107 protein-coding genes, 1 tRNA gene and 1 other RNA gene (2 of these 109 only partly in view) are annotated in these 113,743 nt (G+C 62.6%); 27 read left to right on the top strand and 82 right to left on the bottom strand.

Annotated elements, in window-relative coordinates; all coding sequences use genetic code 11:
• From JWR51_RS04495 to JWR51_RS04455, 9 genes are all read right to left on the bottom strand, one after another.
• Positions 1-851, bottom strand: partial view of an NAD(P)/FAD-dependent oxidoreductase gene (locus JWR51_RS04495; RefSeq protein WP_299744198.1) — the 5' portion only. 178 nt of this gene lie to the left of the window's left edge; only the first 851 of its 1,029 coding nucleotides appear in the window; it begins with the start codon at positions 849-851; the stop codon falls past the left edge of the window.
• Positions 852-946: 95 nt separating this feature from the next.
• Complete coding sequence (locus JWR51_RS04490; protein WP_299744195.1) at positions 947-2,218, bottom strand: phosphoadenylyl-sulfate reductase; 1,272 nt, start codon at positions 2,216-2,218, stop codon at positions 947-949.
• Positions 2,205-3,863, bottom strand: coding sequence for a nitrite/sulfite reductase (locus JWR51_RS04485; RefSeq protein WP_299744193.1), 1,659 nt, complete (start codon positions 3,861-3,863; stop codon positions 2,205-2,207). The genes JWR51_RS04490 and JWR51_RS04485 overlap by 14 nt, the downstream gene beginning before the upstream one ends.
• Positions 3,850-4,170: a DUF2849 domain-containing protein gene (locus JWR51_RS04480; RefSeq protein WP_299744190.1), complete on the bottom strand. Its 321-nt coding sequence runs from the start codon at positions 4,168-4,170 to the stop codon at positions 3,850-3,852. Before JWR51_RS04480 ends, JWR51_RS04485 begins: the two co-directional genes overlap by 14 nt.
• Positions 4,171-4,172: 2 nt before the next feature.
• Positions 4,173-5,567: a siroheme synthase CysG gene (gene cysG / locus JWR51_RS04475; RefSeq protein ID WP_299744187.1), complete on the bottom strand. Its 1,395-nt coding sequence runs from the start codon at positions 5,565-5,567 to the stop codon at positions 4,173-4,175.
• A gap of 302 nt (positions 5,568-5,869) precedes the next feature.
• Complete coding sequence (locus tag JWR51_RS04470; protein WP_299731122.1) at positions 5,870-6,190, bottom strand: 2Fe-2S iron-sulfur cluster-binding protein; 321 nt, start codon at positions 6,188-6,190, stop codon at positions 5,870-5,872.
• Positions 6,191-6,211: 21 nt separating this feature from the next.
• Positions 6,212-7,321: an SAM-dependent methyltransferase gene (locus JWR51_RS04465; protein WP_299744184.1), complete on the bottom strand. Its 1,110-nt coding sequence runs from the start codon at positions 7,319-7,321 to the stop codon at positions 6,212-6,214.
• 65 nt (positions 7,322-7,386) lie between these two features.
• Entirely contained in the window at positions 7,387-8,994 is a 1,608-nt protein-coding gene (locus tag JWR51_RS04460) for a peptide chain release factor 3 (protein WP_366525547.1), read from the bottom strand.
• A gap of 172 nt (positions 8,995-9,166) precedes the next feature.
• Positions 9,167-9,559, bottom strand: coding sequence for an Hpt domain-containing protein (locus tag JWR51_RS04455; RefSeq protein ID WP_299744182.1), 393 nt, complete (start codon positions 9,557-9,559; stop codon positions 9,167-9,169).
• Between the two features lie 360 nt (positions 9,560-9,919).
• Between JWR51_RS04455 and JWR51_RS04450 the strand changes: the two genes are divergently transcribed.
• Together JWR51_RS04450 and JWR51_RS04445 are read left to right on the top strand one after the other, a co-directional pair.
• Positions 9,920-15,388 carry a hypothetical protein gene (locus JWR51_RS04450; protein WP_299744180.1) on the top strand — a complete coding sequence of 1,823 codons (5,469 nt, stop codon included), beginning with the start codon at positions 9,920-9,922 and terminating at the stop codon, positions 15,386-15,388.
• Positions 15,389-15,546: 158 nt separating this feature from the next.
• Positions 15,547-16,728, top strand: a complete 1,182-nt coding sequence (locus JWR51_RS04445; RefSeq protein ID WP_299744178.1) for a low temperature requirement protein A — start codon at positions 15,547-15,549, stop codon at positions 16,726-16,728.
• On the opposite strand, the gene JWR51_RS04440 is transcribed toward JWR51_RS04445, so the two are convergent.
• From JWR51_RS04440 to acs, 6 genes are all read right to left on the bottom strand, one after another.
• Positions 16,725-17,924, bottom strand: a complete 1,200-nt coding sequence (locus tag JWR51_RS04440; RefSeq protein ID WP_299744176.1) for an MFS transporter — start codon at positions 17,922-17,924, stop codon at positions 16,725-16,727. The genes JWR51_RS04445 and JWR51_RS04440 overlap by 4 nt on opposite strands.
• Positions 17,925-18,022: 98 nt before the next feature.
• The gene (locus JWR51_RS04435; protein ID WP_299744174.1) at positions 18,023-19,213 is read right to left on the bottom strand and encodes an MFS transporter; all 1,191 of its coding nucleotides are present in this window, start codon (positions 19,211-19,213) and stop codon (positions 18,023-18,025) included.
• A gap of 94 nt (positions 19,214-19,307) precedes the next feature.
• Positions 19,308-20,387 carry a glycosyltransferase family 1 protein gene (locus tag JWR51_RS04430; protein ID WP_299744172.1) on the bottom strand — a complete coding sequence of 360 codons (1,080 nt, stop codon included), beginning with the start codon at positions 20,385-20,387 and terminating at the stop codon, positions 19,308-19,310.
• Positions 20,327-21,127, bottom strand: coding sequence for a UDP-2,3-diacylglucosamine diphosphatase (locus JWR51_RS04425; protein ID WP_299744170.1), 801 nt, complete (start codon positions 21,125-21,127; stop codon positions 20,327-20,329). Before JWR51_RS04425 ends, JWR51_RS04430 begins: the two co-directional genes overlap by 61 nt.
• 263 nt (positions 21,128-21,390) lie before the next feature.
• A complete protein-coding gene (locus JWR51_RS04420; protein ID WP_299744168.1) occupies positions 21,391-22,488 on the bottom strand; it encodes a glycoside hydrolase family 3 N-terminal domain-containing protein in 1,098 nt (365 codons plus the stop codon).
• A 258-nt stretch (positions 22,489-22,746) separates the two neighbouring features.
• Complete coding sequence (acs, locus tag JWR51_RS04415) at positions 22,747-24,690, bottom strand: acetate--CoA ligase (RefSeq protein WP_299744166.1); 1,944 nt, start codon at positions 24,688-24,690, stop codon at positions 22,747-22,749.
• A gap of 166 nt (positions 24,691-24,856) precedes the next feature.
• On the opposite strand from acs, the gene JWR51_RS04410 reads away from it, so the two are divergent.
• Positions 24,857-25,423, top strand: a complete 567-nt coding sequence (locus JWR51_RS04410; protein ID WP_299744164.1) for a hypothetical protein — start codon at positions 24,857-24,859, stop codon at positions 25,421-25,423.
• Between the two features lie 148 nt (positions 25,424-25,571).
• Here JWR51_RS04410 and JWR51_RS04405 read toward each other — a convergent pair whose 3' ends face one another.
• The 5 genes from JWR51_RS04405 to JWR51_RS04385 form a co-directional block, all read right to left on the bottom strand.
• Complete coding sequence (locus tag JWR51_RS04405) at positions 25,572-26,888, bottom strand: polysaccharide biosynthesis C-terminal domain-containing protein (RefSeq protein WP_299744162.1); 1,317 nt, start codon at positions 26,886-26,888, stop codon at positions 25,572-25,574.
• Positions 26,885-28,066 (bottom strand): GNAT family N-acetyltransferase, encoded by a 1,182-nt coding sequence (locus JWR51_RS04400; RefSeq protein WP_299744160.1) that lies wholly within the window; start codon positions 28,064-28,066, stop codon positions 26,885-26,887. Before JWR51_RS04400 ends, JWR51_RS04405 begins: the two co-directional genes overlap by 4 nt.
• A gap of 108 nt (positions 28,067-28,174) precedes the next feature.
• On the bottom strand, positions 28,175-28,873 hold the full coding sequence (locus JWR51_RS04395; RefSeq protein ID WP_299744158.1) for a YjbE family putative metal transport protein: 699 nt from the start codon (positions 28,871-28,873) through the stop codon (positions 28,175-28,177).
• Between the two features lie 215 nt (positions 28,874-29,088).
• Complete coding sequence (locus tag JWR51_RS04390) at positions 29,089-29,952, bottom strand: PDZ domain-containing protein (protein WP_299744156.1); 864 nt, start codon at positions 29,950-29,952, stop codon at positions 29,089-29,091.
• Positions 29,953-30,103: 151 nt separating this feature from the next.
• Positions 30,104-30,179 (bottom strand) — tRNA-Lys (locus tag JWR51_RS04385).
• 145 nt (positions 30,180-30,324) lie between these two features.
• Between JWR51_RS04385 and JWR51_RS04380 the strand changes: the two genes are divergently transcribed.
• Positions 30,325-31,179, top strand: coding sequence for a mechanosensitive ion channel domain-containing protein (locus JWR51_RS04380; RefSeq protein ID WP_299744154.1), 855 nt, complete (start codon positions 30,325-30,327; stop codon positions 31,177-31,179).
• A gap of 94 nt (positions 31,180-31,273) precedes the next feature.
• Here the strand turns inward: JWR51_RS04380 and JWR51_RS04375 are convergent, their stop codons facing one another.
• Positions 31,274-31,480 (bottom strand): hypothetical protein, encoded by a 207-nt coding sequence (locus tag JWR51_RS04375; protein ID WP_299744152.1) that lies wholly within the window; start codon positions 31,478-31,480, stop codon positions 31,274-31,276.
• Between the two features lie 288 nt (positions 31,481-31,768).
• On the opposite strand from JWR51_RS04375, the gene JWR51_RS04370 reads away from it, so the two are divergent.
• On the top strand, positions 31,769-32,875 hold the full coding sequence (locus tag JWR51_RS04370; protein ID WP_299744150.1) for a pyridoxal phosphate-dependent aminotransferase: 1,107 nt from the start codon (positions 31,769-31,771) through the stop codon (positions 32,873-32,875).
• Positions 32,876-32,888: 13 nt separating this feature from the next.
• On the opposite strand, the gene JWR51_RS04365 is transcribed toward JWR51_RS04370, so the two are convergent.
• From JWR51_RS04365 to JWR51_RS04340, 6 genes are all read right to left on the bottom strand, one after another.
• Positions 32,889-33,338 carry a GNAT family N-acetyltransferase gene (locus JWR51_RS04365; protein WP_299744148.1) on the bottom strand — a complete coding sequence of 150 codons (450 nt, stop codon included), beginning with the start codon at positions 33,336-33,338 and terminating at the stop codon, positions 32,889-32,891.
• A gap of 52 nt (positions 33,339-33,390) precedes the next feature.
• A complete protein-coding gene (locus tag JWR51_RS04360; RefSeq protein ID WP_299744146.1) occupies positions 33,391-34,953 on the bottom strand; it encodes a 2-isopropylmalate synthase in 1,563 nt (520 codons plus the stop codon).
• 112 nt (positions 34,954-35,065) lie between these two features.
• Complete coding sequence (locus JWR51_RS04355) at positions 35,066-35,188, bottom strand: hypothetical protein (protein WP_299731191.1); 123 nt, start codon at positions 35,186-35,188, stop codon at positions 35,066-35,068.
• A 110-nt stretch (positions 35,189-35,298) separates the two neighbouring features.
• A complete protein-coding gene (locus JWR51_RS04350; RefSeq protein WP_299744144.1) occupies positions 35,299-36,192 on the bottom strand; it encodes a PhzF family phenazine biosynthesis protein in 894 nt (297 codons plus the stop codon).
• A gap of 65 nt (positions 36,193-36,257) precedes the next feature.
• Positions 36,258-36,752 carry a heme-degrading domain-containing protein gene (locus JWR51_RS04345; protein WP_299744142.1) on the bottom strand — a complete coding sequence of 165 codons (495 nt, stop codon included), beginning with the start codon at positions 36,750-36,752 and terminating at the stop codon, positions 36,258-36,260.
• A 79-nt stretch (positions 36,753-36,831) separates the two neighbouring features.
• Positions 36,832-37,329, bottom strand: coding sequence for a heme-degrading domain-containing protein (locus JWR51_RS04340; protein ID WP_299744139.1), 498 nt, complete (start codon positions 37,327-37,329; stop codon positions 36,832-36,834).
• Positions 37,330-37,497: 168 nt separating this feature from the next.
• Between JWR51_RS04340 and JWR51_RS04335 the strand changes: the two genes are divergently transcribed.
• Together JWR51_RS04335 and JWR51_RS04330 are read left to right on the top strand one after the other, a co-directional pair.
• Entirely contained in the window at positions 37,498-37,644 is a 147-nt protein-coding gene (locus tag JWR51_RS04335; RefSeq protein WP_299744136.1) for a DUF1127 domain-containing protein, read from the top strand.
• A gap of 46 nt (positions 37,645-37,690) precedes the next feature.
• The gene (locus tag JWR51_RS04330) at positions 37,691-38,062 is read left to right on the top strand and encodes a cupin domain-containing protein (RefSeq protein ID WP_299744133.1); all 372 of its coding nucleotides are present in this window, start codon (positions 37,691-37,693) and stop codon (positions 38,060-38,062) included.
• Positions 38,063-38,065: 3 nt separating this feature from the next.
• Here the strand turns inward: JWR51_RS04330 and JWR51_RS04325 are convergent, their stop codons facing one another.
• The 4 genes from JWR51_RS04325 to JWR51_RS04310 all read right to left on the bottom strand — a co-directional run bounded on the left by JWR51_RS04325 (position 38,066) and on the right by JWR51_RS04310 (position 41,543).
• The gene (locus tag JWR51_RS04325) at positions 38,066-38,779 is read right to left on the bottom strand and encodes a hypothetical protein (RefSeq protein ID WP_299744130.1); all 714 of its coding nucleotides are present in this window, start codon (positions 38,777-38,779) and stop codon (positions 38,066-38,068) included.
• A 53-nt stretch (positions 38,780-38,832) separates the two neighbouring features.
• Entirely contained in the window at positions 38,833-39,852 is a 1,020-nt protein-coding gene (ilvC, locus tag JWR51_RS04320) for a ketol-acid reductoisomerase (RefSeq protein ID WP_299744128.1), read from the bottom strand.
• A gap of 14 nt (positions 39,853-39,866) precedes the next feature.
• Positions 39,867-40,508: a TetR/AcrR family transcriptional regulator gene (locus JWR51_RS04315; RefSeq protein WP_299744483.1), complete on the bottom strand. Its 642-nt coding sequence runs from the start codon at positions 40,506-40,508 to the stop codon at positions 39,867-39,869.
• Between the two features lie 114 nt (positions 40,509-40,622).
• A complete protein-coding gene (locus JWR51_RS04310; protein WP_299744125.1) occupies positions 40,623-41,543 on the bottom strand; it encodes a hypothetical protein in 921 nt (306 codons plus the stop codon).
• A 197-nt stretch (positions 41,544-41,740) separates the two neighbouring features.
• On the opposite strand from JWR51_RS04310, the gene JWR51_RS04305 reads away from it, so the two are divergent.
• Together JWR51_RS04305 and JWR51_RS04300 are read left to right on the top strand one after the other, a co-directional pair.
• The gene (locus JWR51_RS04305; RefSeq protein ID WP_299744123.1) at positions 41,741-42,868 is read left to right on the top strand and encodes an NADH:flavin oxidoreductase/NADH oxidase; all 1,128 of its coding nucleotides are present in this window, start codon (positions 41,741-41,743) and stop codon (positions 42,866-42,868) included.
• Positions 42,869-42,987: 119 nt separating this feature from the next.
• Positions 42,988-43,425: a hypothetical protein gene (locus JWR51_RS04300; RefSeq protein WP_299744121.1), complete on the top strand. Its 438-nt coding sequence runs from the start codon at positions 42,988-42,990 to the stop codon at positions 43,423-43,425.
• 118 nt (positions 43,426-43,543) lie between these two features.
• On the opposite strand, the gene JWR51_RS04295 is transcribed toward JWR51_RS04300, so the two are convergent.
• The 3 genes from JWR51_RS04295 to JWR51_RS04285 all read right to left on the bottom strand — a co-directional run bounded on the left by JWR51_RS04295 (position 43,544) and on the right by JWR51_RS04285 (position 47,486).
• Entirely contained in the window at positions 43,544-44,773 is a 1,230-nt protein-coding gene (locus tag JWR51_RS04295; protein ID WP_299744120.1) for an NAD(P)/FAD-dependent oxidoreductase, read from the bottom strand.
• 14 nt (positions 44,774-44,787) lie between these two features.
• Positions 44,788-46,629 carry a potassium transporter Kup gene (locus JWR51_RS04290; RefSeq protein WP_299744480.1) on the bottom strand — a complete coding sequence of 614 codons (1,842 nt, stop codon included), beginning with the start codon at positions 46,627-46,629 and terminating at the stop codon, positions 44,788-44,790.
• A 242-nt stretch (positions 46,630-46,871) separates the two neighbouring features.
• A complete protein-coding gene (locus tag JWR51_RS04285; protein ID WP_299744118.1) occupies positions 46,872-47,486 on the bottom strand; it encodes an NAD(P)H-dependent oxidoreductase in 615 nt (204 codons plus the stop codon).
• 344 nt (positions 47,487-47,830) lie between these two features.
• On the opposite strand from JWR51_RS04285, the gene JWR51_RS04280 reads away from it, so the two are divergent.
• Positions 47,831-48,151 carry a hypothetical protein gene (locus JWR51_RS04280; RefSeq protein ID WP_299744116.1) on the top strand — a complete coding sequence of 107 codons (321 nt, stop codon included), beginning with the start codon at positions 47,831-47,833 and terminating at the stop codon, positions 48,149-48,151.
• 71 nt (positions 48,152-48,222) lie between these two features.
• Here JWR51_RS04280 and JWR51_RS04275 read toward each other — a convergent pair whose 3' ends face one another.
• Positions 48,223-49,425, bottom strand: a complete 1,203-nt coding sequence (locus JWR51_RS04275) for a multidrug effflux MFS transporter (RefSeq protein WP_299744114.1) — start codon at positions 49,423-49,425, stop codon at positions 48,223-48,225.
• Between the two features lie 201 nt (positions 49,426-49,626).
• Here JWR51_RS04275 and JWR51_RS04270 point away from each other — a divergent pair, with 201 nt between their 5' ends.
• The gene (locus JWR51_RS04270) at positions 49,627-50,283 is read left to right on the top strand and encodes a TetR/AcrR family transcriptional regulator (RefSeq protein ID WP_299744111.1); all 657 of its coding nucleotides are present in this window, start codon (positions 49,627-49,629) and stop codon (positions 50,281-50,283) included.
• 336 nt (positions 50,284-50,619) lie between these two features.
• Here JWR51_RS04270 and JWR51_RS04265 read toward each other — a convergent pair whose 3' ends face one another.
• From JWR51_RS04265 to JWR51_RS04245, 5 genes are all read right to left on the bottom strand, one after another.
• Positions 50,620-51,354, bottom strand: a complete 735-nt coding sequence (locus JWR51_RS04265; protein ID WP_299744109.1) for a pyridoxine 5'-phosphate synthase — start codon at positions 51,352-51,354, stop codon at positions 50,620-50,622.
• Complete coding sequence (locus JWR51_RS04260; protein ID WP_299744106.1) at positions 51,351-52,010, bottom strand: hypothetical protein; 660 nt, start codon at positions 52,008-52,010, stop codon at positions 51,351-51,353. The genes JWR51_RS04265 and JWR51_RS04260 overlap by 4 nt, the downstream gene beginning before the upstream one ends.
• Positions 52,011-52,079: 69 nt before the next feature.
• Positions 52,080-52,715 (bottom strand): Asp/Glu racemase, encoded by a 636-nt coding sequence (locus JWR51_RS04255; protein WP_299744104.1) that lies wholly within the window; start codon positions 52,713-52,715, stop codon positions 52,080-52,082.
• 1 nt (position 52,716) lies between these two features.
• On the bottom strand, positions 52,717-53,271 hold the full coding sequence (ilvN, locus tag JWR51_RS04250) for an acetolactate synthase small subunit (RefSeq protein WP_299744101.1): 555 nt from the start codon (positions 53,269-53,271) through the stop codon (positions 52,717-52,719).
• A gap of 21 nt (positions 53,272-53,292) precedes the next feature.
• Positions 53,293-55,056, bottom strand: coding sequence for an acetolactate synthase 3 large subunit (locus tag JWR51_RS04245; RefSeq protein ID WP_299744098.1), 1,764 nt, complete (start codon positions 55,054-55,056; stop codon positions 53,293-53,295).
• A gap of 364 nt (positions 55,057-55,420) precedes the next feature.
• On the opposite strand from JWR51_RS04245, the gene JWR51_RS04240 reads away from it, so the two are divergent.
• Entirely contained in the window at positions 55,421-55,882 is a 462-nt protein-coding gene (locus JWR51_RS04240) for an SRPBCC family protein (RefSeq protein WP_299744095.1), read from the top strand.
• 364 nt (positions 55,883-56,246) lie between these two features.
• Here JWR51_RS04240 and JWR51_RS04235 read toward each other — a convergent pair whose 3' ends face one another.
• From JWR51_RS04235 to JWR51_RS04225, 3 genes are all read right to left on the bottom strand, one after another.
• On the bottom strand, positions 56,247-56,462 hold the full coding sequence (locus JWR51_RS04235) for a cold-shock protein (protein WP_299744093.1): 216 nt from the start codon (positions 56,460-56,462) through the stop codon (positions 56,247-56,249).
• A gap of 309 nt (positions 56,463-56,771) precedes the next feature.
• Positions 56,772-57,044 carry a YMGG-like glycine zipper-containing protein gene (locus JWR51_RS04230; RefSeq protein ID WP_299744090.1) on the bottom strand — a complete coding sequence of 91 codons (273 nt, stop codon included), beginning with the start codon at positions 57,042-57,044 and terminating at the stop codon, positions 56,772-56,774.
• A gap of 88 nt (positions 57,045-57,132) precedes the next feature.
• Entirely contained in the window at positions 57,133-57,510 is a 378-nt protein-coding gene (locus tag JWR51_RS04225; RefSeq protein WP_299744088.1) for a DUF423 domain-containing protein, read from the bottom strand.
• Between the two features lie 101 nt (positions 57,511-57,611).
• On the opposite strand from JWR51_RS04225, the gene JWR51_RS04220 reads away from it, so the two are divergent.
• Complete coding sequence (locus JWR51_RS04220; RefSeq protein ID WP_299744087.1) at positions 57,612-59,024, top strand: MATE family efflux transporter; 1,413 nt, start codon at positions 57,612-57,614, stop codon at positions 59,022-59,024.
• A 12-nt stretch (positions 59,025-59,036) separates the two neighbouring features.
• On the opposite strand, the gene JWR51_RS04215 is transcribed toward JWR51_RS04220, so the two are convergent.
• Positions 59,037-59,750 carry a hypothetical protein gene (locus JWR51_RS04215; RefSeq protein ID WP_299744085.1) on the bottom strand — a complete coding sequence of 238 codons (714 nt, stop codon included), beginning with the start codon at positions 59,748-59,750 and terminating at the stop codon, positions 59,037-59,039.
• A 37-nt stretch (positions 59,751-59,787) separates the two neighbouring features.
• On the bottom strand, positions 59,788-60,663 hold the full coding sequence (miaA, locus tag JWR51_RS04210; RefSeq protein ID WP_299744477.1) for a tRNA (adenosine(37)-N6)-dimethylallyltransferase MiaA: 876 nt from the start codon (positions 60,661-60,663) through the stop codon (positions 59,788-59,790).
• Positions 60,664-60,681: 18 nt separating this feature from the next.
• On the opposite strand from miaA, the gene serB reads away from it, so the two are divergent.
• Positions 60,682-61,554, top strand: a complete 873-nt coding sequence (gene serB / locus JWR51_RS04205; RefSeq protein WP_299744083.1) for a phosphoserine phosphatase SerB — start codon at positions 60,682-60,684, stop codon at positions 61,552-61,554.
• A 128-nt stretch (positions 61,555-61,682) separates the two neighbouring features.
• Here the strand turns inward: serB and JWR51_RS04200 are convergent, their stop codons facing one another.
• From JWR51_RS04200 to JWR51_RS04175, 6 genes are all read right to left on the bottom strand, one after another.
• A complete protein-coding gene (locus tag JWR51_RS04200; protein WP_299744081.1) occupies positions 61,683-63,137 on the bottom strand; it encodes a Do family serine endopeptidase in 1,455 nt (484 codons plus the stop codon).
• Between the two features lie 163 nt (positions 63,138-63,300).
• Entirely contained in the window at positions 63,301-64,440 is a 1,140-nt protein-coding gene (locus tag JWR51_RS04195; protein WP_299744078.1) for a protease modulator HflC, read from the bottom strand.
• Positions 64,441-64,443: 3 nt separating this feature from the next.
• A complete protein-coding gene (gene hflK, locus JWR51_RS04190) occupies positions 64,444-65,568 on the bottom strand; it encodes an FtsH protease activity modulator HflK (RefSeq protein ID WP_299744076.1) in 1,125 nt (374 codons plus the stop codon).
• Positions 65,569-65,632: 64 nt separating this feature from the next.
• Positions 65,633-66,157, bottom strand: coding sequence for a dihydrofolate reductase (locus JWR51_RS04185; protein WP_299744074.1), 525 nt, complete (start codon positions 66,155-66,157; stop codon positions 65,633-65,635).
• Positions 66,154-66,633, bottom strand: coding sequence for a GNAT family N-acetyltransferase (locus JWR51_RS04180; RefSeq protein ID WP_299744072.1), 480 nt, complete (start codon positions 66,631-66,633; stop codon positions 66,154-66,156). Before JWR51_RS04180 ends, JWR51_RS04185 begins: the two co-directional genes overlap by 4 nt.
• Complete coding sequence (locus JWR51_RS04175) at positions 66,630-67,658, bottom strand: DUF4424 domain-containing protein (protein WP_299744069.1); 1,029 nt, start codon at positions 67,656-67,658, stop codon at positions 66,630-66,632. Before JWR51_RS04175 ends, JWR51_RS04180 begins: the two co-directional genes overlap by 4 nt.
• Positions 67,659-67,877: 219 nt before the next feature.
• Between JWR51_RS04175 and msrA the strand changes: the two genes are divergently transcribed.
• Complete coding sequence (msrA, locus tag JWR51_RS04170) at positions 67,878-68,405, top strand: peptide-methionine (S)-S-oxide reductase MsrA (protein ID WP_299744066.1); 528 nt, start codon at positions 67,878-67,880, stop codon at positions 68,403-68,405.
• Positions 68,406-68,439: 34 nt separating this feature from the next.
• Here msrA and JWR51_RS04165 read toward each other — a convergent pair whose 3' ends face one another.
• Positions 68,440-69,234 (bottom strand): thymidylate synthase, encoded by a 795-nt coding sequence (locus JWR51_RS04165; protein ID WP_299744065.1) that lies wholly within the window; start codon positions 69,232-69,234, stop codon positions 68,440-68,442.
• Positions 69,235-69,480: 246 nt separating this feature from the next.
• On the opposite strand from JWR51_RS04165, the gene JWR51_RS04160 reads away from it, so the two are divergent.
• The 4 genes from JWR51_RS04160 to JWR51_RS04145 all read left to right on the top strand — a co-directional run bounded on the left by JWR51_RS04160 (position 69,481) and on the right by JWR51_RS04145 (position 71,145).
• Positions 69,481-69,828, top strand: a complete 348-nt coding sequence (locus tag JWR51_RS04160) for a DUF1428 domain-containing protein (protein ID WP_299744063.1) — start codon at positions 69,481-69,483, stop codon at positions 69,826-69,828.
• Between the two features lie 28 nt (positions 69,829-69,856).
• Positions 69,857-70,214, top strand: a transfer-messenger RNA (tmRNA) gene (ssrA, locus tag JWR51_RS04155).
• A 205-nt stretch (positions 70,215-70,419) separates the two neighbouring features.
• Positions 70,420-70,908 (top strand): SspB family protein, encoded by a 489-nt coding sequence (locus JWR51_RS04150; protein ID WP_299744060.1) that lies wholly within the window; start codon positions 70,420-70,422, stop codon positions 70,906-70,908.
• 12 nt (positions 70,909-70,920) lie between these two features.
• The gene (locus tag JWR51_RS04145; protein WP_299744057.1) at positions 70,921-71,145 is read left to right on the top strand and encodes a ribbon-helix-helix domain-containing protein; all 225 of its coding nucleotides are present in this window, start codon (positions 70,921-70,923) and stop codon (positions 71,143-71,145) included.
• Positions 71,146-71,151: 6 nt separating this feature from the next.
• Here the strand turns inward: JWR51_RS04145 and JWR51_RS04140 are convergent, their stop codons facing one another.
• Together JWR51_RS04140 and JWR51_RS04135 are read right to left on the bottom strand one after the other, a co-directional pair.
• Complete coding sequence (locus tag JWR51_RS04140; protein ID WP_299744055.1) at positions 71,152-71,751, bottom strand: hypothetical protein; 600 nt, start codon at positions 71,749-71,751, stop codon at positions 71,152-71,154.
• Positions 71,752-71,759: 8 nt separating this feature from the next.
• A complete protein-coding gene (locus JWR51_RS04135; RefSeq protein WP_299744053.1) occupies positions 71,760-75,380 on the bottom strand; it encodes an AsmA family protein in 3,621 nt (1,206 codons plus the stop codon).
• Between the two features lie 379 nt (positions 75,381-75,759).
• Here JWR51_RS04135 and JWR51_RS04130 point away from each other — a divergent pair, with 379 nt between their 5' ends.
• Positions 75,760-78,099 carry a UvrD-helicase domain-containing protein gene (locus JWR51_RS04130; protein ID WP_299744051.1) on the top strand — a complete coding sequence of 780 codons (2,340 nt, stop codon included), beginning with the start codon at positions 75,760-75,762 and terminating at the stop codon, positions 78,097-78,099.
• Positions 78,100-78,124: 25 nt separating this feature from the next.
• Here JWR51_RS04130 and JWR51_RS04125 read toward each other — a convergent pair whose 3' ends face one another.
• Both JWR51_RS04125 and JWR51_RS04120 read right to left on the bottom strand, forming a co-directional pair.
• The gene (locus JWR51_RS04125) at positions 78,125-78,502 is read right to left on the bottom strand and encodes a carboxymuconolactone decarboxylase family protein (protein ID WP_299744049.1); all 378 of its coding nucleotides are present in this window, start codon (positions 78,500-78,502) and stop codon (positions 78,125-78,127) included.
• Between the two features lie 20 nt (positions 78,503-78,522).
• Positions 78,523-78,867, bottom strand: coding sequence for a MerR family transcriptional regulator (locus JWR51_RS04120; protein ID WP_299744047.1), 345 nt, complete (start codon positions 78,865-78,867; stop codon positions 78,523-78,525).
• Between the two features lie 94 nt (positions 78,868-78,961).
• Here JWR51_RS04120 and JWR51_RS04115 point away from each other — a divergent pair, with 94 nt between their 5' ends.
• Positions 78,962-79,279, top strand: a complete 318-nt coding sequence (locus JWR51_RS04115; protein WP_299722625.1) for a heavy metal-binding domain-containing protein — start codon at positions 78,962-78,964, stop codon at positions 79,277-79,279.
• On the opposite strand, the gene JWR51_RS04110 is transcribed toward JWR51_RS04115, so the two are convergent.
• Entirely contained in the window at positions 79,269-79,571 is a 303-nt protein-coding gene (locus JWR51_RS04110; RefSeq protein WP_299744045.1) for a putative quinol monooxygenase, read from the bottom strand. The two genes, JWR51_RS04115 and JWR51_RS04110, sit on opposite strands and share 11 nt — an antisense overlap.
• 57 nt (positions 79,572-79,628) lie before the next feature.
• On the opposite strand from JWR51_RS04110, the gene JWR51_RS04105 reads away from it, so the two are divergent.
• The gene (locus tag JWR51_RS04105) at positions 79,629-80,498 is read left to right on the top strand and encodes a 50S ribosomal protein L11 methyltransferase (RefSeq protein ID WP_299744042.1); all 870 of its coding nucleotides are present in this window, start codon (positions 79,629-79,631) and stop codon (positions 80,496-80,498) included.
• A 234-nt stretch (positions 80,499-80,732) separates the two neighbouring features.
• On the opposite strand, the gene JWR51_RS04100 is transcribed toward JWR51_RS04105, so the two are convergent.
• Entirely contained in the window at positions 80,733-80,864 is a 132-nt protein-coding gene (locus JWR51_RS04100) for a hypothetical protein (RefSeq protein WP_263574796.1), read from the bottom strand.
• Between the two features lie 217 nt (positions 80,865-81,081).
• On the opposite strand from JWR51_RS04100, the gene JWR51_RS04095 reads away from it, so the two are divergent.
• Entirely contained in the window at positions 81,082-82,905 is a 1,824-nt protein-coding gene (locus JWR51_RS04095; protein ID WP_299744039.1) for an aminopeptidase P family protein, read from the top strand.
• Here JWR51_RS04095 and JWR51_RS04090 read toward each other — a convergent pair.
• The 8 genes from JWR51_RS04090 to ftsZ form a co-directional block, all read right to left on the bottom strand.
• Complete coding sequence (locus tag JWR51_RS04090) at positions 82,902-83,393, bottom strand: hypothetical protein (RefSeq protein ID WP_299744036.1); 492 nt, start codon at positions 83,391-83,393, stop codon at positions 82,902-82,904. The genes JWR51_RS04095 and JWR51_RS04090 overlap by 4 nt on opposite strands.
• Positions 83,394-83,500: 107 nt before the next feature.
• Positions 83,501-83,965, bottom strand: a complete 465-nt coding sequence (locus JWR51_RS04085) for a DUF3828 domain-containing protein (RefSeq protein WP_299744034.1) — start codon at positions 83,963-83,965, stop codon at positions 83,501-83,503.
• Between the two features lie 64 nt (positions 83,966-84,029).
• On the bottom strand, positions 84,030-85,322 hold the full coding sequence (locus tag JWR51_RS04080; protein WP_299744031.1) for a hypothetical protein: 1,293 nt from the start codon (positions 85,320-85,322) through the stop codon (positions 84,030-84,032).
• Between the two features lie 27 nt (positions 85,323-85,349).
• Entirely contained in the window at positions 85,350-87,560 is a 2,211-nt protein-coding gene (gene ligA / locus JWR51_RS04075; RefSeq protein ID WP_299744474.1) for an NAD-dependent DNA ligase LigA, read from the bottom strand.
• Positions 87,561-87,732: 172 nt separating this feature from the next.
• The gene (gene recN / locus JWR51_RS04070; protein WP_299744029.1) at positions 87,733-89,403 is read right to left on the bottom strand and encodes a DNA repair protein RecN; all 1,671 of its coding nucleotides are present in this window, start codon (positions 89,401-89,403) and stop codon (positions 87,733-87,735) included.
• 151 nt (positions 89,404-89,554) lie between these two features.
• Positions 89,555-90,400, bottom strand: a complete 846-nt coding sequence (locus tag JWR51_RS04065; protein ID WP_299744026.1) for an outer membrane protein assembly factor BamD — start codon at positions 90,398-90,400, stop codon at positions 89,555-89,557.
• 87 nt (positions 90,401-90,487) lie between these two features.
• The gene (gene lpxC / locus JWR51_RS04060) at positions 90,488-91,444 is read right to left on the bottom strand and encodes a UDP-3-O-acyl-N-acetylglucosamine deacetylase (protein ID WP_299744024.1); all 957 of its coding nucleotides are present in this window, start codon (positions 91,442-91,444) and stop codon (positions 90,488-90,490) included.
• Positions 91,445-91,554: 110 nt separating this feature from the next.
• Positions 91,555-93,213: a cell division protein FtsZ gene (gene ftsZ / locus JWR51_RS04055; RefSeq protein WP_299744021.1), complete on the bottom strand. Its 1,659-nt coding sequence runs from the start codon at positions 93,211-93,213 to the stop codon at positions 91,555-91,557.
• 257 nt (positions 93,214-93,470) lie between these two features.
• Here ftsZ and JWR51_RS04050 point away from each other — a divergent pair, with 257 nt between their 5' ends.
• Complete coding sequence (locus JWR51_RS04050) at positions 93,471-93,932, top strand: VOC family protein (protein WP_299744018.1); 462 nt, start codon at positions 93,471-93,473, stop codon at positions 93,930-93,932.
• Here the strand turns inward: JWR51_RS04050 and JWR51_RS04045 are convergent.
• From JWR51_RS04045 to JWR51_RS04035, 3 genes are all read right to left on the bottom strand, one after another.
• On the bottom strand, positions 93,917-94,240 hold the full coding sequence (locus JWR51_RS04045) for an antibiotic biosynthesis monooxygenase family protein (protein WP_299744015.1): 324 nt from the start codon (positions 94,238-94,240) through the stop codon (positions 93,917-93,919). The two genes, JWR51_RS04050 and JWR51_RS04045, sit on opposite strands and share 16 nt — an antisense overlap.
• Before the next feature lie 110 nt (positions 94,241-94,350).
• Entirely contained in the window at positions 94,351-94,980 is a 630-nt protein-coding gene (locus JWR51_RS04040; RefSeq protein WP_299744013.1) for an NADPH-dependent FMN reductase, read from the bottom strand.
• Between the two features lie 101 nt (positions 94,981-95,081).
• Positions 95,082-95,474: a helix-turn-helix domain-containing protein gene (locus tag JWR51_RS04035; RefSeq protein WP_299744010.1), complete on the bottom strand. Its 393-nt coding sequence runs from the start codon at positions 95,472-95,474 to the stop codon at positions 95,082-95,084.
• A gap of 109 nt (positions 95,475-95,583) precedes the next feature.
• On the opposite strand from JWR51_RS04035, the gene JWR51_RS04030 reads away from it, so the two are divergent.
• Entirely contained in the window at positions 95,584-96,387 is an 804-nt protein-coding gene (locus JWR51_RS04030) for a nucleotidyltransferase domain-containing protein (RefSeq protein WP_299744007.1), read from the top strand.
• Between the two features lie 2 nt (positions 96,388-96,389).
• Here the strand turns inward: JWR51_RS04030 and corA are convergent, their stop codons facing one another.
• The 13 genes from corA to rsmH all read right to left on the bottom strand — a co-directional run bounded on the left by corA (position 96,390) and on the right by rsmH (position 111,726).
• A complete protein-coding gene (corA, locus tag JWR51_RS04025; protein WP_299744004.1) occupies positions 96,390-97,373 on the bottom strand; it encodes a magnesium/cobalt transporter CorA in 984 nt (327 codons plus the stop codon).
• A 239-nt stretch (positions 97,374-97,612) separates the two neighbouring features.
• Positions 97,613-98,926, bottom strand: coding sequence for a cell division protein FtsA (gene ftsA / locus JWR51_RS04020; RefSeq protein WP_299744001.1), 1,314 nt, complete (start codon positions 98,924-98,926; stop codon positions 97,613-97,615).
• Positions 98,923-99,801, bottom strand: a complete 879-nt coding sequence (locus JWR51_RS04015; RefSeq protein WP_299743999.1) for an FtsQ-type POTRA domain-containing protein — start codon at positions 99,799-99,801, stop codon at positions 98,923-98,925. Before JWR51_RS04015 ends, ftsA begins: the two co-directional genes overlap by 4 nt.
• Complete coding sequence (locus JWR51_RS04010) at positions 99,789-100,709, bottom strand: D-alanine--D-alanine ligase (RefSeq protein ID WP_299743997.1); 921 nt, start codon at positions 100,707-100,709, stop codon at positions 99,789-99,791. Before JWR51_RS04010 ends, JWR51_RS04015 begins: the two co-directional genes overlap by 13 nt.
• Complete coding sequence (murC, locus tag JWR51_RS04005; protein ID WP_299743995.1) at positions 100,706-102,124, bottom strand: UDP-N-acetylmuramate--L-alanine ligase; 1,419 nt, start codon at positions 102,122-102,124, stop codon at positions 100,706-100,708. Before murC ends, JWR51_RS04010 begins: the two co-directional genes overlap by 4 nt.
• Entirely contained in the window at positions 102,121-103,236 is a 1,116-nt protein-coding gene (murG, locus tag JWR51_RS04000; RefSeq protein ID WP_299743993.1) for an undecaprenyldiphospho-muramoylpentapeptide beta-N-acetylglucosaminyltransferase, read from the bottom strand. Before murG ends, murC begins: the two co-directional genes overlap by 4 nt.
• Entirely contained in the window at positions 103,233-104,396 is a 1,164-nt protein-coding gene (locus JWR51_RS03995; RefSeq protein ID WP_366525544.1) for a putative peptidoglycan glycosyltransferase FtsW, read from the bottom strand. Before JWR51_RS03995 ends, murG begins: the two co-directional genes overlap by 4 nt.
• A 106-nt stretch (positions 104,397-104,502) precedes the next feature.
• Positions 104,503-105,588 carry a phospho-N-acetylmuramoyl-pentapeptide-transferase gene (gene mraY / locus JWR51_RS03990; RefSeq protein WP_299743991.1) on the bottom strand — a complete coding sequence of 362 codons (1,086 nt, stop codon included), beginning with the start codon at positions 105,586-105,588 and terminating at the stop codon, positions 104,503-104,505.
• A 26-nt stretch (positions 105,589-105,614) separates the two neighbouring features.
• Positions 105,615-107,003 (bottom strand): UDP-N-acetylmuramoyl-tripeptide--D-alanyl-D-alanine ligase, encoded by a 1,389-nt coding sequence (gene murF / locus JWR51_RS03985; protein WP_299743988.1) that lies wholly within the window; start codon positions 107,001-107,003, stop codon positions 105,615-105,617.
• A gap of 162 nt (positions 107,004-107,165) precedes the next feature.
• On the bottom strand, positions 107,166-108,608 hold the full coding sequence (locus tag JWR51_RS03980; RefSeq protein WP_299743986.1) for a UDP-N-acetylmuramoyl-L-alanyl-D-glutamate--2,6-diaminopimelate ligase: 1,443 nt from the start codon (positions 108,606-108,608) through the stop codon (positions 107,166-107,168).
• Positions 108,609-108,632: 24 nt separating this feature from the next.
• Positions 108,633-110,345, bottom strand: a complete 1,713-nt coding sequence (locus JWR51_RS03975) for a penicillin-binding protein 2 (protein ID WP_299743983.1) — start codon at positions 110,343-110,345, stop codon at positions 108,633-108,635.
• Entirely contained in the window at positions 110,345-110,728 is a 384-nt protein-coding gene (locus JWR51_RS03970; protein ID WP_299743982.1) for a hypothetical protein, read from the bottom strand. The genes JWR51_RS03975 and JWR51_RS03970 overlap by 1 nt, the downstream gene beginning before the upstream one ends.
• Entirely contained in the window at positions 110,725-111,726 is a 1,002-nt protein-coding gene (gene rsmH, locus JWR51_RS03965) for a 16S rRNA (cytosine(1402)-N(4))-methyltransferase RsmH (protein ID WP_299743980.1), read from the bottom strand. Before rsmH ends, JWR51_RS03970 begins: the two co-directional genes overlap by 4 nt.
• A 219-nt stretch (positions 111,727-111,945) precedes the next feature.
• Here rsmH and JWR51_RS03960 point away from each other — a divergent pair, with 219 nt between their 5' ends.
• Positions 111,946-113,430 (top strand): CHASE3 domain-containing protein, encoded by a 1,485-nt coding sequence (locus tag JWR51_RS03960; protein WP_299743977.1) that lies wholly within the window; start codon positions 111,946-111,948, stop codon positions 113,428-113,430.
• A protein-coding gene (locus JWR51_RS03955; protein ID WP_299743974.1) for a response regulator crosses the window boundary here: on the top strand, positions 113,427-113,743 show its 5' portion. The gene runs 130 nt beyond the window's last position; 317 of the gene's 447 nt are visible here — the first part of the coding sequence; it begins with the start codon at positions 113,427-113,429; its stop codon lies off the right edge, out of view. Before JWR51_RS03960 ends, JWR51_RS03955 begins: the two co-directional genes overlap by 4 nt.

Raw genomic sequence — 113,743 nt, 5'->3', positions numbered from 1 at the left:
AGGCCGGGCACCGAGGTCTCGAACTTCTCGGTATCAACGACGATCAGGTTGTCGTTGAGCTCCAGCCCCCAGTCGGCGACCGGACCCAACTTCATGGTCAACCCGAAGAAAGGCAGCAAACGCGTTGCAGGAATTGAAAGATCGCCCGCATCCATGGTGAGGTGCACATGGTTGATCTGCCCATCGGTGCCGTCAAGCTTGGCAACCTGGCCGAGCAGGAAGTTGATCTTCCCGTCCATCACCAGTTCGCGCATCTTGTTGACCGAGGCCGGCGCCGCCTTGAAGGCATCGCGCCGATGCACCAGCGTCAGCGACCGCACGATCGGCTGCAGGTTCAGCGTCCAGTCCAGTGCCGAGTCCCCGCCACCGACGATCACCACGTCCTGGTCGCGGAAATCGTCCATCTTGCGGACCGAGTAGAACACCGACTTGTTTTCGTACTGCTCGATCTCGGGCACCGGCGGGCGCTTGGGCTGGAACGAGCCACCACCGGCCGCGATCACCACTACCTTGGCGCGGAAGGTCTCATCGGCATCGGTCACCAGCACGAACGAGCCATCGTCCTGCTTGGTCAGCGAATTGACCATGCGGTTGAAATGAAACTCCGGCGCAAACGGCGAAATCTGCGACATCAGGTTGTCGACCAGCGCCTGCCCTGTCACCACCGGAAAGCCCGGAATGTCATAGATCGGCTTTTCCGGATACAGCTCGGCGCACTGCCCGCCGGCCCGGTCCAGGATGTCGATGAAATGACATTTGAGATCGAGCAGCCCGAGTTCGAACGCCGCGAACAGCCCACAGGGCCCCGCGCCGATCACGACAACATCGGTGACGATTTCATTTCCGCTCATAATGGTCTCAAGTCTCGTTGAGAGGGTGTCACGCCCTCAATGGTCAGGGAGTCGGCGCGTTCTGCCAACCTTCGCGCCAGAGGGCAAGCCCGTCTTTAGTGCGCCCGGCGCAGGTAGGGCCGCGTGCCCACCGGCACTTCGGCGATGCCGACGGGCTGGTAAAAGATCGCCACTTCCGGCAAGCGGTTCTCTTCCAGAGCCTCGCGGGTCGGCTGGTGCGTCACCACGAAGGCGTTGACGCCGCAGCGGCGCATCAGCGGAATCTGGTCCTGCAACACGTCACCCACAGCGCGGATTTCGCCATCATAGTGATAGCGTTCCGCTAGCAAACGGGCTGTCGAATAGCCCCTACCGTCAGTGAACGCCGGGAACTTAATGGCGATCGAGGAAAAGCGGGACAAGTCCTGCTCGACATCCTCGATCTTTTCGCCCGGCGACACCAGCAGCCCCAGCGGCGCCTGGTTATCCAAAAACGCCTCGCGATTGGCGAGGAACACCGTTACCGGCACGTGCTTATAACGCGCGGTCGCGGCGTCGTCGCCGTCCTCCCAGGCATGGAAGGGGTCGGCGATAAAGGCGCCATCCTTGTAGAGCGTGAACTTGGCGGCGTTCATCGGCGAGGCAATTGCTCCGTTGAAATCGAAGTGGATGCCGCACTCCTTCTTGTTGAGGCCGCGCCACCGTCCGGCGCGCGGGTCTTCCCCCTCGGCAACCACCGAGGTGCAAGGCGCGCAGCCGATTGACTTGTAGCCCATAGAGAACAGCGGATGCTCGGGCAAGCCGTGATCGATCTTGTACTGGTTGACATCGGCGTCGCTGAAATAGGCCAGAGGATTGACCTTGATGCGGTCGTCGCTGGTCAGTTCGAAATGCGGCAGCACGCCGCGTTCCTTGGTCTGGAAGCGCTTGCGCCCGGTCACCCAGCCGCCGAACTGCTCGGTAATGGGCTCCAGGGGCTCGGTCTTGCGGATATGGCAGCACGAATCCGGGTCGGTTTCCCACAATTCGCCCGTCGGATCGAAGCGCTTGATATCAGCCGGATCGGGATGAATGGCGATGACATTCATCAGCCCGAGCTGCTTCTTCAGCGTCTCGACATAAGCCAGCGTTTCGGGGAAATGCTTGCCGGTTTCGAGGAAATACACCGGCAGGCTCGGATCAACCTGTGCCACCAGATGCAGCAGCACGGCCGAGTCGGCGCCGAACGACGACACGATCGCAAGGTCGCCCGGCAGGATGTCCTGCGCGGCCTGACGCAGCACGCCGACGGCGTCCATCTCGTCGAACATGCCGTTAAGCGCCAGAATGCCCAGCGAGCGCAGCTTGTCGGGTTTGCGTTCCGAATGGAGCATATTAAGCGTTGCCATACAGCGCCTCCTTGAAGGGCGCTTCGCCCAATCGCCGATAGGCAGCGATAAAACTCTCGTCGGCGCTGGTGCGCCGCGCAATGTAGGTGTCGACCAGCGTCTCGATAGCGTCGGGCACCTGCTCGGCCTCGAAGCCGGGGCCGATGATCTTGCCGACCGAGGCATTCTCGGTAGCGTCCCCGCCCAGCGTGATCTGGTACAGCTCGCCACCCTTCTTCTCGACGCCCAGAATGCCGATATGGGCCACGTGGTGGTGGCCGCAGGCATTGATGCAGCCGGAAATCTTGATCTTGAGATCGCCGATATCCGCCTGCCGCTCGGCAGAGGCGAACTTGCGCCCAATTTCCTGCGCGATGGGGATCGAACGCGCCGTCGCCAAGGAACAAAAGTCCATGCCCGGGCAGCAGATGATGTCGGTGATCAACCCGGCATTGCCTTCGGCCAGCTGGGCCGCCACCAGTGCATCGTAAACCGTGCGCAGGTCGCTGATTGCCACATGCGGCAACACCAGGTTCTGCTCATGGCTGACGCGCAATTCGTCAAACGCATAGCGCTCGGCAATATCGGCCACGGCGTCCATCTGGGCATCCGTGGCGTCGCCCGGCGCGCCGCCGATTGGCTTGAGCGAAATCGTCACCGAGGCGTAGCCCGGCTGGCGATGGGAATTGATGTTGTGGTCGAGCCAGCGGCCATAGGCCGGATCGATGATGGACTCGTAGGCCACATCGATCTTGGTCGCGGTCCCGGTCTTGAATTCCGGCGGCGCGAAATAGGCGGTGATGCGATCCACCTCTTCGGCCGGCAGCGTCAAAACGCCCCCGCGCACTTCAGCGAATTCGGCCTCCACCTGGCCCTTGATGGTCTCCAGGCCCTCTTCGTGCACCAGGATCTTGATGCGCGCCTTGTACTTGTTGTCCCGGCGGCCATAGCGGTTGTAAACGCGCATGATGGATTCGAGATAGGCCAGCAGATGTTCGTTGGGCACGAAGCTGTTGATCAACTTGGCAATCATCGGCGTACGGCCGAGGCCACCGCCAACCCACACTTCCCAGCCGATATCGCCGGCGCCATTGGTGGCCGCCTGCAAGCCGATATCGTGGAAACGAATGGCCGCGCGATCGTTCGGCGCGCCCGTCATCGCAATCTTGAACTTGCGCGGCAGGTAGGTGAATTCGGGATGCAAGCTCGACCACTGCCGGATGATCTCGGCAATCGGGCGCGGATCGATGATCTCGTCGGCCGCCGCGCCAGCAAACTGGTCAGCTGTGGTGTTGCGGATGCAATTGCCCGAAGTCTGGATAGCGTGCATTTCGACTGATGCCAGCTCGCCCAGAATGGCCGGCACGTCGCGCAGCTTGGGCCAGTTGAACTGGATATTCTGCCGCGTGGTGAAGTGGCCATAGCCGCGATCATAGGTGCGCGCGATATGGGCGAACTTGCGCATCTGGCGCGAGTTCAGCGTGCCGTAGGGCACGGCGATGCGCAGCATATAGGCGTGCAATTGCAGGTAGAGACCGTTCATCAGCCGCAGCGGCCGGAACTGGTCTTCGCTCAATTCGCCCGACAGGCGGCGGGCCACCTGGTCGGCAAACTGCGCCGTGCGGCCTTCTACGAAAGCCGCGTCGAATTCGTCATATCGATACATGACCGTCCTCATCCAGATGCTGGCGGCCAAAAGTCTCGCCGTTCCACGCGATTGTCGTCGGGCCCGCCGCGCGGATGCGCTCGCGCATGCGCTTGGGCACGACATGCCCGCCGAAGTCCTCGACCTCTTCGATTTCAATGCCGACGATACGGCCGGTGGCCTTGGTCGCGGCGATTGCGGCGTCCCGCGCCTCGGTCTCGTCCTTGCCGAACAGCCGCGCGGATTGCAGGCTGTCCTGCCAATCTCCGTGCCTGTCGAGATAAACCGCTGCTCCCGAAGTCAGCTCGTTGCCAGCTAGTATTTCCATGCTCATGCCACCTTGAAGCCCTGCGCGGCGATCACGGCATTGTCCGCCCAATCGCCAGCCGCAACGGCTTCGCCTACGAAAATGATTGCCGGCCCATCGGCCAGTTCCAGTGCCCCGGCCGATACTGCGCCCAAAGTGCTGCGATAGAATGACTTGTTGGCGCGCCCGGCATTGACCACCACACCCACCGGCAACGCCGCAGCTGCGCCGTGCCCGATCAGCCGGTCCGCCACTTCCGGCGCAATCGACTTGCCCATGTAAAGCGCCAGTGTCAGCCCCGACTGCGCCAGCGAGGCCCAATGGGCCAGATCGCTGTCATCGGCGCCATGGGCCGTTGCCATCACGAAGCCGCTGGACACCTTGCGCAACGTCACCGGCGTCGCTGTATCGGCCGCAGCCGCCAACGCGGCGCTGATACCCGGCACGATCTGGTAGCCGATACCCGCCCTGCGCAGGGCGGCGATTTCCTCGCCGGCCCGCCCGAAAATCATCGGGTCGCCCGACTTGAGACGCGCCACCTTCTTGCCCTCGCGGGCCAGCCGCACGATCAGCGTATTGATCTGCGCCTGAGAAAACGAATGATGGCCCTTGGCCTTGCCGACATCGATCTGCTCGGCATCGCGGCGGCCCATCTGCACCACGGCCATGGGCACCAATTGGTCATGCACGATCACATCGGCTTCCTGCAGCAGCCGTTGCGCCCGCAGGGTCAACAAATCCTCGGAGCCCGGACCAGCACCGATCAGCCAGACCACGCCCTGCCTTTGCTGGCTCGCGATGTGCTGCTCCAGCAAGGCCGACGCTGCCGCCTCGCCCTCGCCGCGCAGTTCGGCGGCTTCAATCTGTGGAGAGGTCACCAGAGTTTCATAGAACCGCCGACGCGCCGCGCCTTCGTGAATCAGGCTCTCGACCTTTTGCCGTAACCCACCGGCCAGCCTGGCAATTTTGCCGATCCGCGGCGACAGCATAGCCTCGATCCGCGCCCGCACCAGCCGCGCCAGCACCGGGGCATCGCCCTCGGTCGAAATCGCCACCGTCAGCGGCGCGCGATCGATAATGGACGGGGTGTAGAAATCGCACTCGGCCGGCACATCGACCACATTGAGCGGAATATTCCGCGCCCGCGCCCCGGCCTTGGCCGCCTCGGCGTCAACGCCTTCCTCGGCGACAAACACCAGCGCCGCATTGTCGAGGTCGGCGGCCACGAATGCCCGCTCGAAAACCTCGACGGCGAAGGCCGAAAAATCGATCTCGATGTGCTGGGAGATAATCACGACCTTAGCGGTCGTCTTAGTGACCAATCGGACTTTGTTGAGGGCTTCTTCACCACCGCCGATGATGACGATGCGCTTGCCCTGAACTTTGTAGCTCAACGGAAATGTGTTGAGGTCGCCCATTGGATTCCTGTCTGTGAGAGCCGGAAACTACAGCAGAACCGGACTTCACAACAAGGCATTGAAATTCAATCGCTTTTATATTTCCCGCAGAACGCCGCACTTAGAACGCCGCACGACACTATCCCCCAAAGCCGCTAAAAGAATCTTTGCGCAGGCAGCGAGAAGAAAATTCTGCTCTGGAACATCGGGACACGTCCTCGTGGTTCGAGGGTCGCTTCGCTCCCACCTCACCATGAGGACTACTCAAAGGTCACACCCCAGCGAGCTCTTGCGAGCCTCGAACCACGAGGGCGTGCCCCCGATCACCCCTGCCGCGTCGGCACGTGCAGCACCAAGCCGTCGAGAACGTCCTTGATCTTGATTTGGCAACCCAGCCGGCTGGTCGGCTTCACGTCGAAGGCGAAGTCCAGCATGTCCTCTTCCATGTTCGACGGCGGACCGACCACTTCGGTCCAGGCGTCGTCGACATAGACATGGCACGTCGCGCAGGTGCAGGCGCCGCCGCACTCGCCGATAATGCCTGGAACGCCATTGATGACGGCGGTCTCCATCACGGTCGACCCGTTCTGCGCCTCGGTCTCGATGCGCTCGCCATCGGGCTCGACGAAAGTCACTTTAGCCATGTCAAAACCTTACAGAGGCGCTCAAGCGTTGAGCAGCCGTTCGAGATGATGGTAGTCGATGCCGAAGAACGCCTTGGTCGCCGCGATCTTGTCGGCCACCGCTTGCGTGTCGGCAGGCTTGTTCTGCTTCTCCGCCACGATCAGCACATTCTTGGGCGTATGCGCATCGGAGATGAATTCGAAGACTTTGGTCTTGTAGCCATGCTGTTCCAGCAGCAGCGAGCGCAGCCCGTCAGTCACCATTTCGGCCTGACGCTCGAGGAAGGTGCCGTGTCGCAGCAAGAAATCCAGCGTGCTGGTAGAATTTGGGTGAGATTCCATCTGGCGGCGGATCTGTTTGTGGCAGCAAGGCGCAACTGTGATCAGGGACGCCCCGGAACTTATCCCCTTGAAGATGGCGTCGTCAGTGGCCGTATCGCAGGCGTGTAATGCAATGACTGCATCAGCGCCCCTGGCATCATAGTCGATGATCGACCCTTGCTCGAAACGAAGGCCATCAAAGCCCGACTGTCGGGCGATCTCGTTGCACAGCCCAACCAGCTCTGCTCGATACTCGACACCCACCATTTCGACCGGCCGCTTGGCGACGTTGACCAGGTAATCATATAGCGCAAACGTCAGGTAACCCTTGCCCGCGCCCATATCGATAATCTTGGGCACATCGCCCGGAATGGCCTGAATCAGCGGCGCAAAGATTTCGACCATCTTGTTGATTTGTCGAAACTTGTCCTGGCTGCCGCTAAGCACGTTGCCATCGGCACCGGTGATCTTGAGCGCATGCAGATACGGCTTCTTGCCTGCATCGATCATGCGGTTCTTGGCGCGATCATGATCGCCCGACGGCGCCTCGCGTCCCTCGACCTCGGTCCGCTTCAGCCGGATCTTTTCCCCGTTCCGCTCGAAGCTCATATCGAACCCCGTCGTCGCCAATTGCGCACTGCGGAATTCGCTCGTCAGCGCCGTCCGCAAAGCCCCGATCGCCTCGGGTTGGATCAGGTTCTTGATGATGTCGCGCGTCTTGTAGTGGAACGTAAAGCTGAACTTATCCCCGCCCTTGACCACGATCTTCTTGACGTCGATCGACTTCAGGTCGACCTCACCCCCGTGATAACCAGCAAGCTTCAGCTTCACTAACGCATTGTTAGCAAAGGAGCTTTTGACTTCACCCAGAAATTCTTCAATGCGCTCGGAGGAACTCAATGCCGTTCCTTGGTGGTCATGAACCGCAATTTCGGAAAGTCCTGCTTCGCCCGATCGGCCCACCAAGCGTTCTGCGCCAGGAACACCGGCGCCCCCGTACGGTCCTCGGCAATGTTGGTTTTCTGCACGGCGATGAACTTCTTCAGCTCTTCGGGATCGTCACTCTCGATCCAGCGCGCGACCTCGAAATTGAGGCTCTCAAAGGTGATCGGCACGCCATATTCCTTGGCGATCCGAGCCCCTAGCACTTCAAGCTGCAGTGGACCCACCACACCCACGATCCAGTCCGAGCCAAGAATGCGCCGGAACACCTGGGCCACGCCCTCTTCTGCGAGGTCGCTCAAGGCCTTGGCCATCTGCTTGGTCTTCATGTGATCGGTCAGGCGCACGCGGCGAATGATTTCCGGCGCGAAGTTCGGAATGCCCGTCACGTTGATATTGGCGCCCTCGGTCAGCGTATCGCCAACGCTGAGCGTGCCATGGTTCGGAATACCCACGATATCGCCCGCCACCGCCTGCTCCGCCAGCTCGCGATCATGACCGAAGAAGAACATCGGGTTGGACACAGCCATGTCCTTGCCCGAGCGCACATTCTTCAGCCGCATGCCGCGCACGAACGTGCCCGAGCACAGCCGCACGAACGCGATCCGGTCGCGGTGATTGGCGTCCATATTGGCCTGAACCTTGAACACGAAGCCGCTCACCTTGGAGTCATCGGGCTGGATCGGCGCGGGAATGGCCGGTTGCGGCCGCGGCTCCGGCCCCCATTCGCCCAGCGTGCGCAGCAGCTCGGCAACGCCGATGCCCTTGAGCGCGGAACCGAACAAAACCGGGCTCAAATGGCCCTCGTGGAAAGTTTTCAGATCGAATGCCGGCAGCATCGCGGTCGCCATTTCCAGCGTCTCGATCGCCGTCATGAACACGGCATTATCGACCAGTGCGTCGTTGTCGAGCAGGTCCTCGATCGCCTCATATTCAGCGATCGGCTTGCCCTGCGGGCTGACGACGCGCTTTTCCTGCAAATCGAGATAACCGCCGAAATCGACGCCCTGGCCGATCGGCCACAGCACCGGCGTCAGGTCGAGCGCCAGCTTGCTCTGGATTTCATCGATCAGGTCCAGCGGCGCCAGGCCTTCGCGGTCCACCTTATTGATGAAGGTGATGATGGGAATATCGCGCAGGCGGCAGACTTCGAACAGCTTGAGCGTCTGGGATTCAATGCCCTTCGCGGCGTCGATCACCATGATGGCGGCGTCGACGGCAGTCAGGGTGCGATAGGTGTCCTCGGAAAAGTCCGAGTGGCCGGGCGTGTCGAGCAGGTTCATGGTGAGCCCGTCGAACTCGAAGGTCATCACCGACGACGTGATGGAAATGCCGCGCTGCTGCTCGATTTCCATCCAGTCCGAACGGGTAGAGCGCGCGCCAGCCTTGCCGCGCACCGCGCCGGCCTGCTGGATCGCTCCGGCAGCCGACAGCAGCCGTTCCGTCAGCGTCGTCTTGCCGGCGTCCGGATGCGAGATGATGGCGAAGGTCCGGCGGGTGCGGAACGCTTCCTTGGGAATAGCCCGCGCCTGGGTCTCGGCCGCGAGGTTGGACATGCTCATGAGAAGTGCTTGGCCTTATGTGACGATGACCCGGCAGCAGGAAGCCTGCGCGGACCATGGCATTCGTATCGTGGATATTGGGCGCTCTATAGGCGCAAGCAAGGGTTTTGGTCAAATGAGTGGGCGGAATAGGAGCCCCTCACCCAGTTTCCCCGCTGCGGCTAGCGCTGACCTAGATCGGCTCTTTGCTCAGCATTTCGGCCACGAACGCGCTGACCTCTTCTACCGCGACGCCGATATCGTCGATCTGTTCGGGAGTGAGGGGGCGGCCGACTTTGAGGTCGGTTTCGGCGGCGCGGGCCAGTTCGGCGATAGACCAGGCGCCAACGCCACTGGCGGCGCCCTTAAGCGAGTGCAGGTTCAAAGCCAGCTCATCGAAGGTGCTCGATTGCTGCAGGCGGGCGAAATAGGTCTTGGCGGTGGTGTCGAACAGCCGCAGGATTTCCTGTTCGAGGCCCGCATCGCCCAGGCATTGGCGCGCCAGATGAACCAGGTCGATCGGCCGCGCAGGACGTCGGGCGAGGTCGGGGCCCGGATTTTCGGCAGAGAATGCGTTCTGGGCCATCCGGCGTCACCTCGTTCACGCGGCCAGCTTCTGCTGTGGAAAATTCCGCGTCCCACAACCCTAGAAGAGGCGGGTGAACAGGTCATTAAGCCACACGTTCGCCTTTGTTAGCCCGTTTGGTGCGCCGAGTTTCCCACTCAAAAAATTAACCTTTGGGTAAGAAAGCATTCGGTTTGGTTCAAATTGAATGTATTACTGACAATTAACCAGCGCGCGGCGGCGGAGGGTTGGGGGGACGGTTGGATGCCTTTGCATCAAATTGTCTCCAAATGGCGAGCGGTCCGAAAAGGGCTATGGCGTCATTACAACTCATCATAGCCGCATAGTCGCTGCCGAGCCGACGCGAGAGTTGTAAAGAGTATGGCGAATAACCCCACCCCAGCAAACGATCCCGCCGCCTTGGCATTTTCGGCGGTTGAAGACGCTCTCAAGGAATCGGTTTTTGGCCTGGATGCACCGACGCCCAAGGAAACTTCTTCCGAACGGCGCCTGACTGATTCGTCGTCAGCCTCGACCAGCTCTTCGCCCTCGCCCGGTCGTTCCGAACGCCTGCGCGCCGCCGACAAGATCGCGAGCCAGGCCGGCAATATCGCCAATGACGACCGCTTTCCGACCTCCAAGATCCTCTACGGCCTGCAGAACAAGTCGTCCAATGCGCCGACCGTGATCGCGCTGGTGCTGTCGATCATCTGGCTGGTGGCCACCGGCGCCGCGGCCTATATCCGCTATGGCACCCAGCTGAACAATCTGGGCAGCTTTGTCGGCACCCTCGATTTCATCGGCATGGTCGCCGTGCTGGTGTTGCCGGTCCTCGGCTTTTTCGCTGTCGCGACGCTGTTCCGCCGCGCCGCCGACCTGCGCAACGCCGCCTCCTCGATCACCCAGGCCGCGATCCGGCTGGCCGAACCCGAAGTCACCGCAGCCGACAAGGTCGCCTCGGTGGGCCAGGCCGTTCGCCGCGAAGTGAACGCTCTGGGCGACGGGTTGGAACGCGCCCTGTCGCGCGCCGGCGAGCTCGAAGTGATGATCCACAACGAGGTCACCGCGCTCGAACGCACCTATTCGGACAACGAATCGCGCATGCGCGCGCTGATCTCCGAACTGGCCAGCCAGCGCGAAAGCGTCTTGACCAATACCGAGCGGGTCCGCGAAGCCATCACCGAGAGCCATACCGGGCTGGTGTTCGACCTCGACATGATCAGCCAGCGCATTGCCGGCACTATCGTGGAAAGCGGCGGCAACCTCACCAAGGCTCTGGAAACCGCCGGCAACACGCTGACCAATGCGTTCGGCGACCGCACCGAAGGTTTTGTCTCGCTGGTGGATAACCGCACCGGTGAATTCCTGTCGGCTATCGATGACAGCGCCGGCCGCCTGGCGCTGACTTTCGAAGACCATTCCTCCACCATGTCGCGCGACTTTGAAACGCGCACGATCGAACTGTCCTCGATCATCGACGGCCGCATGACGGCTCTGACCGATGCCCTCGACAGCCGCTCCACCACCCTCTCGGGCGCCATCGAAGAGCGCACCAATGCGCTGTCGAGCGTGCTGACCGACGGCGGCTCGACGCTGCTCGAACAGCTCCGCGACCGCGGCGAGCAGGTGAGCACCGCGCTCGACCTGGTCGGCTCGCGCATTGCCGAGAATATCGGCCTGCGCTCGAACGAGGCCGAGTCGATGCTGACCTCGCTGACGCGCCAGCTCGACGAGAGCGTGTCGATCCAGCTCAACTCCCTCGACAGCCGCCTGCAATCGGCGCTGATCGAAATCAACGGCGCGCTGGACGATACCTCCGAACGCGCCCGCATCACCCTCAGCTCGGCCGGCGCCGACTCGCTGGGTCAGTTCGATGCCCGGCTGACCGAAATTGCCGGCATCCTCGACTCGCGCCTGCAGACGCTGGACGGCGTCATCGGCGACAAGGGCGACAATCTGATCCAGCGTCTCGATGCGCAGGGCACAAGCTTTGCCGCCCGCGCCAATGTGCTGGAAATGGCGTTGGACGAACAATCGGGTCGCTTCAACGACGTCGTCACCCTGCGCACTGCCGATATAGCGGCAGCGATGGAGAGCGGCACCAAGCTCGTCAACGACACGCTGGACAGCCGCACCAAGACCCTCAGCGACACGCTGGAAGGCCGCGCCCAGACCCTCAGCGATACCCTGGAAAGCCGCACTGCTACCCTGGGCGATACACTGGAAGGTCGCACCGTGGCCCTCAGCGCGGCCCTCGAAAGTCGCACCAGGACGCTCAACGACGCTTTGGAAGGCCGCACCAAGGCCATCCATGACACGCTGGAAGGCCATTCGCGCGAAATCACCGACTCGCTGCTCGGCCATGCCGACCTCATCACCGAGGCCATGGATGGCCGCACGCAGCGGCTCGATGAGTTGCTGACCACGCGCGCCGGCGAAATCAATTCGGCGCTCGATACCCGGACTCAGGAACTGAACGAAACCCTGTCCGGCCGCAGCCAGGACATGAGCGAGGCCATCCGGCTACGCTCGCAGGAGCTGGGCGAAACCCTCGCCGGCGGTACTTCGGCATTCGATCAGGCCATTTCCGGCCGCACGCAGCGCCTTGCCGATACGCTGGCCGAACGCACGACGGAACTCTCGACCCAGATCGACGAGCGCGCCGGCCTGCTCACCAGCCAATTGGACGAACGCGGCGCGGCCCTGACCAGCGCACTGGATGGCGGCACGCAAAAGCTGGCCGGTGCCGTAGGCACCCGTACCCAACAGCTTGCAGACGCCCTCGGCGCCCGCACACAACAGCTTTCCGACACCCTGGCGACCCACACCACCTCGATTGGCGAGACCATCGGCCTGCGCACCAGCGAGCTGGCGGACACCCTCATTCACCAGAGTGACGAAGCCCGCGCCAAGATCGACGGCTCGATGCGCACCGCCACCGACGCCATGACCGACCGCGTCTCGTCCATGTCGGACATGATCGCCCTCAAGGTTGCCGAAGTGAACGACAACCTCGGCCAGGGCATCGACACCGCGGTCAAGCGCATCTCCGATGCCGAAGCCGGCGTCACCGCCCGCATCGACCACGCCAGCCAGACCGTCAGCGATAGCGCCCGCAAGGCCGCCGACCTGATCGAAAGCAACGTCAATTCGGCCCGCAAGACCATCACCGACCTGGTCGACCAGCGCCTGGGCACCCTGCCCGAGGCCATCACCGCGCGCGCCGACATCACTGCCGAGCGCCTCTCGGCCCTCAATGCCTCGATCAACACCTCGATCACCCAATCGATGGCTGATCTCGAGGCAGGCGCCGACCGGATCGAGGAAACCATCTCGACCCGCATCACGTTGGCGACCGAAGCCATCTCGACCGACGTCACCAACACCGCCAACCGCATGGACCTGGCCGTCCGTTCGGCGCTCGACCAGATCCGCGTCGCCGCCACCGATATCGACCAACTGGTTTCGGTGCGCGCCGTCGGCGCCGTCGATACCATCAGCCAGCGCCTGGCCGATGTGAACCGCTCCGTCGATCAGCAGACCAATGCCTTCGCGGCGCTGGTCAGCGAAAAGTCCGACCAGTTGCAGAACGCCCTGCAGGGCCATGGCAACCTGTTGCGCGACGCCTTGGGCGAGAATGCCCGCGAAGCCGAGGCCATCATGTCGGTCTCGACCTCGCGCATCCTCACCGACGTCACCGCCGCTTTGGGCAAGCTCAACGACAGCAACCTGCTGCTGCAACGCGTGCTGGATGCCTCCACTGCTAACCTGGCGAACCTTGAATCCACGGTCGCGCAGCAGACTTCGACCTACTCATCGACCGTCCGCGACGCCATCGGCCAGACCGAACAGGCCGGCGCCATGGTCAGCCAGCATGTCGGGGCATTGCAGGCCACCATCCGCTCGATGGTCGGCGAATTCTCCAGCGTCCTGGGCAAGCTCGACGCCGAAGCCGTCAATATGCAGCAGGCCTCGGACTCGCTGTCCAATACCAGCAGCGTGGCTCTCGAAACCCTCGAAGACCGTCGCGGCGCCATGGATGCGCTGGCCTCGAGCTTCGCCTCGCGCGCCGACGATATCGATGGCCGCATGCGCCTGTTTGCGCAGTCGATTGCCGATACCGTCAACGATACCGAACGCCGCCTGATCGGCGCTCGCCGCGCCATGGACGATGCCCTGCAGGCCACGACCCACACCGTGACCAACGCGCTCTCGACCACGACGGCAGCCGTCAATGAGGCACTGACCACCACTTCGGTCAACATCACCGACGTGCTGACCTCGACCACCTCGAGCGTCAACGACGCGATGTATTCGACCAGCGAGCGCTTCACCACGACACTGAATGCCAACTCTGCCCAGGTCGATGGCGCCCTGCTCCGTGCCAGCGATGCCGCGGCCGCAGCGCTCAGCCAGACCACCAACGTGGTCAAGAACGCGCTCTCCGACAATTCCGCGCAGATCGGCTCGGTGCTGTCGGACAACACCTCGCGGGTCAACGCGGCGCTCAACAGCAATGCGGCACGCGTCGACGAAGCCCTCAATCAGACCAGCGCCCGGATCGGCGAGACCCTCAGCCACACCAGCGAGCGGGTCAGCGAAGTTCTGGCCATCACCACCGGCAACGTCAATGACGTGCTCAACTCGACCACCGGCACGCTGGCTGATGCGATCAGCGAAAGCTCGGCCAATGTGCGCAACACGGTGGCTTCCCATACCGGCCAGTTGCGCCAGGCGCTGGACCAGACCACCGGCACGTTCCGCCAGGCCATGGATCAGACCACCGAGGAAGTGGCGGCCCGTCTCGGCGATTTCCGCGACACCGCCGACACCCAGGGCCAGCGCGCCAATGCTGTCCTGCGCCAGGCGCAGCAGACCATGATCGCCGAAATGCAGAAGGCCATCGAGGAAGCCACCGTGCGCTTCAACGATACCGCCAAGGCCATGCGCGACACCGCCAAGGAAGTGGGCAGCGAACTCGAAGCCACCCGTTCCGAACTGCAGCGCGGCGTCAGCGAACTGCCTGAGGAAACCCGCGCCAGCGCTGCCGCCATGCGCCGCGTCGTGGCAGAGCAGATCGAGGCGCTGAGCGAACTCAACGCCATCGTGCGGGCCCAGCCCGCAACGCGCGACCTCAACGACCGCCGCCCACCGACCCCGAGCCGCTCGGAACCGCGTGCCGAGGCCCCCTATCAGGCGCCGCGCCAGCCCGAGGCCTATCGCCCCGAGCCCCAGCGGCAGGAGCCGCCTCGTCAAGAACCAGTCCGCCAGGAACCGGTACGTCAGGAATCGGCCATCCAGGACGTATTGCGCCCCACCCCGCAGCGGCAGGAACCGGCTCGCCAGGACGCCTACCGTCCTGAGCCCCAGCGCCAGGTGCCGCCGCAGCGCGAGCCTGAAGCTCAGCCCGTGGTCGCGGAAGCTGCACCGGCAGCGCAGTCCGGCGATGGCGGCTGGCTCCGCGACGTGCTGCGCAATGCCACGGCCAAGCAGGCCAGCGCCCAGCCACAGCAGCAGAGCCTGTCCGGCCTGACCGACGAGATCGCCCGCTCGATCGACGACGCGGCCCTTGCCGATGCCTGGACCCGCTACCAGGCCGGTGAATCCAACGTGTTCTCGCGCCGCATCTACTCGCTGACCGGCCAGGGCACCTATGACGAAGTGCGCAAGAAGTTCCAACGCGACGCCGACTTCGCCCGCACCGCTAACGCCTATATGTCCGAGTTCGAACAACTCCTGAAGCGTGCCGCCGCCGGCCCCCGCGCAGCCGCCGAAACCCGCGAATACCTGCTCTCCGACCGCGGCAAGGTCTATACCACCCTGGCCCATGCCAGCGGCCGCCTGAACTAGGCTTTCACAGTCAACGTCGCGAAGCGGCCCCGGGAAACCGGGGCCGTTTTGGTTTGTGGGGGCTAAAGAGACAGAGGCTGTGCAAGATGAACGTCGCCCGATGACAGCGGCACATCGGCCATCTAGGCTCACGGTCGGATAGAGCCGCGGGGAACGCCATGAGAAGTTATCTGCGCCAGCGCGTCGTCGGCGAGGCGGCCCGCGTGGATTTTGCCGAGCTGTTCTTCGATCTGGTGTTCGTGTTCGCGGTCACGCAGGTGTCACATACGCTGCTGGCGCATTTGAGCTGGCAGGGGGCGATCCAGGCGGCGATCGTGCTGTTCGCCATGTGGTGGGTGTGGATCTATACCGCCTGGGCGACCAATTGGCTCGATCCGACCCGCCCCGTGGTCCGGCTGATGCTGTTCGCGCTGATGCTGGCGGGACTGGTGTTTTCCACCTCCATCCCCGAGGCCTTTGGCGAGCGCGGCCTGCCCTTTGCGCTGGCCTATGTGTTCATGCAGGTCGGCCGCTGCCTGTTCACCGCCTGGGCCATGCGGCGCGACACGCCCGGCAATGCCGTCAATTTCCTCCGCATTACCTCATGGCAAGCATTCGGCGGCCTGTTCTGGATCATCGGCGCTTTCCTCCCGGTGGAACAGCGCATGATCGTCTGGACCATTGCGGTGATCGTCGAGTACGCCTCCCCGGCGCTGGCCTTCTGGACACCATGGTTGGGCAAGACGGCGCTCAATGCACTGGACGTCGAGGGCGGCCACATGGCCGAACGCGCGGGCCTGTTCATCATCATCGCGCTGGGCGAATCAATCCTAGTCACCGGCGCTACCTTCGCCGACGCGCATTTCGACGGGCTGACCCTCACGGCGTTCATCGTGGCATTTATCGGCTCGGTGGCCATGTGGTGGATCTATTTCAACAACAGCGCCGAGCATCACGTCCCCGATCATGTCGATGCCGGAACGGTCAAGCGCACTAGCGACCTGGCGCGCAACGCCTATACGTATTTCCACACCATCATCGTCGCCGGCATCATCGTCTCCGCCGTGGGGGACGAGCTGCTGTTGGCCCATCCGACCGGCCACCATGCCGATCTCGGCACGCTGCTGACCATTGTGGGTGGCCCCCTGCTCTATCTGTGCGGCACCAGCCTGTTCCAGGGCACGCTGCGCCGGCAATGGCCCGTTTCCACCGGCGTGGCGATCGTGCTGCTGGTAGGGCTATGCCTGGTCGGCGGCAATCTCGAGCCACTGCCGCTGGCCGCGATGACGGCGCTGGTGCTGGTGGGCCTTGGCGCGTGGGATACGGTGGCGCGGGAACGCCGATCAGCCGCACAAGCTTAGCTGCCGCTCAGCGCGTCCTTCTTGGGCGCCACCATGGCCTTGGACAGCCAGATGCAGAGCGCGCCCACGGCAGCGAAGGCCGCCGCGACGAAATAGCCGTGCGGCCCCAGGGCGCCGACGATCCAGCCGAAGCCGACCAGCGCGATGACCGACATAGCCTGCTGCGCCACCACGAAATAGCTCTGGGTTTCCGCGGCGATGTCCTCGCTGGTCCAGTTGGCGATGAAATGCACACCGCCGAGATAGCCCAGCGCAAAGGTGACGCCGTGCAGCATCTGCAACGGAATCAGCAGCCAGACCGGCGGCGAAAACGCCATCGCAACCCAGCGCAGCACGGTGACGACCGCCGAGATCAGCAGCACGGTTCGCGCGGATACCCTTCCGCCAAAGAACCGCCAGGCAAACATCATTGCGGCCTCGGAGAAGGCGCCCAGCGCAATCAGCGGGCCAATAATGTCCTCGGAAATGCCCTGCTGCTTCCACAGCAAGGCCGCGAAGGCGTTCAGAATCCAGTGAGTGCCGTAAATGATCGAAAACCCGGCCAGCGGCAGCAGGAACCAGGGTTTCAGCACTTCGCGCAGCTTGCCCGCCACCGGCCGGGCAGCGCCGATCGTGGCCTCGTTCACCGGCGCGCGGAATTTGGGCAGGAACAGTGCCACCGCCGCGCGCAACAGCACCAGGCCGATGAATAGCGGCACGAAAATATCGAAACCGAACCACACCACCAGGAACCCCGTCCCGGCGTTGAGCAGCATATAGCCGACCGTGCCCCAAGCGCGAATCGTGCCGAAATCGGTACCGTTGCGACGGGTCATGCGCATGGTGGCGGCGTCCATCACCGGGCCGATGGCTCCGGGCGGCAGCGAGGCCAGCGTCCAGACCAGCAGGATACCCCAGAATTCATTGACCCAGAGCAGGCCGATGGGAATGATGCCGGCGATCAGTGCGCCGATAACGATCACCTGGCGCCAGTCGCTGGCCCGGTCGGCAATGCGCCCCACCACCAGGTTGAGCGCTATGATCAGAAAAATCGGCAGCGCATTGATGATACCGGTCTGCTCGGGATTGATGCCCTTCTGCGCCAGCCAGATCGGCAGGAACACCACGGAGGCGCCACCGGCCATGAAATAGGTGAAATAGAAGGCGGTCGTGCGCAGTTCGGGGGAAACGCGCGGAGCAGCCTCGGTCAAAGCCATGCTGAAGATAAACTCGGTTGCATGCGGCCCGCGCTCGAGCGGCGGCAAATCAGAGAACTGTCAATATCGAACCAGCCATATCGATTTCAGAGGGCCAGTCAATGCGCATCCTTGGCTGGCCGCAAGCGCAGAGAAATCAGCACGCAGGCCACGGCCAGGGCGCCGGCAATCGAGGATGCCAGGAACGAATGCGTGCCAAAATGGGTGATGAGCAGACCAAATCCCATCAGCGCGACAACGGAAACACCCTGTTGCAGAACATTGGCAAACCCCTGCGCCTCGGCGGCGATTTCCTCGCGCGTCCAGTTGGCGATGAAATGCACGACGCCGAAATAGCCCACCCCAAAGGTCAGCGCGTGCAGCATTTGAATGGCGAACAGCACCGCCACCGGTGGGCTAAATGCCATGATGGCATAGCGCACGATAGCCGCAATGGCGGCCAGCAGAATCATGTTGCGGGCACTGAAACGGCCGCCGATGCGCCGCCAGACGAACATCATCACCGCTTCCGCGGCGGCCGAAATCGCCAGCAAGGGGCCGATATAGTAGTCGGGCACGCCATCGACATGCCAGAGCAGGGCCGAAAACGTGCCGATGATGGCGTGACTGGAATTGACCAGCGCGAACGCCAATAGCGGCAGCACAAACCACGGCTTGAGCACTTCGCGCAATCTGCTGGCGCCAGGCCGCGCATTGACGGCGGCCAGAGTCGCTGCCTGCGGCGGCGCCCGGAACCGTGGCAATTGCAAAGCCGTCAGCGCGCGGAACACGGACATCGCAAAGAATAGCGGGACGAAGGCATGCGGGCCGAAAACGGTGGCGACCACGCCCGTGCCAGCGGCGCCGACCACATAGCCCACGGTGCCCCAGGCGCGCACGGCGCCGAAATCGGTGCCATTACGCTGGGTCAACCGCACTGTCGCCGCATCGATCACGGGCGGAATGGCCCCGGCCGACATGGTGCAGAAGGCCCAGACCAGCAGGATGCCCCAGAACTCATTGACGAAGAACAGGCCGATGGGAAAGGCTGCGCCCAGCAGCGACAGAATGAGAATGACCGTGCGCCAGTCACCGGCTTTGTCGGCCAAGCGCCCGATAAACAGGTTGAGGACCAAAAGGCCAAACACCGGCAAGGCGCTGATCACGCCGATCTGGTCGGGGTGAATGCCTTTCAGCGTCAGCCAGATGCCCAGATAAACCGAGGCGACGGCACCGGTGCCGAAGACCGTGAAATGAAAGACCGACGCGCGTAATTCTGGGCTCGCCCAGCGCGCCAATACAGCCGACATGAAATGAACTCCGGGCGAAAATAACCACCCGAGTGGTGTCCTGACGCCAACCGCGCTGCTGCGCAAGGGCGGATCGGCCACAGGGGCCGGGATTTCAGCCGGCAGTGGCCAATTGTGAAAGCATCTGCCCCACCGGCACCAGGGCGCCAAGAAACTGCCCGGCACTGGCCGAATAGGTGAAGCTTTCGCCCAGCTTGCGGGCGGCCGTGCGTGACAGCGTGAGAGCCCGGCTAACCGCGGCGCCGAGGTCCAGGTCGAGCGCGCCAGCCTGGAAATCGGTGACGATATCTTTAGGACCCGTGACCGGATAGGCCGCCACCGGCACGCCCGAAGCCAGTGCCTCGATCAACACATTGCCAAACGTGTCGGTGCGGCTGGGGAAGACGAACACATCGGCGCTGCGGTAGAGCGCCGCCAGTTCCTCGCCAAACTGATAGCCGAGAAACACCGCGTCCGGATAGTTGTGCTGCAACGCCGCGCGATCCGGCCCGTCACCGACCACGATCTTGGTGCCCTCGACCTTCAACCGCAAAAAATCCTCGATGGATTTTTCGGCGGCGACGCGGCCGACATAGAGCAGGTGCGGCCCCGGCAGATCGAGAAAGCGCGATTTGGGCCCCGGCGAGAAGCGGGACGAATCAACGCCGCGCGACCACAGCGCCAGATTGCCCAGGCCGCGCTCGGACAATTCGGCCAGCAGCGATGGCGTCGGCACCATGGTGCGGGTGGCGGGCTGATGGAACCAGCGGAAATAGCCATAGCTCCAGTCCGGATGCACCGGCATGCGAGCCGCCAGATATTCGGGAAACCGGGTGTGGAAGCTGGTGGTGAAGGCGAGGCCCCGATCGAGGCAATATTGCCGCGCCTGCAGCCCCAACGGGCCTTCGGTCGCGATGTGGATATGGTGCGGCGCAACCCCGTCGATGAAGGCCGCGACGCTGCTCTGCGTCGCCAGCGACAGCCTTATTTCGGGATAAGTCGGCACCGGCAGTGTCCAGAACCGCTCCGGCGTCAGGTAGCGGACCTCGATGTCACGTCGCTCAAGTTCGCGCCCCAGTGATTCGAGCGTGCGAACCACACCATTGGTCTGGGGCCGCCACGCATCGGTGACGATCAGGACGCGGCGCGCCGCAGCCTGAATTTGCGCGGCTCTCCAGCCGCCATCTCGGTCCATTTGACCAGTTCGAACTGGCCATCCGGGGTTTCCACGATCGCTGTGCACGATTCCACCCAGTCACCCGTATTGATGTAGTGGATACCTAACCTGTCGTGCATGTCGGCAAAATGAATGTGGCCGCAAATAACGCCATCGACCCCCGAAACCTTGGCTTCGTGCACCAAAGCCTCCTCGAAACGGCCGATAATACTGACCGCGTTCTTGACCTTTTGCTTGGCCCAGGCCGACAGCGACCAATATTGCAGCCCCAGCCGGCGGCGGGTCCAATTGATGGCGATGTTGACGCGCAGGGCGAAATTGTAGGCCCAGTCCCCCACATGGGCGAGCCATTTGGCGTTCATCACCACCACGTCGAACTGGTCGCCATGGATGACCAGATAGGTCTTGCCGAGCGCCGTGGTGTGGATAGTGCGATCGATGATCTCGACTTCGCCGAAATAAGTGCCGAGATATTCGCGCAGGAATTCGTCATGGTTTCCAGGCAGATAGACCACGCGCGTGCCGGCCAGCGCCTTGTCGAGCAGCAATTGCACCAGCACATTGTATTCGCTGGGCCAGTGCCAGGATTTGGCCAGTCGCCAGCCATCGAGAATATCGCCGACCAGATAGATGGTATCGGCATCATGGGCGCGCAGAAACGCGATCAATTGCCCGACCCGAATCGGTCGCATGCCCAGATGGACGTCGGAAATGAATATCGCGCGCACATGGCGCGTTTCCCGGCCTTCGATCGTCAAGCGCGCTGTCTCCTGCTGCCCCCGCGACCAGCGCGGACGGCTATCTTATCCGCCACGCGCGCAAGAAGGAACAGCGACGGCGAAATGGCCGGAATTACTGGTGGATTGAGCAGCGCCGACCGCGTGTGGGACCGAATCGACCCACCCACCGGGTCATTCCCGCGCAGGCGGGAACCTCTGTTTGGCGATGCAGCAAGGAAACGGAGGTCCCCGCCTGCCAGGGATGACTATGTGGGGCTGGATAGCGCCGTGGTGACTACGCCCTAATGTGGCAACCGCGACTTCAGCGCGACGATGCGGTTATAGCTTTCCTCGATCCGAGCGGCGAAGGCGGGGTCCTTGCCGGCTTCATCCACCAGGATGGTCAAAATCTCCTTGCCCAGCCCGGCGTGATAGTCCGCGGTATTGGAAAACAGCAACACATCTGTGCCGGCGCTGACGGCGCGGATGACCGTATCGTGCAAGTTGAACAGCTTGCGGATAGCGCCCATTTCCAGGTCGTCACTGATGACCACACCCTTGAAACCCAGCTCGTCGCGCAGCACCCCGGTGATCCATTGCGGCGACAGCGACGCCGGCAGCTTTTGATCTGTGCCGGAATAATCGGCATGGTAGAGATGGCCGACCATGATCATATCGGCATAACCAGCCGCGATCAGCCCGCGATAGGGATCGAGTTCGGCCTTGCTCCAAGTGCCGGTGATGTCGACGAAACCGGCATGGCTATCGGCGGTGGACGAGCCATGGCCGGGGAAATGCTTGAGCGAGGTCAGCAGCCCCGCCTTGTGGTGGGCATTGATGAAGGCCTGGTCATATTGCGTCACCACCGCAGGATCGGGGCTGAACGAGCGCCCGAACTTGGCGATGACCTGGTTGTTCGGATTGACGTTGACGTCGGCAACTGGTCCGAAATTGACCGTGAAACCAAGCGCGGCGATATCCTGCGCCATGCTGGAATAGATCGCCTCGGCCTTGGCCGTCGAATCGCTGGCCGCCACGGTGACCGCACTGGGAACTTCCAGAAACCCGACATCGCGGGTCAGCCGCTCCACCGAGCCGCCCTCCTGGTCGAGGGTAATGAAGGGCGGCAATTCGGGCGAGGCCGCCTTGAATTCCGTGTTCATCGCCTTGACCGCATCGAGGCTTTTCACATTGGTCTTGAGATACATCACGCCGCCCAGGCGCCCAGCCGCGATCTCGTCGCGCAGCGCCTTGACCGAGGCATCGTCGGCATCGTCGCCCTGAAAGCCGATCACGATCATCTGCCCGGCCATCTTTTCGAGCGTCGCCGCGTGGGCCGGAACGAGCGGCGCGGCAAGCAAGGCCAGCGCCAGCAGCAGCCTAGGCAGGAATGGGGGCAAGACGGGGATCCCGGTGACGATTCGCTGGCCGCACGATGATGCGGGAAACCAGCCGAAACAATGGCGCGCGCAGACTGATACGGATCAGATTTTTCGGCCACACCCCCCGAACGGGGGATGCTGGCTTCGTCCAAAGAGTGAGATGCTGGCGATGGCGGCTAGGGGCCCGCGCCGTTCTTCAACCTTTCGGCCCGGGGCTGCCGCCGAATTGTCGGGCGGGGATCTTGGGGTCCCCGTCCGATTTTACTGGCGGGTACCCTACCGATTCTGCCGGTTCTCGATCAAATCCGTCACCACCGCCGGATCCGCCAGCGTCGACGTATCCCCCAATGAGCCAAAATCGTTCTCGGCCACCTTGCGCAGAATCCGCCGCATGATCTTGCCGCTGCGGGTCTTGGGCAGGCCGGGGGCGAACTGGATCAGGTCCGGCGAAGCAATGGGGCCGATTTCCTTGCGCACCCAGTTGCGCAATTCCGTCTTGAGCGCGTCGGTACCGACTTCGCCGCCCATCAGGGTGACGTAGCAGTAGATGCCCTGCCCCTTGATGTCGTGCGGATAGCCCACGACCGCGGCCTCGGAAACCTTGGGATGGGCCACCAGCGCGCTTTCGACTTCGGCGGTGCCGAGGCGGTGGCCCGAAACGTTCAGCACGTCATCGACGCGGCCGGTGATCCAGTAATAGCCGTCCTCGTCGCGGCGGCAGCCGTCGCCGGTGAAATAGTAGCCCTTATAGGTCTCGAAATAGGTCGAGACGAACCGCGCATGATCGCCCCAGATGGTGCGCGCCTGCCCCGGCCAGCTATCCTTGATGGCCAGAACGCCCTCGGCCTTGGTCTGCTCCTGCAGCTTGCCCTCAGGCGACAGCACGACCGGCTGCACCCCGAAGAACGGGAAGCTCGCCGAACCGGGCTTGGTAGCGATGGCGCCGGGCAGCGAGGTAATCATGTGCCCGCCCGTCTCGGTCTGCCACCAGGTATCGACCACCGCGCAGCGACCGCGGCCGACATGAGTATGATACCACATCCAGGCTTCCGGATTGATCGGCTCACCCACCGAACCGATTACGCGCAGGCTGGAGAGGTCCGCCGCGTCGAGGAACTGCGTCCCGATCCCCATCAGCGAGCGGATCGCGGTGGGGGCGGTGTAGTAGATATTGACCTTGTATTTGTCGACGATAGCCCACGAGCGGCCAGCATCCGGATAGGTCGGAATGCCCTCGAACATCAGGCTGGTGGCGCCGTTGGCGAGCGGGCCATAGACGATATAGGTGTGGCCGGTGACCCAGCCGACGTCGGCCGTGCACCAATAGATATCGCCATCGTGGTAGTCGAAGGTCAGCTCGTGCGTCATCGCCGCATAGACGATGTAGCCGCCGGTGGTATGCAGCACGCCCTTGGGCTTGCCTGTGGAGCCCGACGTGTAAAGGATGAACAGCGGGTCTTCCGCATTCATCGGCTCCGGCGCGCATTCGGCGGCCACGCCCTTGGCGGCGTCCTCGTACCAAAGGTCGCGGCCGCCTTGCATGGCAACGTCCGCACCAGTGTTCTTGATCACGATTACAGACGTGACGCCCGGCGCCTTGGCCAAAGCCGCATCCACATTAGCCTTGAGCGGAATGGTCTTGCCGCCACGACGGCCTTCGTCGGCGGTGATGACGATGGTGCTGGCGCAATCCTCGATGCGGCCAGCGACGGCATCGGGGGAAAAGCCGCCGAACACCACGGAATGCACCGCGCCGATGCGCGCGCATGCCAGCATCGCGTAAGCCGCTGCCGGGATCATCGGCATGTAGATGGTGACGCGATCGCCCTTCTTGACGCCCTGGGCCTTGAGCACATTGGCGAAGCGGCAGACCTCGGCATAAAGCTGATTATAAGTAATCTTGGCGTCGCTGCCGGGGGTGTCACCTTCCCAGATCAGCGCCACCTGGTCGCCGCGCGTCGCCAGATGTCGGTCGATGCAATTGGCCGAGATGTTGAGCACCCCGTCCTCGAACCATTTGATCGAGACATCGGGATAGGCAAAGCTCGAGTTCTTGATCGTGGTCGGCGCCTTGATCCAGTCGATGCGCTTGGCCTGTTCGGCCCAGAAGCCATCGGGGTCGCTGACCGAGCGGGCATACATTTCCGCATATTGTTCCGGATTGACCAACGCGTGATCGATGGTGGCCGCGCTGGGCGGAAATATGTGTTGTTCGGTCATGGATTTGGCTCCCTTCGGCTCTCCCGCCCCTGTTCTAGTGACCGGCTCCGCGCCGGGCAAGCAGGTTTCCCAAGGCGCGCTAGTACAACCCATTAACTGCGGCAGCGGCACGCGCTTCGAGCTGTGCTCTCAATTTGCTACAATGTTCGACAGATGAGGTGATGCCATGGCCGAAATGCAGATCCGACCGGCGACCAACGCCGATATCGACATGATCCATGCCGAACTGATGGACGTGATCGCCAGCTCGCCGCACTATAACGACATCTTCAAGGCCCACGAAATGGGCCGGCTGACCAAGCCCTTCCTGCGCGCGCTGATTGCCCACGACCCCTGGCACATCATGATCATGATGAGCGACGGCAAGCCCGGCGGCGCTATGGTCTCGGGGCCAGAATATGGCGCGATTTTCCGCTATTGGAGCTGGGTGTTCCCTAAATTCCGTGACACCAAGCTGGGCATGTTCGGCATGCGCGCCTTCGACGAGCACTGGGACAACGGTCGCTTCCACAAGGCCTACACCTTCGTGCGCCCCGAAAACGAGGTCGCCCTGCTCCTGCTGCGACGCTACGGCTACAAAGCGCTATTCACCATGGAAAAGCACCTGTTCGGGCAGGATTATGTGTTCGTGGAAAAGCAATACACCAAGGTCAGCGAGGGCTATGACCACGGGGTGAATTTGGGACGGTTGGGGCGGTTGAAGCAGAGGTTGGGGGCATTGGTGGGGGCTTGAAGAGCCCCCTCACCCTGCTTGCTCCGCTGAACGCGCCGCGAGCTATCCCTCTCCCACAAGGGGCGAGGGTTGACGACTGAAAATTCCCGGCTCCATCCCCTTCTCCCCTTGTGGGAGAAGGTGCCCGAAGGGCGGATGAGGGGTGTTTCTAGGCCGACACCGTCGCAGCCCGCCGAAACCGCTGCATGATCGACACATCGAGCTTGGCGGTCCGCAACGCGGTCCACCACAGCGCCACCGACCACAGCGTGATCGCCAATGTCGCCGCCATCGCCGCACCCAGCAGGCCCATGGTCGGCACCAGCAGCCAGTTCAGCGCCACAAGAGCAACAATCCCCAGCCCCACGGCCGGCAGGCTCGCATAGGGCCGATCGTGCATCGAGAGCACCACCGAAGCCGGCCCCATCACCGAGCGGACCACCAGCGCCAGGCACAGGATCGCCAGTGGCATGGCACCGGCAGTGAAGCTGGGACCGAACAGCATCAGCGCGAACGGGCCAACAACGGCCATGCCCGCGAACAGCAGCAGCGACAACCCGCTGGCGACGAGGTTGGCGTCGCCGATCTTGCGATTGAACGCAGCACGGTCGGCATTGACCTCGCTCTCGAAAATATCCGGCAGGGTCACCGAGTAGACGGCGGCGACGCCGAACGACACCAGCGAGAAAATGCGCGTGCACACGCCAAAGATCGCCAGCTCCTCCTTGGGCAACGAGTGCGACAACAGCAGCAGGTCGATGTCGAAGAAGAAATCGGTCGCCAGCGAAATCAGTACCCAGGGCAGCGCAAAACGCCACCAGCGGCGCACATCCTCGGTGCGCACGGCGGCGGTATCCGGCACGGTCTTGAGCGTCGTCATCACGAACCCGAAATGCCCAAGCGCCACGGCCACATAGGCAATGGCGATAATCCAAAGCATATGGTCGAACGCCTCGGCCGGCACTGCGAAGGACAATGCGACGAGGAACGCTGCGAGCACCACCATGGGCCGGAAAATCGCATCGGCGAAATAGCCGGCCAGCGGTCGCTTGAGCCCGATCAGCACCGAGCCGTTGACATGGACGAGGCCTGTGCTGAGCGCCAGCAGCACCAGCGGCGCGAAATGCTGGCCCAGTGCCGAGTCGGTCTGGCCGAGCAGGCTGAGCAGCGGATAGCCGGCCACCAGCAGCAGGGCGAACGTGCCCAGCACGTGGCCGTAGGCGCGGATCATGAATTGAGTGAGCTGGCGCTTTTCGCCGCGCGCCCGATAATCGGCGGCGAAGTAAGCGCCGACGGTATGAAAGCCGAGAGGCATCACCACGGCGATCAGGTTGACCGTGGCGGTGACCAGGAGATATTCGCCCAATAGTTCCGCGCCCCAGAAGCGCGCGATCAAGGCCTGGGTGAGAAACACCAGCCCGGAGCCGCCGAGACGGGCGCCAAAGATCATGGTGGATTGCGAGGCCAGGCGCCGTTGCAGACTCATGGCGCGCTCGCATCCGGGGCGATCGGCGCCTGGTCGGGCCGCGCTTTGGGCTGCAGCAGGCCCTTGAGCTTGGCGCGGCTGCGATGGATCACGTCACGACCCCAAAACGCTGCTGTGCCGAACAGGTATGGCAACGGCCGCGAGGCATAATTGGCGACCGGAGGCACCGGCGTGATGATCCCCGCCTCCCCCACCATGCCCTTCTTGAACTGGTGCAGGCCGTGGAAACCGTCCGTGCCGCCGAGATCGTACCACTTGGCCTTGGTGTTATCGCGCAGCCAGGAGATGACCTTGGCGTGGATAAAATAGCCGGCGCGGAGGGGTAGCGCCTTGTCGCTGGTGGCGCCGTAAAGATAAACGGCGCGGTCGCCGGCCTTGAAGATCAGCGCCCCGGCGACGACTTCGCCTTCGTGCCGCACGAAGAACAGTTCGGGGCGCAGGGCCTCGACCTCGGTCGCCATCAATTGCTGCACGGTGTCATAGGCCGAATGGTCGGTGAATTTCTTGCGGTCGGTCATCGCTGCATACAGGGCGTCGAACTCGCCCATCCGCTCCGGGCCGGCATGCTCGAAGGTCAGTCCCGACCGTTCGGACTTGTTGAGATGGTAGCGCCACTTCTGCGCAAAACTCTTGCGCTGCTCGGCATCGCTGAGCCGCAGGTTGACAATGTAGCGGCTAGGGAAACCCAATTCGGACCCGCGCTGGAAGCCGCGGGTGATCAGGTTGGCATATTCGGGATTGCCCGGCGTCAGCGAGGCGCGCGGCAGCACCGACAGCATCAACCCCCGGCGCACGGCATATTCGGCGATCAGCGCTTCGATCATGCCGGCACGGATCGCGGCAGCATTGGCGACGGCGGCGTCCTTGAGCATCGGACCCCATTTGGAGACGGCGATCTTGGCGATCCCCAGCGGTAGCCGTTGCACCATCATCAGCGAGCCGCCGACCACCTCGCCATCGGCGAGGAAAAGCACCGGCTCCTGCTCCACGGCAGGCCAGCGCGCGGTGGCGAAGACGTGCAACTGCTCCTGGCAGACCTCGTCGAACTCGGCGATCGTGCGGTCCCATTCCGGCCCGCCAACAAGGCGCATTTCGAGCCGAAGCCCCGCCAAAACGCTGGTCTGGCGCGCGGGCAGAACTGCGGCGGCTGGGGCCAGGCGGTCGGCAATGGCGGACATCTTGCGGGTTCCGGCGGAGCAATCGCCGCAAAACTAATCCCGCAAGATGAGCAAATCCCTATTCCGCCCCGACAAATGCCGCAAAACTCGGCCCTTGGTTACCAAAGGCTAATGTGCGGCGGCGGCGGCGGCGATGGCGTGGGGCGTGTAGAGCAAGGGAATTTCCGGGATGGTGACGAACGCGCCCAGACCTTCGAGCGCCATGCGGACGGCCACGAACAGGATGATGGCCAGGCCGACCCAGGCAATCCAGCGATGCTTGTGCAGCAGGCCCGCGATGAACGTGGCGGCCACGCCCATCATCACCACCGAGAGACCCAGCCCGATGATGAGGGCTTCGAAGTGGTGCGCCGCCGCGCCAGCCACGGCCAGCACGTTGTCGAGCGACATCGAGACGTCGGCAATGATGATCTGGATGACGGCCTGCCGCAGTGTCTTGCGGCGCTTGCCGCCGATGGTGCCGTCGGCGTTGGTATCGACGTTTTCCAGCGCTTCCTGCGCTTCGTGCTCATCGCTCTGGGAAGTCGTGAGCTCGCGGTACATCTTCCAGCAGACATAGAGCAGCAACACGCCGCCGGCGATCAGCAGCCCACCGCCCAGCGCTAGCAATTGCGTGGTGATCAGGGCGAAGAAGATGCGCAGCACTGTCGCGGCCAGGATGCCGATCAGAATGGCCTTGCGGCGTACGTCCGAGGCCAGGCCCGCGGCCGCCAGCCCGATCACCACCGCATTATCGCCGGCCAGCACCAAGTCGATGAGGATCACTTGCAGCAGCGAGCTGAGAAAGCTGGGGTCGAGAAACGGCATGAGTGACCTCGGGACGAAAATCAGTTGCTGGCGCTATAGCGGTCACGATGCTGCAGGGAAAGACCGAACCGGGCAGATGCTACAAAAGTTGCAGACTTTACCGTAAATTAAGGTCGCATGAGCGGTTTGCAAGAGGGGCAGGCCATTTGGCGGGTTGGCGGGAGAGCGGCCCCGACCGGTCAAGGTCGGGGCCGTTCAATCAATCAGGCGCGGTATTATTCTTCCTCGGCGCCGTCGTCACCACCACTATCGTCACCGCTATCGTCACCGCCATCATCGCTGTCGTCAGCAGCGTCGTCACTGTCGTCTGCGGTGTCATCGCCAGCGTCATCCGCGGCTGCGTCATCGCCGCTGTCGTCAGCGTCCGCCGCGTCGTCGGTGCCCTCATTGCCGTCCTCGGTATCGACCGCGTCGTCGATGCCGTCACCGTCGTGGTCATTAGCGGCATCTTCTTCGGTTGCGGTTTCCTCGGAGGTCACTTCGCTCGCGAATTCCTCGGAGCTGGTGGTCTCTTCGATCGTGGTCTCGGAGCTTTCGTAGCTGGAGGTGATCTCCTCGGAATATTCCGAATAGAACTCCGCATAGCTAAAGCTGGTCGCGACCGACCAGGACTGCCAGGTTGCGATCGAAGCGATGTCGAAGACTTCGCTGTAGAGTTCCAGCGTGATCAGGGCCGTGGACGTGGCGATGAGCCCGGCGCGATAATAGTTGAACGAGAAATCGTAGCTGCCGTGGTTGATCCAATAATAGACCACCTCGTCCAGATCGATCGGGTTGACGATTTTGTGGCCACGCAGCTGCGAGATGACATCGCCGGGCAGAATGCCCTGCTGGTCGGCAACGCCGCCGGGCTGCACCGACAGCACCAGCACGCCCTGATCCTTGGCATCGAGTGCGAAGGTGGTGCGCACGACGGCGTCGATTGGGATCAAGACCGCATCGAGTGCCCGCGATACATAGGGACTGGGCAATTGAACATCGCCCGCCAGCGCGAACGACTGCGTCGAATAGGCGATGGGCGCGACGGCCAGATGGGCGGCGGCGGCGATGAGGACGAGAGACCGGGCGACTTTGCGCATTTTTGTTCCACATGGGAATTTAAGATGCGCAATACTTAGCTGGTATTTGCGTAAAACAATACGCGTTCGGCGATCGTGAAGATCACATTTCCACACGCCGCCGACAACGCTCACGCGTTGCCGAAATCATATCGATATCAAGGGGATACTTTGGTGGGCGAGCACGGATTCGAACCGTGGACCCGACGATTAAGAGTCGTCTGCTCTACCAGCTGAGCTACTCGCCCATTGCTTGGGCTTCCAAAGTGGACGCTCTCTAGCAAAGGGATTCTCCCCTGTCTACAGCCCAGAGCCACTTTCCTGCGGACGAGGCTTTGTTAGGATGATAATGGGGCGCTTCTGCCCGCCAGCGTCAGGCTTTTCCACATGCACATGCCCGATTTTTTAATTCTCGCCGGCAATTGGCTGCTCGATAACGGCGGGAGCCTACTGGCCGCCATCGTGGTTTTAGTGGTGGGCTGGTATGTGGCGCGTGTCGCGGCGCGGGCCATCAAGCGCTTTTTGCCGCTCGCCTACGGCGTGGACAAGAATTTCGCGCCGCTGCTGTCGCAAGCCGCCCGCTACGCCATCATCATCTTCGCGGTAGTGACGGCGCTGAACCTGCTGGGCGTCGCCAACAATTCGATACTGACCGTGCTGGGCGCGGCGGGCCTGGCCGTGGCACTGGCCCTGCAGGGCACGCTGGCCAATATCGCGGCGGGCATCATGCTGATCTGGCTGCGCCCGATTGCCATCGGCGAATTCATCCAGGGCGATGGCGTGGCCGGCGTGGTGGTGGAAATCGGCCTGTTCGGTACGCGGCTGCGCTCAAGCAGCGGGCTCTATATCTTCACCCCCAACCAGAAGCTGTGGGCCTCGGCGATCACCAATCACAGCCGCGAGCCGCGCCGCCGCATCGACGTCAATGTCAGCGTGCCCGACACCATCGACATTCCCAAATCGCGCAAGATCCTGCTGCGCATCGCCACCATGGACAAGCGCGTGCTGGTAGACCCGACACCGACCGTGCATGTCGAAAACTTCAGCGGCGCCGCCGTCAATATGCAACTGCGCGCCTGGGTGCTGACGCCGGACTATCTGCCGACGCTTTATGCGCTGACGGAAGAAGCCAAGCTGGCGCTGAACCGCGAACTGATCGGCAGCGCCGAGGACAAATCCAACATTTCGGTCGCCCCCAATCCGGCAACGCCGAGCCCCGAAAACCAGCCAGCGCCGGTGCGCGACTGAGGTCATTGGCGCGCTCGGCATTGCTGGCGCGCGTCGAGCCCGAGGTAAACACCGGCGCTGGCGCAGAATGCGTTCGCGCCGGCAGTTTAATGCGTCACATCCAGCCTTGGCGGGTGCGACGGAAGGCGTCGAGATCGAGCACATTGTCGCCTTCAGGCGGCACGTGACCGTCGAATTCCTCGATCAGTCCGATGGTGCGTTCAATGATATGGCGCAGCTGCCGGGAGCGGCTGTCGGACCCCTGCAGGATTGCCACCGCGCGTTCCAGATGGTCGCGGGCATGCACAAAGGTTGGCGGCATCGACGAAGCTCCTTGATCGTTTAAAGGGGAGAGTGCCTGCACCAGCACGTGCCCAATGTGGGCCGTCATGCCTTCCTGAAGCTTGCCGGGAACGGCGCAATTTGTTGCAAATGCCAGGTAACGGACAAGCCGGCGCAAGGCCCCATGGGACAAGGGATAGGCCGCGTGATCCAATTACCCGCCCTGTGCATAACCGGTGCGCCGCGCTCTGCATCACCGCCGAAGCGCACTTGGCGCGGCCGCCAAATCGGGATTTACGATGGCGCAGTCCCGAATCAAGGCCGCCCGATGCCCCTGCCCGCACTGACGCCGCTTGCCGCCAGCCTGCCCGAAACCGTGCCCTTCATCGGCCCGGAAACCGTCGAGCGAACGAGGGGCATTCGGTTTCGCGCCCGGCTAGGCGCCAATGAATCCAGCTTCGGCCCCTCACCTGCAGTGATCGCCGCCATCGCCGCCGCAGCGCCCGAAAGCTGGAAATACTGCGATCCCGAAGTGTTCGACCTGCGCCAGTCGCTGGCCCGCCATCACGGCGTTGGGCCCGATGAGGTCAGCGTCGGCGAAGGCATCGATGGACTGTTGGGCCATTGCATTCGGCTGTTCGCCGCCCCAGGCGATGTGGTGGTCAGCTCCATCGGCGCCTACCCGACCTTCAACTATCACGTGGCCGGCTTCGGAGCGCGCTTGCACGCCGTGCCCTACCATGACGATCGCGAAGACCTCGACGCCCTATTAGCGGCCGTGCGCGAAACGAACGCGAAAATCGTCTACCTCGCCAATCCCGATAACCCGATGGGCACCTGGTGGGATGCAGACGCTGTCACGGCCTTCGCCAATGCCCTGCCAGAAACAACGCTCTTGCTGCTCGATGAAGCCTATGGCGAATTCGCTCCGCCGGGCACAATGCCACCAATCGATACCGGTCAAGGCAATGTCCTGCGCCTGCGCACCTTCTCCAAAGCCTATGGGCTGGCCGGACTGCGCTGCGGTTACGCTATCGGAGCCGCGCCTATGATCGATGCCTTCAACCGCGTCCGCAATCATTTCGGCGTCGCCAGCATCGCCCAGGCCGCGGCCTTGGCGGCCCTGGCCGATCAGGATTACTTGGCCTCGGTGGTGACGATGACTGCCGCAGCACGCGAACGCATCGAGACAATGGCGCGCGCCAATGGCCTCATCCCCCTGCCCTCCGCGACTAATTTTGTGACAATCGATTGCGGTGCTGACGGCCCCTTCGCGCAACGCATACTCGACGCCCTTGCCGGACTTGGCGTCTTCATCCGCAAGCCGATGGTGCCCAGGCTCGACCGCTGCATCCGCATCACCGCAGGCACGGACGCCATGCTGGACGTGCTGGAAGCCGCGCTGCCGGAGGTATTGGCGCTAGCCCCTCGCTGACCCTACGCCGCACTCACAAAAGCTTGCGCATCTGCTGGCAGGCGGTGGCGATGCCCACAAGCTCGCTCGGGTCCCACACATGATCGTGCCACCCGGTCGCCTGGTAAAAGCCGACCGCAGTCACGGCGGCGTTGACATAGAGAATGCTGGCGCCAAAGGCGCGGGCGCGCTCTTCCACCATTTGCGCGAGGACCCGGCCATGCCCGCGCCCCTGCTCGGCGGCTGTGATAGCGACCAGGCGGAAAATCGCGCTGCGGTCCTCTCGCACGTCGAGCCGGGTCGTACCCAGCGGCCTGCCGTCGAGCTTTAGCAGATAGGGATGCATGTTGTCGGCGCGCTCGCCGGGATAGTTTTCGTCATAGACACCATGCCGGCCGCGGGCCTCGAACAGCTCCTGGCGGCGAATGGCGTGATAAGCCTGCCAGTCGGCAGGCTCGGTAACTTCGATAAGGGTATAGCCCAATCTTTCCTCCTGCCCCGGCCCACCTCGGACCGGGGCACGAGCAAATATGATTCTAGCCAGCCATAGCGCCCTGCGCCGCCGCGCCGCGTTCGATCAGCAGGCGGTTGTAGGCGTTGAGATAGGCGCGGGCCGAGGCCACCAGCGTATCGGGCTCGGCGGCGTTGCCGGATACGATGCGGCCATTCATCTCGAGCCGCACGTGGGCGCTGGCCTGCGCGTCGGTACCGCCGGTGACGCCATCGACGGCGTAGAGCACCAGGTTCGGTTCCTGCCCCACCGCCAGCTTGATGGCGTTGAAAATGGCGTCGACGGAACCGGTGCCCTCGTAGGTGACACTGGTTTCGTCGCCATCGATAGTCAGCGTCATATCGCATTTGTGGACGCCGCCGATCTTGGAGACGACCTCCATGGCGACGATGCGGATACGGTCGCCGACCGAGCCGACTTCGTCATCCACCAGCGCCACGATATCGGCGTCGTAGACATGCTTCTTGCGATCGGCCAGGTCCTTGAAGCGCACGAAGGCTTCCTGAAACGCATTGTCGCCCAGCTCGTAGCCCAGTTCCTTCAACTTGTCCTTGAAGGCGGCGCGGCCCGAATGCTTGCCCATCACCAGGGTGGTTTCCTTGATCCCGACACTGGCCGGGGTCATGATTTCATAGGTCTCGGCATTCTTGAGCATGCCATCCTGATGGATGCCGCTCTCATGGGCGAACGCGTTCTTGCCGACGATTGCCTTATTGTACTGCACCGGGAAATTGGCCGCTGCCGAAACGATCTTGCTGGCACGCGCTAGATGCGTGGTCTCGATCTGGGTCTGGTACGGCATGGCATCGCCGCGCGTGCGCAGCGCCATCACCACCTCTTCCAGCGCCGCATTGCCGGCGCGTTCCCCAAGGCCGTTGATGGTGCATTCGATCTGGCGAGCACCGCCGCGCACGCCAGCCAGCGAATTGGCGACAGCCAGGCCCAGGTCATTGTGGCAGTGGGTGGAAAAGATCGCCTTGTCCGCCCCCGGCACCTTTTCAATGATGGTCTTGAACATCTGGAAATGTTCTTCGGGGATCGCATAACCCACGGTATCGGGCAGGTTGATGGTTGTCGCACCGGCCTTGATGGCCGCCTCGACGCAGCGCATCAGGTACTCGATCGGCGTGCGGGTGGCGTCCATTGCCGACCATTCGACGTCGTCGATCAGGTTGCGCGCCTGCGCGACGGTCTTGGAAATGATCTCCAGCACTTCGTCCTGCGTTTTGCGCATCTGGTGGGCCAGATGGATCGGCGAGGTGGACACGAAGGTATGGATACGGCCACGCGGCGCATGGCGCACGGCTTCGGCCGCCCGGTCGATATCCGCCGGAATGGCGCGGGCCAGCCCGGCAATCACCGAGTTCTTGGCGCGCTTGGCGACGGCAACTACCGCCTCGAAATCGCCATTGGAGGCGATGGGGAAGCCGGCTTCGATGATATCGACGCCCATTTCGTCGAGCGCTTCGGCGACTTGCAGCTTTTCTTCCAGCGTCATGGTGGCGCCGGGCGATTGCTCGCCGTCGCGCAGCGTGGTGTCGAAAATGAAGATGCGGTCTTTATTGGTGTCGGAGGTTACGGCGGACATCGATTTCTTCCTATCAAACGGCCCAGAGTCAAAGCTCTGCAGGCCGGACATTTGCTGTTCGGCATGTGACGCAATCCCCTGACCACCCGCTCGCCTGGCGAGCTGTCGGTTATCAGGGGCTGATAAGAAGGAGGAGAAGCGCCGTGCTGAGCAGCAGGCCGGAAGCCACGATCAAGCGGACCTTGTGGGTCTGTTGCTGCTCGATTGCGATGGCGATAGCGCGCTTGCGCTGCATAGGTCCGATCCCGGTTCGTCCGTAGAATGCGCGAATCCAGCGTGCCGTGCAAGCACAACCAACCGCATATCCTGATTTTTTCCTTTACGCTCCGTTGCTAGCCGAGCGTTTTAGTCGCCCAAATCCAGCACGCCCTCACCCACGATCACGGCATTCCCGCCAATGCCGCCATGGACGAGAACATCATTGTCCTTGCGCAGCTGGATCATGATGCGGCAGGGCCGGCCCATCTCGACGCCCTGGCGCAGCACAAAATCGGCCTGGCCGGTGCCGAGCGGCACATGCTCGGACAACAGCCCGATCAGCGCGGCCGCCGCGGCTCCAGTGCCTGGATCCTCGCCCAGCCCCATGCCCGGCGCGAACATGCGGGCGGCAAGGTCATTGTCGTTCTCGTTCGGCGTTTCGGTGAACACATAGACCGAGTGCCGCCCATGCGGAAACGCCACCGTCCAGATCGCCATATTGCGCTCGATGCGGCGTAGCACGTTGGCGTCGCGCACCGGCACCAGATGGAACTCGACGCCAGCGGAGTACACCCCGGGCTTGTAAGAGCCGCAGCCGATATCCTCGACTTCAATGCCGAGCGCTTGCGCCAGGATGAGCTTGTCATTGAGCGGCACGACCTGGCTGGGCAGGCGCGGCAACGCGAAGCGCGCCTCGCCCGAGCGCTTGTCGCTCTTTTCGAACAGCGCGGTGATCAGCCCGATTTGCTCTTCAAGCCGCACGGCGCTGAGCTTGTTCTGCAGGCCGAGGACCACCGCCGTGCCGACAGTCGGATGGCCGGCGAAGGGCAGTTCAATGGTTGGCGTGAAAATGCGCAGCGAGGCGGTGTTGCGCTCGGCATGCGGCTTCTGGATGAACACCGTTTCGCTGAGATTGAACTCACGCGCAATCGCCTGCATTTCGCCGTCGAGCAGGCCATCAGCCTTGAGCACCACCGCCAGCGGATTGCCCTTGAGCGGTTCCCGCGTGAACACGTCGAGCAGCAGGTAATTGAGTTTCATTTGCAGGCCCCATCTATACGCACAACACGGCTCAAAGCACTGCCATAGTCAACGCGTCGCGGCCGCTATTCCGGCGGCAAGGCAAACAAAGTTCTGTCGCGCCCCAAAAAATCGCAGAGCGCATCGACCGCAACCCCGTGATCGCTGCGCCCCGGCAGACCCGAAATAGTCAGGCTACCGACAATGCCCGCCCCCACCACGCGCAGCGGAAACCCGCCACCGGCGATGACATAATCGGTGGCCGGTGCATTGACGATCTCGGAGAACATCGCATCGCCGCCGCGCTCGGCCACGAGGCGATAGCTCGCCTTTTGGAAGCGGCGAACCGTATTGATCTTGCGCCGCACCCATTCGGCATTGTCGGCACTGGTGCCGGGCGTCGCGGCAAAGAACATCTGCCGGTCCCAGGTGCGGATATCGACCACGAGACTCAACCCCTCGGCCGTCGCCCGCTGATAGATCGAACTGCCCAGCGCGAAAGCCACATGTTCGTCGAATGCCGGCAGGACCAGTTCCTGCTCCTGGCTCTTGATCAGCGCGATATCGTCGGCGGCGGCCATGTCAGCGTCTCCCTCGGTCGACTCGGGATTGATCGAACCGCGTCAGACTTAGCCCAATCCGCGAAGGCGTAGAAGGCCACTATACCGCTGGCAGCGCCAAATCGTCCGGGCTCCGGCCGATCGCCACGGCGATGGCGCGGCGGGACAATTCGTGGTCGTCGCGCTCGCTGAGGCCGGACGTGGCCACGGCGCCGACAATGCCGATCCCCTTCATAACGATGGGGAATGCGCCGCCGGCGATGACATAGAGCGCCGGGTCCAGCGCCCAGCTATCCTCGAACAGGCGCGGCTTGTCGCCACGTTCGAGCACTATGCGATAGGTGCTTTTCATCTGCAGGCGCACGGTATTGCTCTTGCGCTCGACCCAGGCGCGATTGCCGGCCGATGCGCCCGCGGTCACGCCATAGAACATGGTGCGATCCCAAAGGGTCACGCCCACCGCCACGCCCTTGCCGAGCGCCCTGCCCGCCTCGCGAACATGTGCGCCGATGGCGAAGGCAATGTCCTCGTCAAACTGCGTTAAAACGAGCTGACGCTCCTGCTCGGCGATGATTTCCAGGTCACTTTGCACAGACACGAGCCGACTCCCCCGTTTGGATTTTGGTTCATTGTATTATCGATAATCCAAATCCCTGTCATGGGGTGATTTCGTCGACAACCGATCATTCAGTCCCGGTTCACCCACGCCCCATCATACAGCGCCCAACACGACGGCCCCGCCGTCATTCATCCAGGGATTTCCACCATGACCAATCTCATCAGCTCGCTGCTGCTCAGCTATCGTACCCGCTCCCGCGTGCAGAGCATCCACCATCTCGACGATCGCATGCTCGCCGATATCGGCCTCAGCCGCGAAGATTTCCGCCGCAGCCCAAAAAAGAAGACCGCCTGATTGCGAATTGCGGCATGCTGTCTCCTGCTAGCAGCGGGAGGCAGTAATGGCGCAATGCAAGGTGATCCGGGGTGGCGCCGGATTTCATGGCAAACAGGGACTGGATTACTTCGCTGGCGTCTCGGCGGAATCCGCGGGATCGACGGGCATCTGCATGCACATGCTGGTCATGCCACCTGGCGGCAAGGCCAAGCCGCATTATCACGAGGCCCACGAAACGGCGATCTTCCAGCTCGAGGGCAGCACCTCATTTTACCACGGCCCCAATCTCGAATTTCTCGATGAGGTCCATGAGGGCGACTACGTCTATATCCCCGCCGGGGTGCCGCATCAGCCCTTCAACCCGACCGACAAGATCGCGCGGGCCCTCATCGCTCGCACCGATCCCAACGAGCAGGAAAGTGTGGTGCTGCTTTAGGCTTTAGCCGAGGCTGCCGTCGGCAAACGCTTCCGCGACGGCCACGGCGTACGACACGCCTCCCACCCGCTTGGCCTCCGCACCGGAGCGGATAGTCACGACATCGGCCAGTTCCCGGTGCTCCTGTTGGTCAAGGTTCGCCCGGATGCGCGTCACCAGCCGCTCGGCCGGTTCGTCGAAATGATAAAGCTGGGCGATCGAAATACGCGGGCCGTCCCATACGGCCACGACCTTGCCGCGTCGTGCCATGCTGGCCTTGAGCCCGGTTTCTTCCTCAAGCTCGAGATCAGTGCAGCCGGCGACATCCACACGTCCGTCAGCCAGCACGTCGCGCGGCTCGAGCGATCCACCGGGCGGATAGACGCGGCCGGCATTGGCGGTCTGGGCGCCCATGACACCGAAGATCAGCGCATTGTCGCTCGTCACAATCACCGCCGAGCCGAACAGATTGCGCATGCCGATTTCCGGAAAGCCAAGCTCGCGCCAGGTCAGGAAAGCCGAATAGGCATCCACCCGCGCTTCGGCGCGCAGCACGCCGTCGGCATCGATGCGCGGCGACGAAACGCCGATGATCCGACCGTCCCACAGATGCGGATTAGCAGACGACAGCTTTGCCCAGGAAGGACCGACCTGCGCTCGCAAATCAGCCGGCAGCGGCCAGTCGCCAGGGACCAGCCGAATGTCGGTGCCGGCGATGGGCGTGATCGAGGGTTTCATGATCGAGTGGTCCGATAAGAAAACGGGGGCCGAAGCCCCCGTTCCCTATCTGCTTAGTTCTTCTCTTTGTTGACCAGCGCGCCTGCCTTGATCCAGGGCATCATGTCGCGCAGCTTGCTGCCGACTTCCTCGATCTGGTGCTCGTCGGCCAGGCGACGGGTTGCCTTGAAGCGCGAACCGCCGGCCTTGATTTCCTGCATCCACTCGGCGGTGAACTTGCCGGACTGAATGTCCTTGAGCACACGCTTCATCTCGGCCTTGGTGTCCGAGGTGATAATACGTGGGCCGGAGACGTATTCGCCCCACTCGGCGGTGTTGGAGATCGAGTAGTTCATGTTGGCGATGCCGCCCTGATAGATCAGGTCGACGATCAGCTTCACTTCGTGCAGGCACTCGAAATAAGCCATTTCCGGCGCGTAGCCGGCTTCCACCAGCGTTTCGAAACCGGCGCGGATCAGCTCGACCAGGCCGCCGCAGAGCACGACCTGCTCGCCGAACAGGTCGGTCTCGCATTCTTCGCGGAAATTGGTTTCGATGACGCCCGAGCGACCGCCGCCAACGCCCGACGCATAGGCCAGCGCGATGTCATGGGCATTGCCCGACGCGTCCTGATGCACGGCGATCAGGCACGGCACGCCGCCACCCTTCTGGTATTCGCCACGCACGGTGTGGCCCGGGCCCTTGGGGGCGATCATGATGACGTCGACGGTCGACTTGGGCTCGATCAGGTTGAAATGCACGTTGAGGCCATGGGCGAACGCCAGGGCAGCACCGTCGCGGATATTGGGCTCGATATGCTCTTTGTAGATATCGGCCTGCAGCTCGTCCGGGGTCAGGATCATGATGACATCGGCCCAGGCCGAGGCCTCGGCAACGCTCATCACCTTGAGACCTTCGCCCTCGGCCTTCTTGGCCGAGGCGGAACCGGGGCGCAGGCCGACGGCGACATTGGTGACGCCCGAATCGCGCAGGTTCAGCACATGGGCATGGCCCTGGCTGCCGTAGCCGATGATCGCGACCTTGCGCGATTTGATGATGTTGAGATCGGCATCACGATCGTAATAAACGCGCATTGGAGTACTCCCTTTTATTGCGTTTTATCCGCCCCATAGAGGGCAAAGAATTGGTCAGTCGCGGTCTGCACATCGGCTTCGATGTTGGCCTCGACATTGATCTGGGTCAGCGTCTTGTCGCCCAGCAGCAGCCGGATCTGCACATCGCGCACCACAAGCCCGAAGAAGGTACGATACGCATCCTCGCTGTTGTCGAACCGCAGTAGCCGCGCATCGCGACCGGCTTCGAGAATCGGCTTGAGGCGCCGGCGAATAGCCATCGGGCCATTTTCCAGCACAATGGCGCCCAGGCTGTCCTTCTCCTGCGCGGCGTGGGTCACGGCCGTGCGGTTGAGCGTGATCGAGATTTCCCCGATCAGCACCGTCAGCAGGTCACGAGCAAATTGCTCGATACTGGCGCGTAGTGCCTTGGCGTTGAGGCCGGAGCGGTTGACCTGCGGCATGCGCACCTTGGCCGCCTGCCACTGCACCGTGGCCGTCAGCAGCCCGTCGCGATCACCAAACCACTTATAGAGCGTTTCCTTGGAGCACGAGGCGCGGCGCGCCACCGCAGTCATGGTCAGCCCGTCGCCATTCTCCACCAGCAGATCGAGTGCCGCCGTCAGCACCGCCTGCTGGCGGGGCGTGAACACCTCTTCTTCGATCTTGCTGATCATCGGCACGCGCAACACTGTCCCATTCCCATTTTACATTTTCGAACGCAGGCGTACCGTACGGTACGGTTCTGCGCAAGCAGAAAAGAGGATGTGTCCTATTATGCCCCCACGGACCTACGCGGCGACGATACCCTCGCGCCGCGCCCCGATCCAGCGATTGAACCGCGCCAGTCCCAGTCCGAAACCGATCAGCAGCAGGCCAGCGCCGAGGACGCCGAAGGGGTTGGGGCCGAGGAATTCGAACCAGCGGAAGAAAAAGTGGATCGCGGCGAACACCGCGACCGTGTTCACCAGCCAGCGCCGGTTGACCATGATCGCCCAGACGCCGACGGCGATCAGCACCACCGCCCAGCCGATGCTGAACACCGGGGCGGGCCAACCGAAATAACCGTCCCCGAACACCGAGCCGATGGCGAACACCGCGTTGACCATCAGGATCGCGGTGCGCATGGCGATGATGGCCAGCCGCTCCTGCGCCGGTTTTAGCCGCAGCGACACAAGATACAGCGCCAGCGTCAGCAGCGACAGCGCGCCGATGGTCAGCGCCGGACGATCGAAGCCCAGGAACCAGCTCGGCTGCCAATACGACGAGCCGCTGCCCAGCGTCGCCGCCAGCATCAGCACGGACAGCGCCGCCAGCAATCCAGACGACGCCACCACGGCTGTCGCCGCCAGGATCACCGTCATGGCGAGATTGATCCAGATCGAACCATCCGACAGCAGGAACACGCCGCCCAGAATACCCAGCGCACCGATCACGGTGACGATCTGGGCGAAAACCGCCCAATGCGTGGATCGCGTGAGGGTGAGCGCCAGCCCCAGGCCGGCCAGCAGCGCGCCAATGACGATCGCGGTCTGCGGGGTCGGCAGGAAAATCCCCACGCCCAGTGCCACCGCAACTGCGCCGAAGGCGAGGAAGATATTGGTGCCCAGCGCGCCGGTATCGGCGGCGGCCATGGTCTTGAGCCGCGCGGCTTCCGCCGCGGTCAGTTTGCCGGCCGCGACCAGCGCATCCAGATCGAGTGTGACTTTCACGGTGGCGTTTTCCCCAACAAGCAGAATGGCCCCCGCCATGGCGCATTGATACCGCGCCGGAAGCTTATCGCCAAGCCCGCGCCGCCTGTTCCATGCAGGCAATGGACGGCAGATACACTCCATCGGCACTTGCCGATGGATGCCATCCGGTGCATGGTCCAAAAAATCTTCCGCCGCGATAACCACGAGCTTCCAAAATGTCCCAACTCTTCTCCCCCGCCACTCTGCGTGGCCTGACTTTGCGAAATCGCACGGTCGTTGCGCCGATGTGCCAATATTCGGCCAAGGATGGCTTCGCCAATGACTGGCACCTGGTGCATCTGGGCCGGTTCGCCATTGGCGGCTTTGGACTAGTGATTGTGGAAGCCACCGGCGTGACCGCCGAGGGTCGCATTTCCTATGGCGATCTCGGGCTGTGGAAGGACGAACAGATCGCCCCGCTGGCGCGCATTATCGACTTCCTGCACGACCAGGGCGCCGCTGCCGGCATCCAGCTTGCCCATGCGGGCCGTAAGGCTTCGACACCGATCGGCTGGAACAAGGACATTCTGACCACCGAGGCAGGCCGCGAATCTGTCGCCTATACGGAGTGGACCCCGGTGGCCCCAACCGCCGCGGCCCACAGCGACGAGCCGGGCTTCTCCCTGCCCGCCGAGTTGGACCTTGCCGGTATCAAGGGCATTGTCGACGCCTTCGTGGCCGCCACGATCCGCGCCGAGCAGGCCGGCTTCGACACGGTGGAGGTTCACGCCGCGCACGGCTATCTGCTCAACCAGTTCCTGTCGCCGCTGGCCAATAAGCGCACCGACCAATATGGTGGCAGCCGTGAGAACCGCATGCGCTTGCCGCTGGAAGTGGTGGAAGCCGTGCGTGCCGTCTGGCCGGCCGACAAGCCGCTGCTGGTGCGTATTTCGGTCAGCGACAACCATCCCGATGGCTGGCAGGTCGAGGACAGCGTGGTGCTGGCCAAGGAGTTCAAGGCGCGCGGCGTCGATGTCGTCGATTGCTCCAGCGGCGGCTTCCATGGCGGCCAGATCAAATCCATCGCCAGCTACCAGGTGCCGTTCGCCGAAGCCGTGCGCAAGGGCGCCGATATCCCCACCATGGCCGTTGGCCTGATTTCGGGCGCGACCGAAGCTGAGGCCATCATCAGCAGCGGCGAGGCCGACTTCGTCGCCCTGGCGCGCGGTGCGCTGGACGATCCCAATTGGGCCGTCCATGCCAAGCTGGAACTCGGCTCCGACCAATATGATTTGTGGCCCAACCAGACCAAGCGCGTCGAGAGCATGGACCGCTCCCTGCAGCGGCGCGCCTTCGCCGGATAACATCCTCCGAAGCATCGCTAAACGACCCCCGCGGCAACGCAAAATCGCCGCTTTCGCGACGCCACTCTTGTAGCGTCGCGACCCGATCACCAGATCAGGATGGGCAAGGGAGAATTTGCATGGGCATGGATACCAAGGCGGCCATCATCGCGCTACTGACCGTCTGGGGCGTGGGCGCTACGGCGACCGCCCCGGCAATGGGCCAGGACACCGAGGACGCCACCGATGATGCTGGCGACGATACGGACAACCCATTGCTCAACAAGGTCTGGGTGCGCGCCGATGCCGATGCCAGCCAACCCGGTCCAATGCAGATTTTCCTCGAAGATGGCACTCTGGTTTCCGATAGCTGCTGGGAAACCTACCGCCTCTCCAAGTGGCAGCAGGTCTCCGACACCGCCATCAGTTGGGAAGAGGACGGCATGACCATCAACGCCGATATTGCCTCGCTCAGCCCCACCGAACTGGTGCTGAACCTCAAGCTCGGCAAGGACATCCAGGAACAGCATTTCGTCGCCGCGACGGTGCCTTATGTGTGCCCGGACATGGTGAAGTAGGCTAACCCACAGGGTCATTCCCGCGTAGGCGGGAACCTCTGTTTTCCTCCCAGCACCGCCAACGGAGGTTCCCGCCTACGCGGGAATAACCCCGTGGGGGTGATGGTCTTGAGGCGGCCTAAACCCTCGGCGGTTGTTCCAGGCCAAGCTTCCTGATCGGCGACAGCAGTGCCCCCGAAACCATGGCCGCTAGAAACTGCGGCGCTGGCGGGACTCGCGCTAGTGCCGATACGAACACATCACGAATGACTGGCAGCACGTGGCTATCGGATTGATAGAACGGCGTGAACATGGCGCTGAGGGCCTGATAGAGCCGCACATGGTTCCGCCGCAGCCCAGCATAATGGCCCAGCGCTCCCTCCAGATCGTCATCCTTGTCGCGTAGGCCCACATACAGCGCCCGCGCATCGAGCAACGCCATATTGGCGCCCTGCCCCAATTGCGGACTGGTCGAATGGGCGCTGTCGCCGACAAACACCAGCCCGTCGCCGGTTGGATCGGCCATGGTGTGGTGCACATAGCGCGCCAGCGTCATGGTCTCAAAATCGGCGATCGCGTCGAGATACGGCAGCGTCTCCGGCCAGTTCTCCAGCACCACCCGTTTCCAGGCGTCGAGGCCATCGCGCTTCAATGCCTCGTAATCCGCCGCCTTCAGGCTCCAGAACAGCGCTGCCAGCGGCGCGCCATCGCTCGATTGCCCGATCGGCAATACCCCAGCCATCACGCTCGCGGCTCGGTAGCGCTGCAACAGCGCGCCAGGATCGAACCCCGCGCCATGCCAAGGCAGCGTCGCCCAGATCGCGCCGAACGTCAGCGGGCGCGACTTGCCGGGAGCTCGCGAATGGCTCTTGAGCGGCGAGCCCGCACCAAGGCAATCGACCACCAGATCGAAGCCCTCCGACTGCTGGTCGCCAGTAAGCACCAGAGTGCGTTTCCCCGCCGCCGCATCGCGGAGCGTCACGATTTCACTGCTGGTGCGGATTGGGCTGCGGGCGGCCCGCACGGCGTCATGCAACACGTCGAACAGCGCCGCCCGGTGAATGCCCAGACCCCGGCCCAGCTTCGGCAATGCCTTGTAGCCGACATCGAGCACCATGCGGCCGCTGCGCGCGTCGATGCCGCACAACCGGTCGATCGGCGAACCCAACGCCACTACGGCCGGCAACAGCCCCAGATCGTGCAACACTGCCTGCCCCGTCGGCTGCAGGATCAGCCCCGAGCCGATCGGCTTGGGCGCATCGAAGCGCTCGAGTACAACTGGATTGTGCCCAAGCCGTTGCAGATACAGCGCCGTGGCGAGGCCAGCCGGTCCGGCGCCGCAAATTGCGATGTCGAGCACTTTCGGCATCGCATTTCCGCTGCTTAGAGGACGACCTGCGTGCCGATCTCCACCACGCGCCCCGTCGGGATGTGGAAATATTCCGTCGCGTCGCTGGCGTTGCGGGCCAGCCGCGTGAACAGCCGATCCTGCCAGAAGCGCAGCAGGCCCTGCTTGTTGCCGGCCTTGAGCGACCGCCGCGACAGGAAGAACGACGTACTCATGATATCGAACTTCCACCCCAGCTTGCGGCCCAGCGCCAGCGCCTTGGGAATATTGGGCGTTTCCATATAGCCGAAGGTCACGATGACGCGGCTGAACAGCTCGTTATACGCCTCGATCCGCACCTTCTCGTCGTCATTGACGCGCGGCGAGGCCGAGGTGTTGACCGTCAGGATGACATTCTGCTCGTGCAGCACCTTGTAGTGCTTGAGGCTATGCAGCAGCGCCGTCGGCGCCCCCTCGATATCGCTGGTCAGGAATATAGCAGTCCCCGGTACGATGGTGGGCTTTTTCTTGGAAAGATTGTCCACCAGGAATTGCAACGGCACCTCGTCGCGCCGCGTCTTGTCGGCCAGGCGCCGCCGGCCGGAAATCCAGGTCGCCATGACCAGTGCCACCGCGGCCGCCACCAGCGCCGGCATCCAGCCGCCCTGGAACAGCTTGGACGCATTGGAGGCAAAGAATCCCAGATCGATGACCGTGAACAGCACGCCGAAGGCGATGACCGCCAATGGATGCCATTTCCAGTTACGCCACATCACCACCAGCAACAGCAACAGCGTCACGATCATCACGCCGGACACCGCGATGCCATAGGCATTGGACAGCGCTTCCGAACTGCGGAACGCCAGCACCAGCACCAGCACGCCCACCATCAGCATGGAATTGATCTGGGGCATGTAGACCTGCCCGCTCTGGGTTTCCGAGGTGTGCAGCACCACCATGCGCGGCAACATATTGAGCGCGATGGCCTGCTGCGCCAGGCTGAACGTGCCAGAAATCACCGCCTGGCTGGCGATGATGGTTGCCAGCGTCGCCAGCACCACGAACGGCCCCAGCGCCCATTCCGGCTGCATCTCGAAGAACGGGCTTTTGACATTCTCGACGCCCACCTGCAGCACATAGGCGCCCTGCCCGAAATAGTTCAGCAGCAGGCAGGGAAAAACCAGCCCGAACCAGGCGATGACGATGGGCTTGCGGCCAAAATGGCCAAGGTCGACATAAAGCGCCTCGGCCCCCGTGACCGCCAGGAAAATGGCGCCGACCACCACGAAGGCGATGCCGATATGGGTGATCAGGAATTGGATACCGAGGAGCGGATTGATTGCCAGCAATACCCTGGGCTCTCCAATGATATGCACGAGGCCCGAAACCCCCAGCACGATAAACCACAGCGCAGTGACCGGTCCGAACACCGCGGAGACCTTGGCCGTACCAAAGCGCTGCACGAAAAACACCCCGACGATGATCGCCAGCGTGATCGGCACCACCCAGCGCGTTAGGTCGGGCGCCACCAGTTCCAGGCCCTCGACGGCCGACAACACCGAGATTGCCGGGGTGATGATGGCGTCGCCGAAAAACAGCGCCGCGCCCAGCACGCCCAGGCCGGTGATCCAGGCCGGGGCCTTGGTGAAGGTCTTGCGGGCCAGCGCCACCAGCGACAGCGTGCCGCCTTCGCCGTTATTGTCGGCGCGAGTCACGAAGAAAATATATTTGACGGTCACCGTCAGCGTCAGCGCCCACACGATGAGCGACAGCAGTCCCAGGATTTCGTTGGTGCTTGAAGAGGCACCCGGCCGAATGCTCATCGCCTGACGGAATGCATAGATCGGACTGGTGCCGATATCGCCATAAACCACCCCCAGCGCGCCCAAAATGAGCATGTTGAGGTCTTTGCGGGAATGTCCGGATTGGTCGGTCGCATCGACCCCGGCGGCTATGCCGGGCGTGTTCGTCTGCGTCATGAACCGTGCGCTCTCTTGATCAAAGGCGGCGCCTCTCTACACCGGGCTCCGGTCACACACAACACTTTCCCGCCGCGATGGTTCAAGCCCAAACAGTAAGGGCCGCCCCTTTCGGAGCGGCCCCTGCCGGTAAACGACGACTTTGGAGGTCTTCGTAAAGCCTATTCAGCAGCCTGGGCAAGCGCGGCATCATTGGCGCGGGCGGCCTTGGTGGCATTGCCCCACCAGATCACCTGGTCCAGCATGTCCTTGGCCGAATTGCCGATCGAACCCTCGAGGTCGGCAATGGCCTTGGTGCCGCCGAAGCCGGGATGGACCGCAGCGAAATCAGCGCCGCCGATGTGAACGGCCGAACGGGTCGGGACCATCTGCAGTTCGATCGCGATGGTGCGGGCATGCTCGATAGCGCGGGCGCCACCAACGGTGCCGTAGCCCACGAAGCCGATAACCTTCTTGGTCCATTCCTTATAGGCCTGGTCGAAGGCATTCTTCAGCGCGCCGGTGATCGAGCGGTTGTATTCGGCGGCGACGACGATATAGCCATCGAATTCGCCAATCTTGTTCTGCCACTTGACGGCGTTCTGGTTGACCGAAGGCATCCAGGCATTGGAGGCCATTTCGTCAAAGAACGGCAGGTCGAAGTCGCGGATGTCGACGATCTCGGCGTCGATCTCGGGGCGCGCATTGGCCTTTTCGAGGATCCACTTGGCCGGCAGTTCGCCGAAGCGGGTCGGGCGGGTCGAGGAGATAATCACGGCAATCTTGAGTTTGGACATTTGAGCCTCCTTGGTAACAAATCGTAACTGAGGCGATATATGTGCCTTTGCCACATCCTCACAAGGAGGCACGAAGTTGTGGCGCAGGCACACAAGACTGCCATAGGCACCTCAATGTAAGTATTGGTGCCGCCTACGTTTTTCGCGTCGGAACGCGTTTCGGGATGGGCCGCCGGAACCATAGGGTTGCGCCATGGAACGAACCGTTCGCTGAAATCGATCAAGTGGAATTCTCTTTTTCGCCCAACCCCGGAACCGGGGGTGCCCCGCCCCCGCGCCCGCCTTATGAATCACGGGCCGGGGGGCACACCGGCTTTTGGGGAACAATCATGTGGACACGACAATTGACCGCTCTTGCGGTCGCCGGCGCTCTGGTGGCGCTGAGCATTTCATCGGCTGCGGCGCTGGACCGGCGCGTGCGCATCAACAACAATACCAGCTACGATATCGTGCAGTTCTATGCCTCCAACAAAGGCACCAATGACTGGCAGGAGGACATTCTGGGCCGTGGCATCCTGCCGGCCGGCGAAAGCATCATCATCAACATCGATGACGGCAGCGGCTACTGCAAATTCGATTTCCTCGCCGTATTCGAGGACGACGACCAAGTCGTCTCGCGCAACAATAATGTGTGCGAACTCAGCCAGTTCAACTTCAACCCGTAACCGGGCCCGCATGACAAAAGGGGGCGCAGCTCATGGCTGCGCCCCCTTTTTTTTGCGCGTCGTATCGGGAGCTATTCGGCCGCGACCGGCTGGCCGGCAGTGCCCTTGATCGTCAACCGTGTCAGCGCGAAGGCGATGATCGCGCAGGCGGCGATGCCGATGACCATTGGCTTGGCGGTACCGTCGAAGAAGGCGCCGACCACGCCCATCACGATTGCTGCCGTGACCATCTGCAGCGTCCCCATCAGGGCCGACGCGGTACCGGCGATGCTGCCGTGGTTCTCCAGCGCTAGCACGGCGGTGGTGGGCACGACGAGGCCGAGGAAGCCGTAGCCGATGAACAGCAGCACAGCCAACACGGCAAGCTGGTCAATCCCGGCCAGGAACAGCGCCGCCAGCGCCACCATCACCACGATGAAACCGCTGACCGAAGCGCGCACCACGGTGTTGAGGCCGAAGCGGCGCGTCAGCACGCCCGTCAGTTGCGACACGCCGATAAACGACACCGCGTTGATCGAGAACATGACGCTGTAGAGCGTCGGTGTCAGGTGGTAGTGGTCGATCAGGATGAACGAGGAATTGGCCAGGTACGCCATGAAGCTCGACATGCCGAAGGCGCCGATCAGCGACAGGCCGATGAAGTTACGATCCTTCAGCAACAGCCCGTAGCCGCGCATGGCGCTGCCGACGCTTGATTCGAGCCGTTCGGACGCCGGACGAGTTTCCTTGAGGAAGAACGCGATCAGCAGCAGGCCGAGCACGCCGATAATGGCAATCGCCCAGAAAATCGTACGCCAATCGCCGAACTGCACCATCAGGCTACCAGCCAGCGGCGCCAGGATCGGCGACACCGAGAACACCAGCATCAGCAGGCTCTGGAGTTGCGCCGCATCGGCACCCGTATAGCCGTCCCGCACGATGGCGCGGGGCAAAGCCATGGCGGCGCAGGCGCCGACGCCCTGCACGAACCGCGCGGCAATCAGCCACTCGATCGACGGCGCCAGGGCGCAGGCGATCGCGCCGATGCTGAACAGCGCAATGCCGAAATACAGCGGCGGCTTGCGGCCGATCATATCGCTGATCGGGCCATAGAACAGTTGGCAGACGGCGATGGCGGCCATGAAGGCCATCAGGCTCATCTGCACTTCGGCAGTGCTGGCTTCCAAGCTTACCCCGATGGCGGGCAGCGCCGGCAGATACATATCGATGGCGAACGGCCCGATGGCCGATAGCAGGCCGAGCACAAGTGCCGCCCGCAACATTGGGGTATTCATAATAAAAACCTCCGCGTGCTCCCGGCGCATTGCTGCGGAGGCCACGACGATACCGGTTGAAAAGGGCTCACGGCTGGCGAGGGAGGTCGCAACCCCGTGATGAGCTTATATTGGACACAAGTGTAAAGCCCGTCAAGCACTACCGTCCAAAATTTTGGACAATGTTGTAAAATCTAAAAGCCGGTGCTATGTTTTGAGGCAATGAGCCAGATCGAAGCCACCATCCCTGCCCCGCAACCTCGCCCGCTATCAAAACGGCAGGCGATCCTCGATGCCGCCAAACGCGCCTTCGTGCGCGACGGCGTGGGCAGCGTCAGCATCGACGGCATTGCCATCGAGGCTGGGGTATCGCGACAGACCGTCTACAATCTGATCGGCGATCGCGACCAGCTGTTTGTGGCCGTGGTGGAAGACGTCACCACCCGCTCCAGCGCGTCGCTGATGGCGGTTATAGCCAGCTTCCCCGATCAGCCAGATGACATTCAGGCGGCATTGACCGATTTTGCCGTGAATATGTTGGGCCGCTGCTTTTGCGACATGGACGGAAGGGCACTATCGACGCTGATCAAGCGCGAAGCCTATCGCCATCCCAAGCTGTTCGAGACCTGGAAGGAATACGGACCGGGCAAGGATTTCCCCCTAATTTCCGCCTGTTTCGCCAAGCTCGCCCGCGATGGCTATCTCGACCTGACCGATGTCAGCCAAGCCACGCGCCATTTCCTGGCCCTGGTCTGCTCCGACCTGCCCAACGACGACGCCCTATGCAGCCGCCCCACCGAAGACCAACTCCGCCAAACTGCGTCGGCGGGCGTCGCCACGTTCCTGCGCGCGTTCGGGGCACGGCAGGGCAAATCCTAGACCATTCCGTTTAGCTTGATCCATCCCCTATCACCGACCTTCCCGCGGGCTTGACCCGCGGGCCATTGGCCGCTTGTGCCGCGCTGATGGAGGCCCGCGGGTCAAGCCCGCGGGAAGGTCGGTGGGGATGAAAGCCAGTGCCCCAAGAAAATGCGGCTTGGCGCACACCAACCGATGCACCCCCCCATCCGCCCTTCGACCACCTTCTTCGCGAGGGGAGGAAGAGATTGAGCCGAGAGTTCTCAGTCATCACCCTCTCCCCTTGTGGGAGAGGGACAGCTTGCGACTCGTTCAGCGGAGCAAGCAGGGTGAGGGGTACGCTGCAAACGCCGAATATCAGCCCCCCAACACCACCCGATACTGCCGCACCGCCTCCGCAAACCCCATCAGCAACGCATCTGCTGTAATCCCGTGCCCAATCGACACCTCGGCGATGTCCGGCATCACCCGCATGAACACCGGCAAATTCTCCAACGTCAGGTCATGCCCGGCATTGACCACCAGCCCCACCGCATGCGCCGCGCCCGCCGTCACCGCCAGCAACCGCAAATGCTCGTCGCCCTCCGGCGTGCTGTAGCTCCCCCCATAGGGCCCGGTATAAAGCTCGACCCGGTCGGCCCCCATGGCCCTGGCCAGCGCCGGCGCCTCCGGATCCTCATCGATGAACAATGAAATCCGGATACCCGCCGCCTTCATCCGCACCATGGCCGGCTCAAGGATCGCCCGGTCTCCGGCGATATCCCAACCGTGGTCGGACGTGTTTTGCGTCGGATCGTCCGGCACAAACGTCACCTGGTCCGGCGCCACCTGCTCCACCAGCGTCAGGAATTCAGGGCTCGGATAGCCTTCGATATTGTATTCCGCCCGCGGATAATCGGCGCGCAGCAACGCTTCCAGCTCATGCACATCGGTGCGGCGAATATGCCGCTCGTCAGGCCGCGGATGGATGGTAATGCCGCTGGCGCCCGCATCGAGCACCACCCGCGCAATGCCGGTGACGCTGGGCCATGGCAGGTTGCGCCGATTGCGCAACTGCGCGACCGCGTTGAGATTAACTGAAAGATGGGTCATGGACTGCTTCCGCCGGGCTGGATCGGGCCATCGGGGCCGTATTGAACGATAGGATAGGCCGGCGCGAACACCTGATAATAGCCAAGCCCGAGCTTCATCTGGTTGATCATGTAGCCAAGTTGGGCGGCGCCCGCGCCCGCACAGGTATCAGCGTTGATATTGGCCACCGTGTGCCGCAGCTCCGCATAGAACGAATAGAAGCGCACGAAATTGGCCAGGTCCTGCGTGCCGAAATCCACCAATCGCTGGATGCTGGCATCGAATACCGGCGTTTGCGACTGCAATTGCTCGTTCAGCGCCAGCGCCATATTGGTGCATTGCTGGGCGACATCGTCCGCCGCGGGATCGGCCGCCAGCCCCATCCGGCGGCCCAATTCCAGCCCCGTCGTCAGCCGCTCGGCTTCATAAGCCAGCGCCTGGCCGATAGAGCTAGCTGTCGCCATGGCCTTCTGTTCGTCAGCCTGCCGGGTGAGTGCCGTGCCGAGCACCAATACGCCGGCGGCACCCAGAAAGCCCACCACCGTGCCGAGCGTCTGCTGCCATTCATGCAGCACGGTCAGCCAGTTGGCCCAACCCTGCTTGCGCATGTCGAGCAGGATGACGCTTGTCAGCGCGATCAGCAGCACGATCAGAAGCGTTATGGCGCCGATCAGCACGGGCAATATCCCTGGCAAGTATTGAGCGCCACTTAGCCCGCAAAGACCGTAGGGATCAAGACGCCCGCCCTATGCCCGCAACCGGTCGATCACCGCCTGCAGTCCGATAGCCGGGCTGGTCAGCGGTGCCGGCCCGCCACGCACCAATTCCGCCGCGCCCGCCATGGAAACCTGCGCGAGGGCGACCACGGCGGCCCCGTCGAGATATGCCGCATCCACCGCCTCGGCGATCAGCGCAAAATACCCCGGCAGATCACCGCCAGTGAACCGATCCCAAGCCTGCGGCACCATGCGCATATCGATATCGGCCCCGGTCTCGACCGCCGCAGCCGCGAACAACTGGCCCGTCGGCGCAGCGGTCGACGGCGCGGCATACAGCACCGTGACTCGCCCGCCATCCGCAACCGCGCGCTCGGCCAGCGCCGCATCGACGCGGATCACCGGCACCGCCTCATCCTGCACGCCCTCAACAGCCCGCCCGATGCTCGAACACGTCAGCAGCACCGCATCGCACTCCGCTGCCAGCGCCCGCAATTCCGCCTCGGCTTCCGCCCGCGTCTCGTCCGTCATCTGCCCGGTGGCCAAGGCGGCCGCCAGCAAGTGCGGGCGCACTACATGCCGCAGTTCCACGCCCTCGATAGCCGCGGCCGCCGCATCCAGCGGCGGCACATTGGTCGCCGCGGTATGCAGGCACCCGATCAGCATGTCACATTCCTTCGGGGCCGCGCGAAATCGCCGCCAGCCCGGTGCGCACCACTTCGACCAGGCCGAGCGGCGCCATCAGCGCGATAAAGCTGTCGATCTTGCTCGACTTCCCCGTCAGCTCGAACACGAAGCTGGTCACCGACGCATCGACGATCTGCGCCCGGAACGCATCTGCGAGCCGCAGCGTCTCAGCTCGATGCTCGCCCGAGCCCGCGACCTTGATCAGCGCCAGTTCGCGCTCGATCGAAACGCCTTCGGCCGTCAGGTCATGAACCTTGTGCACCGGGATCAGCCGCTCGAGCTGCAGCTTGATCTGCACCAGCGTCTTGGGCGTGGCGACGACGACCACCGTGATGCGACTAAGTCGCTTGTTGTGTTCGGTCTCGCTGACGGTGAGGCTATCGATATTGTAGCCACGCGCTGAAAACAGGCCAACGACCCGCGCGAGGATTCCCGGCTCGTTATCGACGAGAACCGACAGCGTATGCTTTTCGATTGCCTGGGTTTCCTTGGTCAGGAAATACGCCGACCCGGTCGGCTGCAAGTGTGCGTTCATGAGTGTGTCCTCCAGCGCGGCCTAAACCAGCGCGCGCCCTGCTTCGTCGATGATCGAGCCAATGTTTGCCGTATCGGGCAAAATGATCTCGTTGTGTGGCTTGCCCGACGGGATCATCGGCAGGCAGTTCTCGTCCTTTTCTACGAGGCAATCGAACAGCACCGGACCGGGGTGGTCGAGCATTTCGGTGATCGCCTTATCCAGCTCCGCCGGGTTTGAGCACCGAATGCCCTTGCCGCCCAACGCCTCTGCCAGCTTGACGAAATCGGGCAGCGAGTCCGAATAGGAATGGGCATGACGCGAGCCATGCAGCAGGTCCTGCCACTGGCGGACCATGCCCATGCGCTCATTATTGAGGATGAAAATCTTGACCGGCAGGCGATACTGCACCGCCGTCGAAAATTCCTGCATCGTCATCTGCACACTGGCCTCGCCGGCGATATCGATTACCAGCGCATCGGGATGGGCCACCTGCACGCCCACGGAGGCCGGCAGGCCATAGCCCATCGTGCCCAGACCACCCGAGGTCATCCAGCGGTTCGGCTTGTCGAAATGGAAGTGCTGTGCCGCCCACATCTGGTGCTGGCCCACTTCCGTGGTGATGTAGACGTCCTTGTCCTTCGTCATCTCATACAGCCGCTCGATGGCATATTGCGGCTTGATGATGGTCTCGGAATTCTTGTAGCCGAGCGAGTTGACCGCCCGCCACTTGGCAATCTGCTTCCACCACGGCGCAATCGCCTCGGTGCGCGGTTGGTTGGTCTTGCTGCGATAGATGCGCACCATTTCCGCCAGCACCCGCGCGCTGTCCCCGATGATCGGCACGTCGACCATGATCACCTTATTGATCGAGGACGGATCGATATCGACATGGATCTTGCGGCTATTGGGCGAAAACGCATCGACCCGCCCGGTGATCCGGTCATCGAACCGCGCGCCGATATTGATCATCAGATCGCAATCGTGCATCGCCAAATTGGCCTCGTACGTCCCGTGCATGCCCAGCATGCCCAGCCATTGCGGATTGGACGCCGGGAACGCGCCCAGCCCCATCAGCGTCGAGGTCACCGGAAACCCGGTCAGCTCGGCCAGCTCGCGCAGATGCTCGGACGCTTCCGGCCCGGCATTGATCACGCCACCGCCGGTATAAAACACCGGCCGCTCGGCGCGCAGCATCAGCTCGACCGCCGCCTCGATGGCCGCATGATCGCCGTCCATGCGCGGGCGATAGCTCGGATGGCGCAGGTTTTCGATATCGGGCTTGGAATACATGCCCAGCGCGAACTGCACATCCTTGGGAATATCGATCACCACCGGGCCGGGCCGGCCAGTCGTGGCGATCAGGAAGGCCTCATGCATAACGCGCGGCAGGTCGTTGACGTTCTTGACCAGGTAATTGTGCTTGGTGCAGCTGCGGGTAATGCCGACCGTGTCGCATTCCTGGAACGCGTCCGAGCCGATCAGATTGGTGGGTACCTGCGCGGTGATGCAAATCAGCGGGATCGAATCCATCAGCGCATCGGTCAGCGGCGTCACCGCATTGGTCGCGCCGGGACCGGACGTCACCAGCACGATGCCGGGCTTGCCGGTCGAGCGGGCATAGCCCTCGGCCATGTGGCCGGCGCCCTGCTCGTGGCGCACCAGGATGTGCTGGATTTTATCCTGCTGGAACAGCGCATCATAGATCGGCAGCGCCGCACCGCCGGGATAGCCGAAAATGAACTCGACCCCCTGATCGGTCAGCGCCTGTATCACCATTTCCGCGCCGGTCATCTGTTCGGCCATCTTCGGTCTCCTCGATCGGCTGCACTCCGGCATGCCGCTTCGTCTGTTTCGTGGTGTCTTTAGTCCGCATCACCGGAAAAAAGGCAATAAAAAAGGCCCCGTTTGGGACCTGTGTTACGCGCATCAGCTTGCTCGCGGGGAGTTACCCCACGGTGCCAATGCGCGTTCGTACTACGAGAATGGATGCCCGCACGGGACCGCTCCTGAAAAACTAATGGCGCATTGATAGGAGCAAGTGCATCGCGGTGTCAAGCGCAGGCGCGTCAGGATCGAAGACGGCCACGATCACTTAAGACACAACTTAAGCGTTGACATGTCCAAATCCGTCACTTAGGTTTTCGCTTAACAAACACAGGAGACCACCATGGCTGAACGCTCAATCGTCCACGGCACCTTCACCGTCGAACGCCACTATCCGGCCAGCCCCAAGCGGGTGTTTCAGGCCTGGGCCGATCCCAAGATCAAGGCCAAATGGTTCGGCACCTCCCCCGAGGATACTAAGGAATTCGATTTCCGCGTCGGCGGCCGCGAATATGCCGAAGGCAAGGGCCCGAACGACAGCACCTTCAGCTTCGACGTCTCCTACCGCGACATCGTTCCGGATAACCGCATCATCTACACCTACGAAATGGCGCTGGGCGGCCCCAAGATTTCGGTCTCCGTCGCCGCCGTCGAACTGCGCCCCGAGGGCGATGGCACCCACATGATCGTCACCGAACACGGCTGCTTCCTCGATGGCCTGGACACGATGGAGCAGCGCCGCCACGGCACCGAATGGCTGATGGACCAGCTCGGCGAGGAGTTGAAGCGCCAGATGGCGAGCTGAGCTAGCAGCCAATCCACCCGGAAGCGGCTAGCGCCAATTGGCCTTCGCCTTCCACTTCGCATTGACTCCGATGCCCCGCCCCCACCCGGGTCATTCCCGCGCAGGCGGGAACCTCCGTTACCCTTGTGGAAGAAAACAGAGGTTCTCGCCTGCGCGGGAATGACTCCGTGAGGAGGATCGGCTCGTCCAAGTCCACACAGACAAACAGAAACCGTTTTCATTCCAACCCGTACCAACAACTGCGCCGGACGCCCCAACGACCCAAAGTCATCTATTTTAGACTGTTAGCATCCAAATCAAGTCAACAACGGGCACAAAAAAGGCCCCTTGCGGGGCCCTTCTCGTCATTGCGGTATTCTAGAACTTAGCTGACCAGGGTCAGGTTGGTCGCGGAAACCTTGCCGTCACGGCCGGTTTCGAGTTCGTAGGTCACCTTGTCGCCTTCGTACAGGCCCTGCAGGCCCGAACGCTGAACAGCGGAGATGTGAACGAACGCGTCCTTATCGCCGCCTTCAGGCGAGATAAAGCCGAAGCCTTTGGTGGTGTTGAAGAATTTCACGGTGCCGGTGAAAGTAGACATGCTTGTGATCCTCACAAATAAGTGGGTGCCGCGCCGCGCGGCTAAGGGTTGAAAACCGGGTTTTGCAAGGTGCGAGACCCGGGCCTAACGATTCACAGATCAGGAGGTAGCCAAGCTTCCCGGCGAGCCGGTCGATCAGATAGCGCAAGACGAGTGTAAACGTATTCGATGAATATGGCTTTTATCGAAGACGATTACAAGGCCATTCCCGATTCGGAAGAAAAACACCCGACCCAAGACTGGCTCGGATCGGGTGCTTTGGCGCCACTAAGGGCGCGCAGCCGCATGGGGCGATGCGGCTGATAGGATTTAGCCGCGCGGGCAGGTATCCTTGTACTGGCGGCCACGCGAATCTTCATACCAGCACAGGTTATTGCTGTTCGGCACGCGACCGAGAACATTGCCGGCTGCCGCGCCGACAACACCGCCAACGCCCGCGCCCACCACGGTGCCGAGCACCGAACCGGTCGTCGCTGCGCCCACAATGGCGCCAGCACCGGCGCCAATAGCGGCACCCTGCTGGGTCGAAGTGCAAGCCGTCATGGACAGAGCTGCGCAGGCGATGATCAGAAATTTATGCATTAGGAAACCCTCCGAGAAACAATCGAGGCTCAAACGTGTGGCCACGGACTTGGTTCCAATACAATTTTAACCAAACTGTGTCCGACCACTATTTGCCCACAGCCCGACTGAACAACCCGCCAACAATTACTGCAAGCCAGCCACCGATCATGCCCACACCACCGATTGGCGCGGCCATCGGGAAGGCGGCATGGCCGAGATACTGCCGCGCCAGCAGGTCGCCGGCGAAAACCAGTGTACCCAGCCCCAGCAGGATCGCGGCCGCATCGAACAGCCGCCCGGGCAGGGATGACAGCCCCAGGGCCAGTAGAGCCGGTCCATGCGCCAGGCACACCATGGCGATCGGACCCAGATTGGTGCCGTCGCCGCCATGGCTGGCCGCCGCCGCGGCCATCACGCCGCCGCCACCCAAAATGCCCGCCACCACGATGGTGAGCCGCGTCAAAACCGGATTGGTCGGTGCCATGAACGTTCTACCCTGCGCTGCCGCGGACGACGCCATGCCGTCTGCCCTTTCCCCTGCCCTCGCCTTCGGCTAGAGCAAAGAGGCGAATGGGACGAGATATCATGACTAACGACACAACGGCAGCGCGCCACGCTGCCGCAGAACGCGTTTCGCAATCCGCTGGCTGGACGACTGAACTGCGCGCCATGTTTACCCTGGCCTGGCCGCTGGTAATTGCTCAACTGGCGCAGAACGCCCTCACCACCACCGACGTCATCATGATCGGCTGGCTTGGCCCTCGCTATCTCGCCGCCGCAACCCTGGCGACCACCTTCCTGATGCCGGCGCTGTTGACCGCCATGGGCATAGTCGGCGCCGTGGCGCCTTTGGTGGCCCAGGCCCGTGGCTCGCGTGACATCAAGGCGGTGCGCCGCATCGTACGCCAGGGTGCCTGGGCGGCGATTGCCCTGGCCGCGTTGCTCACGCCGATCATCTGGCAGATCAAGCCGATCTTTCTGGCCTTGGGGCAGGACCCCGACACGACCGAATTGGCCGAGCAATTCATCCATATCGGCGTCTGGATGCTGTTCCCTGCCCTCTTGATCGCCGTGCTCCGCTCGATGCTCTCAGCGTTCGATGCCACGCGCGTCATCCTGTTGATCACCGTCGCGGGCGTCTTCGTCAATGCCGGGATCAATTACCTGCTGATCTTCGGCAATTTCGGTTTCCCCAGGCTCGAATTGCGCGGCGCGGCTATTTCGACGCTCTCGACCAACATCGTGATGTTCGCGCTGACGCTGGCCTACGTGCTGCGTCACCGCCGCTTCAAACGCTTCCACGTTCTTCTGCGATTCTGGCGGCCGGACTGGTCGCGTTTCCGCGAGATTTTCCGCATCGGCCTGCCGATCGGGCTAACCGTTTTGGCCGAGATCAGCCTCTTCACCGCAGCTGCCCTGCTGATGGGCCGCCTCGGCACCGATGAAATCGCCGCCCATGCCATCGCCCTGCAATGCGCGTCGATGGCCTTCATGGTCCCCCTCGGCATCGGTACGGCTGCGACCGTGCGGGTCGGAATGGCCTATGGCCGCAGCGACCCCTCAGGCGTCGCCCGCGCCGGCTGGACGGCCATCGTCCTTGGCGTCGGCTTCATGGCGCTGTCCTGCCTGTTGTTCCTGACACTGGCCCCCTCGGTCGTCGGCCTGTTCCTCAATTCAGGCGATCCCGCCAATACCAACGCCCTGGCGCTCGCCGCCAGCTTCCTTGTCATTGCCGGCGTGTTCCAGCTTGTCGATGGTGGCCAGGTGGTGGCGGCTCACGCCCTGCGCGGACTCAGCGACACCACCGTGCCAATGATCCTGGCCATTGCGGGCTATTGGGTAATCGGCCTGCCGGTGGCCTACGTGCTGGGTTTTGTCGTTCAATGGCGCGGCGTCGGCATCTGGATCGGCCTCGCGTCGGGGCTGGCTTTCGTCGCCGTGGTGCTGGTCGCCCGCTTCGCCATGCGCGAACGGCTCGGCCTCATGCGGCCGCGCTGAGACCAGCCGGTTCTAGTAACCCGTGGCGTTCTGGATAAAGTCGGCGCGAGCCCGCCGGGCGGCGTCCGATTTCACCTCCACCATGGCGTGCATGAAGGCCGACAACGCCGGGCAGAGATCGGGATCGGCTGCCCTGCCCGCGGCGATCGAGGCGAGATAGGACTGCGGATGGCCATCGGTGACGATCTGGCTCATCACCGCGCTCCAGTCGTCTTCGCCCGCAACCCCCACCACGTCGGGGTCCTCCAGCGCACTGACCACGGCGGAAAAATAGGCGGCACTCTGCCGGTCCAGTTCAAGCGCATAGCCCGGTGCCGCACCGATGGCATAGAGCGTACCAGCGCCATCGGTGGCAAAGCCCCCGCACACCGCGGCACCATCGCGCTGCAGCACGCTCTGGTAAAAATCGGCCAGGCTCAGCACCACCAGCGCCGACATATCGGCTCGCGCGAACTGCAGTTGCGGCGCATATTTCTTGCGCAAGGCCGTCAACTCGAGGAATGCGCGCTGCATCTTGAGTTGTGGCGAGATTTCCGTGCTGTCGATATCGCCAAACCTCTCCTCCAGCGCCTGCAAATCCCGCGGGAAATCGGCCGCCAGCACGCCACGGGTGGCCGGGTACTGTTCGGCGAAGAGCGCCGCGGTCGTCTCGTTGGCGGTTTCGACAGCGAACGCGGGCTGAGCCAGCGCGGCGAGGGCAACAAGGGCGATTGCAAAAAGCTTCATGACCGAACTCTGCAAACTGCGATGCCGTCCGTCAATCCTATTGGCGCGGCCAATCGCCCATCCGATTGCGAAACCATGTCCGCTGCCGTTTGGCATATTGATGCGTCGCCGTGATAGCCAACCGCAATGCCTCCTCGCGCGACAATGTTCCCGCCAACCAATCGGCGATCTCGGGCACCCCGATCGCCTTCATCGCCGGCAGGCTGGGATCGATATCCTGCGCCAGGATCGCCTCGACCTCCTCCACCGCGCCACTCTCGAACATCGCCTCGAACCGTCGCGCGATCCGCTCACGCAGCACCTCGCGATCGGGATCCAAAACCAGCCTTTCGATTTTCCAGCCTTCCAGGATGCTGGCTCGCGGCGAGTTCTGAAAGCTCGAAATCGGCTGCCCCGTCGCCCGCTTGACCGCCAGCGCCCGGATCACTCTTTGGGGGTCCGCAACCTTCAGCCGCGCCGCCGTCTCGGGGTCCTCCCGCCGCAACAAAGCCAGCCGCTCCGCAGCATCCAGCGCTTGAATCTCCAGTTGAACTTCAAGCGCGATTTCTGCCGGAACCGCAGGAATGTCCGCGAATCCGTTCAGCAACGCATCGAAGTAAAGCCCTGTTCCGCCTACGAAAATCAGCTGCCGCTCCGCCGTCTCTGCAATCGTCTCTTGCACCGCATCCAGCCATCGCCCGGTCGAAAACCGCGTCGCCGCCGGCACAAATCCATAAAGCCGATGCTCGGCCCGAGCGAGGTCCTCCGCCCCCGGCCGGGCTGTCACCACCGCCAGCGTGTCGTAAACCTGCATCGCATCGGCATTGACGATCACGGCATCCCGCTGCGCCGCCAGCTCAAGCGCCAGCGCCGACTTGCCGCTGGCAGTCGGACCCGCTATCAGCACTGCACTCCGCCCGCTCATCACCGACATCCCCAAGAGACCTCACCTATGCCGGTTCTCTGCCTCATCGCCAATCCCACCGATAGCGAACTCGACGTGGCCCTCGCGGCCCGCGTTGTCAAACAGGTGGGGGGCGAGCTCAACTGGCTCAACCATTCGATTGCCTGCGAAATCCTCGAGCCGAAGTCAACCGACGCGCTGGCCGAGGCCCGCGAGATCATCGGCAACGCCAGGGTCGATGCCGCCATGGTGCCCACCGAAAATCGCCGCAAGCAGATCCTCGTTGCCGACATGGATTCCACCATGATCAACGAGGAATGCATCGACGAGCTGGCTGACGCTGTCGGCATCAAGGATCAGGTCGCCGCCATCACCGACCGCGCCATGCGGGGCGAACTCGATTTCGGCCAGGCGCTCGATACCCGCGTCGCCCTGCTCAAAGGGCTGCAGCGCAAGGTCATCGAGGCAATTCGCCGCGAGAACATCACCCTGGCCCCCGGCGGCCGCGCGCTGATTTCCACCATGAAGGCCTATGGCGCCTATACCTCACTGGTCTCGGGCGGCTTCACCTTCTTCGCCGATTATTTCGGCAAGCGCATCGGCTTCGATGAGGCCATCGCCAACGTGCTGCTGTTCGAGGACGACGCCCTCACCGGCACGGTGCAGAAGCCCATTGTCGACAAGAACACCAAGCGCGAACGCCTCACCGCGCTCGCTGCCGAGCGCAACCTGTCGCTGAGCCAGACCATTGCCGTGGGCGATGGTGCCAACGATCTCGACATGATCAAGATTGCGGGCTTCGGCGTAGCGCTGCACGCCAAACCCGCCGTCGCCGCCGAGGCCGGTATCCGCATCGACCACGGTGACCTCACCGCCCTGCTCTACTTGCAGGGGTACGACGATGAGGAAATCGTGCGATGAGCGACAGATCGCCGTACCCGTAGCGGACTGAGGCCATACATCCTCACCGGGTCATTCCCGCGCAGGCGGGAATGACCTTGGGCGTGTGGTGGGTGCATGTGTGGTTGGGGGGCGGCGCGAACCGACCCCTAGCCCAGCTTCACTGCAATGAACCGGCTCGATCCCGCCGGGTCGGTGACCTTGAACAGCACCACCGGGCGCTTGGCCGTGCTGGCCTCAGTCACTAGCGTTTCGATTTCCTCGACGCTGGACACCGGCTTCTGGTTGACCTCGGTGATCAGCAGGCCGGGGATCAGGCCCTTGTCATAGGCGTCGCTGCCATCGGTCACCTGGGTAATGATGATGCCATTGACGGCCGCGTCGATCCCGAATTCGGCCCGTGCTGCGTCGTTAAGCGGCGCCACACCGAGGCCGAGCAGCTCATCCAGTCCGACAGCGGGCGCGGAATCAGTCACTTCGGGTACCGGCGCGTCGGTGCCCGAGACCATTGCCGTGTCACCCGGCACTTCCAGCCGGCCGAGCGTGATATCGACGTCTTCTTCGGAGCCATTGCGCAGCACCTTGACCGGCACGGCACGGCCAACTTCGGTCTCGGCCACGATGCGCGGCAGGTCGCGCATCCGCGCTACCGTCTTGCCGTCGAACTGCAAAATCACGTCGCCCTCCAGCAGCACGCCGATCGATGGTCCTGCCGGGTCGATATCGACCACCATGGCGCCGTTGGTATTGGGCCGGTCGAGACTGAGCGCGATATCGTCGGTGACCTCCTGGATGCCGACACCGAGCCAGCCGCGCCGCGTCTCCCCAAACTCGGTCAACTGCCGCACCACGGGCGCCGCCAGATTGCCCGGCACCGCGAAGCCGATGCCCAGGGAGGAGCCGCCCCGCGCGATGATCGCCGTATTGATCCCCACCACCTTGCCGTACATATCGAACAGCGGTCCGCCCGAATTGCCCTGGTTGATCGAGGCATCGGTCTGAATGAAATTGTCGTATGGCCCCGCCTCGATATCACGATTGCGCGCCGAGACGATCCCGAGCGTCACTGAGCCGCCCAGCCCAAACGGATTGCCGATCGCCATCACCCAGTCGCCGACTTGCGCGCTATCGCTGTCGCCGAACTGCACGAAGGGCAGCGGCATCGGCGACTCGATCTTGAGCACGGCAAGGTCCGTCTTGTCGTCGTGCCCAGCCAGTTTTGCCGGCAGCCGTCGACCATCGGTCAGATAGACCTGGATTTCCTCGGCGCCGTCGATGACGTGGTTATTGGTGACGATATAGCCGTCGGCGCTAATGATGAAGCCGGAGCCCAGGCTGGTCGCCTGCTGCATCGGCCCCTTGCCCTGCCCGTCATTGGGATTGAGATGGTCGAACATATCCTCAAGCGGCGAGCCGTCGGGAAATTCGGGAAACGGCGTACCGCCCGCGACATGGCGGCTGGAGCCGATATTGACCACGGCCGGTGACAATTGCGCCGCCAGGGCCGCAACTGATTTCGGCCCCTGCGGCTCGGCCTGCGCATAGGCGGGGCTGGCGGCCAGAACCGCGGCCAGCATCAATCCAGCGATTACAAAACGCCCCATGCTGCACTCCCCTACTCATCGGCATTTGACGCAAAGCCAATTTAGCCCCGCTGGCGTGGGAAGCAACCGGCTCGATTGGCTGACAGGGTTAACCGGGCACAAGAAACAGTGAAGCCGGCGCTATCGGAGGATAGCGCCGGCTTCGGATTGGGCGAACTGCGCCTTACGGAGCCGCGGGAGCAGCCGGAGTTTCTGCTGGCGCTGGAGCCGGTGTTGCTTCGGGCGTAGCGGGCACAACCGGATCAACCGGCGCCGGCACGTCCGTGCCAATCGTCGGCGTCAACTGCGACCCGTCCTGCAGCGTAATGGTCGGCGGCGCTGGTGATTCTTCGATACCCAGGCCATCCAGTGCTGGCTCGTTGGACGGCGGCGCCGTCAACGGAGCCGCGGTCGGCTGGATCGGCGGAGCCAGATTGGTACTGGCCGCGGGGAGCGAGCCGTTGGAACCGAAGTACTTGAAGAACTCCGAATCCGGCGACAGCACCATCGTCGTGCCAGTCCCGACCAGCGACTTCCGGTAGGCCTGCATGGAACGATAGAACTCAAAGAATTCCTCGTTCTGCCCATAGGCCGCAGCAAACAGCCGGTTCCGTTCGGCGTCACCAGTACCGCGGATGATTTCCGCGTCACGGGTAGCCGCTGCCACGATTTCCACGGCCTGACGATCGGCGATAGCGCGCAGGCTCTGTGCCTGCTCCTGACCACGGGCCCGCAGCAAGGCGGCCTCGGCCAGACGCTCGGCGCGCATGCGTTCGAACGTCGTCGCCGACACTTCAGCGTCGAGATCGGTGCGCAGGATACGCACATCGACCACATCAATACCCAGTTCGGCCAGATCGGGCCGGATCAGGTCGCGCACTTCCTGCATCATCTGCGCGCGCTGTTCCGACAGCGCCGCATTGAATTCACGCAGGCCGTAGACTTGGCGCAGGGCCGAGTCGAGGCTGGCGCCAATACGGTCCTCGGCAACCGAAAGCTGGCCGGTGGCACGCTCGCGAAACAGGCGGGGATCGGCGATCCGATAGGTCAGGAAGGCATCGACCTGGTAGAAGGCATTGCCCGAAACCTGGACGCGCATATTGGCGATGTCGTAGCGCAGCAGGCGATCTTCGATGATCTGGACGCTGTCGACGATATCGGTCGGCACCTTGAAATAGATGCCCGGTTCGGTGCGGACATCGGTGATCTGTCCGAAGCGCATGACGATGGCCTGCTGGCGCTCGTCCACAACATAAAGCGACGAGAACAAAACGTAGATGGCCGCAACGATGAGTACGCCGATGACGATGAGACGGTTTTGCATGGCTTAGTTCCCCGTCGTCTGGGTGGTCGTCGCGGGGACGTCGGTTCTCGGGCCGGGCTTCAATTCAGGCAATGGCAGGTAGGGAACAACACCCTGGCCTCCTTCGCCTTTTTCGAGCAGGACCTTTTCGGATCCGCCCAGCACGTCTTCCATGGTCTCGAGGAACAGGCGCTTGCGCGTCACCTCGGGCGAGTTGACATATTCGGCATAGACGGCGTTGAAGCGCTCGGCCTCACCGGTCGCTTCCTGCACCACGCGGTTGGTATAGGCGGCGGCATCTTCGCGCAGCGCCGCAGCACGGCCACGGGCATTGCCCAGCAGCGTATTGGCATAGGCACGCGCTTCTTCCTGCAGGCGGGTCTCGTCCTGGCGGGCACGCTGCACTTCATTGAAGGCATCGATGACTTCGGCCGGCGGGCCGGCGTTTTCGATCAGCACCTGGCTGACATTCACGCCAAGACCGTAGCTTTGCAAGATGCCCTGCGTGATGGAGAGCACTTCGGCCGAAACGCCGCTTCGGTCATCGCTATAGATGTCCTGTGCGGGACGTCGGCCGACGACTTCGCGCATGGCGCTTTCGGCAGCGAAGCGGACCATGGATTCCTGGTCGCGCACGTTGAACAAATACTGCACCGGATCGTTGATCGCCCAGAACACCGAGAACTGGACGTTGACGATATTCTGGTCGCCCGACAGCATCAGGCCTTCGTCTGAGCTCGACGAGTTGGACCGCGAGCCGCTAGCATTGGCGACGCCGATTTGAGTTTGGTTGACGGTGGTAACCACCCGTTCAACCGTTTCCATGGGCCACAAATGGAAATGCAGGCCCGGCATGGAGAGTTCTGGCTTGGGCTGGCCGAACCGCAGTTCGACGCCGACTTCCTGCGGATCGATCGTATAGATCGAGTTCAGCAGCCAAAAGCCGACGACGACAACGACGCCGCCGATGATGGCCCAGCGTCCGCCCGGCAATCCGCCCTGGAATTGATCGCGACCGCGACTGAGAATATCTTCGAGGTTGGGCGTCTTGCCCGGTCGACGGGGCCCGCCGCCACCGCCAGGCGCTTGGCCCCAGGGTCCGCCATTATTGTTGCGGCCACCGTCGCCTCCGTTATTCTCCCACGGCATCGCGTCCCTTTCGGATGTTTTATAAAGTCATTGCCGCCCTATATAGGGAAGGCTTCCCCGCCGATCAATGCGCACTCTCTTTACGCCGCTCGTACACTTTGACGCGGTAGGTGGCGCTGTCCTTCTCCGAGGGGGTAATCTCGGGCAGATCGACCACTGCCCACTCCTCGGGATGGATCTCAGGAAACCGCACATCGCCCTCCGGGTGGAGGTCGATATGGCTGATATAGAGCCGGTCGGCCCGGTCCATCAGCTGGGCATAAAGCTCGCCCCCGCCAATGATCATGACCTCGTCCACACCATCGGCTGCGGCGATGTTTTGCGCCTCCGCCAGCGCCGCTTCAATGCTGGAAAACACCAGCGTGCCCTCGGGCTGATAGCCATCTTGCCGCGTCACGATGATGTTGGTGCGCCCCGGCAGGGGCTTGCCGACCGTCTCGAACTGTTTGCGCCCCATGACGATGGGCTTGCCCATGGTCATGCGCTTGAAATAGGCGAAATCGGACGGAATGCACCAGGGGATGGTCTGGTGGGAGCCGATCACCCCATTCTCGGCCACGCCGGCGATCATGGCGATCCGCACGCTCATGCGGCACCCAGCCGCAGCAGCGCATCACCCTCGACGCGCACCTTGGTCCATTCGTCCTGCATCACACCGCCCTGCGACTTGTAGAACTCGATGGAGGGGTCGTTCCAGTCGAGCACCCACCACTCGAAGCGTCCGAGCTGTTCGCTGACGCAGCGTCGCGCCAGATCGATCAGCAGTGCCTTGCCGATGCCTTTACCGCGCAGTTCAGGATCGACATAGAGGTCTTCCAGCCAGATGCCGTGCCGCCCCTGGAAGGTCGAATAGGTGTAGAACCAGAGGGCAAACCCGACCGGCTTGCCCTCCCATTCGGCGATCTCGCAGAACACTTTTGGCTCGACCCCGAACAGGTCGCGAACAATGTCCGCTTCGCCCGCCTTGGCCTCGTGCTCAAGCTTTTCATATTTTGCCAACGCCAGGATGAACGCGACGATAGTCGCCGCGTCCCCCGCTATGGCCGGGCGGATCACCAGGCTCATTGCTGCCAATCGTTCTTGACCAGCAGCAGGATTTCCAGCTCATTCTCATAAGGCGGCGACCAGTCGGTCGCGGTCATCTGGAAGCTTGTCGGGCCGATCTTCTTGACGCCCTCGCCGCAGAACGACACCAGGTTTGCCTCGTCACCCTTATCCACCGTCAGCGAGAACTTGCCGATCGGGCCGAACCAGTTATTGCCGGTCGACCAGATGTAGGAAATCCAGCTTTCGGTAAACGGATACTGCGTATAGCCGTCCGTCGTGGTGCCCTGCTTCTTGATGGCCGCGATCAAATCATCATCGACGCAATATTTCTTCTGGTAGGCGGTGAGCTGCTCGTCCGAATAGGTGTTGTTGTCGTCCGAGCTCGGCATGAAGGTGGCGATCACCGTGCCGCCGATGCTGGGCTTATAGGTGTGGACCACGTCGGCGTCCTTGCCGGCTTCGAAGGTCGCTTCCCAGCTATAGGTCGAGCGCAGCGTCCACATTGGCGTGGTGTCCACTTGCGTGCTGTCGCCGGAACCGTATTCCATGGGAATAACCAAGCCTTGGCTGGTCAGGGTGGCCTTGTCGGCGTCCGACAAGGCGTTCAGCGCCGCGAGCGTTTCCTGGCCATAGGGCGCCAGCGGAATGCCCAGCTTCTTCAGCTCTTCGGAGTAATCGATATTGTTGGCGAACGCATATTGATGCAGCACCGCATCAACGGGTTTGCCGTTGAACGTGGTCTGGAAGCCGAAAATGTTCTCGGGATCTTCGGTGGGAATACCCACCATGAAGTCGCCATCGCCCTGAATATCGGGCATCGGGAACGCCACCAGGATATGCTGGTCCTGGTCCGACTTGTTGTGGAATTTATAGACCACCTTGACCTGTGTCGGCGAGATCGAGAGGTCTTCCGACGCCATCTCGATATCTTCGTTGGCGACGAATGCCAGCCCGCCAGTGCCCAATTGGGCCGTAGTGTCGTTGGCCATGGCCGCCGCTGGCATGAGGGCCAGCGCGATGGCAAATCCAGTCAGCAACTTCATTTCGTCCGTCTCCCAGTCATGCGCCCCGGCCGACCATTGACCTCAAATGGCCCCGCCGATCAACTGGATTCCAGCGTTGCGACGACCTGACGACATCACGCGCTCGTCACTCCGCGCGGCGTTGAACTTCCGTGGTCTGAACGCCATTTCTGTGCCAGACTTTCGCGATCCTGCGTTATTGTGCCGGCAATCGGACCGACACCCAATGAGGAGCTGAACATGAGTGACAGAACCGAGCGCGCCGTCCTGGCCGGGGGATGCTTCTGGGGCGTGCAGCAATTGATCCGCCGCCAGCCGGGCGTCAAGGACACCCGCGTCGGCTATACTGGCGGCGATGTAGCCAACGCCACCTATCGCAACCATGGCACCCACGCCGAGGCTCTGGAGATTACCTATGATCCCGAGGTCATCAGCTATCGCCAACTGCTGGAATTTTTCTTCCAGATCCACGATCCCTCGACCCTGAACCGCCAGGGCAATGACCGTGGTCTCAGCTATCGTTCGGCAATCTTCTACACCAGCGACGAACAGCGCCAGGTCGCGGAGGACACTATTGCCGACGTCAACGCGTCAGGCATTTGGCCTGGCAAGGCAACCACGACCGTCGATCCCGTCGGCCCCTTCTGGGAAGCCGAGCCCGAGCATCAGGATTATCTGGAACGCATCCCCAACGGCTATACGTGCCACTTCATTCGCCCGAACTGGCGCCTGCCGGTTCGCCAGGGCCAGACGGCGGCAGCTGAGTAAGAGAATTTGAGGGTCGGCCTGGTGCCGGCCCTTTTTACACCGCTATCGGCGCCTTGATATGGGGCAGCGGATCGTAGTCGGTGATTACGATATCCTCGAAGGTGAAGTCCTCGAGTTCCTTGACCGCCGGGTTCAGCACCAGCTTGGGCAGCGCCCGAGGCGTCCGCGTCAGTTGCTCGCGCGCTTGTTCGAAATGGTTGGAATAGAGATGCACGTCGCCAAAAGTGTGGACGAAATCGCCCACCTGCAGCCCGGTCACCTGCGCCACCATATGGGTCAACAACGCATAGGAGGCGATGTTGAACGGCACGCCGAGAAAGGTATCAGCCGAACGCTGATAGAGCTGGCAGCTCAATTTGCCGTTCGCCACATAGAACTGGAACAGGCAGTGGCACGGCGGCAACGCCATCTCGTCGACTTCCGCCGGGTTCCACGCCGAAACGATATGCCGCCGTGAATCCGGCTTGGTGCGGATCGAGTGCACGACGTTCGCAATCTGGTCGATATGCCCGCCACCCGGCGTCGGCCAGCTGCGCCATTGCGAGCCATAGACCGGCCCCAGATCGCCATTTTCGTCGGCCCAGGAATCCCAGATCTTGACGCCGCGCTCCTGCAGCCAGCGCACATTGGTTTCACCACGCAGGAACCACAGCAGCTCATAAACGATCGACTTGATATGCAGCTTCTTGGTGGTCAGCAGCGGAAACCCCTGCGCCAGATCGAACCGCATCTGATACCCGAACAGCGAGCGCGTGCCCGTACCGGTCCGGTCACCCTTGTCGGTACCATGTTCAAGAATATCGGCGAGAAGCTTGAGATAGGGCTGCATGAGCCCATCATACCGCGATTCGGCCTTCGGCTTGTCTCAGCCAATCTCACTTTTTACCGATTACCTCGGCGCTCGATGTCCACCTGCTGCCAGATCTTGTCATCAGCATGTGGTCGACCGTATCTGCCAATGCACGACGGTCCCAGCGCCCAGCCCATGGCGAATGCAATGAACGGTTGAACGCTGGCGGATCGCTCGGGGCCGCAGCGCATTAGTCTATATCCTACGTCAGATGGAGAACGAGCCATGAGCTATATCGACGGATTTGTTATCCCCGTGCGTGCCGAGAACAAAGAAGCCTATCGCAAGGTGGCAACCGCGGGAGCGGCACTTTTCAAAGAGTACGGCGCGCTCCGTGTTATGGAAAATTGGGGAGACGACGTCCCGGATGGCAAGGTCACCGACTTCAAGGGAGCGGTGAAGGCCGAGCCGGGCGAAGTGATCGTATTCTCCTGGATCGAATGGCCATCCAAAGAGGTTCGCGACGCCGGCCAAGCCAAGATGATGAGCGATCCGCGCATGACCTCGATGGACATGCCCTTCGATGGCCAGCGCCTGATCTATGGCGGCTTTGCACCTCTGCTGGACGCCTAGCAGCCCCGGCGATGCAAATCGCGCGACGCCATTTGCATCGCACGCCGACCCCGCCTATATATGAAGCGCTCGCAAGAGCTATGGCGATAAACTGTCATCGTAATAAACCTTTCGGACCCGGGGGCAGTACCCGGCGCCTCCACCATCTTCCCCGCCAGCGGGGCAGCCAATGGGGGCGAAACAGGATCGACGAGGGCGTAAAGGGTGTGCTTTTGCTCGGTGAGGTACCACCGTTATCGGTCCAAAACTTATAGTTGCAAATGACAACCATAAGGCTCCAGTCGCTCTCGCCGCGTAAGCGGTGCTAGCATTGGGAAATTAAGTCCTCCACCCCTAGCCGGGTGACAGGCGGGGTCCGCAGGCACCTGGCAACAGAAGCCTGCATCTTCTCTTTCATCGCTGACCGGTGCCTTTGTTCTTGAAATCTCATGGAACGTAGGGCTGATATGGGTCATTGCTGCAATGCGGAGGCCGGCTCGCCACGGCATGGCCCCTAAACTGCAGCAAATTTGAACTTGGGACTTCCGTTTCGCGCCAATCGGGACGAAAAAGGGAGCCACGGGATTCTCCCCAAACGCCGGAAGGGCGCCTATGGCCGAAGATCTGATCCGCTACGACATTCTGGCTCAGGAAGCGCTGCGCGGCGTCGTCCGCAAAGTCCTGTCAGAAGTCGCCAAGACAGGCCTACCGGGCGACCACCACTTCTTCATTTCCTTCATGACCCGCGCGCCGGGCGTTCGCATTTCCGAGAAACTGCTCGGTCAGTACGACAAGGAAATGACCATCGTCATCCAGAACCAGTATTGGGACCTCAAGGTCACCGAAACCGGCTTTGAAATCGGCCTTTCCTTCGACGGCCAACCCGAATTGCTGGTCGTGCCCTTCTCCTCGATCAAGGGCTTCTTCGACCCTTCCGTGCAGTTCGGCCTGCAATTCGATCCCGTCGGCGCCAAGGCCGATGATGAGGACGAAGACGAGCATGACGACCGCGAAGGGGCCGCCAATGGAGACAGCGCCACCGAGAGCGAAAAGCCCGGCGAAAAAGTCGTCAGCCTCGACGCCTTCCGCAAGAAACCCTGATCTGGCTGGCTTTTGGAAAAGCGCTCGCTTTCCATTGCGGGGCACCGGACCAGCATCGCCCTGGAGCCCGAATTCTGGGCTGCACTTGACGCCATGGCGAAAGAAGACGGCCAACCGCTGGCGGCATTGATCCGCTCGATCGACGGCAGTCGTGCCACCGCCAACTTGTCATCGGCGGCAAGGCTGGCGGTACTGGCCTGGTATCAGACCAATTCGATCGGGCCTTCCACGGGCTAACGGCCGTCAAACTCCAACCATTCGCTGGTCGCTCGGCAGTAAAGGAAACAACGAAAAAGCAAACAGTGAGGGAATGATCGTGAAGTGGGAAATCAAAAACAGGCCGAACAGGTTCGGTGGAATTCCCCCACGTGAGGTGTGAAAGCCAAAAAACGCAGGCCCAAACAGCATATAAAACGCCAATCCAAATATAGCTAAACCGCTAATTGCAAATTTGGTATTCCATCTAAAAATGCATTCTTTTCGATAAATCTGAATTGCAACCGTCAATAATGAACAAATAATAGAAAAAAAGAAATAAAACTTCAATACTACGGCCAGTATGACGTAACTATTGGCCGTATTATGATCAGCATGGATAAAAATATAAGAAAAGTTATCAAGTATATTTTGATTTCTCTGATTTATTGTGCGGACAATGGCGCCATAACTCACAAATTTATCTGTTACCAAGACTACGCAGTAGATCAAAAAAGGAAGAATTATTGCCGCCGCATGTAGGGCAGTCATTATCGTCTTTCTAACTACGAACGAGGTGTTATTGGCTTGGCGAACTGCGGTGCCCGTTCTGCGGCCTCGGCGCCAAAGATCACCTATAACTTTCATCAGACCCGTCAGTTCAGTGGCACAAAGAACGGTTGCCCCGGCGTCGAACGCGGCGGCAGGCTGAGGTCCAGTGACGGCCCCTGCAGCACCGGATCGCTCTCCGCATTTGGCGGCGTCTGTTGTTGCTGCAACCTTAAGGCCTCCGCTTCCGCAGCTTCCTTGGCAGCCACTTCTGCCGCCGCCTTGGCCGCTGCTTCCGCCGCAGCCTGGCGCTGGGCCGCGATCAGCTTATTGCGTTCCTCGGCTGCAGCGCGCTGCCGTTCGGCATCCTCAGCCTGCAAGGCCTGCAGTCGATCCACCTCGATTTCGTTGGCCCGCATTTGCACCGCCGCCACGAAATTATCGAGATTGAGAGTGGTCACTGGCGCCGCCAGCGTGCCGCTCACCCGATTGCCGATCAGCGCCGTGTCGGCGGTGACGAGATCGTTCGGATCGGTAAACCCGGACGGGCTCATCACGAAATTTCCGTCCAGCCCCAGCGTATCCAGCTGCACATTGAGATCGCCGCCCAGCTTGGCGCCATTGCCCTCGACCAAAATGTTGGTTACCCGCGCCACGCCACCCGCAATAGTGAAGGCGCCGTTGGCGGTCGGCGCGGTGAACTGCCCCTGCCCCAGCGACAACCCGATCAGCGCCGCCAACGCATCGCCATCGGTCTCCAGCACATCCTGGAGTTCGGCGACCGTCGGGAACACTTTGGGGTCAAGCTGCCGCACCGTCAGGTCATGCAGGGTGAAATTTCCCTCGCCCGACAGCACGCTCAGAACGCTCGCAATACTCGCCCCCGTGCCCTCGATGCTGACGCCGCCATCGAGCGTACCGCCCAGAGCCTCGGCGACGGAAGGCGACACCACATCGTCCAGATTAACCCCCGCCAGCGTCAGCCGTCCTGTTACCGATTTGTCCGGCAATGGCCCGGCGCAGCAGACGACAAGATCGCCGCTGACCGTCCCGGGGCCAATGCCGGCCGACAGCCGTCCCAACCGCAACTTCGTTTCGTCCCAGCTCAGATCGAACTTGGTGCCGGTCACCGTCGTCGTGCCCGCAATCACATTCGGGATTGTCACCGCAACCGACCCGCGGGTCTGGCGGGGAGCGTGCCCGGTATTGATCGGCCCATCCGGCCAGACCCCGCCGCCCGGCACCAGTGCCGAGGCGCCCATCACGCTGCCCGCCAGGCCGGCAATATCGACACTGTCGACCGCCATCGTGCCGGCGATCACACTGGCGTCGCCGGTCCGCGATTGCGACAAATCCCCCGAGAACCCGCTAGCGCCGGATGTGCCTGCAATTTCGGTCAGCCGCGCCGCACGGATGCCTTCAAAATCGAGCGCCGCAGTAACCTCGCTGATCGGTAGGCTCAGGCCATCGATACCGACCAACTGCGCCAGCCCCCCGCCATTGAGCGCAGCGCCGCGCAGCGTGCCGGTCCCCTGCAATTCGCCATTGCTCGCCAGCAGCGTGCCCGAATAGCTCAGGCTCTGCTCGCCGACGCTGGCAGTAATCTGACTGGTCAGGCTGTTGGACGGCGAGCCCGAAAAGTTCAGGGCCACCAGCATCGAGCCATCATCGCCGAACAGCTCGGCGTCCCCAAAGCCCAGTTGCCGCGTCAGCGCCGCCGGATCATTGGATTCCAGCGATCCAGTGAACCGCAATTGCCCGCTCAGGGCCTGCCCGATGCCGCCCGCCATTTGCGCGGTCGCATTGATGGCGGCCGTGCCCAGCGTGCCACCCAGCGTCAGCGTCTGCCCGCCATTTTCCTCAACCGCATCGAGGTCGAAAATTACCTCGCCGGGCAGCGACAGCCCGATGAAATCGCGCCATGCGGCCGGCACTGTACCGAGCTCATACAACGCCGCCAGCGCCGGCGCATCGCCCTTGGCCGCCTTGACGCGCCCCGAGCCGGAGAATTTCGGTTCGGCAAACGTGCCGGCTAGTTGCAGCGCCGCATCCAGCCCAACGCCGCCAAAGTCAACGGCCGATAGCCGGGTGAACGTCAGGCCGCTATTGCCCCACTGCCCCTCGGCCGCCAGCCCCTCGCCAGCCTGTCCCAATAGCGTCGCGCTCTTGGCCGAGAGCGAAAAACTGCCGCTGGGAAAGCTGACCGGGAACGATGGCTCGACCGCGATATTGGGCAGCAGCGCGCCCAAAACCGCGCTGTCGCCCGGATTGAGATCGTCGAAATGCCCGACCACGTCGAGCCGCTTCTCGGCGCCGAAACCCACGCGCAGCTCCACCGCATGGCTCTTGCCGTCGAGCGTCAGCGCCCCCTGGCTCAGCCCCAATGCGTCGCCCATCAGCAGCACCTTGGCATCCAGCGAACCTGGCACGTTGAATAGCAGATTGGCCTCATCCGGCTTGCGCCACAACCGCGCCAGCGCATCCAGCCGCTGCGTCGTCACCGAGGCTTGGCCGTTAAACGCCGGCTTGCCATTCTGCGCCTGCAGCACGCCGCTGGCGCGCATCTCAGCCTCGCCCGGCAATTGCGCGGTAAACTGCTCGACCTGCCAGGCCTTGCCATCGGTACTGGCATCCATGCGCACATCGCGCAGCGCAAAACCGCGCAGGCCCACCTCGGCCAGGTCCACCCCGATCCGTCCCGGCAGTGGCGGAATTAATGGCGCCGGAAATTCCGACAGCATCCGCACAAATTCATACGGCAGGACCGTCGGGTCCTCCTTGGCGTCACGCGGCGGCAGCGTGAAAACACCACCCGAAATCACAGCATCGAAACTGCGCCGCGTGCCCAGTTGCACGCTGGCCGCGCCGGTCAAGCGCATGCCGGCCCGGTTCTCATCGGGCTGCAGCGTATAGGATGAAAAGACAATCCGGTCGGTCGAGGCGGCCACTTGCGCCTCCAGCACGAGGTCGCCGCGAATATCATCGGCTGTCTCGCCCGCCGGCGGCTTCTGGCGCAGGCTCAGCCGGCCTTCGAATTTCGGCGCCATCCCGGCTTCGAGCTGGCCTTCTGCCGAGATCGAAGCGCCCCCGTCGACCGCCGTCACGCTGGCCGTCATCCGACTATAGCCATCGCCGTCGATCGCGCCCGAATTGAACCTGATGCCATAGCGGCCACTGTTGATCGTCGCGCTGCCCTGGAATTGATACGGGCCGGAAAAGCTGTCCAGTCCCAATTCGCCATCGATATCGCTGGCCACCAGGTTCTGCCCCGCCCGGGTGTCGGCCATCCGGATCGTGCCGTCCACGATGCTGGCCTGCTTCAAGGCAACGCTGCCCTTACCGCTGCCGCCGAAGGTTACGCCACTGCCAAACAGCCCGCTTTCGTCGATTGCCACGTCGAACACCGGCTGGCGCAGCACCAGATGGGTGACGTTGTAGTCGTCGCGCAGGAATTCCAGCAGCGAGAAGTCCGCCTCCACCGTGCCGATCGTTGCCGCCGGATCGGTCGGCGGCCCCACCAGCACGTCCGAAAAGCTCAGGCGCGGCTGCGGCAGCAGGCTGAATTCGATATCCCCGCGAATAACCACTTCGGCGCCCAGCAGCCCCGACGCCAGCGCCTCCATGCGCTCGCGATAGTCGCTCCATTGCACGAACCGCGGCACGATGAACGCCGCCGCGAGCACGAGTATCGCCAGCATGCCGATGATGATGTAAATGCGATTGAGCACTTGGGTTTCGCCCGGGTTCGTCGCGCTGAGTTTAGGCAAGTCAGGCTGCCACGCAAGTGCGTGACTGCCTTGTATTATCGGCAAGAATCTGGCCGTCGGCGGCCTCTTCTATCACGCTTGCGTCAGGCGCCACGCTTTTTAGGTGTGTTGAGATTCAGGGCAGGCCGAGTCGATAATTGTGGGTCGCGAGAACCGGAGCGGAGCGTACTTTGGGTACGTGAGCACCGGACGCGCACAGACCCGCAATTTGCAGACCGGCATCCCCCCAAGATCAACGCACCGTGAGCTCAAAAGCCCCCACATACTTGGCTTGCCGTATACATCGCGTGTGACGCTGCCTATATTGCAAACGAGAACAAAAAGAGATTCGTCAAGCCGCATGACCGCCGATGCCAACAGAACGGAACGCCCCGCCGCTGGCTCGATCACGAGCCAGTTCAAACGGCCGCCGGCGCCTGACTACCTCAGCGGGCTCAATGATGAGCAACGCGACGCCGTCATGACCATCGACGGCCCCCTGCTGGTTCTGGCTGGCGCGGGTACCGGCAAGACACGCGTCCTGACTACGCGTATCGCCCACATCATCAATACCAATCGCGCTTGGCCGTCCCAAATTCTGTCGGTGACCTTTACCAACAAGGCCGCTCGGGAGATGAAGGAGCGTATCGAAAAGCTCGTCCCTCGCCTTGAGAGCATGCCCTGGATGGGCACTTTCCACTCCATCGGCGCCCGCATTCTGCGCGCTCACGCTGAGCTGGTCGATCTCAAGTCGACCTTCACCATTCTCGATACCGACGACCAGATCCGATTGATCAAGCAATTGCTGGATGCCGAAAATATCGACGAGAAGCGCTGGCCGGCAAAGCTCTTTGCCTCCATGCTGGACGGGTGGAAGAACAAGGGACTGCTGCCAAAGGATGTGTCGCCGGCCGATAGCGGCAGCTACGCCAATGGCCGCGGCTCCAAGCTCTATGCCGATTACCAGGCCCGGCTAAAATCGCTCAATGCTGCCGATTTCGGCGATCTGCTGCTCGAATGCATCCGCCTGTTCAAGGAAAATCCGGACGTGCTGGCGGAGTATCACCGCAAATTCAAATACATGCTGGTCGACGAATACCAGGACAGCAACACCGCCCAGTATCTCTGGCTGCGCCTCCTCGCCCAGGGCAAGCCCGCTAGCGAAGCCAATATCTGCGTGGTGGGCGACGACGACCAGTCCATCTATGGCTGGCGCGGCGCCGAAGTCGACAACATCCTGCGCTTCGAGAAGGACTTTCCCGGCGCCAAGGTGATCAAGCTCGAACGCAACTACCGCTCGACCTCGAACATTCTGAAGGCCGCTTCTACCCTCATCGCCTTCAACGAAGGCCGCCTCGGCAAGACTCTGCAGACCGATGTCGGCGAAAAGGGCGAGCCCGTTTCCGTCACCCAATTGTGGGATTCCGAAGAGGAAGCCCGCACCATTGGCGAGGACATCGAACAATATCAGCGCGCTGGCGAAAGCCTAAATTCCATGGCCATCCTGGTGCGCGCGTCGTTCCAGATGCGCGAATTCGAAGAGCGTTTCATCACGCTCGGCCTGAACTACCGCGTTATAGGCGGCCCGCGCTTTTATGAGCGCAAGGAAATCCGCGACGCCTTGGCCTATCTCCGCCTTGTCGCCCAGCCGGCCGACGATCTGGCTTTCGAACGCATCATCAACGTGCCCAAGCGCGGCATCGGCGACACCACGGTAACGATGCTGATGGCGACCGCGCGGCACCAGAACATGCCCCTGCTGGCTGCCACCCGTCTGCTGCTTGAAACCGAGGAGCTCAAAGCCAAGCAGCGCTCGACCCTGCGCAGCCTGATCGGTCAGTTCGACGACTGGGCCTTCAGGTCGCAGACGCTGAAACCTTTCGAGCTGGTCGAGCAGATCCTCGAAGAGAGCGGCTATACCGACATGCTGAGCGCCGAAAAGTCGCTGGAGTCCGATGGCCGCAAGGAAAACCTCAAGGAACTGAGCCGTGCCATGGAGGAATTCGACACCCTCGGCGGCTTCCTTGAGCACATCGCCCTGGTCATGGATCGCGACAATGCAGAAGCGAACGATGCCGTCACCATCATGACGCTGCATGGCGCCAAGGGGCTGGAATTCGACACTGTCTTCCTTACCGGCTGGGAAGAAGGCACTTTTCCCAGCCAACGGTCCATGGACGAAAGTGGCCGCGCGGGCCTCGAGGAAGAACGGCGCCTTGCCTATGTGGGTATCACTCGCGGCCGCAAGCGCGTCCGCATCTCCGCCGCACAAAACCGCCGCATCCACGGCCTCTGGCAATCCGCCATTCCCAGCCGCTTCCTCGACGAACTTCCGGCTGACGCCGTCGAGGTCAAGGACACCGGCTCCTCCTATGGCGGCTACGGGTACGGCGGCGGTGCCTCATCGCGCTTCAACAAGGCCGACCCGTTCGAGAGCGTCTACGAAACCCCCGGCTGGCAACGCGCCCGCGCCCAGCAGGGCGCCCGCAAGGGCGGCGGCCCCCTGACCATCGACGGCGACCTCGTCGCCCGCTCAGTCGATCTCGGCGGCGACCGTTCCGCCTTCGCCTTCGGCGACCGCGTCTTCCACCTCAAATTCGGCTACGGCGCCATCTCGGGCATCGAGGGCAACAAACTGACCATCGATTTCGAAAAAGCCGGTCGCAAGAAGGTGCTGGATAGCTTTATCAAGAAGGGGTGAGGCAAGGCGCCTCACCCCTTCTTGATTACTCCGCGAACACTTCCTTGGCCGCAAACAGCCCATTGAGCGCGGCCGGGAACCCCGCATAGACGGCCATTTGCATGATCGTTTCAACGATCTCGTCGCGGCTCAGCCCGACATTGAGCCCAGCCTGAATATGGACTTTCAATTGCGGCTGCGCATTGCCCATCGCGGTCAGTGCAGCGATGGTGGCGACCTCCCGCGACCGCAAATCGAGGCCCGGTCGCGAATAGATATCCCCAAACGGAAACTCGACGATGTAGCGGGCAAAGTCCGGCGCGATATCGGCCAGCGAGGCGACCACGGCTTCGCCGCCCCGGCCATCAATCTCGATGAGTTTGCGCGTGCCGCGTTCAAAGCGGCTTTCGGATATTTCGGACATGCAGTGCCTTTCAGTTCTGATCAATCGTCATAGCCGGCGATCTTGGCGTCGAGCACTTCAAGGCAGGCAATCAGCTCCTCGACATGTTGCCGCACTGCATCGCGATGCTCGGTGAGCAGAGCTTTGCGTTCGGCATTTGAGGATGGCCCAGCGGCACGCAGTTCGGCATAGCGCAGCATCTGCCGGATCGGCATGCCTGTCGTCTTGAGCCGCCCAACAAATTCGATCCAGTTGAGCGCACGCTCGTCATAATGCCGATGCGTCGCGCCATCGCGCGGCGCCGGCGGCATCAATCCAATGCGCTCATAATAGCGGATAGTGTGGGCCGACAGACCCGTCCGCACCGCCAATTCGCTGATCTTCATGGCTGCCTTCTCGTCTCGATTTACCTCTGCTACAACTTCGAGCGCACTCTAAGTCAATAGACAAAACGAGCGGCTCGAACCCAATCAGGACCTTATGATCATCACCACCACGCCGACCGTCGAAGGCCGCCCGATCCGCGACTATCTTGGCATCGTCACCGGCGAAGTCATCGTCGGCGCCAATATCTTCAAGGACCTGTTCGCGGGCATCCGCGACATCGTCGGCGGCCGCGCCGGCGCCTATGAATCCACCCTGCGCGATGCCCGCCTCCAAGCCTTCCGCGAACTGGAAGAGGAAGCCCGGAGCCGCGGCGCCGACGCAGTGGTCGCCATCGATATCGACTACGAAGTCGTCGGCCAGGGCGGCTCCATGCTGATGGTCTCGGTCTCAGGGACTGCGGTCAAACTCTAGCCGGCAGTCCGATCCCGCCCAGCGGCTCAGTCTCAAACCGCTCGCCGAAACCCGCAATGATTGGACGCGCCATGGCGATCATTGCCTGCACATGTGGCAGTTGCAGCGAAGCCTGGTGTTTCTCGCTGTCGGTCCACACCTCCGTAATCCAGATGCCATCCTCCGAGGCGGGGTCGCGCGCGACGATATAGCTGAGGCAACCCGGCATGGTGTCGTTGTTGTCGAGCAGGATCGCCAGAAGGTCCTCGCGCTTGCCCGACGCTGCCAGCATTTTCCCGATCAGGCCATACATGGTATTTTCCCCTTCAACCCTTTATGAGCACAGACGACCTCAATACCGGAACCGCCCATGCCCGTCGATCAGCTCTCCGCCCCGCTCACCAAGGACCAGGCCTATGCGCTGGTCGACGCCGTCATGGAGCGCGACGATCTGGCGCTGACCGCCTCGGCGCATGAGAATGAAGCGACCGGCGAATGGTTCTTCGAGGCCGCCTGCGACAGTCCGCCGGACCTGGACGCCTTTGTCGAATTGGCCCGCCAAACCCTCGGCGGTATCGTCGAGTTTTCCGTCGCGCCGCTCGATCCCGAGATTAATTGGGTCGCCAAATCGCTCGAAGGCCTGCCCCCGGTGATCGCCGGTGGCTTTTATGTCTATGGCAGCCACGAAACCGGCCCGATCCCCTCCGGCCTTACCGCCATGCGGATCGACGCCGCCCAGGCCTTCGGCACCGGCCATCACGAAACCACCACCGGGTGCCTCGAAGCCATCGATCGCCTGCTCAAGCGCAAGAAGCCGCGCACCATGATCGATGTGGGCACCGGCACCGGCGTGCTCGCCATCGCGCTGGCCAAGCGCCTGCACACGCCGGTTATTGCCAGCGACATCGACCCGATCTCGGTCAAGACCACCGTCGACAACGCCGCCCAGAATGGCGTCGGCAAATTCATCATTCCCATCGAAGCCACCGGCCTCAACCACCGCACCATCGCGCAGAATGCGCCCTATGACCTGGTGGTCGCCAACATCCTGGCCGGCCCGCTGACCGCCCTCGCCCCGGCCATGGGCCGCATCGTCGAGCGCGGCGCCAGCATCATTCTCTCGGGCATTCTCGAGCGCCAGGCACCGGGCGTCATCTCCGCCTACGCGCTGCAAGGCATGGTGCTGACGCAAAAACTCCAGCGCAAGGACTGGACCACGCTCATGCTGGAAAAGCGCTGATCCCTTCGCGTGAGGAGGGCACCGCGGATACGTTGAGATTTGGGTCAGGCCGAGTCGAGAACGGCGGTTCTCGAGAACCGGAGCGGAGCGTACGTTGGTACGTGAGCACCGGAAGCGCAGAGAACTGCCGTTCGCAGGCCGGCATTACCCAAATATCGGCGTATCCGGAAAAGCAAAATCCCCGAAGCAAGCTCCGGGGATCATCAGATCGTCAGCAGTAAACTGCAGCGGCCGTTATGGGCGCTTTGTGAATGCGCCGATCAGCTGGTGCTGCATGCGATAGCTGACCTGGCGGCTCGATTCACGGCCACGGGCGTCGATAACGGAACCCAGGGCCTTGCGGAAATCGTTCTTGCTCTCAGTCATTTCAGTCTCCATGCGCGTTGTCGGTTGTCTGTTGCCCCCGACACGATCTATTTAGGGTAGCGCGAAACCTTTGGTTAGCCCTCGCCCCACACAGCAGCCATGCCGGCGGCGCAAACCCCGTTACCGCTTCATTAATTTGCCGTTCAGACTGGCGTTCGCCCGCGCCATGATTAAGATTGCGCCAAAAGCCGCCTACCCCGGCATCAGGACGCAAATAATGACCTCCCAGACCTTCGCCCCCACCGTTTTTCAGAGCTTTGAAGAAAAAGCCGATCCGAAAAACGTCGCCCCCCGGCTTGCCGCCCTGCGCGGCGAATTGACAAAGGCCGGGCTGGATGCCTTTTTGATTCCGCGCGCCGACGCCCATCGCGGCGAATCGGTGCCGCCCGGCGAAGCGCGCCTCGCCTACGTCACCGGCTTCACCGGCTCGGCAGGCATTGCCATTGTCGGCTCGAAAAAGGCCGGCCTGTTCGTCGATAGCCGCTATACGCTGCAGGCGCCCGCCCAGACCGACACCAACAAGATCACCGTTCACGAAGTCGGCCAGGGCAGCATCTCCGACGAAGTCGCGCTCTATGTGCCCAAGGGCGGTCGCATCGGCTTCGATCCCTGGCTGCATACGCCGGGAGAAATCCGTGACCTCGCCAACCGCCTCGGCAGCCGCGCGACGCTGGTCCCTAGCGAAAACCTGGTCGACCGCATCTGGCCCGATCGTCCGGCCCCGCCGGCTTCCACCATTGAACTGCTCGGCCACAACCGCGCCGGCAAGACTCCGGCCGACAAGCTGGCCGACCTGCAGGCCAGCCTCGCCAGTGACCAGGCCGACGCCGCCGTGCTCACCCTGCCCGAATCGATCAACTGGCTGCTCAATATTCGCGGCCGCGACGTGCCCAACACGCCCTTCGTGCTCGGCTATGCCATCGTGCCCAAATCCGGCCTGCCTACTTTGTTTCTCGATGGCGGCCGTATCACCCCGGAGTTGACCCGCACGCTCGACGGTATCGCCAAACTGGCCAAAACGAACACGCTGGCCGCCGCCCTCGCCCGTCTCGGCAAAGGCGCCAAGGCTGTGCTGATCGATCCTGCCTCCGCACCCGAAGCCGTTGCCGCTACTTTGCGCATGGCCGGTGCCAAGCTGATCGAAAAGCGCGATCCGGTACTGCTGCCCAAATCGCGCAAGAACGATGCCGAACTGGCCGGCATGCGCGAGGCCCACAAGCTCGATGGCGTCGCCCTCGCCAAATTCCTCGCCTGGTTCGATGACAACGCCCCTTCGGGCACGCTCACCGAAATCGGCATCGTCACCGCGCTCGAAGCCTTCCGCCGCGAGGAGGAAACCTGCGTCGATGCCAGCTTCGACACCATTTCGGGCGCCGGCGCCAATGGCGCCATCGTCCATTACCGCGTCACCACCAAGACCAACCGTACCCTGGCGGCTGGCGAAATCATGCTGCTCGATTCTGGCGCACAATACCTCGCCGGCACCACCGACATCACCCGCACCATGTCGACTGGCTCATCGACGCCCGAACAGCGCGACCGCTTCACCCGCGTACTCAAGGGCATGATCGCCATTTCGACTGCGCGCTTTCCCAAGGGCACTTCGGGGGCGCAGATCGACGTACTCGCCCGCCAATTCCTCTGGCAGGCCGGCGTCACCTACAATCATGGCACCGGCCACGGCGTCGGCGCGTTCCTCTCGGTGCATGAAGGCCCCACGGGCATCGCCCCGCGCTATACCCTGCCGCTCGAAGCCGGCAGCGTGCTCTCCAACGAGCCCGGCTATTACAAGATCGGCGAATACGGCATCCGCATCGAAAACCTGATCGTCATCCACGACAGCTCCGTCGCACCCGGCTATCTCGATTTTGAAACCCTGACCCTGGCGCCGATCGACACCCGCCTGATCGACAAGTCCCTACTGACCGATGCCGAGCGCGACTGGCTCAATGCCTACCACCAGCGCGTGCTCAAGGAGATCGGCCCGCTGGTGAAAGGCAAGGTCAAGGACTGGCTGAAGCAGGCGACAGCCGCGATCTAATACGAATGCGGATCGTAGGTGAGAATCGATGAAAGCATCCAGTGGTCTTCCGAACCGACCGCGCTGATGTCATCGACCTTCCAGCCGCCATCCTCTTTGACCAGCGCGATGCTGAGCAGCCGTGGCTGGTCGAAATTATGGTAGCTGACATTAATCACCGAGCGATCCGCCAGCGTCGTCGGCTCGCCGATCGCCAGGTCGAACAGCAGCGCACTGGCATCGGGCATGAAGGGATTGAACGGCGCGGTCGCCGGCACGGCTTCACCCTGCATCAGGGCGTCGCTCTCGGCGATTTTCTCGTCCAAGTGCTCGGCTACCAATGCGGTCAGCCGCTTGGAATAGAACTGCGCCGGATCGCCGGCCGGCTGGCCCGGCTGATAGGCACTATAGATGGCGCTGACCAGCGCCTTGGGATCGTCATAAGTGTCGGCCGCGCGGCTCGCCCCGACAGACGCCACTATCATCACTACCGCCAGAATCGCCCGCATGAACTGCCCTCGCTATGCACATCACGGTGCTAGCGAAGGCGCGCGGCATAACTGTGGTGGACGCAAGGCGGGACTACGGTGGTTAAATTACCTCTTGGTAATCACCCTCAATCGGTATGCGCCAGCGCGAAAATCTCGCTCAACCGGTATTCGTTGCCGGGGGTCGTGGACGCGACGTCGTCGATCTTCCAGCCGCCGTCTTCCTTGATCAGATCGTAGCTTAGCGTCCGCTCGTCGCCAAAATTCTTGAATGTCACGTCGGCTGATGCGTAATCGCCGGCAATTCCGGCAGCGCCGATTTGCAGGTCGGTAATTTCCCAGTCCTGCCCGTCGATGAACGGATCGAAGTCCAGCGCGCCCATGTCACCATCCGGTGTCGCTTCGGCGTCGGCGTCATAGAGCGCCTGCAGCCCGCTCGAGCGGAACTCGCCCTCGTCGCTGAAATCCGCGTCTGGGGCGAGATAGCGCGCATAAAACGCCTGCAATAGCGCGTCGGGAGTATCGTAGGGCTGTGCAGCCACAATCCCGGTGAACGCCAGGACGAAGCCGGCGGCGAGAACGGCAAGACGCATGGAAGTCCTCCATAGTGACGCGTGAACGCCGGCGCGGCCCGAAGGCAGCACCGGCGCAAAAGTTCTAGTTGAACCAGAAGGCGTAGCCCAGCCATTGATCGCCGAACACCTTGTTGGCCTCGGCAAAACTTTCGGCGCTCGCCACCGGACCATCCTTGAGGAAGGGCATGGCGCCCAGACCGGTCAGGATCATCACGAAATCGGTCTCGGTCGCCGTTTCGAAATAGGCTTTGAGATCAAAGCCCTGCTTGAAGCGCCAATGCGGCACTAGCAGTTCCCCGTTGAGAATCTGGTCGGCCGTATCCAGCGTCGCCATCCAGGCCTTGACCGTCGCCTCATCCACCTTGGCGTCCTTGCTCAGCGGCGTCTGGCTGGGCGACGGCACCAGTTCATGGTCGTCATCGGTCTCGGCCAGGATCGCGTCCCAGTTCTTGCGCGACAGAGCCGTGATCGACAGCAGCCGATCCCGCACGCCGGCCAACCGCGCCTTATCGATCACCGGGAAATCCAGCGTGTGGATTGCCGCGACAATGTCGGCGATCGACGCATCGGTGGTCGGGTCCATCGCCAGCGTACCATTGCTTGCGTCCTGCATCGGCAGGCCGGACTTGGGGAAGAGGCGATGGAAATAGGCATCCACCAGGCCGTGGAAGTCATGCGCGAGGAGAAAATCGGCATGCGCCGCAACCACCTGGGTATAGCCCGCGAACCAGATCGCATCGGCCCGATCGAAGCCGATCTCGAATTTCTGCTCGACCGGCGTCTCCCCGCCCTTCTTCTTGCCGCTTGGCGGCGGCCCGTCCGGATAGGGAATATCGGCCCAGCCGAACGCCGGCCCCAGCAGATCTCCCAGCGTTTCGCCCGGCTCCGCGGTGCCGTCGCCATTCGCATCGAAGCGGAATTTCAGCGGCTCCAGCGCCACCACGTAGTCGCCATTCTCACCTGCCGCCTCGAACAGGGCCTTGCCCGCGTCCATACTGGTGACCAGGTCCTGCAACAGCGTGCGAAACTTCTCATAGGTGATCGGCTCAGGATTGGGATTGGCTGGCACGCCCTGCCCGCTGGGGCCAATCATGCCGAGCACGCCCAACACGCCGGTATCCGGCAGCGTCGCACCATATTTGTAGAGGTCTTGCGATACGCCCTGCAGCCCATCGACGAAGGTCAGCATGCCGGCGGCGAACTTGGCCTCCGGGTCACCCGCCTCGGCTAGCGGGGTCACCGCGGCCAGTCCCTCCGCAATCGTGCCCTCGTAAAGGTGGGTGCGCAGCAGGTCGCCCGCCTCTCCCGCTTGCGTCAATCCAGGCAACATCAGTGATGCGGCGGCCAGTCCGGCCGCCCAAAGCTTCAAGCCCATCATTTCTCCCTGCGGCCCCTCGGCCGGCTATTTGGCGATCAACGCGAACCAATCGTCCTCGCTGATCACCTGCACGCCCAGGTCTTCGGCTTTCTTGAGCTTCGAGCCGGCTCCTGGTCCCGCCACCAGGATATCCGTCTGCGCAGAAACCGACCCCGCGACCTTGGCGCCATGCCGCTCGGCCATAGCCTTGGCTTCAGATCGTGTCATTTTTTCGAGGGACCCGGTGAATACCACCGTTTTGCCCGCCACCACGCTGTCGGCCGAAACGCTGAGCACGTAGGCCTTAGGATGCACCTGCCTCAGCAGCGCTTCGATGACATCGTCATTGCGCTGGTTGCCGAAGAAATCGATCAGCGCCTCGATCACCGTATCGCCGATGCCGTCGACATCGGGAAACACGCTGTGAGGGTCATCGGCATGGGCCGCCGTTTCCTTGCCGACCCGGATCAGCTCCTCCATGGTCGAGAACGTCCGCGCCAGCACCGCCGCCGTGGTCTCGCCGATATGGCGGATGCCCAGCGCGAAGATGAAACGGTCCAGCTCCGGCTCGCGCCGCGCATCGATGGCGTTGAACAGCTTCTCCAATCCGTCGTAATTGCGATCCTCGACCCCGCGGACGTTCTTGCGCGCCTTGCCGGAGGTTTCCTCGCGCAATTTCGCCTGCGCCTCGCGCCGGGCACCGAGCGCAGCCTGCACGTCGGCACGCCGGTCCTTGAGCGTGAAGATGTCCGCCGCCGTCTTGATCAGCCCGGCATTGAAGAACAGGTCGATATTCTCGGCGCCCAGCCCTTCTATATCCATGGCACCACGCGACACGAAGTGGCGCAGCCGCTCCACCGCTTGGGCGGCGCAAACCAGTTCGCCCGTGCAGCGCCGCCGCGAATCTTCCTTGCCGGTCTTGGGATTGATCTCGCGCGTTGCCGGTGATTTGCAGATTGGGCACTCATGCGGAAACTCATACGGCACCGCTTCTGCTGGCCGCTTCTCCAACACGACGCGCACGATCTGCGGAATAACGTCGCCGGCCCGCTGGATCACTACCGTGTCGCCAATCCGCACGTCGATTGGCTCCTCGCCGCGGATCGGCCGCCCGGTGCTGTCTATACCCTTGATATAGTCCTCGTTATGCAGCGTGACGTTCTCGACCACCACACCGCCCACTGTAACTGGCGCAAGCCGTGCCACGGGCGCCAGCGTGCCGGTCCGGCCCACCTGGATATCGATGCGCTTGACCACGGTCGTGGCCTGCTCGGCCGGGAATTTGTGCGCAATCGCCCAGCGCGGCTCGCCGGTCACGAAACCCCAGCGCTGCTGCAGGTCGAGCCGGTCGACCTTGTAGACCACCCCGTCGATATCGTAGCCAAGCGACGAGCGCTGCGCCTCGATCAGCCGATACTGCGCCACCAGTTCCTCGACCGATTTGGCGCGCACCATCAGGGGGCTGACCTTGAAACCCCAATCGGCGAACTTCTGCACGGCATCGTATTGCGTGTCGGCCGGATCGGCGCTGGTCTGCCCCCACGCATAGGCGAAGAACCGCAGATTGCGGCTGGCCGTCACCGAAGCATCCTTCTGGCGCAGCGAGCCCGCTGCAGTATTGCGCGGATTGACATAGTCCTGCCCGCCCGCTGCCGCTGACCGCGCCTTGAGCGCCTGGAACTCCGCATAGGTCATATAGACCTCGCCGCGAATTTCGATGCTGTCGGGCCAGCCGGTGCCCAAAAGCTTGGGCGGGATATCGGCAATGGTCTTCAGGTTTGCGGTGATGTCCTCTCCCACTGCCCCATCGCCGCGCGTTGCCCCTTGCACAAACACGCCGTTTTCGTAGCGCAAGGAGGCGGACAGGCCATCGATTTTGGGCTCGGCCGTGAAGACCAGCTCCAGATCCTTGTCCCGCTCAAAGAACCGATGCCCGCGCTGGATGAAATCGACCACGTCCTGGTCGGTATAGGCCTTGGCAAGGCTCAGCATCGGCACCGCGTGCCGCACCTTGGCAAAGCCCTCGGCCGGCGGCGCCCCGACTGCGAGCGACGGACTGTCTACCCGCACCAGACCCGGAAACGCCTCCTCGATCGCATCATTGCGCCGCCGCATCGCGTCATAGTCGGCGTCGGTTATCTCAGGCGCATCATTCTGGTGATAGGCGATATCGGCATCACCAATGGCCGCTGCCAACCGCGCCAGTTCGGCCTCAGCCTCGGCTTCGGTGAGTTCATCAACGGGTTTGCTGGGCAGATCGGTCATTACAGCACTCGCTACGTGTCCTTCCTCCCTTCTCCCCTTGCGGGAGAAGGTGGCGCGTAGCGCCGGATGAGGGGTCTGCGATCGTTGGCTCAAGGCGCAGACTGAAGCAACCCCTCACCCGCCCTTCGGCCACCCTCTCCCACAAGGGGAGAGGGAAAGAGCGTCAATGCACTTCGCTCAACAGCTTACTCGCCGCCGCGCGCGCCTCTTCCGTCACCACCGCCCCGGCCAGCATGCGCGCGACTTCCTCGCGTCGGGCCGGCTTGTCGAGCGGCTTGACGTGGGTGCGCACGAAAGCCCCCTCCTCGACCGCCTGTTTCTCGATCAGCAGATGCCGCTGCGCCCGGGCAGCCACTTGGGGCGCATGGGTAACGGCAAGCACCTGCACCTTGCCGGCCAGCCGCGCGAGGCGTCGCCCGATGGCATCGGCCACGGCGCCACCAACCCCGGTGTCGATTTCGTCGAAAATCAGCACCGGCGCCGAACCGCGATCGGCTAGCACCACCTTGAGCGCCAACAGGAACCGGCTCAGTTCGCCGCCCGATGCCACCTTGAGCAACGGCCCAGCCATGGTCCCTGGATTGGTCTGCACGTGGAATGCGATCTGATCGAAACCACTGGCCGCGATCCGGCTCTTGTCGATCTGGTGATCCACAATGAACTTGGCCGCACCCAGTTTCAGATCCGGCAGTTCCGCGCCGACCGCTTCCCCCAGAGCCGAAGCCGCCTTGGCGCGCCCGGCGCTCAGCGTGCCCGCGAGCGCCGAATAGTCCGCCAGCGCCTTGGCCGCCGCGTGCTTGAGCGCTGCCAGCTTTGTTTCGCCGCTCTGCAGCGTCTCCAGATCACCAGCGTATTTCTGCAGGATTGCCGGCAATTCGTCGCACACCGTCTGGTGCTTGCGTGCCGCCGCGCGCAGAGCGAACAGCCGCTCCTCGACATTCTCGAGCTCGGACGGATCGTAGGCCATTTCGCGCTTGAGCGCTTCCAGCGTATCCGAGGTGTGATCCAGTGCGATCAATGACGCGTCCAGCGCATCGACGATCGGTTGAAACAGCGTCGCCCCGCTGTCGATCTTGCGTAGCAGCCGCCGCATCAGGCTCGACAACGCCGGTGCGGGTGCCGCAGGCCCGTTGAGGATATCGTCGGTTTCCTTGACGTCGGAGGCGGAGCGCTCGATCTGCTGCAAGTGCTGGCGCCGCTCTGCCAGTTCCTCCTCCTCGCCAACTTTCGCACCAAGCTTGGACAGCTCTTCCACCGCGTGGCGCGCATAATCTTCTTGCGCCAGCGCCTCGACCACCAAGGCCTTCTGCGCAGTGACAGCATCCTGCGCATCGGTGAGTGCGGACCACGCTTCGCGCACCGCAGCCGCCTGTCCTTCGAGTACGCCGAACGTATCCAGCGAGGAGCGGTGCGTGGCCGCGTCGACCAGCGCCCGGTCGTCATGCTGGCCGTGAATTTCGACGATCTGGCTGCCGACGCGCTGCAGCAACGCGGCCGACACCGGCTGGTCGTTGATGAAAGCCCGCGTCCGCCCATCGGGATATTGCACCCGCCGCAGGATCACGTCCTCGTCGTCGGGGATGGCGTTGTCGCGAAGCGCCGCGCGCGCCGGATGATCCTTGGCCAGTTGCAGCACTGCCACGACCTGGCCGCTATCGCAGCCCGCCCGCACCAGCGAGGCGTCGCCGCGCCCGCCCAGTGCCAGCGTCAACGCATCGAGCAGGATCGACTTGCCGGCGCCGGTCTCGCCGGTCAGCACGGTCATGCCACCATCCAGCGCCAGGTCGAGCTGGTCGATCAGGACAATATTGCGAACCGAAAGCGTGTTGAGCATGGCGTGACTGTTCCCGAACTCTCACCTGGCGCTTGCATCCAAGGCGCCCTGCCCACCCGCGTTGTCCCAGCCAGAATCGAGGCCGCAAAAACGAACGGGGCGCGCCAGCAAGCTAGCGCACCCCGGAACAAACAAGCAACAGAATTATGGATTACTTCTTGAAACCAGCCAGCCAGCTGCCGTCATTCATCGCCGGCGCCAGCCCCTGCTTGCCCAGCAGATCGAACGCTTCCTTGTACCAGTCGCTCGACGGATAGTTGTGGCCCAGCACTGCCGCAGCGGTCTTGGCCTCGTTGGTCAGGCCCAGCAGCAGGTAGCCCTCGGTCAGGCGATACAGCGCTTCCTCGATGTGAGTCGAGGTCTGCCACTGCTCCACCACGACGCGGAAACGGTTGATGGCGGCGGTGTATTGGCCATTGCCGAGATAGTACCGGCCCACCGACATTTCCTTGCCGGCCAACTGGTCATAGGCAACCAGCAGCTTTTCCTTGGCGTCGTCGGCATATTCGGACTTCGGATAGTTCGAAATCAGCAGGTTATAGGTATCGATCGAATCACGCGACAATTGCTGGTCGCGGGTGATGTCCTTGATCTGGCCGAAATACGACGTGGCCTTGAGATAAAGCACGTAGGGCACGTCCTTGCCGGACGGATAAACCGCCAGGAACCGGTCGGCCGCCAGAATCGCTTCCGGATATTCGCCGATGCGATAGTTCGCATAGACTTCCATCAGCTTGGCCTTTTCGGTGATCGGATCGCGCGGATGCTGGCGTTCGAGACGCTTGAGCGTGTCGATCGCCGTCATATAGCGCTGCTTGTCCATGTTATCGAGCGCGCTCTGATACAAAGCCGCGGCCGGGATGATCGGCTCTTCCTTGATCTTGGGCGGGCCGAAAAGGTTGAACCCCGAGCAGCCAGCCAGCGCCAGGACCAGCAGCCCCATCGTCAGAAACCGGGCGGCCCGGCTGGTGTAACCACCAATTGCATCAACTGTCACGAACTGCCCCGTCCTCATAAGAACCGCATAAGGGCTGCGGCCTAAAGTTCAATTGGATCAAAACTGTGGCCGCGCCATGACGGCCGGTCAGCCCACCGACCGCAGATAGTGACGGATCTCCAGACCTTCCGGCTGGTCGTCGAAACTATCGAACTCCAGCGGCAGGTCCTCGGCGTTCACTATTTCATAGTTGGCATCGCTGGAGAAGAGACCGCTGAGGACATGGGCATTGAGGGCGTGCCCGCCCTTGTAGGAGCGGAATCGGCCCCAGATCGGCAGCCCGCCCAGCGACAGATCGCCGATCGCATCGAGCAGCTTGTGGCGCACGAATTCGTCCTCATAGCGCAACCCGCCCGGATTGAGGATGCGGTCCTCATGCACGGTGATGGAATTGTCGAGGCTGGAGCCCAGCGCATAGCCGGCCTGGCGCAGGGCCTTGGCGTCGCGCACGAAGCCGAAAGTGCGGGCGCTGGAAACATCGTCGTAATAGCGGCGCGGCGTCCAGTCGAAGATCATGCGCTGGCGGCCAATGACCTTGGAGTCGAAATCGATCTCAAGGTCCAGCGCGCGCCCGTTATAGGGCTCAAGCGCCGCAAAGGCGTCGTTGTTGCGCACTGTGACGGCGCGCATGATCTTGAGGAATTTGCGTTGCGCCGGCTGGATTTCGAGGCCCACATGCAGGATGGCTTCGGCAAATGGTCGCGCGCTACCATCGAGAATGGGGCATTCCCCGCCGTCGACGGTGATCAGGGCATTGTCCACGCCCATGCCAGAGAGCGCCGAGGTCACGTGCTCAATGGTGGCGACCGATACGCTGTCGCCAAGGTCAAGCGTGGTGCACAGCGTGGTGCGGGTGATCCGGGAAAAATGGACAGCGACCGGGGCGGTTCTGCGGCCCTCGCCCAGATCACGGCTGATCAGATAGCCGCTGTCAGTGGGGGCGGGGCTAAGCGTCAGGGTTACCGGCTGCCCACTATGAACGCCGTATCCGGCAAAGCTAATCGCGGCAGCAAGGGTGCGCTGGCGCGTTGTCATATTCTGCATACTCGAAAGAACTCCGGCCCAGCCCAGTTTGCGCGACGAAAGTGTTATCCAAAAAAAACTCGGTGCGGAAGCCGCACCGAGCAATGTTTCAACGTTTGGGATAGCAGCCCTTAACCGTGCTTACGCAGGAAAGCGGGGATTTCGAGGTGGTCTTTTTGTGGTGCGGGTGCCGGCTGGCGACCCTGCGCATCAAGCCCGCCCGCAGCCCCATCAACCGGGGGCCGAACCTGCGAACCCCTTACGCTGCTTGCTTCAATTGCACTGCGCGCTGCTGCGTCGTCGGCGCTGGAGTAGCTGGTTTCGTCCTTCGCCGCGGCCTGCTGGCCCAGATTGAGACCAACATTTGAGGCCAGACGCTTGAACAAAGCACGAGCATTGCGCGGCTCGACCTCCTGACGTTCCTGCGCTTCCTGTGACCGGCGCGCAACAATCGGCAGCTCCTCGGTACGCGGCATCCGACGCTGACCTTCGGGGCGAGCGGCATTGGAGGGCACATAAACGCTTGGCACCGGCTGTTCTTCGACCTGAGCGATCTCTTCGTGCTCGTAATTCGAATCAACGGCAGGAATGTAGGGCTCGACGAACACGCCGTCGTCCTCATGGCCATAGCTGGAGGCCTGCGCCGGCTGCTCGAACGCGAAGGCCTCGGCAACCGCCGCTTCCACCTGATGTTCGATTTCCAGCGGTGTCGTCATCGCGGCGCGTTCCATGGCGACGCGGGTCGGTTCCACCGGAACGTGGCGCTTGACCGAAAGCGGCGTGCGCGAGGCATGCGGCTTGGCCGGCTCCAGCGCCTGCACCATGGCGGCGTCGGTACCCGTGGCCACGACAGACACGCGGATCGTGCCGGTCAGGCTTGGGTCATAGGTAGCGCCCAGGATGATATTGGCGTCGGCGTCGACTTCCTCGCGGATACGGCTGGCCGCTTCATCGACTTCATAAAGGGTCAGGTCGGGACCACCGGTGATCGAGATCAACAGGCCGCGTGCACCCTGCATCGACACGTCGTCGAGCAGCGGATTGGCAATGGCGGCTTCGGCAGCGTGGCGGGCACGATCTTCGCCCGATGCTTCGCCGGTACCCATCATCGCCTTGCCCATGCCGCGCATCACGGCGCGCACGTCGGCGAAGTCGAGGTTGATGAGGCCTTCCTTGACCATCAGGTCGGTGATGCAAGCGACGCCGGAGAACAGCACCTGGTCGGCCATCGCGAAAGCGTCGGCAAAGGTGGTCTTCTCGTTGGCGACGCGGAACAGGTTCTGGTTCGGAATGACGATCAGCGTATCGACGTGGCGATGCAGTTCATCGATGCCATCTTCGGCCAGACGAGCGCGGCGATTGCCTTCGAAGTTGAACGGCTTGGTGACCACGCCAACCGTCAGGATGCCCTGCTCGCGAGCCGCGCGGGCCACGACAGGTGCTGCGCCCGTACCCGTGCCGCCGCCCATGCCCGCGGTGATGAACACCATATGCGAGCCGCTGAGGTGATCGTTGATCTCGTCCCAGCTCTCCTCTGCCGCCGCGCGACCCACTTCAGGATGCGAGCCGGCGCCCAGGCCTTCGGTAACACCGACACCGAGCTGAATGATCCGCGGCGCCTTGCTCAGGGCCAGTGCCTGCGCGTCCGTATTGGCGACAACGAAGTCGACGCCTTCGAGGCCGGACTCGATCATGTTGTTGACGGCGTTGCCGCCAGCACCACCGCACCCGAATACGGTAATGCGGGGCTTGAGTTCCTGAATATCCGGAATCGTCAGGTTGATGGTCATGGAGGGCCTCATAGTGGCGTGGTTGGTAAAGATTTACCCCGCTATTCGTTAACTCCAGCCTAACAATTGTCCCTCAGGCGTTAACGTGACCGCAATTTGCGACACAAGGAAACGTTTCGCTTACCCTGCGTTAACCATGACACACCCCAAACGGCCGAAAATATGGGTTGACGGTCGTCGTCGCCCGGTACATAACCATATAGTCATATAACCAATTGGTTCTAAACGACGCAAACGCCCAACCCGAGGAGACGACTATGACCTCAATCAAGCCCTGCCTGTGGTTCGACGACCGTATCGATGAAGCCATCGAATTTTACACCAAGACCTTCAAGAACGCCAAGGTCACCAACATCAACCGCTCGGCGCCCGACAAGCCGGCCTTCACCGCCGAGTTCGAGCTTGAGGGCCAGAAGTTCATGGCGCTCAATGGCGGCCCTCAATTCAAGTTCAATGAGTCCGTCTCGTTCTTCGTCACCTGTGCCGACCAGGCGGAGGTGGACTACTTCTGGAGCACCATGACCGCCGATGGCGGCGAGGAAAGCATGTGCGGCTGGCTCAAGGACAAGTTCGGCCTGTCCTGGCAGATCGTGCCCAAGCAATTGTTTGAAACCCTCGGCGGTTCCGACGCCGCCGGCCGCGACCGCGCCATGCAGGCAATGCTGAAAATGCACAAGCTCGTCGTCGCCGACCTGCAGAAGGCCTACGCGGGCGCCTGAATGGCATAGGCTACCGCATATTGACCCGGCTCGACGCGGCCGAGCTGGGTATTGCGCTGGATCAACCCCTTCGCCATCAGGTGCCGCGTGACCGCCTGCGCCGCTTCATGGCTCTCAAACTGCACGTAGTTGACCACCTTGGTCCCGTCGAAGCTCTTGTGAATGCTGGCCGAAATCCACCCCGGCACTGTGCTTGCCGCCTGTACCGTCTCGGTCAGCGCCTCCACCAGAGCCTGTTGGTTGGCAGGCGACACGGTGAACACGTTGATATGCGTAACCACGCCACTATCGGCTTCGATGACCGGCATTTTTACCTCCCGATTGGAGGCCTCACTTTATCTGCGCGGCCGAGGAAAACCACTGCTCGTCACCCCCGGATCAGCCCGAGGGTGACGATCTCGCCCGTCTGGAGCCAGCTCTAAGCCCCAGCAGCCTTGAGAGCCGCCTGGTGATCGAATGGCTCTACTGCGGCCAGTTCCCGGCCGGCCCTGAGCGTATTGGTCCACCACGCCAGATGATCGAGCATCATGCTCGCCGCATCGTCGAGGTAGGGATAATCGGCGAAACTTTTGCCCTGCATCAGCATGCCGACAAACTCTGTCGCCCCGATATGAACGGTATGCTTCAGCGACGTCATATGGAGTTCGGCGACCACCAGCCGCAATTGTTCCACCGCCCGCGCCCCGCCAACGCCGCCATAAGCTACGAAGGTTGCGGGCTTGCGCCCGAACTCCGCATACGCATAGTCCAGCGCGTTCTTCAGCACAGCTGGCATGCTATGGTTGTATTCCGCGGTGACGAAAATATAGCCATCGAACTCCGCCACCTTGCGGCCCCAGGCAAGGGCCACGGCGTTCTGCGGCGGCACAAACATCGGCGACCCCGCCTCCTCGAAGAACGGCATGGGATAATCTCGCAAGTCGACGATTTCGTACGTCGCATCGTCACGTGCCTTGGCAATGTTCATCAGCCATTCCGCCGGCTTGTCGGCAAAGCGGGTGGGTCGTGTCGTGCCCAATATGATGGCGATCTTGGGTTTGGTGGTCACTTTGATTTCCTTGCTGGTTGATCCAGCCCGGAAATGGGGTCAACGGCCGTCCGCCCTCAAGGCGGCACTTTTTGGTTAGGGACGAACAAATTTGTCGCGCGTCAGGCGCTTTCGCTCTCTTCGGCGTCGAACAGCCGCCGCGATTCGGTGATCCCGGCCATATTGCCGGTCGCCCAGACATGCAGCAGGGACAATGGCTCCAGCAGCCCCTGCGCCCGCTCGGTGAGTTCATAGTCGACCCTTGGCGGGACTGTCGGCGCCACCCGGCGCGCGACCAGTCCATCCCGCACCAGGCTGCGCAGGGTCAGCGTGAGCATGCGCTGCGAAATACCTTCGACCAGGTTTTCCAGTTCGGAGAACCGCACCCGCCCCTTGGACAGATTGCCCAGGACCGCCACCGTCCACTTATCGCCCAGCGTCGCCAGGATTTCTCCGCTCGGCCGGCAATCCTCGGGCAGGTGCGTCGCGGCATTCTTGAAAATGTATTTGCTCATGGCATCAGGCTACTCCGCTTGCCCATATAGGTCAAAATTGGGGGCCACCAAGGTGTTGTCATTGCCGTCCTGCCGTGGCTTTCTACCGCGTGCATCGTGGGAGATCGGCATGAACCAGCAAGACCTGATCCACGCCGTCCAAGCGGACCTGGCGCATGAACCCGCCATCCATGCTCTGTTCCTGGCCGGCAGCTATGGCCGGGGCACGGCCGACGAATATAGCGATGTCGACCTGATCGCGCTGGTGGCGCCTGAGGATCAGCCGGCGCTCGCCGCCCGCTGGCGCGAGGTGTTGCATGCGATCACCCCAATCGTGTTCTGGAACGAGTTGAACCGTGGCGGCCTGATCATCAATGCCGTCTCGGAAGAGTGGCTACGCTGCGACCTCAGTATCGTTGCGCCCGACAATCTGGGCCGGCGTGCCAAGAATACCGTAAAACCACTGATCGATCGCAACGGTCTCTACGACACGCTACCCGACAGCCTGCCGCCCAAGGCGCCTGATCCAGGCAAGGTCCACTACCTGATCCACGAATTCATCCGCATGCTGGGCCTGATCCCTGTCGCCGTCGGCAGACGGGAATATGTCACCATGGTGCTGGGCGTAGGCATGCTGCGCGACCACCTGGCGACCCTGTTGATGCAGGACGTGACCAATCCAGACCCCGGCGGCATCCTGCATCAATCCAAGCTTCTGCCGCCCGACCAGATGCAATTGCTCGCCTCCCTGCCCTATCCGGGACCGGAGCGCGACGCACTGATCGCGGCCAATTTCGAGATTGCCCGCCAATTCATGCCGCGGGCGCGGGCGATGGCCAAGCGACTGGATATCGCTTGGCCCGAAGAGTTTGAGGCCGCGACCCGCCGGCGGCTGAGCCTGACGCTGGGCGAGGCCGCCGGACGCGCTTGGTAGGCTTAGAGCCAGCCGCGCCGTTTGAAGTAGAAATACGGCAGGACCGCCGAGAGCACCATCAGCCCCAGGGCGAACGGGTAGCCGAAGGTCCACTGCAGTTCGGGCATGATCTGGTAGTTCATGCCATAGATCGAGGCCACCAGCGTCGGCGGCAGGAACACCACGGCCGCCACCGAGAAGATCTTGATGATCTGGTTCTGCTCCAGATTGATCAGGCCAAGCGTAGCGTCGAGCAAGAAATTGATCTTGCTCGACAGGGTCCGCGCGTGTTCCCCCAGCGAGAGTGCGTCGCGCTGGATCAGCTTGATCAACTGCCGTGTCTCACGCCCGGCCTTGGTGGTGGGGGCGTCGGGCGCCGAGTGAAACGCCGCCAGCCGCGAAATACTGACCAGGCTCTCCTGTACCATCGTCAGCAATTCGGCCTTGGCACCGATCTGTTCGATGATCGAGCGCAGATCCTGCTGCAATTGCTTGGCGCTGGACTTCTTCTTGCGGAACACATCGCGCGAAATATGGTCGATCTCGTAGCCGACCCGTTCCAGCGCGTCGGCGGTCCGATCGATCATCGCCTCCAGGAGCCCCAGGAAGACCTGCTCGCCCGAGCCGCAGATGATGCCCTTGGCCTTTTGTGCCCGCATCAAAAACGCCAGGAACGGCTTGGGTTCGGCATAGCGCACCGTCACCAGGGTCATGCCCTTGAGAATAAAGGTGACCGGGGTCTTGGATGGCTCCTCGGTGTCCAGCTTGAACAGCGCGGTCATGGTCATGAACTCGGCGCCGTCTTCATTGTAGAGCCGGGCCGACAGCTCGATCTCTTCCATTTCCGCCTGCGTCGGAATGACGATGCCCAGCATCGACTCGACAAGGTTGTCTTCTTCGGGCGTCGGATCGAGCAGGTCGAGCCAGACCAGTCCGTCGGTCAAACTGCCCTCGGATACGGGAACCTGGATGAGTTTATTGGTTTGATGTTGATATGCGCGCAGCATGGCAAGGCTCCTGGGCAAGACCGGTTACGGTCCCGCCGAGCCGACATCGCTGTCAGGCGCGCAGGACCGCGAATGGGATCGAAGAACAACTTCGACTGTCGGGGTTCATGGGGTTTCTCTGGGTTGAAGTGGAAGGACCACTGCGCGCGTCATGCGCCCGCGCAACGGGCCTGTCAACGCACTTGGGGACGCTGCACGGCAGCCTTGCCAAAATGTAATGAGGGCGGGTTTGACCACCCTCAGAAGCTCGTGCGCAGCCAGTGTCCGACGCGCGAAAAATAGCCGTCCGTGCCGGTCAATTTGCGCGCGCCGCGCGGCTCGACATACTCCTGCGAACACACCTGCGGATAGATCAGCATGCCCGCCACGCTGGCAAACGCCGCGCCCTTGGCCATTTCCGGCAGGCCCGCAATGCCCATCGGCCGCCCATTGCGCACATTGCGCGCCAGAATACGCCGCGCCACCTCGGGCAGGCCGGTCATCTCGCTGGCGCCGCCGGTCAACACGAACCGCCGCCCGCACACATCCATCATGCCAGTCGCCTGCATCCGATCGCGGATGGCGGTGAGGATTTCCTCGATGCGCGGCCGCATGATGCGCGTCAGCACCGAACGGGCCACCTGCCCCGGCGCCTCATCATGCGTTGCGCCCACCGGCTGGATCGAGATCATGTCGCGCTCGTCCGCCTGACCCGGCAGCACCGAGCCATAGAACGTCTTCAACCGTTCCGCGTCAGCCACGCTCACAGAGAGCTGCCGCGCGATATCCAGCGTCAGGTGATGCCCGCCAATGGCGATCGCATCGGCATAGCAAAGATGCCCGTCATTAAAGACCGACACCGTCGTCGTCGCGCCGCCAAAATCGATGCAGGCCACGCCAAGCTGGCTCTCGTCATCCACCAGCACCGCCAGCCCCGACGCATAGGGCGTGGCAATCAGCGCTTCGATCTGCAGGTGGCACCGATGCAGAACCAGCTCCAGATTGCGCATCGCCAGCGTCTCGGAACTCACCACCGCCACATCGACGCCAAGCTGGTCGCCGACCATCCCTTTGGGATCGCGAATGCCCTTCTGCCCGTCCAGCGAATAGCCGATCGGCAGCGCATGGATGATCGACCGCTCCGGCCGCACACTGCGCTCGTTGACGGCCTTCAGCACCCGATGAATGTCGGATTTTTCGACTTCCTGCCCATCCAGCGACACCGCCGCAGAGAACATCTCCGAGCCCAGCCGGCCCGCCGTCACATTAACGATCACCGATTCCAGCGTTAGCCCGGCGGCGCGCTCCGCCATGCCGACGACCGAACGGATCGCCTGTTCGGCCTTTTCGATATCGGAGACGACGCCGCTCTTGACGCCCGAGGACGGTCCATATCCGAACCCGATCACCTCAGCCTGGTGCGAGCGTCCGCGCAGCGCCTTGCCTTCGGCGCGCGGCGTCAGGCGGGCGATGACGCAACAAATCTTGGTCGAGCCGATATCGAGCACCGCCACCAGGGTGGTCTTGCCGGGTTGCACGGGCCGCAGCCGCGATGTCATCGAATCGGTCATCATTTCTTTGGGGGTTCTTCTGTCTTGGTCGGGCGCACCGCCACAATGCTGGCAACACGCAGGTCGATCTGGGTCACGTCGCGATCGAGCAGTTGGAAATCGGTCTGGTAGTAGTCGAGCCGCTTGAGTGCCTGAGCCACCCCTAGCTCAGGCAATTGCACGCGCAGCCCAGTGTCGTAAATCAGGTCCCAACGCCGGTCGGCGATGCGCGAAAGCGCCACCAGCCCGTCCTGCAGATGCGGATATTGCTTCAGCGCCATGATCATCACCAGCGCATCGTCGGCGGCGCCGTCGCCCACCACCAGCGGCAGCTCGCCATAGGTGCCGTGATCTTCGCCGATCTGCTCACCCTCGCCGTCGACGACGAAGGTCACGCCATCAACACGCCAGCGTGCCACCGGCACCTTCTCGGTGATGGTGACCACGAGATCACCCGGGTAAATCTTGCGGATATTGACGGTCTCGACCGACGGCAATTCGGCGATCCGCTGCCGCGCCGCTTCCACGTCGAAGCTGACGTTCGAGGTATGCGGCTCGACCCCCAGCGCGTCGAAAATCGACTGCTCGCTGGTCAACGACTGCCCGCTGATGGAGATTTCACCAATCGCGAAGGCGGTATGGCCCAATTGTCCCTGCGCCACCACGGCCAGGTTCGCGCTAGCTTGCATGACGGTATCGCGCACTTCGTAGAGCACGCCGGCCGCCACCACGGCGACCACCGCAACGACGATCCGCACCACTGCGGTGCGATGCAAAATCCAGGTCCGGCCGAAATTATTGCGCAGCCGCCGACGCGGCGCAGACACATGCACAGGCAGCGCGCGCGGGTCGATAACCCTTGCGCCGGCGAGAATCGCCTTGGTGCCTACCTGTTGCAACTCGCGTCCTCCACCATCCAGGCGACCAGTTCCTCGAACGAATGCCCGGCATGCAAAGCTTGCTCAGGCACCAGCGAGGTCTGGGTCATCCCCGGCTGGGTATTGATTTCCAGGCACACCAGTTCGCCGTCCTCGCCCGCCGCCTCATTGTAGCGGAAGTCCGTCCGCGTCACGCCCCGGCACCCGAAAGCCGCATGTGCGGCCAAGGCCATCTTCTGCACTTTGTCGTAAATTTTCGGTTTCAGTTGCGCAGGAATGATGTGGACGGAGCCACCCGCGGCGTACTTGGCGTCGTAGTTGTAGAAGTCGAGACTGGTGATGATTTCCGTCACCCCCAGCGCAACGTCGCCCATCACCGCACAGGTCAGTTCGCGCCCGGGAATATAGCGCTCGACCATCAGGTCTTCGCCCGATTTCCAGTCTTCCCGCAGGATTTCCTGCGGCGGATGGCTGGTTTCGGCCTTGACGATAAACACGCCAAAACTCGATCCATCAGCAATCGGCTTGATGACGTATGGAGGCCGCATCACATGCGCGCGGCCCGCTTCCGCCCGTGACACGATCACGTGATCGGTCACCGGCACGCCCGCCGCCTTCAGCATGATCTTGGCCTGATGCTTGTCCATGGCGAGTGCCGAGGCCAGCACGCCCGAATGGGTATAGGGCAATTCCATCAGTTCCAGGACGCCCTGGATCATCCCGCTTTCGCCGAACGGTCCGTGCAGCGCATTAAAGGCCACGTCGGGCTTGAGCGCGGTCAGCACGGCCACGACATCGCGCCCGACATCGACTTCAGTCACCTGATAGCCGGCCCGCCGCAACGCAGCCGCACATTCGGTGCCCGACTTCAACGACACCGGCCGCTCCTGCGACCACCCGCCCATCAGGACGGCAACATGCTTGCTCATTGAACGTCCTTCCCGAGCAGCGCGCCGAGTTCCCCGGGCAGCGCCCCGGCCCACTGGGTGATATTGCCCGCCCCGAGCAGCACCACATAATCCCCATCCGCCGCACGCTCGGCGATCAACGCCGGCAGGTCTTCGGGCTTGTCGAGCACCCGCGCATCGCGATGTCCGCGCGCCCTGATGCGGTTGACCAGTTCCTCATGCGTCACGCCGGGAATGGGCTGCTCGCCCGCCGCATAGACCGGCGCCACGATCACTGTGTCCGCATCGTTGAAGCAGGCCGAAAAATCGTCGAACAGGTCATGCAGGCGGCTATAGCGATGCGGCTGCACCACCGCGATCACGTCGCGCTTGGTCGATTGCCGCGCCGCCCGCAGCACCGCGGCGATTTCCACCGGATGATGCCCGTAGTCGTCGATCACCGTGATCCCGCCAACGACGCCGGTCTTGGTGAAGCGACGCTTGACCCCGGTAAAGCCCTTGAGCCCCTTACGGATCGCCTCGGCCGGCACGTGCAATTGGTCCGCTACCGCGATCGCCGCCGTCGCATTGAGGGCGTTGTGCACCCCAGGCATCGGCAGTTCGAGCCCGTCGATGCGCAACTGCGTCATGCGAATGCGATCGCGAATTTCCACCGCGAAATGGCTGACCCCGTCGATGGTTTCCAGGTCCACCAACCGCACATCGGCCTGCGGATTGGTGCCATAGGTAATCACCCGCCGGTCGCGGATTTCACCCACCAGCGCCTGCACTTCGGGATGATCGAGGCACATCACCGCAAAGCCGTAGAACGGCACGTTCTCGACGAAATTGTGGAAGGCTTTCTTGACGCCTTCGAAGTCGTGATAATGATCCAGATGTTCGGGATCGATATTGGTGACGATCACCACATCGGCCGGCAGCTTGACGAAAGTGCCGTCGCTCTCGTCGGCCTCCACCACCATCCATTCGCCCTCGCCCAGCCGCGCATTGGTGCCATAGGCATTGATGATGCCGCCATTGATCACGGTCGGATCGAGATTGCCGGCATCCAGCAACGTGGCCACCAGCGTCGTGGTCGTGGTCTTGCCATGCGTGCCGCCGATGGCGATGGCATTCTTGAAGCGCATGATTTCGGCCAGCATTTCGGCCCGCCGCACCACTGGAAGCCCACGCGCGCGCGCCGCGTCGAGCTCGGGATTGCCCTTCTTGATCGCCGACGAGACGACAACAACCGCTGCCTCGCCCAAGTTCTCGGCCCGCTGGCCGATTTCGATCTTGATGCCCATGCTTTGCAGGCGCTGCACATTCGGATTGGCGGCGGCGTCGGAGCCCTGCACCACATAGCCCTGGTTGTGCAGGATTTCGGCGATCCCGCTCATGCCGATCCCGCCGATACCGACGAAGTGGACCGGCCCGATGTTGCGCGGCATTTTCATGAGGTGTGTTCCATTTCGGTCGTGCCCTTGCCGGCCAGCATTTCGGCCAGGTCCGCCAGCTTTTCGACGGCCAGCGGCTGGCCTAGTGCGCGAGCCGCGTTGGCGGCCGTCCGCAGGGCATCAGGATCGGTTAACAAAGTCGTGAGCCGAGTGCCGAGTGAATACGGCGTAAGCGTGGCCTGCTCGGCAATCCAGCCGGCACCGACCGCCTCCATCACCATGGCATTGTTCTTCTGGTCGGCATCGATCGCGCCCGGCAGCGGCACCAGGATCGCGGGCCGCCCCAGCACGCACAGCTCAGTAATGGTGGACGCGCCCGAGCGCCCGATCACCAGATGCGCCCGCGCCATGCGCTCCGGCAGATCGTCAAAGAACGCCGCCAGCTCCACATTGACCTTGGCCAGCCGATAGGCTTCCGTCACGCGGTCTAAATCCTCCGCCCGACACTGCTGCACCACCTGCAACCGATGCCTGATCTCTTCGGGCATCAGCGCAATCGCCGGCGGCACCAGGTCGGCAAACGCCCGCGCACCCTGGCTGCCGCCAAAGATCACCAGCCGGAGCGGGCCCTGCTCGTCCAGCGCCGGATAAGGCGTGCGCGCAATCGCCCGCACCCGGTCGCGCACCGGATTGCCCGTCACCCGCTTTTCCAGCGTCAGTGCATCGGCGAACTTGGTCTGCGGAAAGCTCATCGCCAGAATATCGGCAAACCGCGACAGCGCCCGGTTGGCCCGTCCGAGAACCGCATTCTGCTCGTGCAAAATCCCAGGAATGCCGCGCAGGCTCGCCGCGACGAAGGGCGGAAAGGTCGGATAGCCGCCGAACCCGATCACCGCATCCGGCCTGATCTTGCCCAGCTTGCCGAACGCCACCGCGATCCCGCCGACAATCTTGAATCCACCGGTCACGAACTTGATCGGGTTGCTCAGCGACGGCGTTGCCGCCGGGACCACATGGATTTCCTTCGCCGGAAAATCGGCCCCGTAATTGGCCACCCGGTGATCGGTCATCAATACGACCGCATGCCCGCGCCGGCCCAATTCCTGTGCCAGTGCCATGGCCGGGAAGAGATGTCCTCCCGTGCCGCCCGCCATCAAAACAAATGTCTTCATTCCGCTGGCGCCAGCGCGCTGCGATAGACCGGTATGCCCGTGGTCAGCCGCTCCTCGGGCTTGGATCGCGTCAGCGCCAGCATCAGCCCCATGCCGAAGGCGATGGCGATCATCGACGTGCCACCATAGCTGACGAAGGGCAGCGTCATGCCCTTGGGCGGGATCAGGTTGAGGTTCACCGCCAGGTTAATACCCGACTGCATGGCGAACTGGATCGCCAGCGTCGACGCCGCCAGTCGCGCGAACAGGCTCGTCTGCCGCTGCGCCCCGAGCATGGCCCGAATCACGATGAAGCAGATCAGCCCGACCAGAACCATGCAGAACAAAATGCCGAATTCTCCGGCCGCCGCCGAGAACACATAGTCGGCGTGGGCGTCGGGGATCAGCTTCTTGGCCTCGGACTCGCCCGGCCCCCGGCCGAACCAGCCACCCTCAAGCAAGGACTGCAGCGCCCGGTCGATCTGGTAGGTATTGCCGCCCCCCTCCGGGTTGAGGAAGGTATCCACGCGTTTGGAAAAGTGCGGGAAGAAAATATAGGCGCCGAACAGCAGCCCGCCGCCGGCACCCGCCATGCCGAAAATGATCCACCAGGAAATCCCCGATACGAACATCAGAGCCGCCCAAGTGGCCAGGATCAGCGCCGTCTGCCCGATATCGGGCTGCAGCAGCAAGCCGGCGACGATGGTGAATGCAATCACGGTCGCGATGATCTTGCCCGGCACGTTCCTGAGCACCATGCTTTCGGAAAACAGCCATGCGCCCAGCACCGCGAAGGCCGGCTTGACGAATTCCGACGGCTGGATCGACTGGCCCATGAAGGACACCCAGCGCCGCGCGCCTTTGACTTCCGTGCCGAATTTCAGCGTCGCCCAGAGCAACGCCACGCTGACGATCAGCGTGCCCAGCGCCCAAAAGCGCGCCTGCCGGTGGTTCAGAAATGAGGCTGCAATCATCACCGGCAGCGCTGCGAGGCAGAACAGCGCGTGGCGGATCACGAAGAACCAGGGCGACAGCCCGATGCGCTCGGCCACCGGGGGGCTGGCGGCAAAGCTCAGCACCATGCCGCAGGTCATGAGCAGGATCAGCGCCCCGAGCAATTCGCGGTCGATCGACCACCACCACTCCGCCAAGGGCGTCTTCTCTGCGCGGGAAAACATCATGCGCGCGCCGGTCGGACCGGCCTCCTGGAAGGGAAAAACAATTCCCCGCCATTCTAGCCCGCCGATGGTTACCGATTTCCCACCGCTTTTGCGTTTTGCGAGTCAGCTAGCGGAGTTTGAGGCTCGACAGCCCGATCAGCGCCAGCACGAAGGAGATAATCCAAAACCGGATCACCACCTGACTCTCGGTCCAACCCAGCGCCTCGAAATGATGATGGATTGGCGCCATGCGGAATACCCGCTTGCCCGTCAGCCGGAACGAAGCCACCTGCACGATGACCGATACGGTCTCCAGCACGAATAGCCCGCCGATGATCGCCAGCACGATTTCATGCTTGGTCGCCACCGCGATGGTGCCCAGCGCGCCGCCCAGGGCCAGCGAGCCGGTATCGCCCATGAAGATCTGCGCAGGTGGCGCGTTGAACCAGAGGAACCCCAGCCCTGCCCCGATCAGCGCTCCGCACACGACCGATAGCTCTGCCGTGCCCGGCGTATAATTGAGGAACAGATAGTCCGAAAACGTCACGCTGCCGACGAGATAGGCGATCAGCGCAAAGCAGGCTGCCGCCACCATGACCGGCACGATCGCGAGGCCATCGAGACCATCGGTCAGGTTGACCGAATTGCCCGCCGCCATGATGACGAAGCCGCCCAGCACTATGAAGAAATAGCCCATGTTCCAGGCCAGTCCCTTCACGAACGGGAACAACAGCGACGTGGCATAGGCCGGCTCGCTCAGTCGGGAAATGGCGTAGCAGGCGATGAGCCCGATAATGGCCTCGATCAGCAGGCGCTGCCTGCCGCCAAAGCCCTTGTGGCTCATACGCTTGACCTTGAGGTAGTCGTCGTAAAAGCCGATGGCGCCAAAGCCGATGGTGACGAAAAGCACCACCCACACATAGCCATTGGCCAGGTTCGACCACAGCAGCGTCGACAGCACGGCGCCCGACAAAATCATCAGCCCGCCCATGGTCGGCGTGCCTTTTTTGGTCAAAAGGTGCCCGGCCGGGCCATCTTCGCGGATCGGCTGGCCACGGCCCTGCTTGAGGCGGAGGAGGGCGATCATGCCGGGGCCGAACATGAACACGAAGAACAGCGCCGTGACCACCGCGCCGGCGGTGCGGAAGGTGACGTAGCGGAAAACGTTGAATGCTGTGAGGCTGTCGCTGAGCTGACCGAGAAAATACAACATGCTTGGACGTGTCCTCGTCTCGGGGTTCAGGCGAACCGCTTGCGGATCTTTTCCACGATATCCGCAAGCCCGATGCCGTTGGATGCTTTGACCATAACTGTGTCGCCATAGGCAAGATCGCGCAGCACAATCTCCGCCATCTCGATTACGGCCTGTGTATGGGCGGTGACCCGCTCGGGGCCCAGTGCCGAAACCAGCGCCGCCATTTGTGGGCCGACAAGGTAAATTCTCTCTGCGCCAGAGGCACTTACGGCATCGGAAAGGCTGGCGTGAAGCTGCGGGCTTTGTTCGCCAAGCTCCAGCATATCGCCAAGGACCAATACTTTGCGTCCAAGCGCGGTCTGACTGGAGAAGACGTCGAGCGCGGCAATCATCGAGGCAGTGTTGGCATTGTAGCTTTCATCCAGCAGGATAAGCGGCTTATCCTCATCGCCGAAACTGAGCTTCTGCCCCCGGCCGACCTGCGCGCCGAAGGTGGCGAGCGCTGCCAGCGCTACCGCGGGCTCGACGCCGGCGATGAAGCTGACGGCCAGCGCGCCGGTCGCATTGGCGACCATGTGGCGACCCGGAACATTGAGCACCAGGTCGTATTTGGAGCCAGAATGGTGGATTTCTGCGAAGCTTTTGTCTGCCACTGTTTCGTATTTGGCGATGTGCCAGCCGCTGTCCGGCGAAAAGCCATAGGTGACGACGGATTCGACACCGACCGCCGCCGCGTGTTCGCGCAGCGTGTCGATCTGCTCATGATCGGCATTGAGGACGGCGGTCCCGCCCGGTTCGAGCCCGGTGAAAATTTCTGCCTTGGCCGCAGCGATCCCCTCCAGCGATCCGAAGGCCTCCAGATGCGCCGGAGCGACCGTGGTGATCAGCGCGATGTGCGGGCGCACCATCTTGGCCAGTGGCTCGATTTCACCGGCATGGTTCATGCCCATTTCGAAGACGCCGAACTGGGCTTCCTCGGGCATGCGCGCCAGCATCAGCGGCACGCCCCAGTGATTGTTGAAACTCTTGATCGACGCATGGGTCTGGCCGGCGGCGGCGAAGACGGTGCGGATCATTTCCTTGGTGGTGGTCTTGCCGACGCTACCGGTGACGCCGACGATATTGGCGCGGCTGCGAGCGCGGGCGGCGCGCCCCAGATCGGCTAGGGCTTCGAGTGCGTCAGGCACCACGATAGTGCCGGGACCGCCAGCCTTGCCCTCGCTGACCAATGCCGCGACCGCGCCGTCAGCCAGGGCGTTGGCGACGAAGCCGTGCCCGTCGAAGCGATCACCCTTGATGGCGACGAACAATGCGTCGGGACCGATCTCGCGCGAGTCGATGGTGATGGAATTGATGGCGGGCGCGGTTACGCCGTCAGCGTGGCCGCCGGTGGCCGCGAGGACGGCGTCGAGGGTGAAGAGGGGTTTGGTCATGGCCGGACAGTACCGCTTGCTCGATTTGGCACCCTCCCCCTTGCGGGGAGGGTTGGGGAGAGGGCCGGACCTGCTCTATGCATAGTGCCCAGCCACCACCCCCTCCCAACCTCCCCCCTCGAAGGGGAGGTGCTGCCTCGAGTATCTGGCTCGTTCAAATTCTTATCCCTTGATCGCTTCCGCCACCACTTCATGGTCGGAGAAATGGTGCTTCGTCGTGCCGACGATCTGATATTCCTCATGGCCCTTGCCGGCAATCAGGAGAACGTCGCCCGATTTCAAGGCCTTGATCGCCGTGACGATGGCGCTCTTGCGGTCGCCGATCTCCTTGGCCCCCTTGGCGGCGGCGAGGATTTCCTTGCGGATGGTCGCGGCGTCTTCGGTGCGCGGATTATCGTCGGTCACGATTACGCTATCGGCAAGTTCGCTGGCGATTGCGCCCATTTGTGGACGCTTGCCTTTGTCGCGGTCCCCGCCACAGCCGAACACCACCCGCAGCGAGCTTGTCGCGTAAGGCCGCAGCGCGTTCAGTGCCGTCTTCAGCGCATCGGGCGTGTGCGAATAGTCGATGAAAATGGCTGCACCCTTGTGCTCGGCTACCAGCTCCAGACGCCCCTTGGCACCTTTCAGTTCGCTGAGCGCGGGAAATGCATGTTCCTTGTCGGCGCCGCTCGACATAGCCAGAGCCGCCGCGACCAACGCGTTGCTGACCTGGAATTCGCCGGTCAGCGGCAGATGAAAGCTCAGTTTTTCGCCGACATGACGAACCTCGACGCGTTGGCCATAGCCCTCGGTCTCGATCGACAGGATTTCGATGTAAGCACCTTCGCGGCCCACGGTTAGCAGCGTTGAGCCATTGCCCAGGGCGGCGAACATGAAGGGCTCGTATTCGGGATCGTCGACATTGACCACTGCTGGCCCGCCATTGACCAGAAGGTCGGTGAACAGGCGCAGCTTGGCATTGCGATAGGCGTCCATGTCCTCATGGTAGTCGAGATGGTCGCGGCTGAGATTGGTGAAGGCCACCGCCTCGAAATGAATGCCGTCGAGCCGCCGCTGCTCCAGCCCGTGGCTGGAGGCCTCGAGAGCCACATGGTCGATGCCCTGCGCCTTGAGCGCCCGCATCGACTGATGCAGATTGCGGGCGTCGGGCGTGGTCAGGCTGCCATCGATATGGCGGGTCGCGGTATCGACACCGAGCGTGCCGATGCTGGCCCCAGCGATGCCCGCATAGGTCCAGATTTGGCGAACGAACGAGGCCACGGAGGTTTTGCCGTTGGTGCCCGTCACCGCCACGTTGATTTCCGGCTGGGGCTCGAAGATGCGCGATGCCGCACGGGCATAGGCCGCACGCACGTCGCTGACCACGATGACCGGCACACCCGGATCGCCCACCGGGTGCATATCGGTGATGACGGCGAGCGCCCCACGCCGCACCGCTTCATCGATGAATGCGTTGCCATGGATCTTGCCGCCCGGCAGCGCGAAGAAGATGTCGCCCGGCTCGATATTGCGGCTGTCCGAACGCAGGCCGAATACGGCGCCAAGCCCCCGTTTGGGGCGAGCACCCGAGCCTTCGAGCAGTTGAGATACGCTGAGTGACACTAGAGGCTATCCTTCTGGATCAATCTATCTGATGAGATTGGGAGGAACCATGGCATCGTCGAGCGCCTGGCTGAAATTGGGGGCGATGCCCAGCATTGGAGCGACGCGCTGCACGATGCGACCGCTCATCATGCCCGCATTGAAGCCTGCTGTATCGCCCGACTGGGCATTTTCCGGCTTTGGTTCGTCCACCACCACAACCAGGGCATATTGCGGGTCGTCCATCGGGAACACCGCCGCGAACACGTTGAAGTCCTTGCTGTGCGAATAGACGCCGTTCTCGACTTTTTCGGCCGTGCCGGTCTTGCCGCCGATGCGGTAGCCCTTGGACACTTTTTCGGTCTGGCTGCCCGAGCCTTCCAGCGCGTTGAGCCGCATCAAGTAGCGCATGTCCCGGCTGGTCTCGGGCTTGAGGACGCGCACATATTCCGACTGCGCTTCCTCAAGGCTGCGCCGATAGAGCGTGGGCGCGATGTAATTGCCGCCATTGGCGATGGCCGACATCGCCACCGCCATGTGCAGCGGTGAAACGCTCAGACCATGCCCGAAGCTCATGGTGGCGGCGCTGATGTCCGACGGGTTTTTCGGCACGTTCGGCAGCCGCATTTCCGGCAGCTCGAACGGCACGCGCGTATCCAGCCCCATGCGGGTCAGGAACGCGCGGTAGTTCTCCTTGCCCATCGCCTGCATGACGCGGATTGTGCCGATATTGGAGGAGTATTTGTAGATTTCGGGCACCGACAGGATGCGGTGCTTGCCATGGAAATCGTCGATCGTATAGCGGCCGTAGCGAATGCCGAACCGTGCATCGAACTGATCGTTGAGCGTCACCGCCCCGCTATCGATGGCGCCCGCAATAGTAATGGTCTTGAAGGTCGACCCCAGCTCGTAAATGCCGGCAGTGATGCGGTTAAAGCTGTCCTTGACCAGAGCGCTCGACGGATCGTTGGGATCGAAATCGGGGACCGAGGCCAGGGCGATGATTTCGCCGGTATGGATGTCCATCATCACGCCGGCCGCCGCGATCGCCTTGTAGCGGGTCAGCGCATCGACCATTTCCTCGTGCACGATGTGCTGCACGCGCATGTCGATCGAGAGTTCCACCGGCGCCAGCGCATTACCGCGCGCCAGGCCCAGGTCCTGCAGCAGTGCCACGTCCTCGACGTCCATGTGCTTTTCGATACCCGCAATGCCCTGATTGTCGATATTAGTCGAGCCAAGGATGTGCGACGCCTCGTTCATGCCCGGATAGAAGCGCTTGGATTCGGTCAGAAATTCGATGCCGGGAATACCCAGCCGCATCACCCGCTCTTCGATGGCCGGGCTCAACTCGCGCTGCAACCACACGAAGCCCTTGTCGCCGGTCAGCCGGCTGCGCAGCCAGCTTTCGCTCAGATTGGGCAGCACGGTGCGCAGCTTGGCGACGGCTTCTTCCACGTCGATGATGCGGCGCGGCTCGGCATAAAGCGAGGGCACGCGGATATCGACGGCCATTTCCAGGCCATTTCGATCGAGGATCGGCGGCCGCGTTGCGGTGATCTCGGAGCGCGCCACCCCTTCGATGGAATTGTCAGGCTGGATCATGCCCAGTTGCACCAGCCGACCGCCGACCGTGGCAAAGCCCAACACGATCGCGAGGATAACCCAGCGCAGCCGCGCCTGGGTCATGTTTCCGCGCACCTTGCGGGTGCCGTCGAGCGCAATGGTCGGGGCGAAATCGTCGGCGGTGATCGCCATTACTCGATACCTTCAGAAGTCAGGATCGCATCAATCGGATCGACACCCGCATCGAGCGAGGCCAGTAAGGCGTCCAGCGCCGCATTGTCGGGCTGGGCCGGCCGCATCGGCAGATCGGCGAAAGCGCCAAACTGCTTCTGGGCCACCGGCACGATGGCCAGCGCCTCCTGATGGCGTTTGACGATGGGCTCGATATGCCCGGGCTGGTTCAGCACCGCTTCATCGGCCTTGAGCACCGAGAGGTCGCCCTCCTGGCTATCGATCAGGGCAATCAGCGCGGTGCGCTCGCTGGCGGTGTGCTCGATGGCGAATTTGAGCGCATAGACGCCCGACAGCATGACCACGCTGGTGAAGATCAGGATGATATTGATATTGCGGATCATGCGGCGCCCCTGACCTGGGGCACACCCAATCCGTCGAGGCGCACCGGCCGCGCGGGCGCGTCCGAGCGCTGGCCCGAGCGCAAGGTCGATGAGCGCGCGCGGGGGTTGCGGCCCAGCTCGGCCTCGCCGGCCGTGACGGCCTTACGAACCTCGATCCAGCGCCGTGCCTCGGTTTCCACCTGCGGAAGATGCCGCGATTGGGTCGGCCCGCCCTTGTCGGGATCGAAGAACCGCTTGGCAATCCGGTCTTCCAGCGAATGGAAGGTGATCACCGCCAACCGCCCGCCTTCGGGAAGCAGTCGTTCTGCCGCGAACAGGCCCTCGACCAATTGGTCGAACTCACCATTGACCGCGATGCGCAGCGCCTGGAAGCTGCGCGTCGCCGGATGAGCGTCACCGGGCTTGCGGCCGATGGCCTTCTCGATGATTTTTGCCAGTTCCAGCGTCGTGGTGATCGGCGCAATTTCGCGCGCGGTGACGATGAACTGCGCGATGCGCCGCGATTTGCGCTCTTCGCCAAACGCATAGAGCAGATTAGCCAGCGGCTCGGCATCGAGCGTGTTGACCAGGTCGGCAGCGCTCTCGCCCTGCCCGCTCATGCGCATATCGAGCGGTCCGTCGCGCATGAAGGAAAAGCCGCGATCGGCCTCGTCGAGCTGCATCGAAGAGACGCCGATATCCAGCACCACGCCGTCGATGGGGCCATGGGCCTCGGCTAGCGTGTCCAGCTCGGAAAACGTGCCGGGCACGAAGGTGAAAGTGTCGGGAAATTCGGCCGCCAGCGCATCGGCGAAGGGCTTGACGCGGGGGTCGCGGTCGATGGCGACGACGTGGGCGCCCGCCTGCAGCAGGGCGCGCGAATACCCGCCCGCTCCGAACGTACCGTCGACGATCCGCGCGCCGACCAGGGGGGCCAACGCCGCAAGCACTTCATCGAGCAGCACCGGAATATGGGGTCCGGCATTCTGGCTGGTATCGGGCAGGGAACGCTTGCCCATCTGGCGAACTCCAACACCGGCCGACAGGACCGGTACGCATAGTCTGCGCACTTTGACCAAGACGTTTTAAGATTCTGTTTCCCATTCGGGTTTTGGCACGATGTTTCGGTCGGCAACCCCATCGTCACCCGCTGAAAACCTGCACAATTAAACTTTGCATATTGCTCCCCTTTTGCCTTTGCGCCATGAACGTGGACCCGTGTGAAGGAACGCCTTTGAATGCCCATTTCCGGCAATGCCTTGGTCCGCTCGACCGCAGCGCTGCTGCTGGTCGGCCTGCTGGCATTGGCCGCCATCGTGGGCACCACGATCTGGCTGGTCGAACGCAACCAGGTTTATTTCGACCAGGGCTTGGAAGCCCGTATCATCCGCTCGGCCACGATCAATCTGCGCAATGCCCTGCAAGACGCCGAAACCAGCCAGCGCGGCTTCTTGCTGACCGGCGAAGACCGCTATCTGGAGCCCTACAATAAAGCGGTTCCACAGATCCCCGACCTGCTCGAACGTGTCGTTACGGTGCTGAAGCCCTATCCCGAAGCCCCGGCGGCGGGTTTGCGCGGCGGTGTCGCGGACAAGCTCGCCGAACTGACCGAAACGATTGCCCTGGCGCAGGCCGGCAACCGCGATCAAGCCATGGCGATCATCGAGACCGATCGCGGCAAGAATGCCATGGACGAGCTCCGCACTCTGTTCGACGGCATCATCTCGTCGGCTGAAGAACGTATCAGAGCCGGCATCGAGGACCAGCGCGGCTCCACCAATGCGCTGCGCTGGGTCACCATCATCGGCGCCTTCGTCATCTTCGTGGTGGTGGGCGGCTCCGCCTGGACCGTCATGGTCTATACGCGCGACATCGCCAGGGCGCGCGCCGACCTCGAAGCCGCCAATACCGGGCTCGAAGAGCGGGTGCGCGAGCGAACGGCCGATCTGGGCAAGGCCAACGAGGAAATCCAGCGCTTCGCCTATATCGTCACCCACGACCTGCGCGCGCCGCTGGTCAATATTATGGGCTTCACCGCCGAGCTGGAAAGCAGCGTCGGCACGCTGCAATCCTACATGAGTGGCCATGACGACGGCGATGATCCGCGCTGGAAGGAGGCGCGCCTTGCCGCCACCGAGGACCTGCCCGAGGCAATCGGCTTCATCCGCTCGTCCACCCGCAAGATGGATGGCCTGATCAACGCCATCCTGAAGATTTCCCTCGAGGGCCGTCGCCAACTGCGCCCCGAACAGGTCGACCTCAACGAGGTCATCGAAACCTCGACCTCGGCCGTGCATCACCAGATCAGCGAAAACGGCGGTTCGGTGACGAGCGACGTGAAGGTGCCGCGCATTGTCTCCGACAAGCTGTCGCTGGAACAGATTCTGGGCAATTTGCTGGATAATGCCGTCAAGTACCAGGATGCCGCCCGTCCACTGACCATCACGGTTAGGGCCGCCTTGGCCGCCGGCAATCGCATCCTCATCCACGTGCAGGACAATGGCCGCGGCATCGCGGGCGCCGACCATGAGCGCGTGTTCGAACTGTTCCGCCGCTCCGGCGCCCAGAGCCTGCCCGGCGAGGGCATAGGCCTCGCGCATGTGCGCACCATGGTGCGCAGCCTGGGCGGCGAAATCACGCTGGCCTCCGAACTCGGGACCGGCACCACTTTTACCATCAGCCTGCCGCGCGATCTGCGCGACCACGTCGGGAGCATGCAATGAGCAACGAAGCCAAACCGGTCACTATCGTCATGATCGAGGACGATGAGGGCCATGCCCGCCTGATCGAAAAGAATATCCGCCGCGCCGGCGTCTCCAACGAGATATTGCCCTTCACCAACGGCACCCGCGCGCTGGCCTTCCTGCTCGGCGCAGACGGCTCGGGCCTCGTCAACAAGGGAAGGCAATTGCTGATCCTGCTCGATCTCAACCTGCCCGACATGACCGGCGTCGATATCCTCGAAAAGCTCAAGGGCAACGATCACACCCGCTGCTGCCCAGTCGTCGTGCTCACCACCACCGACGACCAGCGCGA

The organism is Devosia sp. (assembly GCF_028290625.1).
Classification (GTDB): Bacteria; Pseudomonadota; Alphaproteobacteria; order Rhizobiales; family Devosiaceae; genus Devosia.
Note: the sequence above shows the minus strand (reverse complement) of the source record. Positions and strands in the feature narration are given on the sequence as shown.

Bases quoted from the DNA above. Each gene is read 5' to 3' on its own strand.
- JWR51_RS04490 (WP_299744195.1), bottom strand. From the start codon at position 2,218: ATGGCAACGCTTAATATGCTCCATTCGGAACGCAAACCCGACAAGCTG.
- JWR51_RS04485 (WP_299744193.1), bottom strand. From the start codon at position 3,863: ATGTATCGATATGACGAATTCGACGCGGCTTTCGTAGAAGGCCGCACG.
- JWR51_RS04480 (WP_299744190.1), bottom strand. From the start codon at position 4,170: ATGGAAATACTAGCTGGCAACGAGCTGACTTCGGGAGCAGCGGTTTAT.
- cysG (WP_299744187.1), bottom strand. From the start codon at position 5,567: ATGGGCGACCTCAACACATTTCCGTTGAGCTACAAAGTTCAGGGCAAG.
- JWR51_RS04470 (WP_299731122.1), bottom strand. From the start codon at position 6,190: ATGGCTAAAGTGACTTTCGTCGAGCCCGATGGCGAGCGCATCGAGACC.
- JWR51_RS04460 (WP_366525547.1), bottom strand. From the start codon at position 8,994: ATGAGCATGTCCAACCTCGCGGCCGAGACCCAGGCGCGGGCTATTCCC.
- JWR51_RS04455 (WP_299744182.1), bottom strand. From the start codon at position 9,559: ATGGCCCAGAACGCATTCTCTGCCGAAAATCCGGGCCCCGACCTCGCC.
- JWR51_RS04450 (WP_299744180.1), top strand. From the start codon at position 9,920: ATGGCGAATAACCCCACCCCAGCAAACGATCCCGCCGCCTTGGCATTT.
- JWR51_RS04445 (WP_299744178.1), top strand. From the start codon at position 15,547: ATGAGAAGTTATCTGCGCCAGCGCGTCGTCGGCGAGGCGGCCCGCGTG.
- JWR51_RS04440 (WP_299744176.1), bottom strand. From the start codon at position 17,924: ATGGCTTTGACCGAGGCTGCTCCGCGCGTTTCCCCCGAACTGCGCACG.
- JWR51_RS04435 (WP_299744174.1), bottom strand. From the start codon at position 19,213: ATGTCGGCTGTATTGGCGCGCTGGGCGAGCCCAGAATTACGCGCGTCG.
- JWR51_RS04430 (WP_299744172.1), bottom strand. From the start codon at position 20,387: ATGGACCGAGATGGCGGCTGGAGAGCCGCGCAAATTCAGGCTGCGGCG.
- acs (WP_299744166.1), bottom strand. From the start codon at position 24,690: ATGACCGAACAACACATATTTCCGCCCAGCGCGGCCACCATCGATCAC.
- JWR51_RS04410 (WP_299744164.1), top strand. From the start codon at position 24,857: ATGGCCGAAATGCAGATCCGACCGGCGACCAACGCCGATATCGACATG.
- JWR51_RS04405 (WP_299744162.1), bottom strand. From the start codon at position 26,888: ATGAGTCTGCAACGGCGCCTGGCCTCGCAATCCACCATGATCTTTGGC.
- JWR51_RS04400 (WP_299744160.1), bottom strand. From the start codon at position 28,066: ATGTCCGCCATTGCCGACCGCCTGGCCCCAGCCGCCGCAGTTCTGCCC.
- JWR51_RS04395 (WP_299744158.1), bottom strand. From the start codon at position 28,873: ATGCCGTTTCTCGACCCCAGCTTTCTCAGCTCGCTGCTGCAAGTGATC.
- JWR51_RS04390 (WP_299744156.1), bottom strand. From the start codon at position 29,952: ATGCGCAAAGTCGCCCGGTCTCTCGTCCTCATCGCCGCCGCCGCCCAT.
- JWR51_RS04380 (WP_299744154.1), top strand. From the start codon at position 30,325: ATGCCCGATTTTTTAATTCTCGCCGGCAATTGGCTGCTCGATAACGGC.
- JWR51_RS04375 (WP_299744152.1), bottom strand. From the start codon at position 31,480: ATGCCGCCAACCTTTGTGCATGCCCGCGACCATCTGGAACGCGCGGTG.
- JWR51_RS04370 (WP_299744150.1), top strand. From the start codon at position 31,769: ATGCCCCTGCCCGCACTGACGCCGCTTGCCGCCAGCCTGCCCGAAACC.
- JWR51_RS04360 (WP_299744146.1), bottom strand. From the start codon at position 34,953: ATGTCCGCCGTAACCTCCGACACCAATAAAGACCGCATCTTCATTTTC.
- JWR51_RS04355 (WP_299731191.1), bottom strand. From the start codon at position 35,188: ATGCAGCGCAAGCGCGCTATCGCCATCGCAATCGAGCAGCAACAGACC.
- JWR51_RS04350 (WP_299744144.1), bottom strand. From the start codon at position 36,192: ATGAAACTCAATTACCTGCTGCTCGACGTGTTCACGCGGGAACCGCTC.
- JWR51_RS04345 (WP_299744142.1), bottom strand. From the start codon at position 36,752: ATGGCCGCCGCCGACGATATCGCGCTGATCAAGAGCCAGGAGCAGGAA.
- JWR51_RS04335 (WP_299744136.1), top strand. From the start codon at position 37,498: ATGACCAATCTCATCAGCTCGCTGCTGCTCAGCTATCGTACCCGCTCC.
- JWR51_RS04330 (WP_299744133.1), top strand. From the start codon at position 37,691: ATGGCGCAATGCAAGGTGATCCGGGGTGGCGCCGGATTTCATGGCAAA.
- JWR51_RS04325 (WP_299744130.1), bottom strand. From the start codon at position 38,779: ATGAAACCCTCGATCACGCCCATCGCCGGCACCGACATTCGGCTGGTC.
- ilvC (WP_299744128.1), bottom strand. From the start codon at position 39,852: ATGCGCGTTTATTACGATCGTGATGCCGATCTCAACATCATCAAATCG.
- JWR51_RS04315 (WP_299744483.1), bottom strand. From the start codon at position 40,508: ATGATCAGCAAGATCGAAGAAGAGGTGTTCACGCCCCGCCAGCAGGCG.
- JWR51_RS04305 (WP_299744123.1), top strand. From the start codon at position 41,741: ATGTCCCAACTCTTCTCCCCCGCCACTCTGCGTGGCCTGACTTTGCGA.
- JWR51_RS04300 (WP_299744121.1), top strand. From the start codon at position 42,988: ATGGGCATGGATACCAAGGCGGCCATCATCGCGCTACTGACCGTCTGG.
- JWR51_RS04295 (WP_299744120.1), bottom strand. From the start codon at position 44,773: ATGCCGAAAGTGCTCGACATCGCAATTTGCGGCGCCGGACCGGCTGGC.
- JWR51_RS04290 (WP_299744480.1), bottom strand. From the start codon at position 46,629: ATGCTCATTTTGGGCGCGCTGGGGGTGGTTTATGGCGATATCGGCACC.
- JWR51_RS04285 (WP_299744118.1), bottom strand. From the start codon at position 47,486: ATGTCCAAACTCAAGATTGCCGTGATTATCTCCTCGACCCGCCCGACC.
- JWR51_RS04275 (WP_299744114.1), bottom strand. From the start codon at position 49,425: ATGAATACCCCAATGTTGCGGGCGGCACTTGTGCTCGGCCTGCTATCG.
- JWR51_RS04270 (WP_299744111.1), top strand. From the start codon at position 49,627: ATGAGCCAGATCGAAGCCACCATCCCTGCCCCGCAACCTCGCCCGCTA.
- JWR51_RS04265 (WP_299744109.1), bottom strand. From the start codon at position 51,354: ATGACCCATCTTTCAGTTAATCTCAACGCGGTCGCGCAGTTGCGCAAT.
- JWR51_RS04255 (WP_299744104.1), bottom strand. From the start codon at position 52,715: ATGCTGATCGGGTGCCTGCATACCGCGGCGACCAATGTGCCGCCGCTG.
- ilvN (WP_299744101.1), bottom strand. From the start codon at position 53,271: ATGAACGCACACTTGCAGCCGACCGGGTCGGCGTATTTCCTGACCAAG.
- JWR51_RS04245 (WP_299744098.1), bottom strand. From the start codon at position 55,056: ATGGCCGAACAGATGACCGGCGCGGAAATGGTGATACAGGCGCTGACC.
- JWR51_RS04240 (WP_299744095.1), top strand. From the start codon at position 55,421: ATGGCTGAACGCTCAATCGTCCACGGCACCTTCACCGTCGAACGCCAC.
- JWR51_RS04235 (WP_299744093.1), bottom strand. From the start codon at position 56,462: ATGTCTACTTTCACCGGCACCGTGAAATTCTTCAACACCACCAAAGGC.
- JWR51_RS04230 (WP_299744090.1), bottom strand. From the start codon at position 57,044: ATGCATAAATTTCTGATCATCGCCTGCGCAGCTCTGTCCATGACGGCT.
- JWR51_RS04225 (WP_299744088.1), bottom strand. From the start codon at position 57,510: ATGGCACCGACCAATCCGGTTTTGACGCGGCTCACCATCGTGGTGGCG.
- JWR51_RS04220 (WP_299744087.1), top strand. From the start codon at position 57,612: ATGACTAACGACACAACGGCAGCGCGCCACGCTGCCGCAGAACGCGTT.
- JWR51_RS04215 (WP_299744085.1), bottom strand. From the start codon at position 59,750: ATGAAGCTTTTTGCAATCGCCCTTGTTGCCCTCGCCGCGCTGGCTCAG.
- miaA (WP_299744477.1), bottom strand. From the start codon at position 60,663: ATGTCGGTGATGAGCGGGCGGAGTGCAGTGCTGATAGCGGGTCCGACT.
- serB (WP_299744083.1), top strand. From the start codon at position 60,682: ATGCCGGTTCTCTGCCTCATCGCCAATCCCACCGATAGCGAACTCGAC.
- JWR51_RS04200 (WP_299744081.1), bottom strand. From the start codon at position 63,137: ATGGGGCGTTTTGTAATCGCTGGATTGATGCTGGCCGCGGTTCTGGCC.
- JWR51_RS04195 (WP_299744078.1), bottom strand. From the start codon at position 64,440: ATGCAAAACCGTCTCATCGTCATCGGCGTACTCATCGTTGCGGCCATC.
- hflK (WP_299744076.1), bottom strand. From the start codon at position 65,568: ATGCCGTGGGAGAATAACGGAGGCGACGGTGGCCGCAACAATAATGGC.
- JWR51_RS04185 (WP_299744074.1), bottom strand. From the start codon at position 66,157: ATGAGCGTGCGGATCGCCATGATCGCCGGCGTGGCCGAGAATGGGGTG.
- JWR51_RS04180 (WP_299744072.1), bottom strand. From the start codon at position 66,633: ATGAGCCTGGTGATCCGCCCGGCCATAGCGGGGGACGCGGCGACTATC.
- JWR51_RS04175 (WP_299744069.1), bottom strand. From the start codon at position 67,658: ATGAAGTTGCTGACTGGATTTGCCATCGCGCTGGCCCTCATGCCAGCG.
- msrA (WP_299744066.1), top strand. From the start codon at position 67,878: ATGAGTGACAGAACCGAGCGCGCCGTCCTGGCCGGGGGATGCTTCTGG.
- JWR51_RS04165 (WP_299744065.1), bottom strand. From the start codon at position 69,234: ATGCAGCCCTATCTCAAGCTTCTCGCCGATATTCTTGAACATGGTACC.
- JWR51_RS04160 (WP_299744063.1), top strand. From the start codon at position 69,481: ATGAGCTATATCGACGGATTTGTTATCCCCGTGCGTGCCGAGAACAAA.
- JWR51_RS04150 (WP_299744060.1), top strand. From the start codon at position 70,420: ATGGCCGAAGATCTGATCCGCTACGACATTCTGGCTCAGGAAGCGCTG.
- JWR51_RS04140 (WP_299744055.1), bottom strand. From the start codon at position 71,751: ATGAAAGTTATAGGTGATCTTTGGCGCCGAGGCCGCAGAACGGGCACC.
- JWR51_RS04130 (WP_299744051.1), top strand. From the start codon at position 75,760: ATGACCGCCGATGCCAACAGAACGGAACGCCCCGCCGCTGGCTCGATC.
- JWR51_RS04125 (WP_299744049.1), bottom strand. From the start codon at position 78,502: ATGTCCGAAATATCCGAAAGCCGCTTTGAACGCGGCACGCGCAAACTC.
- JWR51_RS04120 (WP_299744047.1), bottom strand. From the start codon at position 78,867: ATGAAGATCAGCGAATTGGCGGTGCGGACGGGTCTGTCGGCCCACACT.
- JWR51_RS04115 (WP_299722625.1), top strand. From the start codon at position 78,962: ATGATCATCACCACCACGCCGACCGTCGAAGGCCGCCCGATCCGCGAC.
- JWR51_RS04110 (WP_299744045.1), bottom strand. From the start codon at position 79,571: ATGTATGGCCTGATCGGGAAAATGCTGGCAGCGTCGGGCAAGCGCGAG.
- JWR51_RS04105 (WP_299744042.1), top strand. From the start codon at position 79,629: ATGCCCGTCGATCAGCTCTCCGCCCCGCTCACCAAGGACCAGGCCTAT.
- JWR51_RS04100 (WP_263574796.1), bottom strand. From the start codon at position 80,864: ATGACTGAGAGCAAGAACGATTTCCGCAAGGCCCTGGGTTCCGTTATC.
- JWR51_RS04095 (WP_299744039.1), top strand. From the start codon at position 81,082: ATGACCTCCCAGACCTTCGCCCCCACCGTTTTTCAGAGCTTTGAAGAA.
- JWR51_RS04090 (WP_299744036.1), bottom strand. From the start codon at position 83,393: ATGCGGGCGATTCTGGCGGTAGTGATGATAGTGGCGTCTGTCGGGGCG.
- JWR51_RS04085 (WP_299744034.1), bottom strand. From the start codon at position 83,965: ATGCGTCTTGCCGTTCTCGCCGCCGGCTTCGTCCTGGCGTTCACCGGG.
- JWR51_RS04080 (WP_299744031.1), bottom strand. From the start codon at position 85,322: ATGGGCTTGAAGCTTTGGGCGGCCGGACTGGCCGCCGCATCACTGATG.
- recN (WP_299744029.1), bottom strand. From the start codon at position 89,403: ATGCTCAACACGCTTTCGGTTCGCAATATTGTCCTGATCGACCAGCTC.
- lpxC (WP_299744024.1), bottom strand. From the start codon at position 91,444: ATGCAGAATATGACAACGCGCCAGCGCACCCTTGCTGCCGCGATTAGC.
- ftsZ (WP_299744021.1), bottom strand. From the start codon at position 93,213: ATGACCATCAACCTGACGATTCCGGATATTCAGGAACTCAAGCCCCGC.
- JWR51_RS04050 (WP_299744018.1), top strand. From the start codon at position 93,471: ATGACCTCAATCAAGCCCTGCCTGTGGTTCGACGACCGTATCGATGAA.
- JWR51_RS04045 (WP_299744015.1), bottom strand. From the start codon at position 94,240: ATGCCGGTCATCGAAGCCGATAGTGGCGTGGTTACGCATATCAACGTG.
- JWR51_RS04035 (WP_299744010.1), bottom strand. From the start codon at position 95,474: ATGAGCAAATACATTTTCAAGAATGCCGCGACGCACCTGCCCGAGGAT.
- JWR51_RS04030 (WP_299744007.1), top strand. From the start codon at position 95,584: ATGAACCAGCAAGACCTGATCCACGCCGTCCAAGCGGACCTGGCGCAT.
- corA (WP_299744004.1), bottom strand. From the start codon at position 97,373: ATGCTGCGCGCATATCAACATCAAACCAATAAACTCATCCAGGTTCCC.
- ftsA (WP_299744001.1), bottom strand. From the start codon at position 98,926: ATGATGACCGATTCGATGACATCGCGGCTGCGGCCCGTGCAACCCGGC.
- JWR51_RS04010 (WP_299743997.1), bottom strand. From the start codon at position 100,709: ATGAGCAAGCATGTTGCCGTCCTGATGGGCGGGTGGTCGCAGGAGCGG.
- murC (WP_299743995.1), bottom strand. From the start codon at position 102,124: ATGAAAATGCCGCGCAACATCGGGCCGGTCCACTTCGTCGGTATCGGC.
- murG (WP_299743993.1), bottom strand. From the start codon at position 103,236: ATGAAGACATTTGTTTTGATGGCGGGCGGCACGGGAGGACATCTCTTC.
- JWR51_RS03995 (WP_366525544.1), bottom strand. From the start codon at position 104,396: ATGATGTTTTCCCGCGCAGAGAAGACGCCCTTGGCGGAGTGGTGGTGG.
- mraY (WP_299743991.1), bottom strand. From the start codon at position 105,588: ATGTTGTATTTTCTCGGTCAGCTCAGCGACAGCCTCACAGCATTCAAC.
- murF (WP_299743988.1), bottom strand. From the start codon at position 107,003: ATGACCAAACCCCTCTTCACCCTCGACGCCGTCCTCGCGGCCACCGGC.
- JWR51_RS03975 (WP_299743983.1), bottom strand. From the start codon at position 110,345: ATGGCGATCACCGCCGACGATTTCGCCCCGACCATTGCGCTCGACGGC.
- JWR51_RS03970 (WP_299743982.1), bottom strand. From the start codon at position 110,728: ATGATCCGCAATATCAATATCATCCTGATCTTCACCAGCGTGGTCATG.
- rsmH (WP_299743980.1), bottom strand. From the start codon at position 111,726: ATGGGCAAGCGTTCCCTGCCCGATACCAGCCAGAATGCCGGACCCCAT.
- JWR51_RS03960 (WP_299743977.1), top strand. From the start codon at position 111,946: ATGCCCATTTCCGGCAATGCCTTGGTCCGCTCGACCGCAGCGCTGCTG.